Genomic DNA, 112931 nt, shown 5'->3' with positions numbered 1-112931 from the left:
TCCGTGTACCCGGCGATCGCGATGACGTCGGCGACGCCGGTGACGACCCAGCAGAACCAGTAGGTCCAGCCGGTGAAGAAGCCCGCCCACGGGCCGAGCAGGTCGCTGGCGAAGTCGCTGAACGACTTGTACTTGAGGTTCGAGAGCAGCAGCTCGCCCATCGCCCGCATGACGAAGAAGAGCATGAAGCCGATGATCATGTAGACGAAGATCACCGAGGGGCCGGCGACCGAGATGGTCTTGCCGCTTCCCATGAAGAGTCCGGTGCCGATCGCCCCGCCGATCGCCAGGAGCTGGATGTGGCGGTTGCTCAGGGCTCGCCGCAGATGCTCTTCGCCCTGCCCCTTCGCGGTGCCGCCCTGCCCCTTCGCCGTGCCCCGTGTGTCCTGACTCGTCACTGTGGTCCTCCGGTCCTCGTCGACTGCCGCACCCGGCATGCGGGTGCTGATGCAGAGTAATGCACGCGGATGCCGTCACCCGAACGCGCCGCGGTGCGTCAGGCCGATCGGGAGCCGGATGCAGGCGCGGGGATACCGGTGCTGCGAATCGTTTCGATACACTGGGCGGACCCCCGATCCACCCCTCAGTCCTGCGAGCCGCTCCCCATGGCCACCACCCTCACCACGGGCCGTCCGTGGCGTGTCATCCTTGCCTTCTCCGTTCCGCTCCTGCTCGGCAACGTCGTGCAGCAGCTGTATCAGTTCGTCGATGCCGTCGTCGTCGGCCGTCACCTCGGCGTCGACTCCCTCGCTGCCGTCGGCGCGACGGGGTCGCTGCTCTTCCTGCTGCTCGGCTTCGCCTGGGGCCTCACGAGCGGTTTCGCGATCCCCATCGCCCAGGCGTTCGGCGCCGGAGACGACGCGGCCGTGCGCCGTTCCGTCGCGACCGGCGTGCTGCTCACCGGGATCACGAGTGTGATCCTCACCGTCGTGGCGCCGCTGATCTCGGCGCCCGTGCTGGCCCTGCTGCAGACGCCTCCGGAGCTCATGGCCGAAGCCACCGTCTTCACGCAGATCAGCTTCCTCGGCGCCGGCGCGACGATGTTCTTCAACTACCTCTCGGCCATCATCCGAGCGATCGGCGACTCGCGCACCCCGCTGGTGTTCCTCACGGTGTCGTGCGCCCTGAACGCCGGACTCGTCGTGCTCATGGTCGGTCCGCTGGAGTGGGGAGTCGCGGGCGCGGCCCTGGCCACAGTCGTGGCCCAGGCGGTCTCGGTGCTGCTGTGCCTGGAGTTCGTGCGTCGTCGGCTGCCGATGCTGCACCTGCGCCGTGCCGACTGGCGGATCACCAGGGACGACCTCGCCGAGCACCTGAGGCTCGGCCTCCCCATGGGGTTCCAGGCCTCGATCATCGCCATCGGCACGCTCACCGTGCAGGTGGCGCTCAACACCCTCGGGGCGGATGCCGTGGCGGCCTACACGACCGGTTCGCGGGTGGACAGCCTCGGCGTCGCCTTCCTGTCGTCGCTGGGGCTGGCGGTCTCGATGTACTCGGCGCAGAACCTCGGCGGGCGGCGGCCCGACCGCATCCGTCGCGGTGTGATCGAGGCGACGTGGATGGCGATCATCGGCGGCGCGCTGATCGGCATCGTCATCATCGCCTTCGGCGCGCCGATGGTGAGGCTGTTCATCGGCGATGGGTCCGATGACGTGGTCGACATGGCCCACCTCATGCTCATCATCAACGGCTGCGGGTACTGGGCCCTCGGTGTGCTCTTCGTGCTGCGCGGCGCGCTGCAGGGACTCGGTCACACGCTCGTCCCCACGATCACCGGCGTCATCGAGCTCGTCGCCCGCGTCTCGGCCGCCGTGGTCCTCGGTGCCATGATGGGCTTCCCCGGCGTCGCCCTGAGCAACCCCCTCGCCTGGCTCGGCGCGATCGTGCTGCTCGTGCCGGCGTACGTCCGCGCACACCGCGGTCTGGCGCGCATGCCCGTCGATCCGGTGCACGCGACGGAGACCTCGGCGATCCCGATCATCGGACCGGTGGACGGCTCGATGGTCGTCGACGCGGTCGTCACGCAGCCGGTGTCGGTGATCCGTCGTTCCCGGCTCGCGCGGCTCCTGAGGCGCGCCGCCGCTGCTCCGCGCCGCCGGTCCGGAGCCTGAGCCTCCGCGCCGCCGGCCCGGGGCGGGGTCTTCGCGGTCGGAGCCGGGTCTTCGCGCGGTCGCGATCTAGACCTGAGTCGTAGTCGAGATCATCCTCGAGACGGATGCCGCGGTGGCGACGCTTTCGTACTGTTGAAGTGCGGAAGTTCCGCTGACGGGGGGTCGTCATGACGTCATCGAGGGTGGCCAGTGATCTGGCAGCCGTTCTGGTGCCGATCGGAGTGGTCGGTGCGGTGCTCGCAGCGCTGTGCGCGATCGTGGCCGCGGTCGCGATCGTCCGCGGTGCCGGCGGATTGTGCGGCGGCGCGGTCGGGGTGTGGATCCCGTGTGCGCTGGTCAGCTCCTTCGCCGGATTCGCGAACCAGTGGATCCCGCTCATCGTTGCGGGCGCCGCACTCGCCGGGTCGCTCACGATCGGAGCTGTCGTCCGCTCGCTCGCGAGCGCGTCGGGGTACGAGAGGCCGGAGCTCGCGCGGGCGCATGCCGTCACCGTGACCGCCGGCGCGCCGGAGACGTCGGCGGATCGGGCCGTCGCTGCGGCTTCGGCTGCGGTGACGACGCGGACCGCGTCGGTGCCCGTGGCGACGGGTACGCCGGCGGCGCTCGCGCGCACCAACCCGGCACGCGTCGCCTGAACCGGAGCGCGCGGGGGTCGGGGGCTCGGGTGCTCCCGTCAGCGGTAGTCGCGGTCGCGGTGCTGGCCCGACTCGTCTCCTGACGCCACACGTTCGGCCTCGCGTGCGCGCAGCTCGACGCGCCGGATCTTGCCCGAGATCGTCTTCGGCAGCTCCGGCACGAACTCCATGATCCGCACCCACAGGTGCGAGGAGAGCCGGTCGTGCGCGTAGGCGAAGATCGACCGCGCGGCCTCGACCTCGTCCACCGCGGCATCCGCGCGCAGGCACACGTACGCCTTCGGCACCGCGAGCCGGGTCGGATCGGGGCTCGGCACCACGGCGGCCTCCACCACGAGGTCGTGTTCGAGCAGCACCGACTCCAGCTCGAACGGGGAGATCTTGTAATCGGACGCCTTGAACACGTCGTCGGCGCGGCCGACGTAGGTGAGGTAGCCGTCGGCGTCGCGGACGGCGATGTCGCCCGTGTGGTGGAAGCCGCCCTCGCGTGACTCCGCCGTCTTCTCGGGGTCGTCGAAGTAGCCGGCCATGAGTCCGAGCGGCGGCTGTGACAGGTCGAGCGCGATCTCGCCCTCGGCATCCGTCACCTCCCCCGTCGCCGGGTCGAGCAGCACGACGGGGTAGCCGGGCAGCGGTCGTCCCATCGAACCGATCTTGATCGGCTGACCTGGTGAGTTGCCGATGCAGCAGGTCATCTCGGTCTGGCCGAAGCCGTCGCGGATCGTGCCGCCCCACGCGTTCCGCACCCGCTCGATGACCTCGGGATTCAGCGGCTCACCGGCGCCGACGAGCTCGCGCGGCGGATGCGTGAGGCGACCGAGGTCGGCCTGGATCAGCATCCGCCATACCGTAGGCGGCGCGCAGAAGGTCGAGACGTGATGCGTGTCCATGACCTGCATCAGCGTGTTCGCGTCGAACCGGTCGTAGTTGTAGACGAAGACGGTGGCCTCGGCGAGGAACGGCGAATAGAAGCTCGACCAGGCGTGCTTCGCCCACCCCGGCGACGAGATGTTCAGGTGCACGTCGTCGGGCCGCAGGCCCAGCCACCACATGGTCGAGAGATGCCCGATCGGGTACGACGCATGCGTGTGCTGCACGAGCTTGGGGCGGTTCGTGGTGCCGCTGGTGAAGTAGAGCAGCGCGGTGTCGGAGGCCGGCGTCGGGCCGTCGGGCTCGAACTCCGTCGCCGCCGATGCGGAGTCGGCGAACCGCGCCCATCCGACGGGCACGTCGTCGCCGATGCCGATGCGCAGCACGTCCGCGCCCTCCAGCTTCGGCGCGAGCGAGCCGAGCGTGACGACGGCGCGGGCGCGGCCGTGGTCGATGCGGTAGGCGAGGTCGGAGGCCGAGAGCAGCGTCGAGGTGGGGATCGACACCGCGCCGATCTTGGTGATCGCGAGCATGACCTCCCACAGCTCGATCGTGTTGCCGAGCATCACGATGACGTGGTCGCCGCGGCGGATGCCGAGCTGCGTGAGCCAGTTCGCGACCTGGCTGGAGCGGGCGGACAGTTCGCCGTAGGTCCACGCTCGGAGGCTGAGGTCGGCCTCGACGATCTGCACCGCCGGCCGGTCGGGCTTCTCGGCGGCGATGACGTCGAACCACTCCAGTGCGAAGTTGAACTCGGCGGGGTCGGGCCAGCGGAATCCGGCACGCGCGGCGTCGTAGTCGGTCGCGTTGGCGAAGAGGAAGTCGCGCATCTCGCGGATCGACGTGGTGCTGCGGCTCATCCGGGCTCCCTTGCTCGCTGCGGTCGTACGGGTTCCATCTTGTCCGGCATCCGTTCGAGTCGCATGATTTGACCCGATTTCGGCCGAATCGGGTCGAATCATGCGACTCGAAAGCGGCGGGCGGGCGGTCAGGCCAGCAACCCGCGGCCGTCGCGCAGTTCGAACACGAGCTGCGTCTCGGTGCCGCGCACAACCGGGTGGATCGTGATGTGCTCGAGCACGATGTCGCGCAACGCCGTGGCGTCTTGCACGGCGACGTGCACGAGGAAGTCGTCGACGCCGGCGACGTGGAACACCTGCAGCACGCGCGGGATCGCGACGAGCGCGTCGAACAGCGCCGTGACCTTGGGGCCGGTGTGGTTCGTGAGGCGCACCTTGATGATCGCCTGCAGCGGGAAGCCGAGCGCCGCCCCGTCGATCCGCACGCGGGTGTCGCGGATGACGCCGCGATCGCGGAGGGCCCGTACCCGGTGCGCGCAGGTCGACTCCGCCAGGCCCAAACGGTGTGCGAGAGCCTTGTTGGTCACGTCGGCGTCGTGGGTGAGTGCGGCGAGGATCTCCAGATCGGTCTCGTCGAGTTGCGCTTTGGCCAATGTGATCCCTCCTCGGATGCCGGATGCGGCTCAGAATAGCGAAAAGTGGGAGAAGACCCACGGATGCTGTCGAATTCCTGCACCACCGTTGGGATTCGGGCAACGTGGAAGCATGACTGCACCGCTGCATCCCGACACCGTCGCCGTCCACAGCGGCCGTTCCGACCTCGAGGGTCTCGGGGTCCACGCGCTGCCGATCGACCTGTCCACCACCAATCCGCTGCCCGACGTCGAACGCGGCGGCGACTCGTACGAGGCCATGGCGACGGGCGGCCGTCCGCCGGCCGACGGCAGCATGGTCTACGCGCGCCTGTGGAACCCCACGGTCGCGCGGTTCGAGGAGGCGCTCGCCGAGCTCGAGCACGCCGAGGCGTCCGTCGCCTTCTCGTCGGGCATGGCGGCGATGACCGCGGTGATCCTCGCGCACGGCTCCGCGGCGGGGAAGCACCACGTCGTCGCGGTGCGGCCGCTGTACGGCGGCACCGACCACCTGCTCGGCTCCGGTCTGCTGGGCGTGGAGACCACGTACTGCCACCCCGAGGAGGTCGCGGCGTCGATCCGCCCCGACACGGGACTCGTCGTGCTCGAGACCCCAGCCAACCCGACGCTCGACCTCGCCGACATCGCGGCTGTGGTCGCGCAGGCGGGAGAGGTGCCCGTCGTCGTCGACAACACCTTCGCCACCCCTGTGCTGCAGAACCCCCTCGACCTCGGCGCGGCGATGTCGCTGCACAGTGCGACGAAGTACCTCGGAGGGCACGGCGACGTCATCGCCGGTGTCGTCGCCTGCAGCGAGCGGACGGCCGAGGCGCTGCGGCGGGTGCGGGCGATCACGGGAGGACTCCTGCACCCGCTCGGCGCGTATCTGCTGCACCGCGGGCTCACGACCCTGCCGGTGCGCATGCGGCAGCAGCAGGACAACGCACGCCGCGTCGTGCAGTGGCTGATCGACCGACCCGAGGTCGCGGAGGTGTTCTACCCGGGGCTCGACGGCGACCCTCACGGCATCCTGCATCGTCAGATGCGGGGCACCGGCGCCATGATCGCGATGCGGATGCGGGGCGGCTATGCCGCGGCATCCGCCGTCGCCGCTTCGACCCGGCTCTTCACGCACGCGGTGTCGCTCGGCGGCGTCGACTCGCTGATCCAGCATCCGGCCGCGCTCACCCACCGCCCCGTGCCGGCCGAGGCGCGGCCAGCCGCCGACGTGCTGCGGCTGTCGATCGGGCTGGAGAACGCCGACGACCTCATCGCCGACCTCGCGCAGGCGTTCGCGGCGACGTCGTCTCGCGCGTCCGACGCCGAGCTGCACGCCGTGCGCTGACGCGCCCCCACCGGCGGGCCTCACCGCATCCGCTCACGGCATCCGCTCACGGCGTCCGCTCACGCATCCGCTCACGGCAGAGCGGCCCTGAGCAGAAACGGGAGCGCCGACAGGGAGCCGGGGCGGATGCTGAGGGCATGAGCGAAGACAACCCCAACCCCCAGTTCGGGCCCGAGGCCCGCAGGGCGCTGTTCCACGAGCGGGTGCTCGTGCTCGACGGCGCCCTCGACGACGACAACGGCACGCTGCTCATGACGCAGCTGCTCACGCTCGCATCCGAGGACCCGGTGGCCGACATCGCCCTGTGGATCCACTCGCCCGGCGGCTCCGTGCCGTCGATGCTGGCGATCCGCGACCTCATGAGGATCGTGCCGAACGACGTCTCGACCCTGGCGCTCGGACTCGCGTGCAGCGCAGGGCAGTTCCTGCTGTCCGCCGGCACCAAGGGCAAGCGCAGGGCGCTGCCGCACGCGCGCATCCTGATGCATCAGGGGTCCGCGGGCATCGGCGGCTCCGCGGTCGAGATCGAGACGCAGGCCGACGACCTGCGGCACATGCGCGACACCGTGCTCGGACTCATCTCCGACGACACCGGGCAGCCGCGGGAGCGCATCTTCGAGGACTCGCTGCACGACCGGTGGTACACCGCCGAGCAGGCGAGGGAGTACGGGTTCATCGACGGCATCGTGTCGTCGTTCGCCGAGGTGATGCCGCGCCGCCGCGCTCGCGTCGGGCTGGGGGTGGACGCGTGAGCAGCTACACGATCCCCAACGTCATCGCGCAGCACCCCCGCGGGGAGCGCGTCATGGACGTGTATTCGCACCTGCTCGCCGAACGGGTCGTGTACCTCGGCACCGGCATCGACGCGGGCGTGGCGAACGCCCTGATCGCGCAGCTGCTGCACCTCGACGCCGACAGTCCGGAGAGTGCCGTGCAGTTCTACATCAACAGCGAGGGAGGCGATCCGGGAGCGGCGCTGGCGATCTACGACACGATGCAGCACATCCGCCCGGCGATCGCGACGACCTGCGTCGGCCAGGCCATCGGGCCCGCGGCGCTGCTCGTCGCCGCAGGAGCGCCCGGTCAGCGGTCGGCGCTCTCGCACGCCCGCATCGTGCTGCATCAGCCTGCGGGTCAGTCGCGCGGCGCCATCCCCGACCTCATCCTCGCGGCCGACGAGGTTGTGCGGGTGCGCGCCGACATGGAGGAGATCCTCGCCCGCCATACCGGGCGCTCCGTCGCGGAGCTGCGTGCCGACACCGACCGCGACCGCGTCTTCACGGCATCCGCCGCCGTGGAGTACGGGCTCATCGACACGGTGCTCGGCGCGCGCGGCTGACAGGGCTGCGGCGGGCGCCCACCGGTGCCCGCCGGCCCGGGCGCCCACCGGATGCCGGCCGCTCAGGCGGCGAGAGCGAACGCAGCCCGCCCGGCCGACACCGCCGCGCTCGCCGGAGCGGATGCCGGTACGCCGGTGGACCGCAGCTCGTCGGCGATCGCGCTCGTCAGCTCGATGAGGCTGGTGTCGAGGGCACCGGCGATGGCCGCGATCATCTCGCTGGAAGGCTCCTTGAGTCCGCGCTCCACCTCGGACAGGTACTGCGGCGAGACCCCGGCCTTCTCGGCGGTCTCGGTGAGGGTCTCGTCGCGGCCGTGTCGTCGGCGGCGCAGCTGGTCGCCGAGCAGGTGGCGCCAGAGCGGCTCCGGGTCGGACGGGCGGCGAGGCGAGCGCGGGAACGGGACGAGGTCGGCCATGTCCACACGGTACGTCGAGGCGCCGTGCGGCTTCCATCGATTCTGCTCAGAGCAGAACGCGGCGGACGCCCTGGTCGATGCGGCCCGTTACAGGGCGGCGGCGATGCCCGGGAGCAGCTTGGACAGGATCGCCCCGAGCTGCGCGCGCTCGTCGGCAGAGAGCGGGTCGAGCACCAGCTCGCGGATCTGTGCCACGTGCACCGGCGCCGCCGAACGGAGCAGCTCGCGCCCGGCATCCGTCAGCGCCGCCGTGAGCGTGCGCCTGTCACTGCTGCAGCTGGTGCGCACGACCCAGCCGCGCTCCTCGAGCGCGTCGATGGCATGGCTGAGCCGCGACCGGCTGAGCCCCGCGATCTCGGCGAGCTCGGTCATCGGGATGGCCCTGTCGGCGTCGGCGGCGAGCGTGACGAGGATCGCGTAGTGCGCGTGCTTGAGCCCCGCCTCTGCCTTCAGGGTGCGGTCGAGCACCTGCGGCAGCAGCTGGACGAAGCGGATGGTCGGCAACCAGGTCGCCATCTCGTCGTCGTCGAGTCGGCGATCGGAGGTCATCAGGCGGCGGACAGGTCGATGGTGTGCGCGGTGTGGTCGCGCTTGGCCTGCAGGTAGCGGGTGTTGGCCTCGGACAGGTGCACGCCGGTGGGGACGCGCTCCGCGACACGGATGCCGAGGGCATCGAGCTGCACGGCCTTGTCGGGGTTGTTGCTGAGGAGCCGGATGCTGTCGACCCCGATGGCCGTGAGCATCTGCGCTGCGACGGTGTAGTCGCGCTCGTCTTCGCCGTGACCGAGGGCGACGTTCGCCTCATAGGTGTCGAGGCCTGCGTCCTGCAGGGCATACGCGTCGAGCTTGGCGTAGAGGCCGATGCCCCGGCCCTCCTGGCGCAGGTAGAGCAAGAAGCCGCCCTCGTCGGCGATGCGCTCGACCGCCTCGCGCAGCTGAGGTCCGCAGTCGCAGCGCTGGGAGCCGAAGACGTCGCCGGTCAGGCACTCGCTGTGAGGACGCACGAGCGGGGCGTCGCCGCCGGCTGCCGCGCGCTCCAGAGCGCCCTGCCAGTCGCCGAGCCCGAGCAGCAGGTGCTCGCGCCCGTCGATCAGCCCGTCGAACGTCACCACGTCGGCCGTGGTGGAGTAGCCGTCGGCGAACCGCATCGGCACGCGCACGCGGGTCCGTTCGGTGGCGAGCGGCGCGACGGTTGAAGTTTCAATCATGTCGGGTCCAACCGCCGTGGAGCCCGCGCCTATTCCCGACCCGTCCGTCATGTCCGGCATTCCACCACGGGCCGCCGACATCGCACGCGCATCACGTCGAGGTCGCGGATCCCTTCCGGCGCACGATCCGCAGTTCGCTGGCGAGGATGCCGAGCACGACGAGCGCGCCGCCGATGAGCGCGGTCATCGGAAGCCGCTCGCCGGCGATGCGCCCGACGACGGCGGCCCACACCGGCTCGCCCGCGTAGATGATGGTCGCGCGCGTGGGCGACACCGACTTCTGCGCCCAGTTCATCGTGAGCTGGATGAGGCAGCTCGCCGCGCCGAGGCCCACGGCCGCTCCCACCCACACCCAGGAGAACGCCGGTACCGCTTCTCCGGTCACGGGCATGGTGAGGATGCCGAGCACCCCGGCGGCGAGCAGCTGCACCACGGTGATGCGGCCGAGGTCGACCTTCGATGCGAACAGGCTGATGAGGATGATCTCCCCGGCGATCGGCAGGGTGCTGATCATGGTGGCGATCTCTCCGGGGCCGAGGCTCAGCGCGAACGCGTCCGGTCCGGCGATGAGCATGAGACCCCCGAAGGCCAGCCCCGCCCCGACGAAGGCCATCGCAGGCGGACGCCGGCGGAACACGGCCCACTGCGCGAGCGGGACCAGCGGCACGTACATCGCCGTGATGAACGCGGAGGTGCTGGAGTCGATGGTCTGCAGCCCGAGGGTCTGCAGTCCGTAACCCAGATGGATCATGACGCCGATCGCGACGCCGGCGCCGACGTCGCGCCAGCGGATGCCGCGCAGCGTGCGCCAGAAGATCAGCACGCTGATGAGCCCGGCGACGAGAAATCGGATGCCGACGAAGAACCACGGTCCGGAGTGCTCCATCGCCCAGTGCACGAGCAGGAACGTGCTGCCCCACACCGCCGTGATGGCGACGAGCGCCGCCTCCTGCGGGCGGAAGCGCATCCAGCGAAGACCAGCGGACATCGTCGCCTTTCTCGAACAGCCCCACCGAGCCTAGCGCCGGAGCGGCGCACCGGATGCCGTGCCGCAGGAGACGGAGGCGAGCCTGACGCGACGGACGTCCGCGGTGGGGACTAACCTCGCATCGTGAGCAACTTCGTGACCGTCGGCGAGCTGAAGACCCTTCTCGACGAGGGGGCGCCCGTGCGCGTGATCGACGTGCGCTGGCGGCTCGAACGTCCTGACGGCCGCCCCGAGTATCTCGAGGGCCACGTGCCCGGTGCGGTGTTCGTGCGGCTCGACGAAGAGCTCGCGACGCACGGAGAGCCGTCCGAGGGCCGGCATCCGCTTCCGTCGACCGAGAAGCTGCAGGCGGCCGCTCGCCGCTGGGGTGTGCGCACGGGCGACGTCGTCGTGGTCTACGACGACATGAGGGGCATCGCGGCCGCTCGTGCGTGGTGGCTGCTGCGTCAGGGCGGTGTCGACGCGAAGGTCCTCGACGGCGGCATCCGGGCGTGGAAGGCCGCCGGGTACGACATCGCCACCGATGACGTCGTCCCCGATGAGGGCGATGTCGTGCTGCGCGAGATCGGGGCCGAGGCGATCTCGATCGACGAAGCCGCCGCGTTCCCCGCGTCCGGCGTGCTCCTCGATGTGCGGGCGGCCGAGCGGTACCGCGGCGACACCGAGCCGTACGACCCCGTGGCCGGACACATCCCCGGTGCCGTCAATCTGCCGAGCACGCTGCACGTCGACTCCGACGGCATGATCCTCGATCACGACGCGCTGCGCGCGACCTTCGCGTCGGCGGGGGTGGTGCCCGGAACGCCGGCGGCCGCGTACTGCGGTTCGGGAGTGACGGCGGCCCACACCGCGCTCGTCGCCGATGAGATCGGTCTCGACGTGAAGGTGTTCCCCGGCTCCTGGAGCCAGTGGTCGAACACCCCGGGCCGCGCTGTCGCGACGGGCGATCAGCCGGGCTGAGACGCGCGTTCGCCGTATCCCCACCGCAACTCGACGGCGCCGGGGCCGAACGCCCGGCGCACGATGTGCACCGCGGTGCGCCCGTCGAGCGCGAGCGGCGATACCTCGACGCCGTGCGGAGTCTCCACGCGCTCCTCGATCCAGTCGGGCAGAGCGTCGGGGTGGAACCGCGTCCAGACGAGCAGTTCGCGGCACTGGCGGGACAGCGCATATCCGGTCTCGCGCATCGGCGGATACCCAGCGGGGTACTCCATCGACCACTCGACGACCGTCGTCTCCGGGGCGGTGAGGGGCGCTTCCAGCTCGAAGAGCACGCCGTGCACCTCTCCGTCGGGATGCGAGTACCGCTGGGAGATGCGTCCGCCGGATACCGCCGTGAACACCGGCGCGGGGGTGCGCATGCCGGGCGTGAGCTCGAGGAACGGAGTGGCGGTCAGCGTGCCGACCGTCGACTGCAGGATGACGCGGGACGTCGAGATGCGCACCGAGCCGTCTGCCCCCACCTCGGTGATCGAGTGGACCGTGAGCTCGCGCGAGACGTCGGGATACGGCGCCCCGAGTGCCGCGTAGGTGTCGCGCACCGCGCGCTCCAGGGCCGCCTCGTCGATGGGGAACTGCGTCGGTCCCAGCGGGCCCGTGCGATTCGTGCCGCTGAGCAGCCCGGTGAGCTCGCCGGCGCGGACGCCCAGCAGGTCCTCGAGGTCGGCCAGCGCCGCCAGCGACTGCGCCCCTTCCGGGCGGCGTGCGCCTGAGCGCCAATAGCTGAGCGTCGCCATCGACACCCGGTTTCCGCGTTCGCGGAGCTGTTCGTGAAGCCGTGCGAGCGTGACGCCCTTGGCGTTGATGGCGTCTCTGAGCGCGTTCGCGAAGGCGTGTGCAGGCGACCGGCGTCGGTCGCTCGTCATATTCATCACAGACCCCCTCCGGTATGTGAAGAGCCGCGCTCTACAGTGAGCATACGACCACACGCACGTGCCCCAGGGGACCGGGTGCGCAAGTGGGGTCACTTGGGTTGATCTTCGCGGGAGGGTGCCCGACCCCGCGATCTTCGGCCTGACGCAGTGATGCCCCCCTTGCTGCGTATCTCGTGGGACCCGGCCATCGATCTGGGGAGATCCGCCGGGTCCCGCGAACATCCCGGGTCCGGCATCCGGCCGTACCGCTCAGCGCCCGCGCGTAGACTGGGGGGAACACCCCGGAGGATCTTCGATCGTCATGCCTGCTCCCGCCCGCGCGTTCACCGTGCGCCATGTCCAGCTGGTGCGCGCGCTGTTCGCAGCGGCGGCCGCGCTGATGATCACGTTCTCGCCCGATCACTCCGCCGCTGTCGGGCTCTCCGTCTTCAGCGGATTCACGCTGACCACCGCGCTCGTGCTCGCGCTGAGCGCGTGGCTCGTCGCCCCCGCAGGGCGGCGCTGGCCGTTCGTGCTGCTCGCGGCATTCGACGCGGTCGCCGGCATGGCCGCGGGCGTGCCGGCGTGGCGCACCGAAGACGTCTTCTTCGTCGTCGTGACGGTCTGGGCGCTCGTCACCGGTGCAGTCGAGCTGATCGCGGGACTCCGCGCACGCCGTTCCGCGCATGCCACCGCTCGTGATGAGATCACGGTGGGCGCGTTCGGGCTGCTGCTCGGCGTCATCCTGCTGCTGATCCCGGCCGGCTTCACGCAGCCGTACGCGATCGAGGGCGCGGGCGACTTCGTGCTCACCGGGATCATCCTCGGGGTGGGGATGCTCGGCGGCTACGCCGCCATCGTCGCGGTGTTCCTCGGCATCGCGGGCCTCACGCCGAAGCGGGCGGATGCCGTCACCGCCGCGTCCGACAACGAACCGAGCGCACCGGGTGCCGCCGTGGGAGGAGAGCGATGAGCGACGAGAAGCCGACCCGACGGGACATCCTGCGTCCCCTGCACCTGCTGGGCATCGCCCTCGGCTGCGGAGTGTTCGCCGCGGTGGTCACGCTCGTGTCGACCGGCGCGTTCACGCTGCGTGTCAACCAGGCGATCGCCAACGGCACGTACGAGGGTCTCACGCCGCTCGCGCTCGGCCTGGTCGTCGGAGGCGGGGCGTTCATCGTCACCCTGCTGATCCTCGCGATGCTCATGCTTGCGGTCGACCCGTCGGATGTCACGAAGACTGTCGACCGGCCGGTGCTCTATGACGACGAGGCGAAGGACCGGCCGGACTCCGACGACGCCGGTCGCTCGACCACGAGCTGACCGGCACCGTCCGCCGTCGATCCGCCCTGCCACGACCTGAACGGCACCGTCCGCGGTCGATCCGCCCTGATCGCGGGATCGGCGTGCGGCTTCGGAATAGCCCGGCGTCCGCACGGCTTGTCCTTGAGGTGACAGCATCCGTCGACCGCGCCTCCATCGGCCTCCGTTCCGAGCGCGGCCCGGTGCTCGGCGCCCTCATGCTCGCGACCGGCCTCATCGCCATCGACGCGACGATCCTCGCGACGGCGGTGCCCAGCATCGTGCGCGACCTCGGCAGCTACCAGCAGTTCCCCTGGCTCTTCTCGGTGTACCTGCTCGCCCAGGCGGTGAGCGTCCCGATCTACTCGCGCTTCGCCGACACCGTGGGGCGCAAGCCGATCATCATGCTGGGCATCGCGCTGTTCCTTCTCGGCTCCGTGCTGTGCGGGTTCGCATGGAGCATGCCCGCGCTGATCGTGTTCCGGGTGATCCAGGGGCTGGGCGCGGGGGCCGTCGCGCCGATGTCGATGACGATCGTGGGCGACATCTACACTGTCGCGGAACGCGCCAAGGTGCAGGGCTATATCGCGAGCGTCTGGGCGATCTCGTCGGTCGTCGGCCCCGCTCTCGGCGGAGTGTTCGCACAGCTCGACGCCTGGCGGTGGATCTTCTGGATCAATGTCCCTCTGTGCCTCATCGCGGGCTGGATGCTCGTGCGCCACTACTCCGAGCAGCCGCAGAAGCAGCAGCACCGCATCGACTACGCCGGAGCCGCACTGCTCACGGTGGGCCTCACCGGCGTCATCCTCGGGCTCCTCGAGGGCGGGAACGCCTGGGACTGGCTGTCGCTCCCGAGCGCCGTGTGCTTCGGCATCGGCATCGTCGCGCTGGTCGCCTTCGGGCTGGTCGAACGCCGGGCCGCAGAGCCGATCGTCGACCTCCGGCTCGCCGCGCGGCGGCTGATCCTCACGACCACCATCGTCTCTCTCGGCATCGGCGCGCTGATGACCGGTGTGACGAGTTTCGCTCCCGCCTACCTCGAAGGGTCGATCGGGATCGCCCCGCTGCTCTCCGGACTGGCGGTCGCCGCGCTCACTCTCGGCTGGCCCATCTCGGCCGCGAACGCCGGGCGGCTCTACCTGCGCATCGGCTTCCGTCGCACGGCGCTCATCGGCCTCGCCATCGCCTCGACCGGTGCCATCGCGCTGGCGTCGGTCGCCTCCTGGCCCAACCCGTTCTCAGTGGCGGCGATCGCCTTCGTGCTCGGCTTCGGCCTCGGCTGGAGCGCCGCCCCCACGCTCATCGCGGCACAGGCGTCTGTGGGCTGGGGCGAGCGGGGAGCGGTGACCGGCATGAACGCCTTCGCCCGGTCGGCGGGGAGCGCCGTGGGCGTCGCGGTGTTCGGCGCGATCTCCAACGCGGTGATCGCACGCGGTGCCGGACCCGACGACCCGGCGACCATCGTGTCGGCGTCGGTGTGGGTCTTCATCGCGGCGGCGGCCGTCGCGGTGCTGACGCTCGTGGCTGCGGCGTTCATGCCGCGCGACACCGTCGAGGAGCACTCCGGCGAGGTCGGCGCGTAGCTGCGCCGGTGCGGGCTGGGCTACTGCGCCAGCCGCTCCGCGATGCCGGTGTAGGTCGCGGGGGTCAGCGCGAGCAGGCGCTGCTTGGCCTCGTCGCCGATCTCGAGCCCCTGCACGAACTCCGCGAGGTCGTCGGCGCCGACGCGGTGCCCGCGGGTGAGCTCCTTGAGCAGCGCGTAGGGGTCGCTGATCGTCGAGCGGCCGGCGACGACCTCGGCGCGGATCACGGTCTGGATCGCCTCGGCCAGCACCTCCCAGTTGTGGTCGAGGTCGTCGAGCAGCACGTCGCGGCGCAGCGAGACGGCGTTGAGGCCCCGGCGAAGGTTGTCGAGGGCGAGCAGCGAGTGGCCGAATGCGACGCCGATGTTGCGCTGCGTGGTGGAGTCGGTGAGGTCGCGCTGCAGGCGCGAGGTCACCAGCGTCTGCGAGAGCGAGTTGAGCAGTGCGCCCGAGATCTCGAGGTTCGCCTCTGCGTTCTCGAAGCGGATCGGGTTGATCTTGTGCGGCATCGTCGACGATCCGGTCGCGCCGGCGACCGGGATCTGCGCGAAGTAGCCCAGTGAGATGTAGGTCCAGACGTCGGTGGCGAGGTTGTGCAGGATGCCGCCGGCGTGACGCACGCGGTCGTACAGCTCGACCTGCCAGTCGTGCGACTCGATCTGGGTGGTGAGCACGTTGAACCCGAGGCCGAGGCTCTCGATGTACTCGCGGGCGATGGTCGGCCAGTCGGCGTCGGGGTCGGCGGCGATGTGCGCCGACCAGGTTCCGGTCGCGCCGGAGAACTTGGCGAGGTAGTCGGATGCTGCGATCTGCCCGCGCACGCGCTCGAGGCGCCACGCGAAGACGGCGAGCTCCTTGCCCATGGTCGACGGCGTCGCCGGCTGTCCGTGGGTGCGCGAGAGCATGGCGGCATCCGCGTGCTCGACGGCCAGCTCGCGCAGCTTCGCGATCACCTGGTCGAGAGCGGGCAGCCACACCTGCTCCACCGCGCGCTTGACGGTGAGCGCGTACGAGGCGGAGTTGATGTCCTCGCTCGTGCAGGCGAAGTGCGTGAGCTCGGCGATCCGGTCGAGCCCGAGAGCCGACAGCCGGTCGCGCACGAGGTACTCGACGGCCTTCACGTCGTGCTGCGTGACCGCCTCCTTCTCGGCGAGCCAGTCGATCTCGGCCTGGCCGAAGTCGCGGTAGAGGGCGCGCAGCCGCTCCTTGTCGGCATCCGGCAGCGGCGAGGTTCCGAACAGCGACCGGTCGGTGAGGGCGATCAGCCACTCGACCTCGACCTCGACGCGAGCGCGGTTGAGGCCGGCCTCGGAGAGGAAGTCGGCGAGTCCGGTGACGGCGCTGCGGTAGCGGCCGTCGAGGGGGCTCAGGGGCTGCGGCGGAAGCGAGGGCTGGAAAGTCAGGGGAGTCCTCCTGATCGGGCCCCTAGGCGCGGGGCATGCGGGGGAGGCGAAGTGCCGGTTCGAGCTGCCGGAACAGGCCGCGGGTCGCCGTCTCAATCATACCGAGCACCGAATCGAACATCTCGGTCCCTGCGTAGTACGGATCGGGCACGTCGAGGGTCGCGGCATCCGGGTCGAAGGCCAGCAGCAGGGTGACCTTGCCCTCTTCGTCCTCGTCGTGGGCCCACTCGCGAAGGATCCGCTCATGCGTGCGGTCCAGCGCGACGACGAGGTCGTTGTCGGCGAACGAGGCGGCGGTGAACTGCTTGGCGCGATGCTGTGAGCCGTCGTAGCCGCGGCGCGCGAGCGACTCGATGGTGCGCTGGTCGGCTCGTTCACCGAGGTGCCAGTCGCCCGTCCCGGCGCTGCGTGACACGATCCTCGAGCCGAGGCCCTGTCGCTCGGCGAGATCGCGGAAGACGACCTCCGCCATCGGGGAGCGGCAGATGTTCCCCGTGCACACGAAGATCACGCGGAAGGGATCCGGGGATGTCACCGTTCCATTGTGCAGGTCGACGCCCGATCGCGCAGTCCTTTCCTGCACAATCGCGACGGGCTGCGATCTCTTCACAGCCGCCGGAGCGAGCGCCGGATTCGTCCATGGCACCCCGTGCGACAGGCGGATGCTTGGCGCATGCACTCCTTCACTCACGCACTCGTCTCCACCGCTGACGCCGCCTGGGCATGGGCGCAGGCAAGCCAGGAGGTGATCTCTGCGCTCGCGGCCGTCGACTCCGCGTCCGCCGCGCTCACCGGACTCACCGCCGACACCGCGTGGGAGTCGGACGGCGTGCGGGCGCTGAACGAGAAGCTCGTCGACATCCATCAGCGCGCCGGTGAGCAGGCAGGACTGCTCGCCGCGCGCCAGGCGGAGATCGAGAGCGCGGCGTCATGAGCGGGCTCGACATCGATCACGGAGGCGCGATCAGCGTCGACCCCGAGGCCCTGCGCGACACCGCGACGCGCATCGACGCGGTCGCCGGAGGCTTCGCCGATGCGCACGGATCGATCGTGCGCGCGCATGCCCTCATCGTGCAGACCGACGGATTCGCCGAGGCCGTCGACGCACGCGCGCTGTGGACGAGCGGAGAGAGCATGGCGCAGCTGCGCGACGAGTGCGAGAACGCCGTGCGGGGGACGCGGCTCATGGCCGACGTCTTCGAGTATGTCGAGCTGCAGATCCAGGTCGACGCCCTCGCGCTGCGTGACGAGGCGGCGGCCGACGAAGCCCGCCTGCGTCTGGAGCAGCTCGCGGCATCCGACCCGCGCATCCCCGATATGGCGAGCATGCTCGTGGCGGGCTGGAAGGAGCACCGATTCGACGGGTTCTCGCAGCAGGGGGACTGGTTCGGGGTGCTCGCCCCGTTGTTCGGCGCCGTGTCGACGATCGGTTCGCAGAGCGGGCGTGGGACCGTGTGGCCGTGGATGCGGTTGCGCGGTGCCGCCGACCCCGTCGCAGTATCCGCGGTGTCGACCTCGCACCCGCGCAGCGCGCCCGCGAGCCTGCATGATGCGCTCTCACGCATGCCCGATTCACGCGCCGGCGCGCAGGTGGCGGTCGAGAAGCTCACGATGCCCGACGGGACGAAGAAGTTCATCGCCTACATCGCGGGCACGCAGAGCCCGCTGATGGGTGGCAGCGAGCCGTGGGACATGCGCTCGAACCTTCAGCTGTACACGGGAGAGCGTTCGGCGTCGTATCAGGCGACGCTCGAGGCTCTCGCGGATGCCGGTGCGCAGCCGGGTGACGAGGTGGACGTCGTCGCCCACTCCCAGGCAGGGATGATCGCGGCCTATCTCTCACATCAGAGCGGATACGAGGTCGCGTTGCAGGTGAGCGTCGGGAGTCCGGTGGTCGACATGGCGCCCGACGACCAGACGCTCGTGCGGCTCGCGCACACCGATGACCCCGTGTACCGGCTCTCCGACGGAGGCACTCCGGCGGCGTCGGGGTCGCCCGACAGCTTCGTCGCCACGCGCACCGACGACACGGTGTTCGGCCCCACCGACCCGTGGGATCCCCACCTCATGGACTCCTATCTCGACCTCGCGAAGGAGGTCGACGCCTCGGGTGATCCGCGTGTCGAGGCCTTGGATCGGTTCTGGGACGACTTCGGTCAGGCGGTCTCGATCGAGCGCACCGAGTACCACGCGGAGCGCACGGAGTGAGCGGGCGTGCGTGCTCCGGTCCGGGCGTGCGTGCTCCGGTCCGGGTGCGCGATCCGGTCCGGGCGTGCGCTTCGGTCGCGGGCCGCCCTGTCAGACGCGGGGGCGCTTGCTCTGGGGGCGCAGGATGAAGCCGAAGATCCCGTTGATGATCGAGATGATCAGTGCCGCGAGCACGCCCCACCAGAAGTGGCCGACGGTGAGGCCCCAGCCGAAGCCGCCGGTGATCCACGCGGTCAGCCACAGCAGGAAGCCGTTGATCACGAAGCCGATGAGGCCGAAGGTGAGGATGTACAGCGGGAACGCGAGGATCTTCACGACCGTGCCGATGATCGTGTTCACCAGCGCGAAGATCGCCGCGACGGCGAGCAGGGTCAGCACGAGCTGCAGGGTCTCGCCCGGCGCGAACGGCTTGATCGTCACCTGCAGGGCTGGGATCAGGGTCACGACCCAGATGGCGAAGGCGTTCACGACGACGCGGATGATGAATCGCATAGTCCGTCCAGTCTCACACGCCCGCGCCGCGTTGTCAGCGGGCGCCCGCGAGCCGCCGACTCGTAGACTCATGTCCGTGACCGACCCCATCCTGCCGCGCATCCGCCCAGCCATCGCCGCCCTGGCTCCGTACCGGCAGGGCAAACAGGCCGGACCCGACGCGTTCAAGCTCTCCAGCAACGAGAACCCGTTCGAACCGCTCCCGTCGGTCGAGGCCGCACTGCAGCGCATCACGCCCGTCAACCGGTATCCCGATGCCACGGCCGGCCGTCTGCGCGAGCGCCTCGGCGCACGGTACGGCGTCACCGCCGACGAGGTGCATGTGGCGGCGGGCAGCGTGTCGATCCTGCACCAGCTGATCCTCGCCACGGCGTCGGTCGGCGACGAGGTCGTCTACGCCTGGCGCTCCTTCGAGGCCTACCCGAGCCTGCCGCTCGTCGCCGGGGCCACGGGTGTGCAGGTGCCGCTCACCGCCGACTCCCGTCACGACCTCGACGCGATGGCGGATGCCGTGACCGACCGCACGCGCGCGATCATCGTCTGCACGCCGAACAACCCCACAGGTCCGATCGTCACGAGCGAGGAGTTCGCCGCGTTCATCTCGCGCGTCCCGGCCGACGTGCTCGTGATCCTCGACGAGGCGTACGCGGAGTTCGTGACGGCGCCGGGAGCGGTCGACGGCCTGGCGGAGCGCATCTTCGAGCGGCACCCGAACGTGGTCGTCCTGCGCACGTTCTCGAAGGCCTACGGATTGGCGGGCCTGCGCGTCGGCTACGCGATCGGCAACGAGAAGGTGCTCGATGCCGCCCGCACGACCGGCATCCCGCTGTCGGTGACGTCGGCTGCCGAGAACGCGGCCATCGCCAGCCTCGATGCCGAGGCGGAGCTGCTCGACCGCGTCGCCGTGATCGTGGAGCGCCGCGCGAGGCTCGTCGAGGGCCTGCGCTCCCAGGGGTGGGACGTGCCTGATGCGCAGGGCAACTTCGTCTGGCTGCCGACGGGCGAGCAGACGGATGCCGCGGCCGCGACCTTCCTCGCGAACGACCTCGTGGTGCGGCCGTTCTCGGGCGACGGCATCCGCATCTCCGTCGGCGAGGAGGCGTCGATCGCGCGCGTGCTCGAGGTCGCCGCAAGCCTGCGCTGACACGGGTCAGCTCAGCCGGTCTCCCATGGACGCCAGCGGCCGGATGCTGATGACCGCACTGAGAACAGCCACGCCGGTCACGACGAGCGCGAGCGAGAGGTCGTAACGTCCGACGATCTCCGGCACGACGCTCAGCGCAGGTGCGAGCAGAGACGCGGTTCCGAAACCCGACGCTCCGATGAGGCCGGCAACCGTCGCGGCGTCCCGTTTGTGCGGGGCGAGCGCGAGGATCTGGATCGTGGGCAGTCCCAGCCCGCACCCCAGCAGGAGCACGACACCGGCGACGACGATCCACAGGCCGCCGGCGACCGGGAGGGCGATGAGGCACGCACTGGCCAGCAGGATCAGGTACGAGCTCCACAGGAGCCGGGCGGCGGAGACGCCGCGGCGGATCGCGCGCGGTGAGATCTGAAGCCCCACCATCATCCCGAGGGTGACCACCGCGAAAGCGATCCCGAACTCCTGGGGCGACAGGCCACGCTCCCGTTGAAGGAGGAAGGGGCTCCACTGGAGGAAGGTGAACAGCGCCGTGAACCTCAATCCGGCCAGGAGGAGGAGTACTGCGAAGGTCCGGTCGGCGAGCAGGCGTCGGTAGCGGACGAGCACGCCGTCGGAACTGCGCGCGCTCGCCTCGTTCTGAGGCAGACGCGGCACGACCAGAGCCAGCACGACGAGAGCGTAGAGGCTGAGGAGCCCGAAGATCCCGCGCCAGCCGACCACCATCAGCTGCAGAGATCCGAGGACCGGTGCGACCAGCGGTGCGAGGGACTGCACGATCGCGATCCCGCTCAGGGCGGCCGGAAGGGCCCTGCCGCTGAACGCGTCGCGTGCGGTGGCCACGGCGATGACCGCTGCAGAGGAAGCGCCGATGCCCTGCAGCATCCGCGCCGCCAGCAGAACGCCGATGTCGCTCGCGAGCATGCTCGTGACGCTGGCGCAGATCAGCAGGCCGAGCCCGACGAGGAGCGGCATCCGTCGCCCGACCCGGTCGCTCCACGGCCCGATGACGAGCTGACCGATCGCGAAGCCCGTCATGGTCACGGCGAGCGTGAGCTGGATCGGCCCGTCCGCGACGCCGAGGTCCTCTCCGATCGCGGGCATCGCTGGAAGGTAGCTGTCGATCGTGAAGGGTCCGAGGCCCGCGCTGAGGCCGAGAAGCAGGGCGAATGCGGGGCGCGGATTCGGGGCCGCAGATTCTTTACCCACTTGTAACACTCACGTCGCGGACTCTCCTGCATACTGTCTCGTAATCGATTACAAGCCCCGATACGGGAGTTTAGCAAATGACACAAGTAGTGACCGCCACGGTCGATGTCCCGGCCCCGCCTCCGCTTCGGCCGAGGCGACAGGGGCGCACGACTCGCATTGTCCTCTCGATCGTCCTCGTGCTCCTCGTCGTCTTCGTCGTCGCAGGCGTCCTCTTCTCCGGCGCGATCAGCTGGACCACGGTGGCGCGATACCTGTTCGCCCCGTCCGTGCTCTCCGGGCTGTGGGTGACCATCCAGCTGACGGTGCTGTCGATGGCGCTGGGGTTTGTGCTCGGCGTCGCCTCGGCGCTGATGCTCCGTTCGCGGACGCCGGCTGTCGCGTGGCTCGCACGCGGCTACATCTGGTTCTTCCGGGGCACGCCGGTGCTCGTGCAGTTGATCTTCTGGTTCAACCTCTCCCTGATCATGCCGACGATCGGGTGGGGCGAGGGCGCGGTCGACACCAACACCGTGATCACGCCGTTCATCGCTGCGCTTCTCGGCCTCGGCATCAACGAGGGCGCGTACATGAGCGAGATCTTCCGTGCGGGGATCGAGGCGGTCGATCGCGGCCAGACCGAGGCGGGGCTGGCGTCGGGGATGACGCCCATGCAGACGATGCGCCACGTCGTGCTGCCGCAGGCGCTCCGTGTCATCACGCCGCCGACGGGGAATCAGGCCATCGGCATGCTCAAGACCACATCGCTGGTATCGGTGATCGCGGCGCAGGATCTGCTCACGAGCGTCCAGCGCATCTACGCGACCAACTACCAGATCATCGACCTGCTGATCGTCGCGTGCGTCTGGTACCTGCTGCTGACCACCGTCGCGACCATCGGGCAGAGCTACCTCGAGCGACGCTTCGCGGGGGAGGGCGCCGGCGCGGTCGGCACCAGGAGATGGCGACGAGCGGTGTCGCTGGGACGGGGAGTCGACAAATGAATGCGATGCTGCGGGCTGAGGGCATCTGGAAGAGCTACGGCGACCACACCGTCCTCAAGGGGGTCGGACTCCAGCTCGAGCGAGGCGAGGTCGTCGCCGTGCTCGGCCCGTCGGGCTCGGGGAAGAGCACGTTCCTCCGCTGCCTCAACTATCTAGAGAAGCCGGACACCGGAGAGATCCATCTCGATGACGAGCGGATCGGGGTCGTCACGATCAACGGCAAGACGTACGAGCGGACACCGGCGCAGCTCGCGACGCAGCGGGCGCGCATGGGCATGGTGTTCCAGCGGTTCAATCTGTTCGCCCACATGACGGCCCTGGAGAACGTTGCGGCGCCGTTGCGTCTGGTCAAGGGGATGCCGAGGGCGGAGGCGGATGCGCACGCGGCAGGGTTCCTCGAACGGGTGGGCCTGGCCGCGCACATGGGCAAGCGCCCCGCAAAGCTCTCCGGAGGCCAGCAGCAGCGCGTCGCCATCGCTCGTGCGGTGGCCATGGGGCCGCAGGCGATGTTGTTCGACGAGCCGACGTCGGCTCTCGACCCGGAGCTCGTGCAGGAGGTCCTCGACGTGATGGCCTCGCTGGCGAAGGAGGGCATGACGATGGTCGTCGTCACGCACGAGATCAACTTCGCCAGGCACGTCGCCGACCGGGTGCTCTTCATGGACGGCGGGGTCATCGTCGAGCAGGGGCCGGCGGCGAATGTGCTCGACAACCCGTCCAGCCCCCGCACACAGGCCTTTCTGGCGAAAGTGAAGTGAGGACATGACAGAAGAAGTCCGCGTGAAGCCGCGCGTCGCCGTTATCGGCGTCGGCGCGATGGGAAGCATGGCGATGTGGCGACTGGCTCTCAGCGGCTATGACGTCACGGGGTTCGAGCGGTTCGGCGTGCCGCACGACAGGGGCGGGCACGGCGCGGAGACGCGGATCTACCGCATGGCGTATCGAGAGGGCGGCGACTACATCCCGTTGCTGCGCCGGTCTCACGCATTGTGGCAGGAGCTCTCGGCGCTGAGCGGGCGCTCGCTGTTCATCCAGAACGGATGCCTCTACATCAGCGACGGCTCCGGCACGTGGATGGACGAGACCATCGCCTCGGCACAGGCGCAGGGAGTCCCCATCATCGAGCTGAACGACTCCGATCTTGCGGCGCGATACCCGCAGCACCGGCTCGAGGGAGGCGAAAGGGCCATCCTCGACCTGATGGGCGGCACCCTGCGCCCGGAACAAGCGGTGCTCGCGGCCGCACAGCAGGCCGTGCGCCTGGGTGCCACTCTGCGCGAGGACGCTGCGGTCGTCGACGTCACGCCCGTCGACGGCGGTGTCGACGTCCGCGTCGACGGTGAAGATGCGGTGCGGTTCGACTACGTCGTCGTGACGAGCGGAGCGTGGACGTCGCAGTTCCAGAAGTCCCTGGGGTTCGGGATCATGGCGCGCAGGCTGCCGGGCACGTGGTTCCCTGCGGTCGATCCGAGGCAGTTCTCTCCCGAGCGCTTCCCCGTGTGTCTGCGCACGGCCGGCGACCTCAACTACTCCGGTTTCCCCTGCGTCGACGGGTGGAGCGTCAAGGTCATGCCGCCGGTGTTCGCCGACAACGAGACGATTGCCGAGCACGCCGATCGCGATGTGCGGGGACGAGACGTCGACTACACCCGTGACATCGTCCGGAAGCTGCTCAACGGGGTGATCGACCGACCCGCGAGGACGGGCGTGTTCCTCGACGGCTTCGGCGCGAGTGACCGACCCGTAATCGATTACTCCACCGACTCTCGTCGCGTGGTCGGTGCGGTCGGGTTCGCCGGCCATGGGTTCAAGTACTCCCCGGCTGTCGGGCAGATCCTCGCCGACCTGATCTCCGCGGAGAGCGGGCACGCGGATCCCGAACTCATCGAGATCGGGATGCCGTTCGCGAGGGATGCGGAGCTGTCGCCATCCGACTTCGGCCGCATGCGTCGCTGAGACGAGCGAAAACCATTCCCCCCGACAAGCGAGACCGATTCCCCCCCCCCCCAATAAGCGAGACCGACCACCCCAACAAGAAAGGCACGACATGAGAACCCAGGTACCGAGAATCGCCGCCATTGCCGGCCTGACCATCGCTGCGGTGATGCTCTCGGCTTGCTCCACCGGCCCCACGGACGACACGACCGGCTCGGAAGACGGTGTGACGTCGATCACGGGAGGCGCAGACGCCAAGACCGCGTTCGACGTCGCCGTCGACGATGACCTCGCCGCCCGAGCAGCGGAGATCGTGGCGGACGGCACGCTCGACATCGCCACGAAGGCGGGCGCGCCGCCATACGAGTTCTTCGAGGACGGAGACGTCCTGCGCGGCTCCGACATCGACCTCGGCCGCGCGATCGCCGCGAAGCTCGGGCTGGACGCCGAGTTCAGCTCGATGGAGTTCGCAGGCATCCTCCCCGCGATCGAAGCCAAGCGTTACGACATGTCCATCGCCGGGAGGGGGGACACGCCCGCGCGCCAGGAGGTCGTGGACTTCGTCGACTACTCCACCGATTCGAACTCGATCGTCACGACGAAGGGCAACCCGCACGACATCAAGGGAATCGACACGCTGTGCGGGTTGAGCGTGTCGTCCGTGGAGGGTTCGGTGTACCTCGGACTGCTCGAGGAGCAGAACAAGTCGTGCGCCGACCCGATCGACATCACCGTCTTCCAGGACAACGCCAACGCTCTGCTGCAGGTGCAGACCGGTCGCGCCGACGCGACGATGTACCAGACCGGCGTGGCGCTGTACCTGATCAAGACCGACGAGGCGTCGGCCGGGCTCGAGGTCGTCGACAGCGAGGAGTACGGCAAGGGGTACAACGCGATCGCCTTCAACAAGGACAACGCCGAGTTGCGCGATCTCGTGCAGGAGGCGCTGGTCGCCTTGGACGAGGACGGCATCTACGAGGACATCCACGTCGCGTGGGGGCTCACCGCCAACACCATCGACGAATTCACCATCAACGACGGTCTCCGCTTCAACCAGCCGTCGTGACCCGTGGCGGGGCGGTCGACCGCGATCGCCCCGCCACAGCTCGAATCCAGAAGAGATAGGAAGAAAACACCATGGTCCGCGTCCTCTATGTCGGAGACACCCAGGTCGAGACGCTCATCGCGGCGAAGGGCATCGACACCTTCACGCACACCTACTATCGCGACTCGGCGAAGGTGCTTCGCGACGCGCTCGGCCCGCGGCCCGGCGTCGAGCTCACCCACCTTCCCGCGTCCGACATCCGCACCCGATTCCCGAACACGAAGGAAGCACTCGACGAGTACGACGTCATCATCCTGTCCGACGTCGGCTACCAGAACTTCAAGCTCCCCCACGGCAACCGGGACCGCCTGGTGCCGATGGGGCCGAACATGGTCACGCCGTTCCGGCAGTGGGTGCTCGACGGGGGCGGACTCATCATGGCGGGCGGGTGGCTGACCTTCTCGGGCATCAACGGGAAGGGGATGTGGGGCGGCTCCCCGATCGAAGAGGTGCTTCCCGTGACCATCGAGCGCGGCGTGGACGACGTCATCGACCACCCCGACGGCGCGACGATCGAGATCACCGACGCCGAGCATCCGATCCTCGAGGGGCTGTCGATTCCGCAGGACCGGATCATCCTCGGGTACAACCAGCTCCACCCGCGGCCGGAGTCCGAGACGATCGCGACGAGCCGGCAGGATCCTTTCCTGGTGGTGGGTGACGCGGGCAAGGGGCGTTCGATCGCCTATGCGACCGATCCCGTCTACCACCTGTGCGGCAACCTCCACGAGTGGGAGGACTACGGGCTGCTGTGGGAGCGGATGGTGAAGTGGGCGGCGCGTGAGATCTGAGCGCGACTGACGATGGAGTGCTCCCCTCCGGCTACGATGACCCCGGAGGGGAGCACCCGTCTCGACGGCTGCGTCGAGACGGGAGCGAGGAACGACGCGGGTCGCGAGGAGGGCCGGAGATGGGAGTGCGGATCCGTGATGTCGCCGCGCGCGCTGGGGTCTCGACGGCGACGGTGTCGCGCGTCCTCAGCGGTGTCGACCCGGTGTCGGCTGCCCTCACGGAGCGCGTGTGGCAGGCGGTGCGGGAGCTGGGCTACCACCCGAACCGAGTGGCACGGAGGTTGCGCCGTCCGGGGAAGGAGACGTGGGCACTCATCGTCCCCGACGTCTCGAACAGGTTCTTCACGAGCATCGCACGCGGTGTGGAGGATGTCGCGAGCGACGCCGGTGTCACCGTGTTCATCGGGAATACGGACGGGAATCCCAACAGGCTCGCGAGATACCTGGAGACGGCGATCTCCGAACAGGTGGCCGGCATCATCCTCGCCCCCTCGACGCCGTACGACGACGTGGCGGATGCGCTCGACGCTCAGGTGCCTCTCGTGGCGGTGGACCAGGTGCTGACCGGACGTGACCTGCCCACCGTGATGACGGATCACTTCGAAGGGGGACGGCTGGCTGCACAGTCCCTGCGCGAGAGCGGTGCGTCGAAGATCGCCGTGATCGCCGGACCCCAGGACGAGCCCGCGTGGAACACGCGAATCGACGGACTGCGCGCCGCACTGCCCGACGGCGCCGTCGTCGCCGTGGAGCGCGGGCGCAACCATGCCGCGAGCGGTCGCGATGCCATGGAACGCCTCCTCGACGGCGACGTCGAGTTCGACGGATTGTTCGTGACGAACAACCTCATGACCATCGGCGCGCTCAGGGCGGCGATGGCCAGAGGCATCCGAATCCCTGAAGACCTCGGCGTCGTGGGCTACGACCTGAAGAGCGAGGAGTGGGTCAGCGAGATCCCGGTGACCTCCATCAACCAGTCGCCGATCACGATCGGACAGGTCGCCGCGCGCCGTCTTCTCGGTGCCTCGACCGGCGAGAAGGATCTGGGCGGCGTCGAGTACCTCACGCCGGAGCTCGGAACCGCGGCCGCGCTCGTGTGATCCCGCGCTGATCGCGCCGCGGAGACAGCCGCGACCGTGTGATCGCGTGCGTGCTCGAGGTCGCCGCAAGCCTGCGCTGACCGGCCATTCGTCCGCATTCCGGGCAGATACGAGGGCGTCCTAGGTATGCGTGACCGGGCATGCGGCCGCGGGTAGCGTGGGACCGTGACCACCCCCGACACACCCCTCGTACGCGTCCTCGATGCGGCTGGACGGTTCGCTCCGTCGGAGTCCGCCGAGCAGTACCTGCCTCTGATCGAGGCGATCCCCGACGCGGAGCTCGAGCAGTTCTACCGCGACATGGTCGTCATCCGAGCCATCGACACCCAGGCCACCAACCTGCAGCGGCAGGGTCAGCTGGCCCTGTGGCCGCCGAGCCGCGGCCAGGAGGCGGCGCAGGTCGGATCGGCCAGGGCGGCGCGGCCGCAGGACACCGTGTTCCCGTCGTACCGCGAGCACGTGGTGGCCCGCATCCGCGGCGTCGATCCGCTCGACATCATCAAGCTCATGCGCGGCGTCTCGCACGGCGGGTGGGACCCCACAGACCCGAAGAACGGCAACACCCGCCTCTACACGCTCGTGCTCGGTTCGCAGACCCTGCACGCCGCCGGCTACGCGATGGGGCTCTCGTTCGACGGCCGCACCGGCACGGGCGACGTCGATCGCGACGAGGCCGTCATCGTGTACTACGGCGACGGCGCGTCCAGCCAGGGCGACGTGCACGAGGCCATGGTGTTCGCCGCGAGCTACCAGGCCCCGACGGTGTTCTTCCTGCAGAACAACCACTGGGCGATCTCCGTTCCGGTGTCGACCCAGTCGCGGGTTCCGCTCGTCGAGCGCAGCGCCGGCTACGGCATCCCGAGCGTGCGCGTCGACGGCAACGACGTGCTCGCCAGCTACGCGGTCTCCCGCGTCGCCCTCGACGAGGCGCGCCTCGGCGGCGGACCTCGCGCCATCGAGGCCGTCACCTACCGGCTCGGCGCGCACACCACCAGCGACGACCCCACGAAGTACCGCGGCTCCGACGAGGAGCAGGAGTGGGCGCAGCGCGACCCGATCACCCGCATGCGGACGTTCCTCTCCGGCAAGGGGGCTGCCGACGCCTTCTTCGCCGAGGTCGACGCCGAGGCGGCCGATGCCGCGGAAGACCTGCGCGCCCGCACCGTCGAGCTGGGACCGCCCAGCCCCGACAAGATGTTCGATCACGTCTACAGCGAGCCGCACCCGCTGATCGCCGAGCAGAAGGCGTGGCGCGCGCAGTACGAGGCGTCGTTCGAGGCGCCTGGCGGGGCCGCCGGACACGGCGAAGGGGGGAACGCATGACTCTCGAGACGATGCCGTTCAGCAAGGCTCTGAACGCGGGCCTCCGCAAGGCCATGGAGGATGACGCCAAGGTCCTGCTCATGGGCGAGGACATCGGGCGCCTCGGCGGCGTGTTCCGCGTGACCGAGCACCTGCAGCGCGACTTCGGCGAGAAGCGCGTGCTCGACACCCCGCTCGCCGAGTCGGGCATCGTCGGCACCGCGATCGGGCTGGCGATGGCGGGGTTCCGGCCCGTGGTGGAGATCCAGTTCGACGGGTTCGTCTTCCCCGCCTTCGACCAGATCACCACGCAGCTCGCCAAGCTCACCAACCGGCACGAGGGATCGCTGAGCCTGCCGGTCGTGATCCGCATCCCCTACGGCGGGCACATCGGCGCGGTCGAGCACCACCAGGAGAGCCCCGAGGCGTACTTCACGCACACCCCCGGTCTGCGGGTGGTGTCGCCGTCGACGCCGAACGACGCGTACTGGATGATCCAAGAGGCGATCCGCTCGAACGATCCCGTGATCTTCATGGAGCCGAAGAGCCGGTACTGGCCCAAGGGCGAGGTCGAGCTCGACGCCCCGGCGCTCCCGCTGCACGCCTCGCGCGTCGTACGCACCGGCACCGACGTCACCCTCGTCGGGCACGGCGCCATGGTCACGACCCTGCTGCAGGCCGCGGCGCTCGCAGAGGCCGAGGGCACGAGCTGCGAGGTCGTCGACGTGCGCTCGCTGTCGCCCATCGACTACGAGCCGATCCTCGGCTCCGTGCGCAAGACCGGCCGCATGGTCTACGCGCAGGAGGCGCAGGGCTTCACGAGCCTCGGCAGCGAGGTCGCCGCGACCGTGATGGAGCGCGCGTTCTACGCCCTCGAGGCCCCGGTGCTGCGGGTGTCGGGCTACGACACCCCCTTCCCGCCGGCGAAGCTCGAGGGCGCCTACCTTCCGGATGCCGACCGCATCCTCGAGGCCGTCGATCGCTCGCTGGCCTACTGAACCCGCTCCTCTGAGAGGATCAACCATGAGCACGCAGAACTTCACCCTCCCCGACGTCGGCGAGGGCCTGACCGAGGCCGAGATCGTGACCTGGAAGGTCGCCCCGGGAGACACGGTCGCGATCAACGACGTCATCTGCGAGATCGAGACCGCGAAGTCGCTCGTCGAGCTGCCGTCACCGCACGCCGGTGTCGTCGGCGAGCTCCTGGTCGCGGAGGGGACGACGGTCGAGGTCGGCACGCCGATCATCACCTTCGTCACGGATGCCGCAGACTCGGCCCCGGCCGCGCCTTCCGCGCCGGCCGCCGACGAGGGCAGCGGTTCGGTGCTCGTCGGCTACGGCTCGGGCAGCGGCGCCACCTCTCGGCGCAAGCGTCCTGCGCAGCGCCCCGTGCGCTCGTCTGTCGGCGTGATCGCGAAGCCGCCGATCCGCAAGCTGGCGCGCGACCTCGGCGTCGATCTGACCACGGTCACGCCTACGGGCGCCGACGGCGAGGTCACGCGTGACGATGTCATGAAGCACGCCTCGCAGGCCAGCGTGTTCCGCAACATCCAGACCCCCGAGTGGGGCGAGGTGCGCGAAGAGGTGCTTCCGGTTCCCGAGCGAGCGCAGCGAGACGAAGGGTCCGCCGGCCTCGCCCGCGGGCTGAGTCCGGTACCTGAGCCGGCGCAGCGAGACGAAGGGCGCACGGAGTCGATCCCGGTCAAGGGCGTGCGCAAGGCCACGTCGTCCGCCATGGTGCAGAGCGCGTACTCGGCGCCGCACGTCACCGTGTGGAAGGAGGTCGACGCCACTCGCACGATGGAGCTCGTCAAGCGCCTCAAGGCCGCGCCCGAGTACGCCGACATCCGCGTCTCGCCGCTGCTCATCATGGCGCGAGCGGTGATCTGGGCCGTGCGCCGCACGCCGATGGTGAACGCGGCGTGGATCGACACCGAGGACGGCGCGGAGATCTCGGTGCGGCACTACGTGAATCTCGGCATCGCGGCCGCGACGCCCCGCGGCCTGCTCGTGCCGAACATCAAGGATGCGCAGGACCTCGGCATGAAGGACCTCGCGCGTGCCCTCAACCGCCTCACGGTGACCGCCCGCGAGGGCAAGACGAGCCCGGCCGACCAGCAGGGCGGCACGATCACGATCACCAACATCGGCGTGTTCGGGATGGATGCCGGCACGCCGATCATCAACCCGGGCGAGGCCGGCATCGTGGCGATGGGCGCGATCAGCCAGAAGCCGTGGGTCGTCGACGGCGAGGTTCGCCCGCGCTGGGTGACGACGGTCGCCGGGTCGTTCGACCACCGCGTCATCGACGGCGACGGCATGAGCCGCTTCATCGCCGACGTCGCGAGCGTGCTGGAGGAGCCCGCGCTGCTCGTCGACTGACCTGAGCGCGGGCTCCTCGGCTCACCCCTTGAGTCCGGTGTGGGCCAGACCCTGCACGAACTGCTTCTGGGCGAACAGGAACACCAGGAGCACCGGGACGACCGTGAGCGTGGTCGCCGCGAGCTGCACGTTCCACATCGGTCCGCCGTAAGCGTCCACATACTGGGTGAGCGCCTGCGGCAGGGTGAACATGTCCTTGCTGGACAGGTACACGATCGGCTCGAGGTACAGGTTCCACGACTTCAGGAATGTGAAGATCGCGACGGCCGCGAGCGCGGGGCGAGAGAGCGGGAAGGCGATCCGCCAGAAGATGCCCCAGCGGCCGAGACCGTCCATGCGGCCGGCTTCCTCCAGCTCGCCGGGCAGGCCGAGGAAGAACTGGCGCATGATGAAGATCGACAGCACCGCTGGGGCGCCGAAGATCGGGATCACGATGAGCGGCCAGTGAGTGTTGATCAGCCCCAGCCCGTTGACGAGCCGGAACAGCGGCACGATCGTGACCTCGCTCGGAACGAGCAGCCCCACCAGCACGATGAGGAACAGCGAGTTGGCACCGGGGAAGCGGATCCGCGCGAAGGCGTAGCCGGCCATCGCCGAGATCAGCAGGGTGCCGAGGGTCACGATCACCGCGATGTAGAGGCTGTTCCAGTACTGCTGCGCGAAGGGCTGCAGCCGGAACACGTCGCCGTAGGCGTCGAAGCTCGGGTTCTCCGGCCAGAGCGTCGGGACCTTGCGCAGGATCTCGCTCATCGGCTTCAAGCTCGACGTCGCCATCCACCACGTCGGGAAGATGAACGGGATGCTGAGGACGGCGAGCAGAACGACCAGTCCGGTCGTCATCCACCTCCGCTTCGTCTGCGACGAGCCGGCGCGGGCGCGGCGGGGCGGGACGCTCGATCCCGTGACGACGGCCGTCGTGTCGATCGGCTCGACGTCGGCCGGCGGCGTGTCAGTTCTCATGGAACACCCACCTCTTTCGGGTCTGCCATTGGATCAGGGTGAGGACCAGGACGATGACGAACAGCAGCACCGAGATGCCGCTCGCGTAGCCGAAGTCGTTGAAGCGGAAGGCCTGCTGGTACAGGTAGTACACGAGCACGGTGGTCGAGTTGCCCGGACCACCGCCTGTCAGCACGGCGATCTGCGCGAAGACCTCGAGGGATCCGACGATCGTGAGGATCGACACCAGCAGCAGGGTCGGACTGATCATGGGCAGCGTGATCGACCGGAACCGCCGCCACGCGCCCGCGCCGTCGATGCGCGCGGCCTCCATGATCTCCTCCGGCACTCCCTGCAGAGCGGCCAGGAACAGGATCATGTTCATGCCGACGTTCTTGAAGACCTGGACGATGATCACGGACAGCATCGCCGTGAAATCGTGCCGCAACCAGTTCGGGCCGTCGATCCCGATCAGCGCGAGGAAGGCGTTTACGCCGCCGTCGGCCTGCAGCAGGAAGCTCCACACGATCGTCCAGGCGACCAGCGACACGACGACGGGGGAGAAGAAGAACGCGCGGAAGGTGGTCGTGCCGGGCAGCTTCTGGTTCAGCAGCACGGCGAGGAACAGCGCGAGCGTGATGTTCAGCGCCACGAGGCCGATCGAGAACCACAGGCTCGCGAGCAGCGAGTCGTGCAGGCCCTTGTCGGTCAGCATCCGCTCGTAGTTGTCGGCTCCGGAGAAGACGAACGTGTTCGCCAGGACGTTCCAGTCGTGCAGCGAGAACCAGAACACGGCGATGAGGGGACCGACCACGAAGGCGAGGGATCCGAGGACGGCCGGAGCGACCATCGTGTATCCCACGATCCAGTCGCGCCGCGCGGCCGCGGAGTGCCGCCGGCGCCCGCCCGCGGGGCGGGAGGGGTTGTCGGCCCCTCTCCGCCCCGCGGTCTCGGCTGCCGTGGGGGCAGCGGTGACAGTCATGCGGTATCAGTCCTCCAGCAGCGGAGTGATCGCCTCGCACGTCGCAGTCAGAACCGCTTCGACGTCGGCATCCGGGGTCCACAGGGCGTCGAGCTCCGAGCGGACCGCGTCCTGCAGCTTCGCGAAGTTGGCGTGCGTCGGCTTCGTGACCGCATCCTGGATGCCGTCGACGACGACGGCCTGCAGCTGCTCCTCGCTGAGCTTCGGGTTGGCCGCGCCGAGCGTCTCCGCGTTCAGGAGCGACTCGCGGGGCGGCGGGAAGTACGTCGCGAGCTTCTCGGCGTTCTCCGGGTTCGTGAAGTAGGCGAGGAAGTCAGCCGCGACCTCAGGGTGCTTCGCGTTCGCGAACACCCCGATCCCGGCCTGCCCGATCACGTTCTGCCGGCCCTCGGGCCCCGCAGGCAGAGGGACGACGTCCCATCCGAACGAGCCGTCGAGCGCCGACGCCCGGCTGATCTGCGTGATGGTCATCGCGGCGTCACCCGCGAAGAAATCGGCGGTGACGCCGGGCTGGGGCATCGCGGCATCCGTGAAGACCGCGTCGTGGATCCAGGTCATCGCGTCCACCATCTCCGGCTCGGCGAACGTGCACTCCGTTCCGTCCGCGCTCCACGGTGCCGCCTTCCATCCGTTCCAGACCGTGGAGAGGTTCTCCCACGCCTTGTAGTCGAAGTCCCTGACCACGAGTCCCTGCTTGCCGGAGGCTGCGGCCGCCGCAGCCGACATGTCGCGCGCGGCGTCGAAGGTCCATTCGCCGGACGCCACGAGATCGGCAGGGTTGGGCTGTCCTGCGGCTGCGAGCTGATCCGTGTTCACGAACATCGCGAACGGGCTGTTCGAGAACGGGTAGGCGAACAGGCCGTCGTCCTGCTGCCACAGCTTGAGCGACGAGTCCATCAGGTCGTCGTAGTCGTAGCCCTTCGTCTCCTTCAGCGTCGGGGCGATGTCGACCAGGGCGCCGCTCTGCACGAACTCGGGTGCGTAGCTCTCCAGGATCCAGCCGAGATCCGGCGCGTTCCCGCCCGCGAGCTGGGTGGTCAGCGTCGTCGTGTAATCGGCGAACGGGATGGCCTCGAACGTGATGTCGGAGACGAGCTCCGGGTTCTCTGCGACGTAGGCGTCGGCGATCTCCTGGAACATCGCGAGCTGGGTCTCGTCGGCGGTCCAGACGGTCATCCGCAGCTCGACCGGCTCGTCCGGCGTCGCCGTGCCGGCGGGGGAGCCGCTGCAGCCGGCGAGCGTGAGGGCGACGGCTGCGGTGCCGGCGCCGATCGCGAGGGGCATGCGCCCCTGGCGTGAACGCTGTGTTCTCATGGTGTCTCTCCTTGTCTGTGCTGATGATGCTCGGGTGGTGCGGGAAGTCAGTACGCGTACACGCGGCCCTCCGGCCAGTGCCGCTCGACGCCGGTCGCATCGAGCTCGCTCTGGTAGTCCGTCAGTCGCGCCGGGTCGGAGTGCACGGCGTGCGGGGTCGTGCGGTTCGCGACGCAGTAGGCCGCGAGGTGACCGGCGGCCTCGCCGATGTTCCACTCCACGGGATGCAGGCGGTAGCAGCCGTTCGTGATGTGCGTCGTTCCGATGTTCTTGTTGGCGGCGAGCAGGTTCGTCATGCGCTGGGGGATGAGCGCGCCGAGCGGGATCTCGAACGGCGTGGAGGCCACGTCGATGTACGTGTCACCGCCCGTGGAGGGGTGCAGGTCGATGCGGTACATGCCGACCCCGACGGACTCCTCGTACCGCGTCGCGCCCTCCTCGCCACGGATCGCGTAGGACACGTCGTTCTCGGTGACCGTGGTCAGCGCCCGGATCCGTCGGGACTCCCGGTGGTACGGCGCCTGAGCGAGACCGTCGTCCGTGCCCATGACGTCAGGCCTCAGCCGCAGGCCGGGGAAGCCGGTGCCGCCGTCGGGGCGGGGTGCTTCGGTCTGCATCCAATACATCATCGAAAGGCTGAGCTGGCGGGCTGCGGCGTAGCGTTCGAGCTCCACCTCGCGGGGGACCCCGAGCACAGGAGCCTCGAAGTAGTCGATGCTCGGCCAGTTCACCAGGCACAGATCGCTGGAGTAGAAGCCAGGGGCGAACAGATCCCGCGCCGCGATCCGCCGGAACAGCCACAGGTTGTGGTCGCCGGCGTTGCGGGACTGGTCGGCGTCGACGGCCAGCGCGTCATCCCCGGGGTTCGGGGAGAACGTGCGCGCTGTGATCTCGAGCGTCCGCGGATTCGGCGCCATCCATGACAGCATCCGCTCGCCCTGCCATGCGGCAGGCGCATACTCCCGCCAGAAGTCATAGTCGGCCGGGCGTTCGATCGTGTGGTCGCCGTCGGCGTGCTCGACGACGAAGCACACGCTCAGCGCCTGGATGTTCTCCGGCTGGGCGACCTCGGGCGCGCTCGGCTCGCCGGTCTCCGCCCTGGACTCGAAGCCGGTGACGTACTCGGTTCCCGTCAACGGCAGCAGCTCGCCGGTCTCGGTGGCGTCGAGGACGTAGCTCGCCGTGACGGTGAAGGAGTCACCGCCGACGACGGACTCCAGCGTGACGGTCGTGACGCGATCGCAGTCTACGGTCGCCGCAACAGGGCGCGTGCGCTCGAGCAGGCGGATCCGGCCGGTGGAGCGGTGAGGTGCGAGCATCTCCTCGAGGACGCCGACCGCGATGCGCGGCTCGTGGCACAGCTTGGAGACCCAGCCGGCGCCGGGGTTCAGATCGCGGCGCTCCCTGGCGGCATCCGTGAGGGGGTAGCGGCGCCGGTACACCTCGCGGATGCCGTCGCGCAGCGCTCGGTATCGGGCGGTGATGCCGAACTCCTCCACCCACGGGTGCTCATCCGGCGGCACGGCCTGAGAGGTCAGCTGCCCGCCGATCCACGCGTATTCCTCGGTGAGGATCACGGTCGCTCCGCGGTCCGCGGCGGCGAGGGCGGCGGCGACGCCGCCGAGTCCCGCTCCGACGATCAGGACGTCGCTGGTCAGTTCACGCATGGTCACGGATGGTTCCTTCGGGGTCGCCGGCGGTGGCCGGGGCGACGGCGAGCGTCTCGCCGTCGACGTCTGGACAATGGAGCATCTGGTGGTAGTCGTCTTCCTGGAGGGCCGGCGCGTGCGGCATCCGGCCATCGGGGGATCGCGGCGCGGGGGACTCCTGCTCGACGATCCGCGAGAGCAGCACCAGCGCACGAGCGCCCATCTCCTCGCGGGGGATCGCGAAGCCCGACCACGCGCGGCCGCCGTGGCGCGGGTGATGGGGCTGGCCCAGCAGCAGCATCGACACGTCGCGCGGGACGCGCAGTCCGCGAGCCTCGAGCTCGTCCGCGAGCTCTTCGGGGTAGTTCTCCGGTGCGGCGAGGATCGCTGTGAGCCGCTGTGCGGCGATCTCCTCGGCGGCGACCCGCACGTCGTGCACGTCGACGAAACGCAGCGGGAGGCCGTGCGCGCGCATGGACCGGCGGTAGCCCTCGATTCGATCGAGCGTCGGCTGGTCGGTGCTCTGCGCTCCCGCATACCCGATGCGGGTGTGCCCCATATCCACGAGGCGCTCGACCTGACGCGAGGTCGCGTCGAGGTAGTCGGCACCGACGAACGGGAGACGCCGCCCTTCGCTGACGCGCTTGCCGATGAACACGAACGGATAGTTGGTGTCCAGGAGGTGCTGCAGCTCGCCGCGGTCCTCATGCTGACCGAGCAGCAGGCATCCGTCCGCGATGCCGAGTCGCTGCCAGCCGTCGCGCGCGAGCTGGCGACGGCCGTCGACCACGCGCGCCGAGGTGAACAGCAGCATGTCGACGCCGAGCTTCTCGGCGGCGTGCTCGATGCCGATGAGAAAGGCACCGTAGAAGTCGCGGCCGCCGCGGGGGAACGTGGCCTCGTACGTGAACACGCCCAGGATCTGGTTGCGGCCGCCGGCCAGGCGCTGCGCGACAGGGTTCGCGGAGTATCCGGTGATGCGGATCGCCTCGAGCACCCGCTTACGGGTCTCCTCAGAGATGCGCACGCCGTTGGGTGCGCTGCCGTTGAGCACGAAGCTGACGGTCGACTGGCTGACGCCTGCCATCGCGGCGACATCGGCCTGCGTGAAGCGGTGACGCGGCATCGATCCTCCTCGATCATCGGCGCCTGGGCGACGAGACAGCAGTCTGCGGGGCGCCGCGCCGGAGCGTCAAGGTGATAATGCGCATTATTAGCTGAGGCGCGCGGGCTGGAAAGCCGGGGCGTCAGGAATTAATTCGCATTATCGGGTTGTCTCCCGCGACCGCGCTCATGGAGCATCCCGGATATCGCGCCACGCCCGTACTGCTCGTCGACGGACAGGCGGTTCGCCACGCCGGGCCCAGCTAGGCTCTGGCAGCGAGCCGCCGCTCCGCGAGCAGGGGCACGGCCCTCTCCCTGGCAGCACGCCGCGCCGACGCCACCGCCCCGAGCGACACGACATCGGCGCCGAGCGACGACGCCAGCACCTGGGGCGCCGGGAGGTGCAGCTGCGACGGCAGGGCTGCACGTGCGGCGACGAGCACCGGCTCGATGCTCTCGGCCACGGCGCCGCAGATGATCACCCGCTCCGGGTCGTACATGCTGCCGAGCACGCCGACGACCCTGGCGACGGTCTCGCCGAGCTGTCCGGCGATGAGCAGGGCGTCGGGGTCGCCGGATGCCGCGAGGGCGAGCACGCGACGCGGGTCGATCCGCTCCGCGTCGGCGAGCCGCCCGACGGCGCTGTTCACGTCGACTTCGCCGGCGTCGACGGCTGCCAGCAGCTGGTGGTGCAGCGCGGGTGCAAGGCCGAACGCCGAGCCGACGCCGATGATGTGGTCGAACACGACGCCCTCGCCTACGCCGCCGTGCGCGCCGTGCAGCAGGTGGCCGTCGACGACGACGCCTCCGCCGAAGCGCTCGCCCGCGAGCAGGGCCACGTAGTCCCGGCATCCGATCGCTGCTCCCTGCGTGCCTTCGGCGACGGCCGCGAGCAGGGCGTCGTTCTTGATCTCAACGGCGGGTGCCCAGTCGCGCAGCGCCGCAGCCAGGCCCGGGTTCGTGCGCTCCCAGAAACGGTCGGGATGCGGAGGCGAGATGCCGTCGCGGTTCACGGGCGCGGCGACGCCGACGCAGATCGCCAGCAGGTCGTCGCGGGTCCTGCCCGCCTCCGCGAGCGCGTCGCGGAGCCGGTCGATGATGATCGCCCTGCGTTCCTCCGGCGTCTCCTCGGGGTCGACCTCCGTGCGGTGCTGCACGAGCGTGGTGCGCAGCGGGTCGGCGACCGTGACGGCGAGGTGCGTGTCTCCGGCGTCGATGCCGACGACGACGCCGAGGTCGGGCACGAGCTCGAACCTGCGCGCCGGTCGTCCTGACCGGTATGTGCCGGCCATCCTCGCGTTCGGCAGCTCGCGCAGGATGCCGGCGCTGACGAGGGTGTCGACGGCGTCGATCGCGGTCGAGCGGGTGAGAGCCGTCCCCGCCATGACCTCTGTGGCGGTGAACTCCGCGGCCGTCCAGGCGAAGTCGAGCACCGCTCCGACGCTCGCGCGCCCGGTGCCCAGATCTGCGGAGACTTCTGTCACTGCTCTTGACCTCGCCCTTCGTCCAATGAGACAGTACCTTCCGACGAAGTAAATTCGCTCACTAGATTTACTCTCGGAATCTACAGATCGGAAGGACGACGGTGTCTGCCACATCCCAGCGCCTCGCGGCGGGAGCGACAGCTCTGGCCCTGCTCGGGGCCGCCCTGACCGGCTGCGCAGCCGGCGACGGTCGCGAGACCATCCGCTTCACGTTCAGCAAACGTGAGGCCATCGAGTTCATGACCGACCTCGTCGCGCGATACAACTCCTCGCAGGACGACGTGCGCGTCGAGATCGACACCTCGGGCGTCGACGTCGTCTCGGCCAGCTTCGTGCGAGGCAACCCGCCCGACATCATGCTCGCCAACTACAACTACGAGGTCGCGCGGTTCGTGCAGCGCTGCGCGCTCACCGACCTCTCCGACACCGACGCCGCCGACCGCGTCCGCACCGACCTCCAGCCGCTGATGAACCAGTACGGCTCGTGCGAGGGGCGGGTCAGCGCCCTGCCGTACTCGGTGATGGCGGCATCCGTCATCTACAACAAGGACATCTTCGCCCAGCAGGGCATCGACGTTCCGACCACCTGGGACGAGCTGATCGCCGTGTGCGACCGCCTGAAGGCCGCCGGGATCACTCCGTTCTACGCGACGTTCAAAGACGACTGGACCGTGGGACAGGGGTGGTACGACTACGCGGTCGGCGGCTCGCTCGACGTCATCGACTTCTTCGACGCCATGGCCGACGAGGGCGTTGACGTCGGGCCGGACTCCGAGGTGTCGTTCCAGAAGGACTTCGCCGAGCCCATGGACCGGATGCTCCAGCTCACCGAGAACTACGTGAACCCGGATGCCCCCAGCCGGGGCTACGGCGACGGCAACCTCGCGATGGCGAAGGGCGAGGCCGCCATGTACCTGCAGGGGCCGTGGGCGTTCAGCGAGATCGCCAAGACCTCGCCCGATCTCGACCTCGGCACGTTCCCGCTGCCGATGACGGACGACGCCGCCGACCTCAAGGTCCGCGTCAACATGGATCTCGCCGCCATGATCCCCGAGGGTTCGCGCCACCAGGAGGCGGCGCGCGACTTCCTCGAGTACCTCTACGAACCCGAGAACATCGAGGCGTACAACGAGTCGCAGCTCGGGTTCACCCCGACGACGGATGCTCCTCCGCCGAGCGACCCGCGCATCGCCGGGATGATCGAGTACTACGACTCCGGCCAGATCTACCAGGGCCCCTCGGTGCTCGTCCCGAAGACCATCCCCGTCATGAACTACGCGCAGGGCATGGCTCTGGGCGCGGACCCGTCGTCCACGCTGCGGACGATGGACGCCGACTGGGCCCGCGTCGCGTTCCGCGCTCCCGCACCGAAGACCGAGACGAAGGAGTCCGGCGAATGACCACCACCACCACGCTCGTCACGCAGGGCGACACCACCCGCCGCCGCAGCTCGCGGCGCGTCGAGCCGATCTACTACCTCTTCCTCGTGCCGACGCTCGTGCTGTTCACCCTCGCGATCACGGTGCCCGCAGTCGTCGGCATCTTCTTCAGCTTCACCGACTCGATCGGCATCGGCGACTGGAGCTTCAACGGGCTGACGAACTACATCGCGATGTTCAGCGATCCCGCGATCCTGCAGAGCTATCTCTTCACGTTCGGGTTCTCGATCGCGACGGTGATCGTCGTGAACGTCATCGCGTTCCTCCTCGCGGTCGGTCTCACCTCCCGCATCCGCTTCAAGACCGGCCTGCGCACGATCTTCGTGATCCCCATGGTGATCTCGGGCATCATCATCGCCTACGTCTTCAACTTCCTCTTCTCCAACTCGCTGCCTGCGGTCGGCGCGGCCACCGGCATCCCGTGGCTGTCGACGAGCCTCGTGGCCAACCCCGACCTCGCCTGGGTCGCGATCGTCATCGTCACCGCCTGGCAGGCGATCCCCGGCACGCTGCTCATCTACATCGCGGGGCTGTTGTCGGTCCCCGGCGAGGTGTACGAGGCCGCGTCGATCGACGGCGCGACCAAGGCGCAGCAGCTCACGCGCATCACCGTGCCGCTCGTGGCCGGATACGTGGTCATCAACGTGATCCTCGGCTTCAAGGGCTTCCTCAACGCCTACGACATCATCGTCGGCCTGACCAACGGCGGCCCCGGAACGGCCACCCGCAGCGTCGCGATGACGATCATCGCGGGGTTCAACGGCGGCGACTACGCCTACCAGATGGCCAACGCGACCATCTTCTTCGTGGTGGCCGTGCTCATCTCCCTGCTCCAGCTCTCGCTGACCCGCGGAAGGAACGCACTCTGATGTCGACGCAGACACTCACCACCATCCCGGCATCCGGCCGTCGCCCCCGCGTGAAGATGGAGCGCGTCAACTGGTCGGGCACCATCATCCTCATGCTGTGCGCCGTGACCGTGCTGCTCCCGCTGTACGCCACGATCTCCATGGCGTTCAAGACGACCGACCAGGCCGTCGACGGCAACGCCTTCTCGTTCCCCGCCCCCTTCAGCGTCGACGGGTTCGTGCAGGCGTGGAACCTCACGAAGTTCCCGGTCGGCGCCGCGATCTCGCTGTTCGTCACGGCGGGCACCGTGTTCCTCACGATCGTCCTCGCCGCGTTCGCCTCGTACGCCATCGTGCGCAACTGGGACCGTCGGCTGTTCCGCTGGTCGTTCTTCTACCTGCTGGCCGCCATGTTCATCCCCTTCCCCGTGGTGGCGCTGCCGCAGATCCAGCTCACCGGCCGGGTCGGGCTCGACAACCCGGTCGGCGTCATCATCCTGGCCACCATGTTCCAGCTCAGCTTCAGCGTGCTGCTGTTCACGGCGTTCCTGCGGTCGATCCCGCTGGAGCTCGAGGAGAGCGCGCGCATCGACGGCGCCACGACGTGGCAGACCTTCTGGAAGCTCATCTTCCCCCTCCTCGCGCCCATGAGCGCCACGGTCGGCATCTTCGCCTTCCTCTACGCGTGGAACGACTTCATGATGCCGTCGCTCATCATCTCCGACCCGGCCTTGCAAACGCTGCCGGTGCGGCAGAACCTGTTCCAGAACCAGTTCAGCAACAACTACAACGTCGCGTTCGCCTCGTACCTCATGGCGATGGCCCCGGCGATCGTGGCGTACCTGTTCACGCAGCGCTGGGTCATGGAGGGCGTCACGCAGGGCGCCGTCAAGGGCTGACCGGCGCCGCACGGGCACCACGACCATCCGACACCACCCCCACAGAACGGAGCTGTACCCCTCATGACCGACGCGTCCACCGCCGAGGCCCGCACCGACGACACCGCCGCCTGGTGGCGGCAGGCCGCCGTCTACCAGATCTATCCCCGCAGCTTCGCCGACGCGAACGGCGACGGCATCGGTGACATCCCCGGCATCCTGTCGCGGGTCGACTACCTCGCCGATCTCGGCATCGACGCGGTGTGGCTCAGCCCGTTCTACCCGTCGGCGCTCGCCGACGGAGGCTACGACGTCGACGACTACCGTGACGTCGACCCGCGCCTGGGCACTCTCGCCGACTTCGACGAGCTGGTCGCTGCGCTGCACGCCCGCGGCATCCGGGTGATCGTCGACATCGTCCCCAACCACACGTCGAACCGGCACGCGTGGTTCCAGGAGGCGCTGGCCGCCGGTCGCGGCTCGGCGGCTCGGGAGCGCTACATCTTCCGCGAGGGGACGGGCGAGAACGGCGAGCTGCCGCCGACCGACTGGGTGTCGGTGTTCGGCGGCTCGGCGTGGCAGCGGGTCGACGACGGCCAGTGGTACTTCCACCACTTCGCCGTCGAGCAGCCCGACCTCAACTGGGACAACCCCGAGGTGCGCGAGGACTTCCTGAAGACCCTGCGCTTCTGGTCGGACCGCGGCGTCGACGGCTTCCGCATCGACGTGGCGCACATGCTCACGAAGGATCTCACCGAGCCGCTGCCGAGCCGTGCCGAGCTGGAGCTGCTTCCCCAGGACGGCACGCATCCGCTCATCGACCGCGACGAGGTGCACGAGATCTACGCTGAATGGCGCAAGGTGTTCAACTCCTACGACCCGCCGCGCACCGCGGTCGCAGAGGCGTGGGTCTCGACGCCCGAGCGCCGCGCCCGGTACGCCTCGGCCGAGGGGCTCGGCCAGGCGTTCAACTTCGATCTGCTGGTGGCCGACTTCGACGCCGAGCAGTTCCGCTCGATCATCGCCGACAACCTCGCGCAGGCGACGCTGAGCGGATCGTCGACGACGTGGGTGCTGTCGAACCACGACGTGACGCGTCACGCCACCCGGTACGGCCTTCCCCCGCTGAACGGCCGGCCGGTCAAGCAGGGCACGGAGTGGGTCAAGGCCGGCGGCCCGGCCGACCAGCTCGACCGGGAGCGCGGCAGGCGGCGTGCGCACGCCGCGACCCTGCTGCTGCTCGGGCTGCCCGGTAGCACGTACCTCTACCAGGGCGAGGAGCTCGGGCTGCACGAGGTGGCCGAGATCTCGCCGGAGCAGCGGCAGGACCCCGCATTCTTCCGCGGCGGCGAGTTCGATGGACTCGGGCGGGACGGATGCCGTGTGCCGCTGCCGTGGACGGCGGAGGGCTCGTCGTTCGGGTTCGGCGCGGACGGCGCGCATCTGCCGCAGCCCTCGTGGTTCGCCGAGTACGCGGTGGACGTGGAGGCGGCGGACCCCTCGTCGACGCTGTCGCTGTATCGCGAGGCGCTGCGGCTGCGCCACCGCTTGCAGACCGCCGAGAGCCTGGAGTGGGTCGAGACGGGGCGCGTCGACGTGCTGCGGTTCGCGCGTCCGAACGGCTGGCAGGTCGTGACGAACTTCGGTGCAGAGCCGTTCGATCTCGGAGCGGACGCCGACGCCGTGGTGCTCGGCCCGGTCGACGGGGGCGCGCTGCCCGGGGAGAGCACGGTCTGGATCGCGCCGCAGGAGCTCATCGGCTGAGTGGTCAGGAGCGGGGCGGCGAGCGGATTTGATAATGGTTCTCATTAACGTTTAGAGTGGAGCCATGCACAAGCCTCTCGCCGCCCTCGCTCTCGCCTCCGCCACAGCCCTCGCCCTCGCGGGCTGCGCTGCCACCACGGAGAGCGGAGCGGGATCGGGAGCGGGCGGTGCGTCGGGTGACGTCATCCAGGTCGTCGCCTCCACCAACGTCTACGGCTCGCTCGTGGCGCAGATCGGCGGCGACCGCGTCGACGTCACCAGCCTCATCGACAACGCCTCGCAGGATCCGCACTCCTACGAGGCCAGCGCGCGCGACCGGCTCACGGTGCAGAAGGCCGATCTCGTGATCGAGAACGGCGGCGGATACGACTCCTTCATCGACTCCCTCATCGGCGACGCGAAGACCCCGGTGATCACGGCCGTGGAGTACTCGCACGACTACCCGGGCAACGAGGGTCACGACGCGGATGCCGACGAACATGAGGCGGATGCCGACGGCGAGGCTCACGACCACGACCACGATCACGACCACGGTGACGAGGGCCACGAGGGCCACGATCACATCGAGGGCTTCAACGAGCACGTGTGGTTCGACCCGCACACCATGACGCACGTCGTCGAGGCCATCGCCGACGAGCTGACCGAGCTCGATCCCGATGGCGCAGGCGACTTCGAGGCCGCCGCGCACGACATCACCGGCGAGCTCGAGGGCTTCGAAGCCGATCTCGAGACCCTCAAGACCGACGCGGGCGGCGCGGCCGTGTTCATCACCGAGCCGCTGCCCGGCTACCTGGCCGAGGCGGCCGGGCTCACCGACGTCACGCCGGAGGGCTTCGCCGAGGCCGTCGAGGAGGGCACCGACGTCGCTCCGGCGACCCTGCTGCAGGCGCTCGACGTCATCAAGGGCGGAGAGGTGCGCGCCGTGCTCACGAACGCCCAGACCGGCGGCTCCGAGACGCAGCGCGTCGAAGACGCGGCGAAGGAGGCCGGCATCCCCGTCGTCTCGTTCACGGAGCTGCTGGAGGACGGATCGTCGTACGCTGAGTGGATGCGTGACGCGATCAAGAGCCTCGCCGACGCCCTCGCCTCGTGAGCGGCGGCGTCCGCGCAGCCGACACGGCGGCGACGGGCCCGGTGCTGGAGATCTCCGGAGCCGCCCTGCGGCGCGGTGACCGCGAGCTGTGGTCGGGACTCGACCTGACCGTCGACCCCGGCGAGTTCATCGCGGTCCTCGGGCCGTCCGGATCCGGCAAGACCACGCTGCTGCGCAGCATCCTGGGCCTGCAGCCGCTCTCCGCCGGCACGATCAGGGTCGCGGGGGAGCCGGTGCGCCGGGGCAACCCGCGTATCGGGTACGTGCCCCAGCAGCGGGCGATCGCCCCCGACACGAGCATGCGAGCGCGCGACCTGGTAGCCCTGGGAGTGCAGGGGAGCCGCTTCGGCCTGCCGATCCCGCGCCGCGGTGACCGGGCGAGGGTCGACCGGCTGCTCGAGTCGGTGGGGGCGTCGCACTACGCGGATCAGCGGGTGGGACTGCTCTCCGGCGGCGAGCAGCAGCGGTTGCGCGTGGGGCAGGCGCTCGCCGACCAGCCGTCGCTGCTGCTGTGCGACGAGCCGCTCTCGGCCCTCGACCTCGCCAACCAGGTCGCCGTGACCGACATCATCGACAGGCAGCGCCGGGAACGGGGAGCCGCCGTGCTGTTCGTCACGCACGACGTGAACCCGATCCTCGGCAAGGTCGATCGCATCCTCTACATCGCGGGCGGGCGGTTCCTGCTCGGCACGCCGGACGAGGTGCTGCAGACACGCGTGCTCACCGAGCTGTACGGCACTCCGGTGTTCGTGCTGCGCGCCGGCGATCGGCTGGTCGTCGTCGGGGTGCCGGATGCCGAGCCGCACCATCCGCACGACGACGACCACGACCACGGAGGTGCCGCGTGAACTGGGGCGACATCTTCTCCTTCCAGGACTACGGCGAGCTCGTCGCCCTCCTGGCGAACTCGATCGTCGCCGGTGCCGTGCTCGGGCTCGTGGGCGGGCTGATCGGCGTCTTCGTGATGCAGCGCGACCTCGCGTTCGCCGTGCACGGCGTGAGCGAGCTCTCGTTCGCGGGGGCGGCCGCCGCGCTGCTCTTCGGCGGGAGCGTCGTGGCCGGCTCCCTCGGGGGCGCGCTCGTCGCGGCGATCCTCATCGGGCTGCTCGGCGCGAAGGCGCGCGACCGCAACTCCATCGTCGGCGTGCTGATGCCGTTCGGCCTCGGCCTCGGCATCCTGTTCCTCTCGCTGTACGACGGGCGCAGCGCCAACCGCTTCAGCCTGCTCACGGGCCAGATCGTGTCGGTGTCGAGCCCCGACCTCGGCTGGCTCATCGCCATCAGCCTCGTCGTGCTGGTCGGGCTGCTGGTGATGTGGAACCCGCTGCGCTTCGACTCGCTCGACCCCGAGGCGGCCGCGGCGCGAGGAGTTCCGACGCGGGCGGTGAGCCTCGTGTTCATGGTGCTGCTGGGGCTCATCGTCGCCGTGAGCGTGCACATCATCGGCGCGCTGCTCGTGATGGCGCTGCTCGTGACGCCGGCGGCCGCCGCAATGCGGGTCGCGGCGGGGCCGGTGGCCGTGCCTCTGCTCGCCGCCCTGTTCGGGTTCGTCGCCGCTGTCGGCGGCATCCTCCTCGCGCTCGCCGGCACACTCCCCGTGAGCCCGTACATCACCACCCTGTCGTTCCTCATCTACGGCGGATGCTGGATCGTGCAGTCCGTGCGGTCGCGCGTGCGGAGGGTCTGATCGCGCGCACGGCCGCACGCGCGGGCGTGCTCGGCAGCGTGCGCGGGCGCGCTCGCCGTCGCGTGCCGCACACCCGGAATACAACGTTCTCGCTCTCAGGCCGCGGACAACCCCGCGGCCTAGAATCGGACTATGGCTCAGCGGAACACCTGGCAGCGTGAGCGCGTGCGCGAAGCGCTCGCCGACGCGCGCGGCTTCGTCAGCGCGCAGAGCCTTCATGCGACCCTCCGCGACGACAACACCGGCATCGGGCTGGCGACGGTCTATCGCGCGCTCGCCGGGCTCGCGGCATCCGGCGACGCCGACTCGCTGCAGAGCCCTGACGGAGAGGCGCTCTACCGTGCCTGCACGACCCAGGGGCACCATCACCACCTGATCTGCCGCTCGTGCGGGCTCACCGTCGAGATCGAGGCGAAAGACGTCGAGCAGTGGGCGCACCGCACGGCGGCGCTGCACGGGTTCACGGATGCCGCGCACGTCGTCGACATCTTCGGGCTCTGCGCCCCGTGCACCAACAAGCGCGACGCCGAGGCAGCGGGCGCGTGACCTCGACCGCCGCCCGCACGCCGTCGCCCTCGCGTCCGCACGCGCAGCGTCCGTCGACGCCGAGATCGCCGTGGATCGGCGTCGTCATCGGCGCGGCGATCGTGGCGGCGCTGTTCGCGATCGACCGGCTCGTGCCGTCGTTGTACGAAGCGTCGCTGCCGCACCGCGTGCAGGATGGTCTCACGCTGTCGCTGAGCGTTCTCATCGAGGCGCTGCCGTTCGTCATCCTCGGCGTGCTGCTGTCGATCGTGGTGCAGGTGTGGCTCCCCGCCGACGTGATCCACCGGTGGCTGCCGAAGCGCGCATGGGCTCGTCGTGCCGTGCTGTCGCTGCTCGGGATGCTGATCCCGGTGTGCGAGTGCGGCAATGTTCCCTTCGCCCGCGGTCTCATGATGCGCGGGCTCGCGCCCGCCGAAGCCCTCACCTTCCTCATCGCGGCGCCGATCGTGAACCCGATCGTGATCCTCACCACGCACGCGGCGTTCGGGTTCGACGGCGGCATCCTCATCGCCCGTCTCGTCGGCGGCTACATCATCGCGAACCTGATCGGGTGGCTGTTCAGCCGGCATCCGTCGCCCGACGCGCTGCTGACGCAGAGGTTCGTCGACACGTGCGAACGGGTCGTCCATGAACCGGGGACGCCCGTGCGCCGCAGCCTCACGCAGTTCCTCATCGAGCTGCGCGCCGTGATGCCGGCGCTCGTGATCGGGTCGGCGCTCGCCGGGGCCGTGCAGGTGCTCATTCCGCGCGACGTCTTGCTCGCGATCGGATCCAACCCCGTGCTGTCGATCGTCGCGATGATGGCGCTCGCGATCACCGTCGCGATCTGCTCGAACGTCGACGCGTTCGTGGCGCTGTCGTTCGCGTCGACGTTCTCGTCGGGCGCGCTCATCGCCTTCCTCCTCGTCGGACCGCTCGTCGACGTCAAGATGCTGGCCCTCATGCGCACGACCTTCATGACGCGCGTGCTCGCCGTGATCGTGGGTGTGGTGCTGCTGGCGGCCTTCGCGATCGGGATCGGGGTGAACGTCTTTGTCTGAGCACGCTCCCTCCCGCGCCAGAGCCCTCGGCACCCGGTGGCTCGGCATCGGTCTCGCCACCGTGGTGGCGGTCGTGACCCTCGGCCTCGGAGTCACCGGGCGACTCACGCTGTACATCAGCCCCGAGTCGGTGTGGTTCGCCTGTGCCGCGGCCGTCGTGACGCTGGCGGGAGCGATCTGGTCGTGCACGCTGCCGCTCGGCGCCGAAGAAGGTCACGACCATGGGCACGACCACGAGCATGGGGCGCGCCGGCCGTTGTCGACCGCGGCGACCGTGTCGGGCGGCGTGATCGCGTCTGGTGTGGTGGTGGCCGCTCTCGTGCTGCCCCCTGCCTCGCTGTCTGTGGAGCTCGCGATGTCGCGAGCGGGGGAGTCGTCGGCCTTGTTCGCCGGGGCCGACGACGTGACCCTGGGTGTCGCCGACACGTCGACGTTCGAGGTCGGCGACTGGGCGAGCGTCTTCGCGACGGCCACGAACACCGCCTCGTACGACGGAACCGCGGTGAGCCTGACCGGGTTCATCACTCCGGCGGAAGGCAAGGGCGTGAACCTCACGCGGCTCGTCATCACGCACTGCGTGATCGACGCGCAGCCGGCGAACGTTCCGGTGACGATGGACGCGGGCGAGTACAAGACCGGCCAGTGGGTGCAGGTGACCGGAACCGTGAAGGCGGATGCCGACGGCTCGCTGCACATCGTGCCGACCGCAGTCGAGGCCATCGCCGAGCCCGGGGACCCCTATGAGTACTGACGATCAGCGTCCCGACGCGCCGGCGGTGCCGCGCACGCGGGCCGAGATGCGCGCTGCCCGAGAGGCCGCCGCGCGTGCCGAGGCCGAGCGAGCCGCCGCTGAGCGAGCCGCCGCGGATGCCGCTGCGGAACGGACGCGCGCCGCGGCCGAGGTCGAGCGTTCACGAGCTGATGCGGAGCAGGCGGAGGCGGAGCGGGAGGCGGCGGACGCGCAGCGTGCTCGTGCCGTCGAGGAAGCCGAGCGGGAGGCGGCGGAGGCACAGCGTGCTCGTGCCGTCGAGGACGACGAGCGTACTGAGGCCGAGGCCGCGCCGGTTGTTCCATCGGGGATCCCCGAGAGCGCTGCCGCGCAGGAGCTCTCCGCAGAAGAAGCCGCGCAGCGGGCCGCTGCGGAGCAGCACGACGCCGCCCTCGTCGCGGCTGAGCGTGAGAGCCTGCGCCGCTTGGCCGAGCAGCACCTGGCGGAAGAGCGGGAGCTCGCGGCCCGTGAGGCCGCCGCTGCTGCCGCCGCCGAGGCAGCTGCCGCTGCCGACACTGCTGCCGCTGCGGAAGCTGCTGCCGCTGCGGAAGCTGCCACGGCCACCGAAGCCACCGCCGCCGAAGCTGCTGCCGCCGCAGACGTCGCCGAGACCGCCCCACCCGCGACCGCCCGGGCCGCCGGGGGCGCAGGCACCGCAGACCCCCACACCGCCGAAACCTCCGCCGTCGGGCGCGCATCCGGTCGGCGCTTCGGCATCGCGCTCACTGCGGTGCTCGGCATCCTGGTGCTCGTGTCTGCCGGCCTCGGGTTCGCGAGCCTCACCCAGGGCCCCCGCATCACGCGGGTGCAGGTCGATCCACAGCACGCGATCGAGTCCAGCGGGAGCCGCATCATCCTCACCGCGAACCAGGCTCTCGCGCCGATCGACGACTCGCAGGTCACCGTCGAACCCGCCGTGCCGTTCACGGTCGACGCGTCGGGCAGAGGGGTCGGCATCCGCTTCACTGTCCCGCTCGACGACGACACGACGTACACCGTCACGGTCGCCGGGGCCACCGGCACCGGCGGCGGTCCGTCGACCGATCTCGTGCAGAGCTTCACCACGCCGGCGTCGAGCATCTTCCTGCTCAAGCGCGACGCCGAAGGCGACGACACCATCTTCCGCACCGACCTCAGCGGCGAGAAGGCCGTGCCGGTGTACGCGGCCGACAAGATCGACGACTTCCGCGCGACATCAGACAAGCTGGTCGTCGCGATCGAGGAGAAGGACGTCTCGAAGCTCCTCGTGATGGATCGCGACGGCAAGAACGTCCGCGAGCTCCCGCTGCCCGGGGTCGGCTACATCAGCGGCGGCATCCAGGTGTCGGAGCGCGGCGGACTCGTCGGCTACACGTACTCCGATCGCGACCTCAGCGACACCGAGGGGCGGGCGAGCGTGCTGGTCACGCAGTCGCTGTCGGGCGACGACGAGCCGCAGATCGCCGAGGTCGGCGGCAAGGAGGCCAACATCATCTCCTGGCAGTTCGTGCCCGACAGCGCGGCGGCGCTCTTCATCGACTTCGACGGTGCGCTCTCGCTGATCGACCACGCGAGCGACGCCGGGGTGCAATCGCTCGGGCTCGCGGCGAACATCCAGGGCATCTCGCGCGGCACCTACACGGCCATCGTCGAGCAGGTCGACGGCTCGGTGGTGCAGCTGAACCTCGCCGACGGCTCGGAGCAGCCCCTGCCCGCGTCGAACCCCGACTACGGCACGGCCAACACGATCACGCCGTTCCCCGGTGGGACCCTCCGTCACGTCACGGCGCGCGACGAGAACGGTCTCCCCATCGGGCAGGCCGTCATCCGCGTGGCCGACGACGGCACGGCGACCTCCCTCGCGGAGGTCGGAGCGGCCGACTCGATCATGCAGGCCTGCGCATCACCGAGCGGGCAGTACGCCGCGGTTGTGATCGCCCCCGACCTCGCCACCAACGCATACGACCAGATGCTGCTCCCGCTGCCGCAGAACGTCGAGACTCACCTGTTCGACCTGCGCACCGGCGACGAGATGGTGGCCCTCACCGGCTTCGACGCGTCGTGGTGCCAGACGCCTCCCCAGTTCTGACATGGGCTCGAGCATGCGCCGGGCGCGCCGCGACGACCTCGCCGGGTTGCCGCTCGACGTCGCCCCGCGGCTGCTCGGAGCGCACCTGCGCACGGTCGTCGGAGGGGACGAGGTACGGCTGCGCATCAGCGAGGTCGAGGCCTATCACGGGCAGGGGACCGGCGACCTGCCGGATCCTGGGTCGCACGCTCGTATGGGGCGCACGGCGCGCAACGCGACCATGTGGGGCGAGCCCGGTCACCTGTACGTATATCTGAGCCACGGCATCCATTCGTGCGTGAACGTCGTGTGCGGACCGGAAGGCACAGCAGGCGGTGTGCTCCTGAGAGCCGGCGAGGTCGTTGGAGGGGCGGATGCCGCTGCGCTCCGCCGCGGCGCGACCCTGCCGCTCACGCCGATCGCGCGGCGCGACCTCGCGAAGGGGCCGGGTCGGTTCGGTCAGGCCGCGGGGCTGCGGCATCCGCTGCATGACGGCATCGACGCCGTGACGGGCGAGGAGTGGCACGGGGCGACGGCCGAGCTGTGGCTCGCCGACCCTCCGGTCGCGGATGTCGTCAGCGGTCCGCGCGTGGGTGTGGCCGGGGTCGCCGGCACGCATGTGTTCCCGTGGAGGTTCTGGATCGCGGGTGATCCGACCGTGTCGCCGTTCCGCTGGGGTCGCGGGGCGCAGGCCGCGCAGGCTGAGGCGACCCCCATCGGGGAGTGACCGACCGGGGGTTCACGCCTGCTGATGAGCGCTGTGCGGGCTCGCTCAACTCACGGTCTCCACTCCTGCGTTTCGATCGTGTAAATCGATTGTTACATCGCAAGAAAATGCTTGCAACCGCTGGCGCATCCCCTACAGAATCATCTCAATGCGATAGACCCGCTTCATATGATGAGAAAAGGGAGTCGATGTGAGTTCTTCGGGGATCACGGCACGCGGCATCGAGATGACGTTCACACGTCGTGGCCGGTCCAACACGGTGCTGCAGAGCCTGGACATCGAGATCGATCCGGGTAGCTTCGTCACACTCCTCGGCCCCTCGGGATGCGGCAAGAGCACTCTGCTGAAGATCCTCGGTGGCATCCTGCGTCCTACCGCGGGAGATGTGCGGATCGGCGAGAAGTCGGCAGCCGACGCCGTGCGCGACAAGGAGATCGGTCTCGTGCTCCAGCGCGCGGCGCTGCTCCCCTGGAAGACGGCTCGAGAGAATGCGGCCCACCTGCGTCACCTCGCCCGGGGAGATCGCAAGGAGGCCTACCGCGCAGCCGACGAGGCGCTCGAACTCGTGGGGCTCTCGCACGCCGCCGACCGTCTCCCGCACGAGCTCTCGGGAGGGATGGCGCAGCGGGTCTCCATCGCGCGGGCCCTCGCGATGGACCCCACGATCCTTCTCATGGACGAGCCGTTCGGAGCTCTCGACGCGATCACCCGCGACACCATGAACACGACGCTCGCCGATATCTGGGCGGCCACGGGCAAGACGATCCTCTTCGTCACCCATTCGATCTCCGAGGCCGTCTTCCTCAGCTCCACGGTGCACATGATGGCGGCGAACCCCGGCCGGGTCGTCGACACGGTCGAGGTCGAGCTGCCCCGCCCCCGCACCGACGAGGCGTTCTCCTCGCCACGATTCGCCGAGTACACCGCGCGGCTCCGCGAGCAGTTGCACCCCGCGCAGATCAAGGAAGCGATCGCATGACCACCACGCTGTCGTCCCCCACGACCTCCACGAGCCCCCCCCCGGCCCGCACCGCCGTCCAGGCGTTCGCGGCGGCCGCCGGCCGGGTCTGGCCCGCGGCGCTGCTCCTCCTGGTCGTCCTCGTGCTCTGGGAGGCCGCCGTCGTCGTGTTCGGCGTCTCCAGCTACGTCATCGCAAAGCCCACGGAGATCGCGGCCGAGCTCGTCACAGGGTGGGGAATCCTCGGCCCCGCCACCTGGATCACTGCTGCCGAGGTGATCGCGGGCTTCCTCATCAGCGTGGTGGTCGGCATCGTGCTCGCCCTCGTGATCGTCCGCTTCGAGTGGGTCGAGCGCGCCGTCTATCCGCTGATCGTCCTCTTCCAGGTCGTCCCGAAGGTCGCGCTCGCGCCCATCTTCATCCTCTGGTTCGGGTACTCGATGGTGCCCAAGCTCGTGCTCATCGTCGTCATGGCCTTCTTCCCGATCACGATCAACATGGTGCTGGGCCTCAAGCGCATCGACGAGGACCACCTGCTGCTCATGCGGTCGGTCGGCTCCTCCCGCAACCAGATCCTGTACCAGGTGCAGCTGCCGATGTCCCTCCCGAACCTCTTCGCCGGCATCCGCATCGCCATCACGCTCGCCGTGATCGGCGCAGTCGTCGCCGAGTTCGCGGGATCGCAGAACGGGCTCGGATACCTGATCCAGTTCGCCTCCACACAACTCGACACCCCGATGATGTTCGCCGCACTCGTGGTGGTCAGCGCGCTGGGTCTCGTCTGCTACTACGCCATCGACCTCGTCGAGCTCCTCGTGGCGCGCGCGTTCCCCCACATCGCCAACCACGACGAGCAGTGAACCCCTCATCCTTCCGACGCGCACGGCCGCACTCGGCCGCCGCCTGACCGATCCGCACCACCCGAGCCCGACCACCCCAGCCCGACCACCCGAGCCCGCACCACCCGAAGGAGAACCATGAACCGCGTTCGCATCGCCGCATTCGGCGCCGCTTCCCTGGCCGCAGCGATCACCCTCGCCGGGTGCGCGCAGCCCGAGCCCGCCGCCGGTGGAGGAATCGCCGAGGACCTCGATCACATCACCATCCAGCTCGATTTCCAGCCGCGAGGCAACCACGCCATGTTCTATGTCGCCGACAAGCTGGGCTACTTCGAAGAGGAAGGCATCGCGATCGACGACATCCTCGTCGGGCAGAGCTCCGGCGAAACCCTTCGTCTCGTCGGCTCCGGATCGGGAGACATCGGCGTCGCCGACCTGCCCACCCTGGCGCTCGCCCGCTCCCAGGGCGTCAAGGTGAAGGCCATCGCGGCGATCAACCAGGTCTCGCCGTTGGCGATGTGCACAAAGAAGGATGTCGTGGATCTCAAGACCGTCGACGATCTGCGCGGCCTGAGCGTCGGCGTGCAGGCATCGGGCTCGACCTACGTCTTCTACCAGGCGCTCCTCTCGCTCAACGGCATCGACAAGAGCGAACTCACCGAGCTGACCGTCAAGCCCCCGTACGAGAACTACCTGCTCTCCGACCAGGTCGACACCGTGCCCTGCTACCTCGACGCCGAGTTCCCCCTGCTCGCCGAGCACGCAGGCGGCGAAGACAAGGTCAGCGTCCTCAAGGGCGTGGACTGGGGGTACGAGGCGCTCGGCACCGGCATCTTCGCGAGCGACGCGTATCTGAAGGAGAACCCCGACGTCGTGGAGCGCTTCCTCCGCGCTTACGTCAAGGCGTTCGAGTACACGATCGAGAACCCCGAGAAGGCCGCCCAGATCCTCGCCGACTCGTCTCCGCAGCTCGCACAGAACGTCGACCTGTACACGACGCAGCTCGAGACCGACAACGACCTGACCTTCGAGAGTGACACGACCGACGCCGAGGGCCTCGGCGCGATGAGCGACGAGCAGTGGCAGACCACGATCGACCTCCTCGTCGAGCAGGGAGTCATCACCGACGCGCCCAGCGTCGATGACGTGCGCGACTCGAGCTTCATCAGCGCGGTCAACGGCTGACGCCGGTCGTACGACACGCACAGCACGGCAAGGAGAGAGAAGAGCATGACAGATTCGGTTGCACGCACCGCGGAGATCGCCGGTGCCGGTTTCGCCGGGCTCACGGCGGCCACGGCCCTGGCCCAGCGCGGATGGCGGGTCCGGGTTCACGAACGCGGAGAACAGCTGCGGGCAGAGGGCGCGGGGATCGTGCTCTGGGGAAACAGCCTCAGGGTCCTCGACGACCTCGGCGTCACCCCCGATCTGTTCGCCAACGCGATGGTTCCGCCCTTCTACGAGACCCGCATGAACAACCGGATCGTGTCGCAGGAGGCGCTGGAAGGGGTGCGGTGGAGCACGCAGACGCGACCCCACCTCTTCCAGGTCTTGCTCACGGCCGCCCGTGAGGCAGGGGTCGAGATCATCCCCGGTTCCACCGTCACGGGCGCCACCCCCGAGGGCGAGCTGATCTTCCGCGACGGCTCGCGCGCTGCGGCCGACCTCGTGATCGGCGCGGACGGTGTGGGATCCGCCGTCCGCGACAGCCTCGGCATCCCGTTCGTGAGGGAGCGGGCGCGCGACGGGATCACCCGCTTCCTGGTGCCTCGGCGCAAGGCGGAGCTCGCCGCGCTCGAGCCGGATACCGAGTGGGACAACGTCATCGACTTCTGGAACGACGACGAGGTCGGCCTCCGCGTCCTCTACACGCCGTGCAACGACGACGAGCTCTACATCGCTCTCATGGCGGCGGCCACCGACGCGCGCGGATCGCGGGTTCCGATCGACCTCGAGCTGTGGACCTCGACGTTCCCGCAGCTCGCGCCGGTGCTGAAGGATGCCGCAGCCATCTCCGGACGCTACTACGGGTATCAGACCAGCCGCCTCGAGAGGTGGACGAGCGGTCGCGTCGCGCTGATCGGGGACGCCGCACATGCGATGTGCCCCGCGCTGGCGCAGGGTGCCGGCTGCGCCATGACCAACGCCTTCACCCTGGCGGTGGCAGCGACGGCGGCACCGGTCGCCGAACTCCCCGACGTGCTGGAGGAGTGGGAGCGCGTCGAGCGCCCCCTCACCGACCGTACGCAGACCCGATCGCAGTGGTACGCGGACACGCGTTCCATGCGGCAGGGCGGCCAGTTCGTCGACGAATCCGTCGAGATGGCGCTCTACGACCCCACCGATCCGAGACGACACGAGGAGCAGTACGCATGACCGTCGACCCCTTCTACGAGATCCGCGCCTGGCACGACTTCGTCCAGGAGACCGTGACCGACGGCGGCCGCCCGGCGCCGCAGACGCTGGTCAAGGCCGCCAGCGCCGTGATCATCCGCAATCCGTTCGCGGGTGTCTGGGCCGACGACCTGTCGCCGCTCACGCTGCCGAGCGCGAGCCTCGGCACGGCGCTCGGGTCGCGTGCGCTCGCCCTCCTCGGCGGCCGCGCTGCCGAAAGCTACGGCAAGGGCGGAATCGCCGGGACCGCCGGCGAGCAGGAGCACGTCGTGGCCTGCGTCACGACGACGTTCGGCAACGCGTTCCGCGACGCGATCGGCGGCGGCGAGGCGTGGATCAGCTCTGTCACCAAGGTGGCATCGGCCGGCACCGCCATCGACATCCCGCTCGCGTACAAGGACGAGGTGTACGTGCGCTCGCACTACGACGCCATCACGATCGCGCTGCCCGACGCTCCCCGCCCCGACGAGCTCGTCATCATCGCCGCTGTCGCCACGGGCGGCCGCCTCCACGCACGCGTCGGCGGCATGACCGCGGCCGAAGCCGCTGCCCGCACTGTCTGAGAACCGGAGAAGAACGTGACCTACAAGCCCACTCGCTACGACGCCGACGAGTCCATCGCGGCGGTCCTCGACGACCTCGCCCGCGCCCACCGCATCCTCGAGCTCGAGGGGCACGGCGACATGTCCATGGGCCACCTCTCGTACCGCGATCCATGGGGTCGCGGACTGTGGCTCAAGCGCGGGAACCTCGCGCTGAGCGAGGTCGAGGGCGACGACTTCATCCTCATCGACTTCGACGGCGCCGTGCTGCAGGGCACCGGCCTCCGACACATCGAATGGCCGTTGCACGCCGAGATCCTGCGGGCGCGTCCCGACGTGAACTTCGTCGGGCACTCGCACGCGCACTACGCGACCGTGCTCGGCGCCGCCGAGGGCGAGAAGCTCATGCCGTACAACAACCACGGCGTGTGGTTCGCGCAGCACGACGTGCCCCGGTACGACAAGACCGCGCACATCATCACCGAGGTGTACCGCGGTGTCGAGGTCGCCGAGGCGCTCGGCGACGCGCAGGCGATCTTCCTCGCGAACCACGGCGTCGCCTTCGTCGGCGCCACCGTCGAGGAGGTCACCCTCACGGGGATCTTCCTCGAGAAGGCCTCTCGCTTCCAGGTCGACCTGCGCTCGGCGGGGCTCACGCCCATCACCCCGGACCCGGAGGAGATCAAGGAGAAGTTCGAGCGGATCTATCCGCCCAAGGCACAGGGGAACTTCTGGATGTTCTTCAACCGGCGTCTCGAACGCTACGAGAGCCACTTCGGCATCGGCATGACCACCGACATCCAGCACTGACCCGCCGCGCATCCGGATCACCTGACCTGCATCTCGCATCCCGAACTGAAGGAGACACCATGACACTTCCTGCGATCGCCACCGTCGTCGGTTCCGGCACCATGGGGCCGGGCATCGCCGCGACCCTCGCCCACAAGGGCGTCGAGGTGCGCGTGTTCGACATCAGCGACGACGCGCTGAGCCGCGCCCGCGCCGGCGCCGATCAGTGCGCGTCCGTGCTCGTCACCATCAACGGGGAGCCCACGCCGGGCGGTTCCGTCAGCTTCGGCACAGATCTCGCGGCAGCGCTCGACGGGTCAGGCCTCGTGATCGAGGCGGTGCCGGAGCGGCTCGACATCAAGACCGACGTGCTCGGCAAGGTGGAGGCCCTCGTGGGCGACGACGTGATCATCGCGACGAACACCTCGGGCATCCCGGTGACGACGATCGCGGAGCAGCTGCGCGTGCCCGAGCGGTTCATCGGCATGCACTGGTCCAATCCGCCGCACCTGATCCCCATGATCGAGGTCGTCCCCGGTGAGGTGACAGCGCAGGCCGTGACCGACCGGCTCATCGAGATCGTGCGGGCGTTCGACTACCTCCCCGTGCTCGAGAAGGAGAAGGCGGGGTTCGTCGAGAACCGCGTGCTCTACGCGGTGCTGCGGGAGTGCGTCGCCTTGCTGGAGGAGGGCATCGTCTCGCCCGCGGACCTCGACACCTGCGTCAAGTGGGGCATCGGATACAAGCTCGCCGTGATCGGGCCGACCCGTCTGCTCGACATGGCGGGGCTCGACATCTACCAGGCCGTCTCCAGCTATCTCAACGCCGACCTCGATGCGTCCACCACGACTCCGCAGTCGATCCTCGACCGCATCGCCGAGGGGCGGCTCGGGTTCAAGACGGGAGCAGGCATCTACGACTACGAGGACGAGGCAGCCGTGGCGGCCAAGCGCGGTGAGATCATCACCGGGCTCATCGAGACGCGCAAGACGCTGTCGGCCATTCCGGTGGTATGACGGTGCCGACCCTCACGACAGAGCCGATCGCCGGCGGATTGGAGCGCACCAAGGGAGGCGAGGTCGACCTCGCCTTCCGGACGCGCGGCAGCGGCCCCGTCGTCGTGATGCTGCACGGCACGAGCGCCAGCCACGCCGTGTGGGAGCCCGTGGCACAGGCGCTCGTCCCTGAGGCCACGACGGTCGCGGTCGATCAGCGCGGGCACGGCCGGAGCGACAAGCCGTCGGCCGGGTACGCCGCCGCGGAGTTCGCCGACGACGTGGTGACTGTGCTCGACGCGATCGGTGCGGAGACGGCCGTCGTCGCCGGTCACTCGCTGGGGGCGCGCAACGCATGGGTCGCCGCCGCGCGGCATCCGGATCGGATCTCGGGGATCGTCTGCGTGGACTACACACCCTGGGTCGAGCCGGAGGTGCTCGACGTGCTTCAGGCGCGGGTGGCGGCGGGAGACCGCGAGTTCGCCGATCTCGCCTCGGTGCGTGCGTACCTGCAGGAGCGCTACCCGCTCCTGCCCGCGGATGCCGTCGACCGGCGCGCCGAATGGGGTTACCGCACGACCGCGTCCGGCACGTGGCGTCCGCTCGCCGACCCGGGAGGCATGCAGCAGCTGATCGACGGCTTCCGCGATCCGCACGAGCGGGAGTTCCGTGCGGTGGCCGTGCCGGCTCGCCACATCCGAGGCGCGGGCAGCGCGATCGTCCGTGATGCCGCCTGGACGGCTGCGATCGAGGCGCGCCCGCAGGACGCGTGGCGCATCGTGCCCGACGCCGATCATTACGTCGTCGAGGAGACCCCGGGGATCGTGGCCGAGGAAATCCGTCTCGCCCTCGCGACCGCCCGCTGACCTCCCACTCTCACGACCTCTTTCCCACACGATCTTTTTCCCAAGGAGAAGAAACACATGCCCCTTTTCGACAAGCTCGCCATCACGACCCCCGCCTTCGACACGCTCACGCGCATCCCCGATGTGCACACCGCCGACGGCGGCAACGTCGCGCCGACGCTCACGATCAGCGGGCTGCCCGACGGGACCGTCGAGCTCGCCGTGATCGCACACGACCCCGATGCGCCGTTGCCGCACGGCTTCACGCACTGGACCGTGTACGGCATCGCACCGGAGACCACGGTCGTCGACGCGTCGACCGGGCGCCAGGGCCCGCGGAGCTTCGGCGAAGGGTACTTCGGACCTCAGCCGCCCGCAGGGCACGGCCGCCATCACTACTACTTCTGGGTCTACGCTCTGAGTCGCCGGGTCGACGGTGCGCCCACCCGCGAGCAGTTCCTGGAGCTGTACGGGGATGCGGTGCTGGAGCAGGCGCGGATCGTCGGCACCTACGAGAACTGATATGTCGGGCATGACGCGGCGCGGTCGCGACATGCCGTAGCGTGAGCGTTCGTCAGAACGAGAGAGGCCGGGGGCGATGGACCAGGGCGATGGGCCGCGGAGCATCGGGCGTACGAAGGGCGTCGACAGCGCCCGCAGAGCACTGCAGATCCTGCTGCAGTTCTCTGAGGGAAGACCGGAGCTGACGCTGGAGAACGTGATCGAGAACCACGGGCTGTCGGTGCCGAGCGCCTACCGCTACATCTCCCTGCTGCGGGAGCTCGACCTCGTCGAAGAGCGCTCCAAGGGCGTGTTCGTGCTGTCGCCGCAGGTGATCCGCCTGGCGCGCGCCGCCGAGCAGACCCTCGACTACGGCGACGACGCCCAGCCGTTCCTCGACCGCCTCTCGCGCGAGACCAATGAGACGGCGCTGTACCTGCGGCGCGTGAACGAGTCGGCGGTCTGCCTGGCGATCGCGGAGTCCGATCAGCCGATCAGCATCTCGTTCTCGATCGGGCACCTCATGCCCTTGCACGGGGGAGCGGCGGCGAAGATCCTGCTCGCCGACTACGCGCGCCGCGAGCAGTACCTCGCCCGCACGGAGCTCTCGCCGGCCGCGCGACGCCGCCTCGAAGAGGAGCTCGACACCGTGCGGCGCACTGGATATGCCGAGAGCTCGGGCGAGGTCGACCGCGGGGTGTGGGCGGCGGCGGCCGCTGTGCGCGTCCGCGGTACTCTGGTCGGCGCCGTGACGGTGGCGGCCCCCGCGTTCCGATTGAGCGAGCAGCACCGTAGCGACATCGCCGAATCCGTGCGGCAGGCCGCAGCCGATCTCGAGGCCGCACTGGAACGAGGGCGCGTGATCGGGTGACCTCTGGCCGGAGGCAGGACGGCATCCGTGCTAGACTGACTCTTTGTCTGCGCACGCTCCTGTGCGTAGTTCGTGTGCTTCTCCTCTTTCCACCGGTCCCTGAGCTCGACGAAGGGCGGCGAGTCGGGGTTGCGCGCAGACAAGGGATCTTGGGTGGGGCCGTCCGGCCCCACGGTAGAGAAGGAGTCACATCATGGCAGCAGTGTGCCAGGTGACCGGTGCTGTTCCCGGCTTCGGTCACAACGTCTCGCACTCGCACCGCCGGACGAAGCGCCGCTTCGACCCGAACGTGCAGAAGAAGACTTATTTCGTCCCGTCGCTCGGTCGTAAGATCACGCTCAACGTGTCGGCCAAGGGCATCAAGGTGATCGACGCTCGCGGCATCGAGAACGTCGTCAAGGACCTCCAGGCGAAGGGTGTGAAGCTCTAATGGCCAAGAAGGCACAGGACGTCCGTCCGATCATCAAGCTGCGCTCGACGGCAGGTACGGGTTACACGTACGTGACCAAGAAGAACCGCCGCAACACCCCCGACCGCCTCGTGCTGAAGAAGTACGACCCGGTCATCCGCCAGCACGTCGAATTCCGCGAGGAGCGTTGATCCATGGCTAAGAAGAGCAAGATCGCTCGCAACGAGCAGCGCAAGGCGGTCGTCGACCGCTACGCCGAGCGCCGCCTCGAGCTGAAGAAGACCCTCGTCGACCCGAACGCGTCCGACGAGGCCCGCGAGGCCGCCCGTGTCGGCCTGCAGAAGCTGCCGCGCAACGCGTCGCCGGTGCGCCTGCGTTCGCGTGACGTCATCGACGGCCGCCCGCGCGGTGTCCTCACGAAGTTCGGCATCTCGCGTGTCCGCTTCCGTGACATGGCCCACCGCGGCGAGCTGCCCGGCGTGACCAAGTCGAGCTGGTAAGCACTCTCTGAATGGGGCGGGGATCTTCGGATCCCCGCCCCATTCGCATGCCCGGATGCCGCAGGCGGACAGCCGCGGAATGACGCGGAAACCCCGCCCCGAGCACCGGAAATGTGTGACGGGAGTGACGATTGTGGCGCGACACGCCCTGAAAATCGCCAAATTCCGCGAAATTACGCGGAAATGCGGGTGGCGGTTGATACATTCAAGGCGGTCACTCGACCAGGAGCATCCGCTCCGACCCACACAACGATGCGACGGGATCCTCGTCGCTGGAGGATGACATGGCTGACAAGTCCATCACCAAGACCGAGCTCGTCGCGAGCATCGCTTCCGCTACCGGCCAGAGCCAGGCCACCGTCTCGGGTGTGCTCGACGCGCTGTTCTCCTCGGTCTCCGACGCTGTTGCCAAGGGCAGCAAGGTCTCGATCCCGGGCTGGATCTCGTTCGAGCAGGTCGCGACCGCTGCTCGCACGGGCCGCAACCCGCAGACCGGCGCCGAGATCAAGATCCCGGCCGGCAAGCGGGTCAAGGTGACCGCTGGTTCCAAGCTCAAGGCTGCCGTCAAGTAAGCAGCTTCCTCACGAAGGCCGTCGCCCCTCGGGGTGGCGGCCTTCGTGCGTCTCCCGCGTCCCGCCGGGATGCACGAGAGGCGGATGCCGGGGGAGGGGCCGCTGGACGGGCTCGCCGGGAGGAGACTGCGGCCGGGCGGTGAGAGCGGGCGTGCAGGTGCGGCGGCATAGGCTGGACGGGTGACCACCCGAGCCGCGCAGCCCCTCGCGCTTTCGTCGTACCGTCTCGGCGGCGTCGGCATCCTCGTGGCTGCGGGCCTCGTCGCCGCGATCGTCGCCCTCATGTATGGCGGCGGCGCCGCTCCACTGCTGCTGCAAGACCCTGGGCCCTTCGTGCGCTGGGCGATCCCGGTCGTGAAGCTGGTCATGAACCTCGCCGCCGCCGGGATGCTCGGTTCCCTCGTGCTGGCGCTGTTCGCGCTCCGCAGCGGCGACCGCTCGTTCGACGCGGCGCTGAACACGGCATCCGTCAGCGCAGCCGTCTTCACCATCGCGTCGGGGTTCACCGGCTTTCTCGCGTTCATGGCCGCCTTCAACCCGAAGCTCAGCGCCGATCCGCTGTTCGGGGCCCAGCTCGGCAAGTACCTCCTCGAGACCCCGCTCGGCCAGTCGTGGCTCATCACCACGATCGCCGGCTCGGTCATCACGGTGCTCGCGTTCGCCTGGCGCTCATGGACGGCCACGCTGCTCACGACGCTGATCGCGGCGGCATCCTTCGTCCCTCTCGCGACGCAGGGCCACTCGGGCGAGCTGTCAGGGCACAACATGGCGGTGAACTCGATCCTGCTGCACACCGTCGGCGCGGCGGTATGGCTCGGGGGCCTGCTGCTCGTGGTGCTGCTCCGCGGGCGCAGCGACGTCACGACCACCGATCTCGTGCGGCGCTACTCCAGTCTCGCGATCGCGGCGTTCGCCGTGGTCGCGGTGTCGGGCCTGACCCGGTCGGTCGTCGCCTTCGGTGACTGGGATGGGCTGTGGAGCCCGTACGGCGGCATCGTCATCGCGAAAGCGGTGCTGCTGTGCGGCATGGGGCTGCTCGGCGCGTGGTACCGCACCAGGCTGATCCCGAAGCTCGACGGCGAACGCGCAGCCGGATGGTTCTGGATGCTGGTCCTGTGCGAGGTCGCGCTGATGGGGCTCGCGTCGGGCGCCGCGGCGGCCCTCGCCCGCACGCCGCCGCCCGCGGGTGACGAGGCGCCGTTCGTGCGCACTCCCTCCGAAAACCTCACGGGCTCGTCGCTTCCGCCCGAGTTCACGATCGATCGCTGGTTCACGCAGTGGGACATCGACATCCTCTGGCTCGTCGCCGCGGCCTTCGGACTGTTCCTCTACCTTGCGGGCGTGCGGCGGCTGCGGCAGCGCGGCGATCGCTGGCCGATCCACCGCACCGTGTTCTGGGTGCTCGGCCTGCTGATGCTGGTGTGGGTCACGGGCGGCCCCATCAACGCGTACCAGGAGTACCTGTTCAGCGTGCACATGCTGGGCCACATGATGCTGTCGATGGCGATTCCGCTGCTGCTCGTGTCGGGGGCCCCTGTCACCCTCGCGCTGCGTGCCATCCACAAGCGCGACGACGGCACCCGCGGGGGGCGGGAGTGGATCATGTGGGCCGTGCACTCGCCGTTCGCCCGCGTGGTCACGCATCCGTTCGTCGCCGCTGCGATCTTCATCCTGTCGCTGTGGGCGTTCTACTTCACCGACCTCGTGCGCTGGGCCATGTACGAGCACCTCGGGCACGAGTGGATGACCATCCACTTCCTCATCTCGGGCTACCTGTTCGTCATGAGCCTGATCGGTGCCGACCCCGTGCCGTATCGGCTGCCGTATCCGGGTCGCCTCATCACGCTCATCGCGGTGATGGCCATGCACGCGTTCTTCGGCATCGCGATCATGATGCAGGAGGGGCTCATCGTCGCGGACTGGTTCGGATCGATGGGGCGCGCGTGGGGGCCCGACCCGCTCCAGGACCAGTACATCGGCGGCGGCATCGCGTGGTCGATCGGGGAGATCCCCACGCTGATCCTCGCGATCACGGTGGCGATCCAGTGGAGCCGCGACGATGCCAAGGTGCAGAAGCGGCGCGACCGTCACGCCGACCGCACGGGAGACGCCGAGCTCGAGGAGTACAACGCGAAGCTCGCGGCCCTCGCCGAACGCGACCGCCGGCAGGCCGCGCGCGACGCCGGCTGAACCGCCGGAGCCCGCGCTCAGTGCCGGACCGCCGGCAGGCCGCGCGCGACGCCGGCTGAACCGCCGGTCTCAGTCGGCCGACACGTCGGTCGGCGAACCGACGCGGATCGAGGCGGAGCCGTCGGGGAGGATCGTGATCGTGCCGTCCACCAGGAACGGCACGTCCTCCGACACCGAGCTGACCTTGCCGTCGAACAGCGACTTGATGTCGAGCTCGACGTGCGCGACCGCCTGTGTCGGCGGGATTCTCCAATTGGCCCCGTCTGGGGCCACGGTGATCTTCGGCTGCGACGTGATCGACCAGTGCGGCAGCGACGCGATGCGGTTCTGCACCGTGAGCCCGAACGGGCACGCGGTCGGCTGCAGCACCTCCTGGGTCGCGCACTGCGTGAGGAACTCCTCGACGCGCTGCTGCACGACCGCGACGAACTCCTCGGTGGCCGTCGTCTGAACCTTCACCGGGGTGGTCGCGAGCGGCGTGTCCGCGAGCACGGCGACGCCCTTCGACTCCGAGATGGCGGTGTCGACGGTGATCGAGTACAGCCCGGGCGTGAACACCAGCATGGGGAGCGGGTCGAGCGGTGCGGCATCCGCCCCCGCCGCCGAGATCTGCCGTCGGTCGACCTCGAAGTCGTTCACCGAGAACTGGTCGGACCCGAGCAGGGTGAGTTCGACGACCGCGAGCGGACTCGTGGTGAACCGCCAGTTCGGCGTCACCCCCACCCATCCGTCCTGTTCGACCGTGAACGTCGTCTGCCCGGGGTGGCCGCCCGCAGTGTAGCTCACCGTCACGTCGAAGGCGCCGTCGTGGGCCTTCTCCGACTCCACGTGCACATCGGCGAGGGCCGCGAGGGCCGTCGGTCGCAGCATCGCCTCCGACGGGGCGCCCGTGATGCCGGCGGATTGGAGCGTGTCGCGGTCGATCGAGACGCCGGGAACGTGGAGGGCGTCGGCAGCGCGTCCTTCGGCGAGCAGGTCGAGGTACCGCGTGACGAACGCGGACGGGCCGTAGAACTGCTGGTACAGCGTGGAGATCCCTGCGGGGATGGCCGCGAGGAGCAGGATGCCGACGAGCGCGAGCCATGCGAGATCGGCACCGAGACGAGCACGCCGGGGCGCCGTCGTCTCCACCTGCTCCATGGCGCCAGTTTAGGTTCGCCTCCTGAGACGACGCCGAGGGCGCGCGAACGGGCCGTAGCATGGTGAGCGCCAGCATCCGCCCGTCTGCCGTGAGTGAGCCGTGTCCCTTCCCCCTCTTTCCGAGGAGCAGCAAGAGCTGTTCCGGCTGATCGAGGACACCAGCGAGCACGTCTTCATCACCGGCCGCGCGGGCACCGGCAAGTCGACCCTGCTGCAGCACTTCGCGTGGAACACGAACAAGCAGATCGCGATCTGCGCGCCCACCGGCGTCGCGGCGCTGAACGTCGAGGGTCAGACCATCCACTCGCTGTTCCGGCTGCCGATCGGGCTGATCGGCGACTCCGACATCGAGCAGAACGACAACACGCGCCGCATCCTCAACGCCATCGAGACCCTCGTCATCGACGAGATCTCGATGGTGAACGCCGACCTCATGGATGCCATCGACCGCTCGCTCCGTCAGGCCCGAGGCAAGCGCGGCATCCCCTTCGGCGGAGTGCAGATCGTGATGTTCGGCGACCCGTATCAGCTGGCGCCGGTGCCGCCTCGCGGCGATGAGCTCCGCTACGTGAAGGACCACTACCGGTCGTTCTGGTTCTTCGACGCGAAGGTGTGGGCGGGGGCGACGGATGCCGAGGGCGACGGGCTCTTCGCCGTCGACACCAAGGCCGATCTGCAGGTGCGGGAGCTCGTGCAGATCCACCGGCAGTCCGACGACGGGTTCAAGGCCATGCTGAACGCCGTGCGCTACGGGCGCGTGACGGCGGAGATCGCCGGGGTGCTCAATGCGCAGGGCGCCCGGAAGCCCCCGGAGCCGGAGCCGGGCGAGGTGCCGATGATCACCCTCGCCACCCGCAACGACATCGTCAACAGCATCAACAGCAGGCACCTCGCCGCGCTCCCCGGCAAGGAGCAGACCGCTCGGGCCGAGATCACCGGCGAGTTCGGCAGGGGCGAGGCGTCGCTCCCGGCCGAGACGGAGCTCAAGCTCAAGGTGGGCGCGCAGGTCATGTTCCTGCGCAACGACACCGCGATGTCGGGGGAGCCGCCGCGGTGGGTGAACGGCACGATCGGCACGGTCACCCGAATCCTCGGCGACACCGTTCGGGTGGAGATCGACGGCGAGGAGGTCGACGTCGAGCCCGCGGTGTGGGAGAGGTTCCGTTACTCGTACGACCCGGGCACCAAGAAGCTCACGCGCGACGTGGTGGCCGAGTTCACGCAGTTCCCGCTGCGGCTGGCGTGGGCGGTGACGATCCACAAGTCGCAGGGCAAGACGTACGACCGCGCGATCATCGACCTCGGCTCCGGGGCGTTCGCGCCGGGGCAGACGTATGTGGCGCTGTCGCGGCTGACCTCGCTCGACGGGCTGTATCTGTCGCGGCCGCTGCGGCCGAGCGACATCCGTGTCGACGAGGATGTGCGACGGTTCATGCGCGACGCGTGGCTGGCGCGCTCGACCCCCCAGCTCCCCACCCCCTGACCCCCCCTTCGCTCAGGCCCCCCTTCGCTCAGGTATGAGTTGTGGCTGGAAAATCGGCCGAAAACCGACCACAACTCATACCTGAGCGAGGTGGGGCGAGGTGGGGTGAGGAGGGGGAAGGGCGGACTTTCAGCATCCCGCTCTAGACTCGACAGACACGTCTTTGCGGGGGTCTTCTTTCATGCAGCTTCTCTCGACGCGCCGGGCGCGCGCAGCAGTGGCCGGCGCCGCCGTGCTCGGACTCCTCCTGACCGGATGCTCGTCGAACGAGACCTTCTCGTACACTCCCCCGGCTCAGGTCGACGCGCCGCTGCCCGACGACACCGTGGCGGCGATGCAGGATGCCGTCACCAACGCGCTCACGGCATCCGGGGCCACGGGCGCCATCGTGGGCGTCTGGGTCCCGTGGAGCGGCAGCTGGGTCACGGGCGTCGGCGCCCAGGGCCCCGGCTCCGACGAGGAGCTCTCCACCGACATGGCGTTCCGCATCGCCGACGAGACCCGCCTCATGACGTGCGACGTGCTGTATGCCCTCGCCGACGACAAGGTCGTGGCGCTCGACGATCCGGTGACCGACTACGTCTCGGGTGTCGCCAACCTGAAGGACGTCACGCTGCTCGACCTGTGCAACGGGACGAGCGGTCTCGGTTCGTCCGAGGGGATCGCGAAGCAGGCGTGGCAGAACACGCCGGGGCGCGTCTGGGCGCCGCTCGAGCTCGCCTCGTACGGACTGGGGCAGGCGCGCGGTCCCGCGGACACCACGTACCGAGACTCCGACGCGGGCTACCTCGTGCTGGGCGTCGCGCTCGAACGGGCCAGCAGCCTCACGGCATCCGAGCTGATCGCGAAGTACGTCACGGGCCCGCTCGGGCTGTCGAACACGTCGCTGCCGAGCCCCGAGGCGGCCCCTCCCTCGGTCAGCGGACCGGTGATGAAGGGGCACTACCTCAACCCGGTCGAGGGCGGCTTCGACTGCTCGGCGCCCGTCGACATCACGACCCTGTCGTCGAGCAGCGGATACACCGATTCCGGTGTCGTGTCGACGATCGAGGATCTCGGCCGCTACGCGCAGGCCGAGGCGGCGCAGGTTCTCCGCAAGGACGACAAGGACAAGGGCGCCCGGTTCAGCGCACCGCTCCCGGCGTTCGACGGAGCGCCGTCATGGTTCCAGGCGACGGGCGGCGGCTTCCTCGCCGGCACGATGATCGGGCAGCAGGGGTGGACCCCCGGCTATGCGACGGCCGCGTACGCCGATCCGACGACCGGCTTCACGGTCGCGGTGACGCTGAACGACTCGACCGTCGGCGCTGTCATCGCGCAGTATCTTGCGTGGGAGCTCGCGGCGATCGCGTCGAAGGCCCCGGCGGCGTCCGGCCAGAGCGTCCCCGAGTTCGGGCTTCCCTTCACTGCGGAGCAGTACCACCAGGCGATCACCGAGGCGGCCATCCCCTGCGTCGCACCGCCCGCGGAATGACGGCTGGTCGCTGACAACGGGTTCTCCGCCATGACGATCGTCGACAACGCCATCTACGTCGATGGCGTGCGCACCGAGAATCCGGCGAGCCTCAGCGAGACGTTCGAGCGGATGCGCGAGCGCGGCGGCATGGGTTGGATCGGCCTGTACCGCCCGAGCGCCGAGGAGATCCGTGCGGTGGCCGACGAGTTCGGCATCCACGAGCTCGTGGTCGAGGATGCGCTCTCGGGTCACCAGCGGTCGAAGCTCGAGCGCTACGGCGACGTGCTGTTCATGGTGCTGCGCCCGGCCCGCTATCTCGATGAGGCGGAGGAGGTCGAGTTCGGCGAGGTGCACGTCATCCTCGGTCCCGACTTCGTCGTCACCATCCGTCACGCGGAGTCCCCTGATCTCGGGCGTGTTCGCCGGCGCCTCGAGGGCGACCCCGCGCTGCTGAGGCACGGACCCGAAGCGGTGCTCTACGCCATCCTCGACGAGGTGGTCGACGAGTACTCGCCGGTGCTCGCCGGGCTCGAGAACGACATCGACGAGATCGAGAGCCAGCTGTTCGAGGAGGGCGTCGACGCGACCCAGCGGATCTACGAGCTGGGGCGCGAGGTCATCGACTTCCAGCGGGCGACGCAGCCGCTGGCGGGGATGCTGGAGGCTCTGCTGCGGGGGTCGGAGAAGTACTCGGTCGACGAGGAGCTGCAGCGGTACCTGCGCGACGTGCTCGATCACACCCTGCGGGTCGCCGACCGCGCCACCACGTTCCGCACGGTGCTCGACAACGCGCTCACGGTCGAGTCGACGATCGTCGCGCGTCGGCAGAACGAGGAGATGCGGCGGATGACCGAGCTCAGCATCCGGCAGAACGACGAGGTGAAGAAGATCTCGGGCTGGGCGGCGATCCTCTTCGCCCCGACGCTCGTCGGCACCGTGTACGGCATGAACTTCTCCCGCATGCCGGAGCTCGACTGGCCGTTCGGCTATCCGATGGCGCTCGGGCTCATGGTCGCGATGGGCTTCGGCCTCTACTGGGCGTTCAAGAAGAAGGGCTGGCTGTAGCGGAGCCCGACCCCTCGCCGCCATCGGATGCCGGGACCAGGCCGTCGGCGCCGGGACGCGTGGATCGTACGGTCGGCACGAAGACACCCTGCAGCGGTTGCAGTCAGTTGCGTATCCGGACGGGTCGGCGCTCACCTCGATAGGTCGTGACCGGGCGCAACGGGTCACGACACAGGCGTGGTCTGTGGGTCGGCAGTCGGTGACGGATGCGGTGAAGCTGTCGCAGTCGGGTCGTGTGGCGCAGCAGACGAGTGCGTCGGGTGGGTCGTCGTATACGTCGACGTACGAGTATGACGCGGCGGGTCGGCTGGTGTCGGCGACGATTCCGGGGCATCGGCTGACGTACCGATTCGCGTCGTCGGGCGGGTGCGGGGTGAACACCGCTGCGGGCATGTCAGGTAACCGGACGGGCCTGACGGATGTCTGGACGGCTCCGGGGCAGTCGACGGTGACGACGACCTCCTATTGCTACGACTGGGCGGACCGGTTGACGTCGTCGACGGTGGCGGGTGCTGTCCCGGGTGCGTCGAGTGTGGCGGACGGCGTGCCGGCGTCAGAGATCGTGTACGACGTGCGGGGCAACACGACCCGGTTGGGGGATATGACTCGTCGGCATGCTTCGTTGTGGTGCGGGTCGACGGCGTCGAGCATCACCGCCTCGATTCAGGCCTCACCGCCTCGGTTCGCCGTCTCCGTCCGCGCCGTCTCCGTCCGCGCCGTCATCGGATGCCGGAACCAGGCCGTCGGCGCCGGGAGCGCCCGGTCCGGGGCCGGGGCGCACCGGCGCGTCGGGGGCGATGTCGATGCGGGTGTTGCCGTCGTGCTCGCTCACCTCGATGCGGGGCACCGCGTCGGCCTCGGTGGCGTCGGGCGCGGCGGTGAGCTGGTCGTGACGCTTCTCGTCGGCGGTCTGGGTCATGGTCGTCCTCCTGTAGTCGGGGTCGATGGATGCGCGGGCGTCGGTGTGCGCGCGACGCCAGCGGGCGAGCAGGTGCAGCACGACGCCGATGGCGAGGAGGCCGGCGCCGTAGAGCCACACGATGGGCCGCTGCTGGGTGAGCAGCAGGATGCACGAGGCGATGCCGAGCACGGGGATCGGCGTCCAGATGCGGAAGTGGTCGTGCTCGACCCTGTCGCGACGCAGCACCAGCACCGACACGTTGGTGCTGAGGAACACGAAGAGCAGCAGCAGCACGACGGTCTCGGCGAGGGTCGCGAGATCTCCGATCAGCGTGAGCAGCATCGCGGCGAGGGTGGTGGTGAGGATCGCGACCCACGGCGTCTTGCGCCGCGGCAGTACGCGGGCCAGGGCGTCGGGCAGCAGGCGCTGCTCGGCCATGCCGTAGGTGAGGCGGCTCACCATGATCATCGTGAGGAGCGCGCCGTTCGCGACGGCCACGAGGGCGATGAGGCTGAACAGCCAGGACGGCACGCTGACTCCGGTCGCTTCGACGACGGCGAGCAGAGGTCCGCTGGATTCCTGCAGTTCGCCGGCGGGCAGCGCCGCCGCGCTCGCGAGTCCGACGAGCACGTACACGGCGCCGGCCGTGAACAGCGCGCCGAACAGGGCACGGGGGTAGGTGCGTCGTGGCTGACGAACCTCTTCGATCATGTTGGCCGACGTCTCGAAGCCGACGAACGAGTAGTAGGCGATGATCGCGCCCGACAACACGGCCAGCGCGACCGGGGTGCCCTCCGGTGCCGCGGTCACCCGTGACAGGTCGCCTCCGCCGCGGCCGAGGAAGATCCCGACGACGACGATCACGATCACCAGGCCGCTCAGCTCGATGGCCGTCATGACGAGGTTGGCGCCGAGTGACTCGCGGACGCCGCGTGCGTTCAGCGCCGCGACGATGGCGAGGAAGACGATGGCGACGGGGATCGTCGGAAGGTCGAAGAATGTGCCGAGGTAGTCTCCGGCGAAGGCGATCGCGAGGCCGGCGGCGCTCGTCACTCCCGCGGCGAGCATGCTGAAGCCGACGAGGAACGACACGATCGGGCTGTGGAACGCGCGCTCGGCGAAAACCGCGGCTCCGCCGGCCCGCGGATACTTCGTCACCAGCTCGGCGTATGAGCCCGCCGTGAGCAGGGCCAGCAGCAGCGCGAGGATGAGCGGCGCCCACAGCATCCCGCCGACCTTCTCGGAGAGCACGCCCATGAGGGCGTAGATGCCGGCGCCCAGTACATCGCCGAGGATGAAGGCGTAGAGCAGGGGGCCGGTGATGGCGCGGCGGAGTCGTGTGGGGGAGCCGTCGGCCGGCAGCTGATCGGCGGCGCGGGCGTCGGTCGCGGTGTCGTGGCTCATGCCCGGCACGGTATGGCACGGGGCGTTCCCGCGCGATGGGCTTGACACGCGCCCGCCGATCGGCGTCGCCCGCCGATCCCCGACACCCGCCCGCCGATCCCCGACACCCGCCCATCCTCCCCCCCCGCCGATCCATTGCCTGCCGGGCGGATCCGTGATTGCATCTGGAGCATCGTGAGCACGCACACCGTCACCAATCAGGCTCCGCCGCGCGTCGACCGGGACGAATACGGCGAGAACGTCGCGCTGCGGGATGCCGTCGAGCGCGAGGCCGCGGGTTGGGCCGTCGAGGCTTTGCACGAGGTGGGCCGACGCGTCGGCTCCGCCGAGTTCCAGGACGACGCTCGACGCGCGAACCGCCACGAACCGGTGCTGCACACGCACGACCGCTGGGGCAACCGCATCGACGAGGTCGAATACGACCCGGCGTACCACCGGGTCATCGCTGCGGCGGTCGCCGACGGCGCGCACACCGGAGCCTTCGCCCACCCGCGCCCCGGTGCGAGCGCGGCACGGGCCGCCGTGTTCATGCTCTACGCCCAGGTCGAGCCGGGGCACGCGTGTCCGGTGTCGATGACGCATGCGGCGGTTCCCGTGATCGCCGAGCATCCGTCGCTGTCCGACGTGTGGCTGCCCCGACTGCTCTCGCGCGACTACGACCCCGATCTGCGCGCGCAGAAGCACAGCGCCCTGTTCGGCATGGCGATGACCGAGAAGCAGGGCGGATCGGACGTGCGGGCGAACACGACGGTCGCTGTGCCGGTGGGTGACGGCCGCTACGAGCTGACGGGGCACAAGTGGTTCTGCTCGGCGCCGATGTCCGACGCCTTCCTGGTGCTCGCTCAGGCGCCAGGCGGGCTGTCGTGCTTCCTCGTGCCGAGGGTGCGCGACGACGGCACGCGAAATGCTCTGCGGTTCCAGCGCCTCAAGGACAAGCTGGGCAACCGGTCGAACGCGTCGAGCGAGGTCGAGTACGAGGCGGCATCCGCGACCCTCGTGGGGGAGGAAGGGCGCGGAGTGCGCGCGATCATCGACATGGTCACGCGCACCCGCCTCGACTCGATGCTCGGTTCGCTCGCCGGCATGCGCCAGGGCGTCGCCGAGGCGGCGTGGCATGTGCGGCATCGCGCGGCCTTCGGACGGATGCTCGTGGATCAGCCCGCGATGACCGGCGTGATCGCCGACCTGCAGCTGGAGGTCGAAGCGGGAACGGCCGTCGCCATGCGGCTCGCGCGCGCGTATGACGACGACGCCACGGCGCAGGACGTCGCCTTCCGACGGCTCGCGACGGCCGTGATGAAGTACTGGGTGTGCAAGCGGGGGCCGGCGCACGCGGCGGAGGCGCTGGAGTGCCTCGGCGGCAACGGCATCACCACCGACTGGCCGCTGGAGCTGCGCTACCGCGAGCAGCCCGTCATGGCCATCTGGGAGGGGTCGGGGAACGTCATCGCGCTGGACGTGCTGCGTGCACTGACGCGCGAGCCGGCATCGTTCGAGGCCTTCGACGCCGAGGTCGCCCCCGCGCGCGGCGCGCACCCGGTCTTCGACGCGCACCTGGAGCGCACGCGCCGGCTCGCGAAGGAGGTCGCCGCCGATCCCCTGCCGGATGCCGCGGCGCGCCGCCTCGTCGAGGCGCTGGCGCTGTCGCTCTCGGCCGCGCAGCTGCTGAAGACGGCGCCGTCGGCGGTCGCGGAGGGCTTCGTGTCGGCGCGGCTCGACGGCATGAGCGGCGTGTTCGGCGCCCTCCCGCGGGACGTGGACGCCCCGGCGATCGCCGCGCGCGCCTGACCGCGTCTCGAAGGCGTCCTGCCGTCGCGACGCGTTCAGCCCGTTCACAGATTCGCCGCGCGGCATCCGTCGATCCTCTTGCCGAAGCGCTACTGTCGGTGACGCCAACGGAGGGCGCGTCGACCGGAGTGTGCGCGGTGGTCGAGGTGCTCCTCGCATCCCACTTCCACGAAAAGAGCACTCTCATGACCGGGACAGCACGCAAGGCGATCGCTGAAGCGATCGCGACATTCCTCTTCGTCTTCAGCATCATCGGCGCGGTCAACGGCGCAGGCGGTCTCGCGCCGCTCGCGATCGGCTTCGCCCTCGCGGTTCTCGTGTACTCCACCGGGCACATCTCCGGCGCGCACCTGAACCCCGCCGTGTCGATCGGCGTGTTCCTGCGCGGCGGCCTGAGCGTCGCCGACCTCGTCGTCTACATCGTCGCCCAGTTCGTCGGCGGGGCGCTGGCCGCGCTGGCCAGCGCAGCCGTGTGGGGTCCGGGCGAGCCCGTCAAGGTCGAGACCGCTCCGGCGTTCCTCGTCGAGGCGCTGTTCACGCTGGCGCTGGTCTGGGTGGTCCTGAACGTCGCCACGTCGAAGGACACCGAGGGCAACTCGTTCTACGGCCTCGCCATCGGCGGCACCGTGTTCGTCGGCGCCGTCGCCGTGGGCCCGATCTCGGGCGGCGGGTTCAACCCGGCCGTCGCCCTCGGCCTCTCCATCAGCGGCCAGTTCGACTGGGGCAACCTGTGGCTGTACATCCTCGCTCCGATCGTCGGCGCGGTGGTGGCGGCTGTGCTGTTCCGCCTGCTCAACAGCGACGACGCCAAGAAGATCGGCGCCTGACCGCGACACCCCTCTCACGACGCCGCGTCCTCACCCGAGGGCGCGGCGTCGTCGTGTCAAGCCCCTGCCCCGCTGCGTGCCGGCCCGGTAGCGTGCCCGCTCAGGCTCGACACACGAAGGCGCATCGATGAACACCACTCCCGACACCCTCGCCCCCGCGTCAGCGGTCTCGCCGGGGATCACCGCTCGCGGCCCGCTGAGCGAGGCGCTCCTGCGGCTCCCAGGCACGGCCGGCCCGGACGCGACGGCCGACATCCCGCGACTCGCCGACGAGGCCGCCCGGACCGATGACGCCGTCTTCGACGACGACCTGCAGCTGTCGCTCTTCCTGCTCTACGCCATCGGGTACGGCTCGCTTCCCGGGTTCGGGGCGGAGTGGGAGTGGGATGCCGCGCTGATCGGGGCACGAGGAGCACTCGAGCGGTCGTTCGAGGCGGCCGTGCGCGCCGCGGTCGAGCTGCCAGAGCTCCCGGAGCCGACGAGGGATGCCGTGGCCGCCACGCTCTTCCGCATGACGACCCCGCAACCCGGGCCGAGCCTGTCGAGGTTCGTGGGGCGCAAGGCGACCGTGGATCAGGCGAGGGAGCTGCTCATCCAGCGGAGCATCTACACGCTGCGGGAGGCCGACGCGCACTCCTGGGCGATCCCGCGCCTCACCGGACGCTCGAAGGCGGCCCTCATCGAGATCCAGGCCGACGAGTACGGAGGGGGAGACCCCGACCGCATGCACCAGGTGATGTACGCCCGCACGCTGCGCGGTGCCGGCCTCGACGACACCTACGGCGCCTACGTCGACCTGGTGCCGGCGATCACGCTCGCCTCGTTCAACCTCATGACGATGTTCGGCATGAACCGCCGTCTCCGCGGTGCCGCAGTGGGGCATCTGGCTGCTTTCGAGATGACGTCGTCGCTCCCGTGCCGGTCGATCGCCGAGGGGCTGCGCCGCGTCGGTTTCAGCGACGAGGTCGCCGCGTACTACGACGAGCACGTCGAGGCGGATGCCGTGCACGAGCAGATCGCCGGACGCGATCTCGCGGGATCGCTCGCGGAGGACGACCCTGAACTGCTGCCCGACATCCTGTTCGGAGCCGCCGCGTGCCTCACCGTCGACGGGTGGGGGAGCGACGGCATCCTCGAGGCGTGGGAACGCGGAGAGTCGTCGCTGCGCCGCCCGTTCGCGGGCGTCTCAGCCGGCTGAGAACGGATGCTCCCGCCGTCAGTCCTGCGTGCGGAATCCGGAGACCTTGTGGCTTCCGTCGCAGAACGGCTTGATGGTCGACAGGCCGCACCGGCACAGCGCGCAGGTGCGGCGGCCGGGGTCGATGCGCTCGCCGTCGGGCGTGAGCAGCTCGACGGGCCCGCGTACCAGGAGCGGGCCGTCGGGGTACGGCGTGATGGTGGGCGTGACGGGGCGCGAGGTCATGGCGACAGGATGCCGGGCGGAGCCGGCGTGCGGGAGGTGCTTGACGACGGCCGATGATCCTGCTCACCCGCCGGCCCTGCTCACTCCCGCGGACCCGGAGGGGCGACCGGGAGCCCCATCTCCTTCCGCATCCTGTCGATGAGCCGTCGCAGCGGCTCGACCATCGAGTGCGGCCATCGCTCATCGGTGCGACTCGTCGGCATGGTGATGCTCACGGCGGCGGCGACCCCTGTCTCCTGCGGCCAGGTGAGGGGCATGGCCACGCACCGGCATCCGTCGATGAACTCCTCGTCGTCGACGAAGAACCCCAGGTCACGGCCCCGGCCGATCGCCGCGAGGATCTCCTCCGGCTCGGTGATCGTCTTGGCCGTCAACCGCGGGATCGCCACCTGGTGCAGTCGCTGGCGGGCATCGTCGTCGGCCAGGGTGCTCAGCAGAGCCTTGCCGATCCCCGTCGCATGGGCGTGCAGGCGCATTCCCACGTTCGAGGCGAGCCGCATCGGATTCGGCGAGGGGCTGATGGCGATGTAGACGTTCTCCACGCCGTCGAGCCGTGCCATCTGCACGGTCTCGCCGGTCTCGGCGGTCAGCTCGGCCATCAGCGGCGGGCCGTAGTCGAGCAGCAGCCGGTGGCCGTCGTAGCGCTGCCCGATCTGCCATGCCTTCAGCCCCAGCGAGTACCGCTTGGTCACCGGGTCGAGCTCCACCCACCCGGCGGTGACGAGCGTGCGCAGAAGCCCGTGCGCGCTGGAGCGCGGCAGGGAGAGCGCGGAGAGGAGCTGCGGGAACGTCTGGCCATCGGTGTCGGCGAGATGCTCGATGATCTGGATCGCGCGTCCGGCGGACTTGACGGCGCTCGGTTCGGCCTCGGTCATGGGAGCTCCCGTCGAGAGTTGTGCGTGCAGGTGCGATGTGTCACACTATCGCGCGTTCAGGTCTGCGACATCAAGTTCATGTACGTGAACGCATGGATTCCCACGTCAATGGAGATGCCCGATGTCCACTCAGTCCTCTACGCGGCCAGAGCTCGCCGCGATCGTCCGCAAGGTCACGCTTCGGCTGATCCCGATCCTTCTTCTCATGTACATCCTCGCCTTCCTCGACAGGGCGAACCTCGGCTTCGCGAAAGCCGCCTGGCAGGCGGACACCGCGATCTCGGACGCCGCCTATGCTCTCGGCGCGGGGATCTTCTTCCTCGGCTACGCCCTCTTCGAGGTGCCGTCGAACCTGATCATGCGCAAGGTCGGCGCGAAGATCTGGCTGGCCCGCATCATGATCTCGTGGGGGATCGTCTCGTCGCTGATGATGTTCGCCACCAACGAGTGGGTGTTCTACATCCTGCGCGTGCTGCTGGGCATCACCGAAGCGGGCTTCTTCCCCGGCGTCATCCTCTTCCTCACCTACTGGATCCCGCTGAGCTTCCGTGCACGCGTCAACGGGCTCTTCTACTTCGGGGCGCCTCTCGCGTTCATCTTCGGCGGACCGCTGTCCGGCATGCTGCTCGATCTCGACGGCAAGGTCGGCATCCACGGATGGCAGCTGATGTTCCTCGTCACCGGCATCCTCACCGTCCTCATCGGCGTCGTCGCGTTCTTCTACCTCGACAACGGCCCGAAGGACGCGAAGTGGCTCAGCGAGGGTGAGCGCTCCGCTCTCATCGGCGCGCTCGAGGCCGAGGACGACATCAAGGAGAACCACTCGCCGCGGGGCGCACTGCGAGCCCTCGGGAACCCGGTCGTGCTGTACTTCGCCGCCATCTACCTCACGATCCAGATGAGCGTCTACGGCGTGACCTTCTACCTCCCCACCCAGGTCGCCACGATCGTGGGCAAGCCGGTCGGGCTCGAAGTCGGTCTCCTCACCGCCGTTCCGTGGACGTTCGCGCTCATCGTCACGTTCGTGCTCTCGCGTCTGGCCGACAGCACGGGGCAGCGGCGCCTCATCGCCACCTGCGCGCTCGGCGCGGCCGGACTCGGCATCGTCGTCTCCGCCGTGATCCAGGAGCCGATCGTCGCGCTCGCCGCCCTCAGCGTCGGCGCCGCCGGATTCATCTCGGTGCAGCCGGTGTTCTGGACCCTGCCCACGTCGTTCCTCCTCGGTGCGGCGGCAGCGAGCGGCATCGCCCTGATCAACTCGCTCGGCAGCCTCGGCGGCTTCCTCGCGCCGATCCTCAAGAACTGGGCCGACGCCACGTTCGGCGACAGCGCAGGCCTCATCGTGCTGGCGGCCATCGCCCTTCTCGGCGCAGCGCTGATCGCCCTCAGCCGCGCCGTCAGCCCCGCGGTGCGCGAGACCGACGGCGTCGGGCTCGAGTCCACCGCATCCGCCCGCCAGGCCTGACCGCAGAAGCAAGAAGGAGACCAGCCGATGCGCGAGCTCGTGCTCACCGAGATCGGGCGACTCGACGTCCGAGAAGCCCCCACGCCCACCCCAGGGACCGACGAGGTCGTGATCCGCGTCGCCGCGACCGGGATCTGCGGATCCGACGTGCACGGCTACACCGGCGAGAACGGCCGGCGCCTGCCGGGGCAGGTCATGGGGCACGAGTCCAGCGGCACGATCGCGGCCGTTGGATCCGGTGTGCACGGGCTCGCCGTCGGCACCCCCGTGACCTTCAACCCTGTCGTCGTGCCCGCCGACGACGCCGCTGCGTACGCGGGACACGAGCAGCACCACCCCCGCAAGTACGTGATCGGCGTCGCGCCGGAGGTGCCGGCATCCTTCGCCGACTATGTGCTCGTCCCGGCGCGCAACGTCGTCGCGCTCCCCGACGGGTTGCCGATCGAGCTGGGGGCCCTCATCGAACCGCTCGCCGTCGCGGTGCACGCCGTGCGGCGGCTGCCGCGGTCGGGCCTCGGCCGAGTGCTCGTGATCGGCGGAGGGCCGATCGGGCAGTCGGTGGTCGTCGCGCTCCGCGACGCGGGAGCACGGACGATCATCGTCAGCGAACCGGACGCCGCTCGCCGGGCGCTCATCCAGCGTCTCGGGGCCGAGACCGTCGATCCGGCTGAGGGTCCGGTCGCCGATCAGCTGCGGGAGAGAGGCGGATTGGCCGACGCCGCCGTGGATGCCGTCGGCATCACGCCCACCGTGCGCGATGCGCTCACGAGCACCGTGCTGGGTGCGTCGATCTGCCTCGTGGGCATGGGCGCGCCGCAGATGACGCTCGACGCGTACCTCGTGAGCACCGAGGAACGCGCGCTGCTCGGCAGCTTCACCTACGGCTCCGACGACTTCGCTCATGCCGCGCAGATCATCGGAGGCGACCCCGAGACGTACCGTGCGCTGATCAGCCGGGAGATCGACGTGGCCGACGCCGACGCCGCCTTCGCCGCGCTCGCCGCGGGCGACGGCACCCCGGGCAAGGTGCTTGTCCGATTCGACCGGGAATCCGGTTCAGAGAACGACCGAGACGGAGAGACACGATGACCGCCACTCCCACGATCCGCGAGGTTCGCGCCTACACCGTGCGCGGCGGCGGAGCCGATTACCACGACCAGGGCGCGGAGCACTGGATCGACGACCACATCGCGACGCCGATGAGCGTGTATCCGGAGTATCGCCAGTCGCGCCAGAGCTTCGGCATCAACGTGCTCGGCACACTCGTGGTCGAGATCGAGGCGAGCGACGGCACCGTGGGCTTCTCCGTCACGACCGCCGGCGAGATCGGCGCCTTCATCGTCGAGAAGCATCTCGCGCGCTTCCTGGAGGGGCGCGCCGTGACCGACATCGAGCGCATCTGGGACCAGATGTACAAGTCGACCCTGTACTACGGGCGTCGCGGGGTGGTGCTCAACGCGATCAGCGGTGTCGACCTCGCCCTCTACGACCTGCTCGGCCGCATCCGGCAGGTCCCCGTCTTTGAGCTGCTCGGCGGGCCCGTGCGCGACGAGCTGCAGTTCTATGCCACCGGAGCCCGGCCCGACAGGGCGAAGGAGCTCGGCTTCATCGGCGGCAAGATGCCCCTGCATCACGGTCCTGCCGAAGGAGAAGAGGGGCTACGCCGCAACATCGCGCTCCTCGCAGACATGCGCGAGAAGGTCGGCGACGACTTCTGGCTCATGTACGACTGCTGGATGTCGCTCGATGTGGACTACGCGACGCGCCTCGCTCATGCGGCCTCGGACTACGGTCTCAAATGGCTCGAAGAGGCTCTCATCCCCGACGATTACTGGGGCTACGCCGAGCTGCGGCGCCGTGCTCCGTCGTCGATGATGATAACCACCGGCGAGCACGAGGCGACCCGGTGGGGCTTCCGGCAGCTGCTCGAGACCGGCGTCGACCTCATCCAGCCGGATGTCGGCTGGTGCGGCGGCATCACGGAGCTCATCAAGATCTCTGCGCTCGCAGACGCGCACGGAGCCATGGTGGTGCCGCACGGATCGTCGGTGTACTCCTATCACTTCGTGGTGACGCGCACGAACAGCCCGTTCGCCGAGTTCCTCATGATGCATCCGACCGCCGAGGAGGTCGTGCCGATGTTCTCGCCGATGCTCGTCGGTGAGCCGGTGCCCGTCGATGGCCGGCTGAAGGTGCCCGAGACCCCGGGGTTCGGCGTCGAGCTGTCGGATGCCATCCAGAAGCACCGCCCGTACACCCATTGATCCGCCACTGAACACACCCCTCACACCCCTGACACCCAACACACCCCTGACACCCCTGACACGGAGAACGACGATGGAACTCCTCCGCCTCGGCGATGCCGGCGCCGAAACCCCCGCGGTCCGCCACGATGGCCGCGTCTTCCGCCTCGACGGTCTGACACGCGACATCGACGGCGCCTTCCTCGAAGGCGGCGGCATCTCTCGTACCCGCGCGGCTCTGGAAGCCGGGGAGCTGCCCGCGTTCGAAGGCGCCGACGACCTGCGTGTCGGCGCGCCGATCGCCCGCCCGTCGGCCGTGCTGTGCATCGGCCAGAACTATGCGGCCCACGCGGCCGAGTCGGGGGATGCGCCCCCTTCGGTGCCGATCCTCTTCCACAAGCATCCGAATACGGTCGTCGGTCCGTTCGACGACGTGCTCATGCCGCCCGGGGCCGAGAAGGTCGATTGGGAGGTCGAGCTCGGCGTGGTGATCGGCAAGCGGGCACGGTACCTGTCGAGCCCCGAGGAGGCTCTGGCGCACGTCGCCGGTTACGTCGTGTCGCATGACGTGTCGGAGCGCGCCTTCCAGGTCGAGCAGTCCGGAGGGCAGTGGTCGAAGGGCAAGAACGCCGAGACGTTCAACCCCCTCGGCCCTGCGCTCGTGCCGGCAGACGAGGTCGATCCGCAGGCCCTGCGGCTCTGGTCGACGGTGAACGGGGAGGCCAGGCAGGACTCCAACACGGCGGACATGATCTTCACGGTCGCCGAGATCGTGCACCATCTGTCGCAGTACATGGTGCTCGACCCCGGCGACCTCATCAACACGGGCACTCCCCAGGGCGTCGCCCTGTCCGGCCGTTTCCCGTATCTGCGTGCCGGAGACGTGGTCGAGCTGGGGATCGACGGACTCGGCTCTCAGCGGCAGCGTCTGGTGAACGCCGTCGTCTGACCGGCACCGTCCTGTACGGCGGCGCCGTCGCGTGCTGCGGCGCTGTCGTGTTCCGGTGCTGTCGGGTACCGGGGCGCTGTCGTGTACCGGCGCTGTCATGTTCCGGTGCTGTCGTGTACCGGCGCTGTCATGTTCCGGTGCTGTCGTGCTCCGGCGCTCCCGTGTTCTGGTGCTGTCGTGCTCCGGCGCTCACGTGTACGGATGCCCGCGCCGCGGCGCAAGCCCCTCTGCGCCGGTGCCTGCCGTCGCTATGGTCGCGGCATGGACGAGACACGCACGGATGAGACGAGGATGGACGGGCTCGACGCGGTGCCGCGGCGGGCGATCGTGACGGGGTCGGATTCCGGGATCGGGCGCGCCACCGCGGTCGCGCTCGCCGCGGACGGCCTCGACGTCGGGATCACCTGGCACACCGATCAGGCAGGGGCCGAGCAGACCGCGGACGAGGTGCGCGCGCACGGCGCCCGGGCGGTCGTGGCGCACCTGGACACGGCCGATGCTCCGGCGTGCGGTGACGTGATCGACGGCCTTATCGACGAGCTCGGCGGGCTCGACGTGTTCGTGAACAACTCCGGCACGGGCACGCAGACCCCGTTCCTCGATCTGTCGTTCGAAGAGTGGCGTCGCGTGGTGCAGGTGGATCTCGACGGCGCTTTCGTGTGCCTCCAGCGGGCCGCGCGGGAGTTCGTGCGCAGCGGGCGCGGTGGCCGGCTCATCGCGGTGACCAGTGTGCACGAGCATCAGCCGATGGTCGGGTCGAGCGCGTATGACGCGGCCAAGCACGGCCTGGGCGGGCTCATGAAGAACATCGCCCTCGAACTCGGCGTGCACGGCGTGAGCGCGGTCAGCGTCGCGCCGGGCGAGATCGCCACGCCGATGACCGGTCAGGAGGATGAGGATCCGCACGGCAACCGTCGGCCCGGCATCCCGCTCGGGCGTCCGGGGGATGCGCGTGAGGTCGCGGCGCTCATCGCGTTCCTCGCATCGCCGGCTGCCGCTTACATCTCGGGAGCGTCGGTGGTGATCGACGGCGGGATGCTGCAGATGGGGCCGCAGGCGGGGGCCGCCATCGGCGACGACTCCTGGCGCACTCTCGGGTCTTCGTGAGCGCCGAAAGCGGAGCGGGTCGATGGGCACATTCATCTATGAGGGCGGCCCGAGGTTGCAGGTCGACGATCGGACGCTGGCGCACCTGCAGCTGGTCGTGACCGAGAAGCTGCGCAGACGACAGCCGTTCTCCTTCTCGTGGCGTGAGGACCCGAGCGTCGGCGGTGGCCGCACGACGGTCTGGGTGCACGCGGGGACCTCGCTGACCTTCTCGTACGGCGTGGCCCAGCCCACGGAGGTCAACCGGGCGTGGCTCGAAGCGCTCGCTCTCACCGCGGACAGCCCGGGCGGGCTCCATCTGGTTCCGGAGCCGGTGTCCACGCCATCCGTGGAACAGCTGCGCGCCATGCTCGACGACTGAGCGCGTGCGTGACCCGGGCTCGCGCGGCGGCGTGCGCGGGCGCGGGCGCGGGGCAGGGACGGGCGCGGCAGGGCGCGTGCGCGGCGCGGACACGCGGGGGCGGTGACGCTGCTCGCGCGGCGGACGAAAGGTCGGAGAATCCGGACGACGCGCCGTGCGCGCGTCCCCCGGGGCGGCGTGTCGTGCGCGGAGTCCGACGTTTCGTACGCGGGCGGCCGGGGTGGCGGGACCCGTCCGGATCGCCGGGGCTCGCGCGGCGAACGAAAAGTCGGAGAATCCGGACGACGCGCCGTGTGGGCGGCCCCCGGGGCGGCGTGTCGTGCGTGGAGTCCGACGTTTCGTACGCGGGCGGCGGCGTGGATCGCGCAGTTCACCGGGTGAAGCGCCGAAGGGTCGTGTGGAGGGGCTGACGGGAATCGAACCCGCGCTGTCTGCTTGGGAAGCAGAAGTTCTACCATTGAACTACAGCCCCGCGCCCGCTCTTCCGCGGAATTCCGCGGCGGCAGGGGTGCTGTCAGCCTACCCGGTCGTGTGCGGATGGCCAAACGCCGCGCTGGCCCCACGCCATCGCCGCGTCTGGACGGGGCGGATGCGGTTCGCCGACACGGCTCGCCCCGCCCGCCGACGCGGCTCGCGCCCCGCCCGCAGACACGGCTCGCACCCCGCCCGCCGATCCGGCTCATGCCCGGCCGCCCACCCGGGTCGCGCCTGGCTCGCGCCCGCGGTTGACCCGGACTCCCGGGCTCGCGACGCCAAGAGGGCTCAGCGCACGGGCATCCCGAACTCCTCCGTCGGCCAGACGTGGACGTCGGGACGGAGCGGATGGTCGAACTCGGTCCACTCCGAGCCGTTCCACCACCGTTGGCGGTTCTGCGGGTCGAACGGGTCGGGGTACCACCCGGCATCCGGTCGCCGTCTCGTCGCGGGCCGGACGGTGTCGTCGATGACTGCCGCGCTCATGCGCTCCTCCTGGTGTGTCGCCTCATGGCAGAAGAGACGAACGGAGCCCCGATATATTACGCGGATGCCGGGACGCTACGCCGAGCGAAGGAATCATTGCGCCGACCGACCGCCGAGACCGGCCCGCACTAGGCTGGTGCCGTGCTTCTCAGCGATCGCGACATCAGGGCAGAACTCGCATCCGGCCGCATCGGGCTGACTCCGTTCGATGAGGAGATGGTGCAGCCGTCGAGCGTGGACGTGCGTCTCGACCGCTACTTCCGGCTGTTCGACAACCACAAGTACCCGTTCATCGATCCGTCCGAGGATCAGCCCGAGCTGACCCGGCTGATCGAGGTCGCTCCCGACGAGCCGTTCATCCTGCACCCGGGCGAGTTCGCGCTCGGCGCGACGTTCGAGCAGGTGACCCTCCCCGACGACGTGGCGGCGCGCCTCGAGGGCAAGTCGTCGCTCGGCCGCCTCGGTCTCATCACCCACTCCACGGCGGGCTTCATCGACCCCGGCTTCACCGGACACGTGACGCTCGAACTTGCGAACGTGGCGACGCTGCCGATCAAGCTGTGGCCCGGCATGAAGATCGGCCAGTTCTGCTTCTTCCGGTTGAGCTCTCCGACGGAGAACGCCTACGGATCGGGTCCGTACGGCAACCGGTACCAGGGGCAGCGCGGGCCGACCGCATCGCGATCGTTCCAGAACTTCCACCGTACCGACGTCGGCGTCACCGACGTCGGGTCCGTCGGCGGCTGACCCGGTTCCGCCGGACCAGGCGGGACTAGAGCTGACCCTGGTTGTTCAGGCCGGGCTGCCTCGTGGTGAGTGCGACGCGGAGCGCGGGGTCGGCGCGGGGTCCGTCGTCGACCCGGGGAGGTGTGTTCTTTCCGGGGCGCGCGATCACCACGGCGGCCACGAGGGCGGCGAAACCGTACACGGCGAACAGGGCTTCCATGTCGGCGATGGTACAGCGCGCCGTGCGCGGTCGTGAAGGCCCGCGCGCAGGTGGTCTCCGAGGGCGGAGGAGCCCGCGGCTAGCGGACCGGAATCTCCGCTCCCCGTGCGGATGTCACGAAGCGCGGCCCTGCGAGAAGCCGGCATCGAAGCCGCGCTTGTAGGCGTGTTGCGCGAGCCGAGCGACGCGCTCATGGCCGTGCCCGTACTCGCCGCGTCCGAACCGTCCACGCTCGCCGTGCCCGCACTCGCCGTGTCCTTGCCCGCCGCGCTCGCCGTGCCCGCCGTGTCCGTGCCCGCCGTGCCGCCCGTACTCGCCGTGCTCGCCGCGCTCGTGCCGCCCGTACTCTCCGCGCTCGCCGTGCCCGTGCTCGCCGTGCTCGTGCCATCCGGGGAAGCCTCGACGGGGCAGCCTGGGGCCGCCGAACCAGAGCCGGGCCTGGCCGTGTCCATCGTGTCCGTCGCGTCCATCGCGTCCATCGTGTCCATCGCGCCCGCCATGTCCGTGGCGTCCGCCATGTCCGCCGCGCCCGCGGCGGGGGAGCGGCTTCCCGTCCTCCCATCCGAGCGCCGTGGCGATCTTCTCGAGTGTCGCGACGGTGGTCTCGTAGTCCTCGGGACTCACGGCATCCGTGATCGTCGCTCGGATGCCGTCGGCGATCGCGCAGAGGCGCTCCTTCGCGGCGCGCCCTTCGTCGGTGAGCGTCCAGTCCTCACCCTCGCGGGTGATCCATCCGCGCTCCTCCAGGTCGCGCAGCTTGTGCGGCCGCAGGGGGCGGTGTGCAGGTACGGTCCCGTCGATGACGTTGAGCAGGCGCCAGTCGCGGCGGTTCGCTCCCTCTCGCTCGAAGGCCGTGGCGAACTCTGCAGCGAGCAGGCGATCGACGGCGGTGATCCAGAAGCCGAAAGGCCGAGGAGACGCAGGGGTGTCTGTGGTGTGGTTGTCTGTCGTGTTCATGGGAAGTCCTTCGCATGTCTCTATGCATGTGCTTGTCACTGTGCATGTATATGTAGTGTGACATGAGTAGGAGAAGCATGTCAACTCACATGTAAACTCGAAGCATGACCGCTCCCGACGACGATCCGACCGAGGCCATCGCGCAGGCGCTCTCGCGTCTCCGTGGCCGTCGCCCCGGAGAACCCGGGCGGCCGTTCGGCGATCGGCGCGGTGGACCGCACGGTCGGCATGGCGGCGGTGCGCACGGGCAGCGCGGCGACCAGCACGAGCATCCGCGTCATGCCGGACATCCGGGAATGGGGCCGTGGGGTGGCGATCCTGCGGCGCGCTTCGGCGGACCGGCGCGGATGCGCATGCTCGAGGCTCTCGCCACGGCATCCGCCCCCCTCACCGTGAGCGAGCTCGGCGCCGCGATCGGCGTCGACCAGCCGCGCGCCTCACGCCTCGTGCAGCAGGGCGTCGAACGCGGCTATGTCCGCCGCGAGGCCGACCCCGACGACGCTCGACGCACGCGAATCGCGCTCACCGACGAGGGCCGGCGACTCGCACGCGGCATGCGGGGAGAGCGTCGCGAACTGCTCGGGTCGGCGCTCGCCGCCTTCACCGAGGAGGAGCGCGCCGAGCTCGCACGCCTGCTCACCAAGCTCGCCGACAACTGGCCGCGCTGACGTCGCGCGGCATCCACGGCTCTGCACCGCTGCGTGCGAGGGGGAGTCCGGCGGTCCTCCGGCGCCGCGTTCACGCGGCCGCGGAGAACTCCAGGGACGGCTCGTCGTCGACGGACAGCGACAGCACGACCGTCTCGACGACCTCGTTGGCCTCGATCTGACGCTCGATGTCGCGCAGCCTCCGGGCGACGTCGTGCTCGCGCGCGTCGCCGGCGAGGTCGACCTCGGCGACGATGAACAGGCGATTCGGCCCGACGAACTCGATGTGCAGATACGTCACGCGGTGGATGTCGGCCGATGCGAGCAGCGCGCGCCCCACCCGAGCCCTGACCGCCGGCGACACCGAGGTGCCGATGAGGAACGCCATGTTCCTGCTGATGAGGATGACGGCGACCACCCCGAGCAGCACGCCGACGAGGATGGAGCCGACGGCATCCCACGCGGCCACGCCCGTGATCTGGTGCAGCAGGATCGATCCGCCGGCGAGCACGAGGCCGATGAGCGCGGCGGCGTCTTCGAAGAACACCGCACGGAGGGTCGTGTCGCTCGTCTCGAGCACGAAGTCCCAGACCGAGGTGCCGCGTTCGCGGGCGAGGCGGCGTGAACGCACCATGGCCTGCGTGAACGACGCTCCCTCGAGTACGAAGGCGACGCCGAGCACGAGGTACGCGATCACCGGCGACTCGACCGGGCCCTGCTCTGCCAGCTCCTGCACGCCGTGCATGATCGAGACGATCGACCCCGCCGTGAAGATGCCGAACGCCGCGATCAGCGACCACACGAACGCGCTGCGTCCGTATCCGAGCGGATGCCGTTCGTCTTTCACCCGTGCGCCGTGGCGGTCGGCGATCAGGAGGAAGACCTCGTTGCCGGCATCCGCCCACGAATGCGCGGCCTCGGCGACCATCGACGCCGACGAGGTGATGAGGGCGGCGATCGTCTTCGCGACCGCGACGAGCACATTGGCGAGGAAGGCGATGATGACGGTCACGCGGTCAGGCTACTCCGGTGCGCCGACGCGGTGACGTGCCGGGGCCGCCGAACGCCGGCTCGTCCCGCGACCTTTCGGCGCAGCGCCGGCTCCGTCCAGCGACCCCTTCGGCGCAGCGCCGGCTCGTCCCGCGACCTTTCGGCGCAGAGCCGGCTCAGTCCCGCGCCGTCTTCGGCGGAGCGGTGACGGGCAGGAGCAGCAGGAATCCCGCGATCAGCACGAGCACGATGCCGATGATGCCGAACGAGGTGCGCGAGGTGAGGGCGATGAGCAGCGTCCACGCTCCCGACGCCATCCAGCTCGCGGCGCGGCCCGTGGTCGCATACAGGCCGAAGATCTCGCCCTCGCGTCCGGCCGGCGTGACCCGCGCCAGGAACGAGCGACCAGCGGCCTGCGCCGGCCCGACGAAGGCGCACAGCACGAGCCCGCCGATCCAGAAGACGAGCGTGTTGCCGGTGTCGGCCAGCAGGAACACCGCGAGCCCGGCCACCACCATCGACGCCAGCGAGACGAGGATGATGCGCTTGGGTCCGAACGTGTCGTCGAACCGCCCGGCGATGATCGTCGAGACGCCGGCGATGAGGTTGGCCGCGATGCCGAACACGACGAGCTCGAGGAACGTGAAGTCGAACACCTGGCTCGCGATGACCGCTCCGAAGGCGAACACGCCGCCGATGCCGTCGCGGAACACCGCGCTGGCCAGCAGGTACCAGAACGTCGGACGCGTGGCGGGCGAGCGGTAGAGGCCGATCACGTCGCGCACGAGCAGCCCGTACGACGCGAAGAAGCCGACCTTCCGCTCCGCGCGCCCCAGAGACGGCTCCGGTACGTGCAGGAAGATCGGGATGCTGAAGACGATGGCCCAGACCGCGCACCCCACGGCGATGATGCGGAACGGCAGGCCGCCGTCTTCGGACAGGCCGAACCAGTCGAGGGCGTAGAACACGACCACGATGACGAGGGCGACGATGCCGCCGAGGTAGCCGAATCCCCACCCGAGCCCCGAGATGCGGCCGACGGTGCGAGGCGTCGCGATGCCGATCAGCATGGCGTTGGAGTTGACCGCGGCGATCTCGCCGAACACCGACCCTGCCGACACGAGGGCGACGCCGAGCCAGAACAGCGAGGGCGTCGGCTCGACGAACCAGAGGCCCAGCATGCAGAGGATGAGCGCCCCGGTGCCGATCCCCAGCCACAGCTTCTGCCTGCCAGCGGCATCCGCTCGCTGTCCGAGCACGGGAGCCAGCAGCAGGATGGCGAACGCCGCGATCGTCGACCCGAGTCCCAGGCCGGAGGCGAGTGCCGCTTCGCCTGCCTTGAACGCATCGCTCTCCGGGTCGAGGGCGGCGATGTCGGCGGGGAGGAACGCCTCTGTCGTCAGGTAGAGGGCGGTGAAGATGAACGTGAGGATGACGGTGTTGAAGGGCTGCGTCGCCCAGTCCCACAGCGCCCACGAGTACACCTGCTTCTTCGGTGCCGGTTCGTCGCCGCGGAGGTCGAGGCCGATGACGCCGACCGCGCCGCTGTTCGCCGTCGCCGGCGGTTCGGCACGGCCTTCGGGTTCGCTCATGGTCGCAGTCTGGCGGCGGTCGGTGAACGGACGGTGACGGCGCGCCGCGTGCGGGCCCACGGCGGTGCGGCGCGCTAGGGTCGTCGGCATGCCGGAGACGACCGAGCCGCGCACCGTCGTGCTGTTCGAGGGTGCGAGCGACCGCCTTGCCGTCGAGACGGCCGCGCGCAGGCTCGGGCTTTCGGTCGATGAGCTCGAGCTGGTCGATCTCGACGGCATCACCAACCTGCGCGGGCGATTGCGGATGCTGCGCGAGGCGGGGCGCCGCGTCGTGGGTCTGTACGACGCGGCCGAAGGCGGATATGTGAGCTCGGTGCTGCGGGACCTCGGCGCGATCAGCCACGACGGCTCGCCGGAGGATGCCGGATTCTTCGGCTGCGAGCGCGATCTCGAAGACGAGGTGATCGCCGCCGCAGGAGCCGAGCTGGTCATCCAGACCCTCGATGCGCGCGGCGAGCTCGCGCGATTCCGCGTGTTCCAAGGGCAGCCTGCGCAGCGTGAGCGCACCGTGGAAGAGCAGCTGCACCGGTTCGCCGGCACTGCGGCCGGTCGCAAGGCCCGGTTCGCTGCCGACGTGATCGCGGCGATCCCGGTCGAGCGGATGCCGAGGCCGATCGTCGCGCTGCTCCGCGCTGCGCTGCGCGGTCGGTGACCTGCGCCGGTCTCGTCCAGGAGCAGTGCGCGCCCGGGCGGCGTGCGCAGGCGGCGTGCGCGCGCGGCGTGCGCGGCGTGCGCAGGCGGCGGACCCGGGCGGCGGACCCGGGCGGCGTGCGCGGACGGGGGCATGCGGGCGGCGTGCGCGGACGATCGGTCGGATGCCGTGGACGCGACGTCGGGCGACGGCATCCGTCGTCTGTGAGCGTGGAAGCATGACGACCACCGCCCCTGTTCCCATCGCCCCCGTTTCCAACGCTCCCGCCGGGCGCATCGACCGGATGCGCTACGGCGGCCTCGTCGCGCTCATGATGATGGGCTTCCTCCTGGTCACGGCGGAGTTCCTGCCGAACGGCGTGCTGACGGAGATGGCGGATGCGCTGGGCGTGACGCCCGGTCAGGCCGGGCAGACGGTGACCGTGACGGCGCTGGTCGGCCTCGTCGTCGCTCCGACGATCGGCCTGATCTTTCCTCGGCTCGACCGCCGGTCGCTGCTGGTGTGGATGGCGCTCGCGGCTGCCGTGTCGAACCTCGTGGTGGCGATCGCCCCGAGTCTCATGATCGTGCTCGCCGCGCGGTTCCTCCTCGGCGCGGCGATCAGCGCGTTCTGGTCGATGTCGATCACGGTGGCGGCGGCGCTCGCCGGGCCGGAGCGTCTCGGCCGCGGCGTGATGTTCACCTCGGCCGGTGTCTCGCTGGCGACCGTGGCGGGCGTGCCGCTGGGTGTCATGCTGTCGGAACTCGTGGACTGGCGCATGGTGTTCGCGCTCGCGAGCGTGCTGATGGTGCTGCTGGCCGTGGCGCTGCGCGCAGCGCTGCCGTCGGTGCCGGCGGCTCAGGCGGCCAGCATCCGCCTCCTCGTCGACACGGTGCGCCGCCCCGGTATCGGTCTCGGTCTGTTCGGTCACGTGTTCGTGGTGCTCGGGCACTTCCTCGCGTACACGTACGTGCGGCTGGCGCTGGAGCGCATCCCCGACGTCGACGCGTCGACCATCGTCGTGCTGCTGGCGCTGTTCGGGCTCGGCGGCCTTGCCGGAAACATCGCGATCGGCCTCGTGATCGACCGGTCCTTCGCGTTCTTGGCGGTGATCGCGCCGCTCGTGATCTCGGCCGCGGTCCTCGCGATGATCCTGCTGCCGGGTACCGTCGCCGGTGTGGCCGCGGTCGTGCTCGTGTGGGGCTTCTTCTTCTCGTCGTGGCTGATCGTCGCGAACACGTGGGTGGGGCACCGGATGCCGGACCGCCTGGAGGCCGGCGGCAGCCTCGTCGTCGTCGGGTTCCAGGCCGCGATCATGATCGCCGCAGGCGTGGGCGGGCTGCTTGTGGACACCCTCGGGATCGAGCTCGTGTACGTGGTCGGCGCCGCGTCGCTGCTTCTCGGAGCGGTGCTCTTCGGGGTCTCGAACCGCGCCCGCGCCCACGGTCGCGCCTGAGGGCGTCCCCGGACGCGGCATGGCCCCGAACGCGGCCCGGCCCCGGGCCCGGACGCGGCCCGGCCCCGGGCCCGGCCCCGGGCCCGGACCCCGGCCGGCGCGCACGAAACGTCGGATTTCGCGGGCGACACGCCGTTCCGGATGCCGTGGGGACCGGCGTGTCGTGGGGAATCTCCGACGTTTCCGACGCGGCGGGACGTGACGCAGGCCCGTCCGCAGACGCGGCCCGGCCCCGGACGCGGCCCGGCCCTGCCTCGGACGCGCCCCGGCCCTGCCTCGGACGCGCCCCGGGCCGTCCCCGGACCCGGACCCCGACGCGGCCCCGGCCGGCGCGCACGAAACGTCGGATTTCGCGGGCGACACGCCGTTCCGGATGCCGTGGGGACCGGCGTGTCGTGGGGAATCTCCGACGTTTCCGACGCGGCGGGACGTGACGCAGGCCGTCCGCAGACGCGGCACGGCCCCGGCCCTGCCCCGGACCCCGCCCGTCCCCGGACGCGCCCCGGCCCTGCCCCGACCCGGTCGGTCCGCGGACTTGCCCCGGCCGGCGCGCACGAAACGTCGGAGTCCGCGGGCGACACGCCGGCCCGGATGCCGTGGGCACCGGCGTGTCGCGCGGAATCTCCGACGTTTCTGACACCGCGGGCCACGACGGCCCCGGCGCGCGCTTCCCAGGGCGTCGCGCTTCCCAGGGCGTCGCGCGTCAGGGCGTCGGGCGTCAGGCGCCGGCCACCCCGCCCTCGCCCAGCGCGGCGCGTCAGGCGACGACGGGGGTCCGCGCGGCGGCCCGCCAGGCACTCGGCGTCATGCCGGTGCGGCGGCGGAAGGCGCGGCTGAAGCCCTCGTCGGAAGCGTATCCGAGCGCCCGCGACGTCTCCGACACGGAGCGTCCTTCTTCGAGCATCCGCTTGGCCGCGTCGACGCGCACCTCGGTGACGTAGTCGGCGGGCGACCGGCCGATGACGCTGCGGAAGCGCTCGGCGAAGGCGGACCTCGACATGGCGCCGACACTCGCCAGGCGTTCGACGGTCCAGTCACGGCCCGGCTGCTCGTGGATGGCCTCGACGACGCGGTCGAGGAACGGGTCGCTGGACATCCGCGGCCAGCCCTCGGGGGCGCATCCGTTCTCGGCCCACGCGCGGATGACCGAAAGGAGCACGGTCGTCGCCATCATGCGGCAGATCACGGGGTCTCCGCGGCGTCCGGAGCAGGCGGTGGGGTCGAGGGGCCCCATGCCGGCCGCGAGGGCGGCGGCAGCCGGCTCGAGCCGGTCGAAGCCCGTGACGGTGATGTAGTCGGGCAGGAGCGCGTCGACGATCGAGGCCGCGTCGGCCAGAGCGAGGTCGACGACGACGAGCTCGGTCTCGGCGTCGGCTTCGAGTGCGAGCGATGCGCGCCCCAGCGTGAGGAAGGCGTCGCCGGCGCGCAGCGACGACGCGGGGCGCCCCTGGTCGACGGCGACCTGCTGCGACGAGCGCTCGACCGTGAGGCGGCATCCGGAGTCGAGGGGAGGGATGCCGTGCACCTGCCCGCGTGCGACATAGACGAGCGTCGAGTCTCCGGTCGACAGCGGGAGGAGGGCGGCGGCATCGAGTCGTCGGCGCCGCGCGATCCCGACACGCAGGTCGACGGCGCCGAGCACCTGCGAAAGCGCTTCGGGGTCGACGGTCACCATGCCTTCGGCAACGCGGGCCTGTGCTCCGCTATTCCGGCATGTACTCCGTCGCGGAACGGCTCGCATAGCCTGGAGGGGATCCGACACCCGAGGAGTCCCGTTGTTCACCCTGCCCTCTCGCCTGTTCCGCGTGCTGGCGATCGCCGAAGCGGTCACCTGGACGATCCTCATCGCCGCGCTCGTGTCCAGGGCGCTCGGGGCACCGGGGATCGTCGTGACGATCGGCGGAGGCATCCACGGGTTCGTGTTCCTCGCCTACGGTGCGACGGCGATCCTCGTGGCGCTCAACAATCGCTGGCACGCCGGAGTCGCGGTGCTCGCCGTGGCGAGTGCGATCGTGCCGTATGCGACAGTGCCGCTGGAGATCTGGCTGCATCGCACGGGGCGGCTCGCCGGGGAGTGGCGTCTCGAGGAGTCGGCGGATCCGCGCGACCGCCGGTGGTACGACCGGACGATGCGCTGGTTCCTGCGGCGCCCGTGGGTGCTCGGCGGGCTCATCGCGGCGGCGGTCGTCGCCCTCTACGTCGTCCTGCTGCTGGTCGGACCGCCCGGGGGCCGCTGACCCACTCGCCGCGCCGGCCCGCCGACCCACACGTCCCGCTGACCCACACGTCCCGCTGACCCACACGTCCCGCCGACCCACCCCGCCGACCCCCCCCGCCGACCCACTCGCCCCGGCGCCCATGCTCCCGGACGAGAACACCCCGGGCCGCGCCTCTCCCTCAGCCGCTGACGACGACGGGGTTCTTCTCGACGATCTCGGCGAACACGGCCTCGAGGTCACCGCCGGTGCAATCGGCGATGACGTACACGCCGTGGGCGTTCGCGGTGAACGCGCGGGCAGTGATGGCCCATCGCCGGTCGCCGTCTTCGCCGATGATCTGGCGCGCCTCCAGCGTCTGGTTGCTGCCGGTGCCGTAGCCGAGCGAGGCGGTGACGGCGAGCGGTGTGATGTCCGCCGCGCTCGCGTCGCCGATGACGTACGCGAGGAGTGCGTCGGAGCTCGCGCTGTCGTCGCCCGCCACGAGCGGCAGTCCCGACACGTCGCCCTGCCAGAAACGCGCGACGCAGGTGCCGTCGGTCGTTCCGTACGCCCATCCGCCGTTGCCGTCGTCCGGCGAGGTCACGGTCCAGCCGTCGTCCATGAAGAAGCCGTCGCCCCACTCGATGTGGGCGGATGCCGGGATCGACGCGCCGTCGGCGAACGACAGGCCGTCGGCGGGAGCGTCGGCCGGCGGATCGGAGGGCTCGTCCGCCGGTTCGTCAGCGGGCCCGTCCGATGCGGGCGTCGATTCGACGGCGGTCGGATGCTCGGGGATCTGCGCGTACAGGCATCCGCTCAGCGGAAGCAGTGCAAGTCCGACGATGGTCGCCGCCGCAGCGGCGCGGCCCCCCGATGTACGCGTCATGCGCGCCAGCATAGTCCGGGCGGAGCGCGCGTCGATCGCTCGATCGCCTTCCGCGCGGGCCCTCAATGCGCGGTCGTGACTCCCACGGCGTCGTGCACGATCACGGCCGCGACCCTGGCGCCTGCTCCCGCCGCGACGATGAGCTGCTGGGGTCCGGCGGCGGCGTCGCCCGCGGCGTAGAGCCCCGGAACGTCCGTGCGGCCCGACCGGTCGGTGATGAGGTGCCCGTTCTCGTCGACCGCGGGCGCGACGCCGTCGAGGAACGACAGGTCGTTCTCCCAATGCGGGCGCACGAACCCGCCGTCGGCCTCGACGATGCTGCCGTCGGCGAGCCGGATCCCTTCGAGCCTGCCCTTGGCGCCGAGCAGTTCGACGATCGGATGCCGCAGCACGGCGACTCCCGCTGCTGCGAGTTCGGCCTCCTCCTCGGCCGTGACCGCGCGCGATCCGTGCGTGAACAGGGTGAGGTTCTGCGTCCAGCGGGACAGGAGCCGGGCGCGCACGGCGAGGTCGGCCGATTCGCCGATGAGCGCCAGCCGCCGGCCTCGGAGCTCCCACGCGTCGCACGCGGCGCAGCTGAACAGGCTCATGCCGTAGAAGCCGCGCAGGTTCGGCACGTCGGGGAGGGTCTCACGGAGCCCGGTCGCCAGCAGCACGACACCCGCCGACACGGTCTCCGAGGCTTCGGTCCGGCCGATGCCGGCGGTCCACGTGTCGCCGTCGCGTCGCAGCTCGACGACCCGCACCCGCGATCGCACCTCCACCGTCGGGTACGACTCGAGCTCGGCGCGGGCGAGCTTGCGCAGCTCGTGCGGCGGCACGCCGTCGCGTGTGAGGAAGCCGTGCGACGACAGCGTGGCGGCGTTGCGCGGCCGGTCGGCGTCGACCACGAGCACCCGCACCAGCGACCGGCCGAGGTTCAGCGCGGCCGACAGTCCGGCGGGACCGCCGCCGACGATGAGGACGTCGTATGGTGCGGTGCCGGTCATGCGCGCGACCTTCCCCCGCCCGACCTTCCCCCGCCCGACCTTCCCCCGCGCAGGCTTCCCCCGCGCACCGCGGCGCTTCGGACGCGGCGTCCCCGATCAGTCATGCGCACCCTCCTCGACGGGAAGGGCGGCGACCACCGGGTGGTCGAACGCAAAGGCGCCGACCTTGGCGGCGCCGCCGGGTGAGCCGATCTCGTCGAAGAACTCGACGTTGGCTCTGAGGTAATCCTGCCACTCCTCGGGCAGGTCGTCCTCGTAGTAGATGGCCTCGACGGGGCAGACGGGTTCGCAGGCGCCGCAGTCGACGCACTCGTCGGGGTGGATGTACAGCGAGCGCTCACCCTCGTAGATGCAGTCGACGGGGCATTCGTCGATGCAGGCGCGGTCCTTCACATCGACGCAGGGGAGCGATGACGTAGGTCATCGCACCAGCGTCCCGTCGCGTGACACGGCGACCTGCTCCTCACGCGGGACGACCTTGACCCGCTCGCGCACGTACTCGTGCGTCTCGCCGAGCCGCCGCTCGTGCGCGTCCAGCGCGAGCCAGCCGTCCCAGGTCGTGTATTCGGCGCCGTCCGCTTCGAGCAGGTCGACGATGTCGCCGTCGACCTCGGGTGCCGCGAGGCGTCCGGCCTCGGCGTCGGCCACGAGGTTCGTGATCGTCTCGAGCGCGTCGGACTTGGTGTGGCCGATGAGGCCGACGGGGCCGCGCTTGATCCAGCCGGTCGCGTAGAGTCCCGGCTCGTCGGTCACTCGTCCGCCCTCGTTGGGGATCACGCCGCGCGCCTCGTCGAACGGGGCTCCGACGACGCGCGTGCCGTAGTAGCCCACCGCGCGGTACACGGCCTGCACGGCGTGGTCGCGGAACTCGCCGGTGCCGACCACGGTGCCGTCGGCGCCCGCGCGCGTGCGCTCGAACCGCACCCCTTCGACGCGCTCGTCGCCGAGGATCTCGACAGGGGAGTGCCAGAAGTGCAGGTGCAGGCGGCGCGACGCGGTCCCCGCCGGGCGGTCGCGCCACGCGTTGAGCGTGCGCAGCATCACCTTGAGCTGGTTGGTGGGGGCGGATGCCGGATCGACGCCGTCGAAGTCCTCGTCGTGCAGCACGATGTCGACGTCGCGGACTTCGCCCAGCTCCCGCAGCTCGATCGGCGTGAACTTGATGTCGGCGGGGCCGCGGCGGCCGAAGACGTGCACGTCGGTAACGGCCGAGGCTTCGAGGCCGGACAGCACGGTGTCGGGCACCTCGGTGGTGCGGAGGTCGACCGGATGCTTGGCGAGGATGCGGGCGACGTCGAGAGCGACGTTGCCATTGCCGATCACGGCGACCGAGGCGGCGTCGAGCGGCCAGGTGCGCGCCACGTCGGGGTGCCCGTCGAACCAGGCGACGAAGTCGGCGGCGCCGAACGAGCCGGGCAGGTCGACGCCGGGGATGGGCAGCTCGGCGTCACGGATGGCCCCAGTGGCGAGGATGACCGCGTGGTAGCGGCTGCGCAGCTCGGAGAGGGAGAGGTCGCGCCCGATCTCGACGTTGCCGAGGAAGCGGATGGTGCGGCGTGCCGGGGCGGGGCCGCCGTCGGCCGTCTCGGGGAACGCGTCGAGCATCTCGTGCAGCGACCCCACGATGCCCTTGATGCGGGTATGGTCGGGGGCGACGCCGTAGCGGATCAGGCCGTAGGGCGCGGGAAGCGACTCGAACAGGTCGATCTCGACGGTTCCGGATCGGTCGCGCACGGCGTCGGCGAGCAGGTTCCCGGCATAGATGCCGGCGGGGCCGGCTCCGACGATCGCGACGCGCAGGGACAGGGGCGAGCGGGTCATGGGGGTCCTTCAGGGCAGGGGGTGGGTGAGACGGGGACGGCCGCGTTCAGCCGAGCGTGCGCTCCACGGCGCTCGCGAGCCCCGCGTCGACGGCGAGTCCGCCCAGGAGGGCGTCGATCCAGTGCGGCTTGTCGCGCGGGTTCCCCACGGGTTCGCGGGTCTCCGGCGCGTGGGGGCTGAGGCGCACGACGTAGCCGACGACGATCACGGCGGGCGAGCGCACCTGACGGGCCGCGGCGTCGTGCGCGATCGAGCCGAGCGTGCCGATCGTGACACGTTCCCTCGGTCCGTAGCCGTCTTCGACGATCGCGACGGGGCACTCCGGGCCGCGCGCACCGGACGCGAGCACGTGCGCCGAGTGCGCGAGCGTGTTGACGCCCATGAGCAGGACGACCGTGTGCTCTCCGCCGCCGGGGATCGCGTCGATCTGGTCGTGCGCGCTCACGACGGTGAACGACGTGGCGACGCCGCGGTGCGTGAGCGGGATGCCGGCGACCGCCGGCACCGACACGGCGCTCGTGACGCCGGGGACGACGTCCACCGGCACGCCCGCGGCCTCGCAGTGCTGCTGCTCTTCGCGGCCGCGCCCGAACACGAACGGATCGCCGCCCTTGAGCCGCACGACGCGGTCTCCCGCCAGCGCGCGCTGCACGAGCAGGTCGTTGATGCCGTCCTGGGGAACGGGGTGGTGGCCGGGGAGCTTGCCCACGTCGACGATCTCGGCGGTGAGCCGGATGCCGTCGGCGGCGAGCTGCTCCAGCACGGGCCGCGCGCCGAGGCGGTCGGCGACGATGACGTCGGCCTCCTGCAGGGCGCGCAGCCCGCGCAGGGTCAGCAGTCCGGCGTCTCCGGGGCCGGCGCCGACGAGTGTGACGCGTCCGGTCATTTCGCACCTCCGAGGAGAAGTCCGCGATCGCGCAGCATCCGTCTCTCCAGCGGTCCGAAGAGGACCAGCTCGATGACGATGCCGATCGCGAGGATGAGAAGGATGGTCGCCAGCACCCCGGCGAGGTCGGCGAGCTCCCTGGCCTGCCCGAGCATGGCGCCGAGGCCGAACCCGATCGAGCCGCCGACGGCGATGATCTCGGCCGCCATGAGCGACCGCCACGAGAACGCCCACCCCTGCTTGAGTCCGGCGAGGTATCCGGGCAGGGCGGCGGGGAGTACGACCGAGGTCGCGAGCTGCCAGCGGCTCGCGCCGAGGACCACGCCGACGCGCCGCAACTGCGGAGGGACCTGGTCGATGCCGCCCAGGAGCCCGTTCACGATCGAGGGGATGGTGCCCATGAGGATGACGAAGTACACGGTGGCGTCGGACAGCTGGAACCAGATGATGGCGGCGGGGACCCAGGCCACCGACGGCAGCACGGTGAGGCCGGAGATGAGCGGGCCGGCGGCCCGGCGCAGCAGACGCCACTCGGCGAGCAGCAGCCCCAGGGGCGTGCCGACGGCGATCGCGATGAGGAACCCGATGATCCCGCGTTCCAGGCTCGTCGCCACGGCCTCCTGCAGCCGGCCGGTGCTCCACGCCTCGCCCAGGGCGCCCAGCACGCCCGCGGGGCTCGGGGCCTTGTCGGGGCGCGGGTGCGCGATCACGACGTAGAGCTGCCACAGTGCGAGGAGCGCGAGCAGGAGGACGACCGGCGGCAGGGCCTTGGCCAGCGCCTCACGCCAGCGTGACCGCGTGGGCTCCGCATCGGACTGCAGGCGGTCGAGGCCGGCGCTCAGCGTGCGCAGGTCGTCGGCCGTCCCGGCTGCGGTGGTCGGGGCCGTTCCGGCCCCGGTGGTCAGGGTCGTTCCGGCGCCGGTGGTCAGGGTCGTTCCGGACGCGCCGGTCAGGGCCGTTCCGGCCGCGCCGTGCGTCCCGTGCGTGTAGGTCTCGTGCGTCCCGTGCGTGCGGGTCTCGTGCGTCCCGTGCGTGTGGGTGAGCGTCTCCGGTGTCTCAGCGGGCATTGCGGGCGATCTCCTTCCGCAGCTCCGTGGTGATCTCGGTGGCGAGCGCGGCGACCTCGGGCGATTCGATGCGGCGCCCGCTGGTGTTGGCGATGCGCCACTCGCCCACGACGCGACCGGGACGGCTCGACAGCAGCACGACCCGCTGTCCGAGCCGGGCGGCCTCTCGCACGTTGTGGGTCACGAACACGATGGTGCGTCCGGTGGCGCGCCACACGCGCTCCAGCTCCTCGTGCAGCAGGTCGCGGGTGATGGCGTCGAGCGCGGCGAACGGCTCGTCCATCAGCAGCACGGCGCGGTCCTGCGCGAGTGCGCGGGCGAGTGCGACCCTCTGGCGCATGCCGCCGGAGAGCTCGTGCGGGCGCTTGTCGGCGGCATCCGCGAGGTTCACCGCTCCGAGCAGCCGCTCCGCTTCGCGGCGGCGCTCGCGGGGTTCCGACGCTTCACGGCCTGGTTCAGAGGCGGGCTGCCGCATCGAGGTAGCGCGAGATCACGAGGTCGGTGAGTGCTGGGGGCACCTCGCCGCCGTCGAGCAGCGGTGCGGTCAGCATCCGGCCGGCGGCCTGGCGCGACGCGAGGTCGAAGAAGTATCCCCGAGCCAGCAGGAAGGTGCTGACGACGGCATCCGGATGCTCCGCGAGCGCAGTCGGGAGCGATGGGCGTCGTGCGGCGAGGTAGGCCAGGTGGATGTCGCGCCCCGTGCGCGCGGCGAGCAGCGAGGCCATGGCCTCGGCGTCGGTCAGCGAGCGTTCGTCACGCGATCCGGCCACCGCGAGGATCACCGGTGCGTGGCGCTTCTGCTCCTGTCTGTCGCGCTCGGGCTCGGGCTCGGGCTCGTGTCGCTTGTGGTCGCGTTCGTCGTGCTCGGGTTCGGGCTCGGGCTCGGGCTCGTGTCGCTTGTGGTCGCCTCCGGGTTCGCGCTCGGGTTCGTGCTCGGGCTCGTGCTCGTGTCCCTCGTGCTTGCGTTCGTCGTGTTCGGGCGCGTGCTCGTGCAGGGCGTCGAGGCGGCTGGCGAGGACCTCGGCGAGGCGCGGGTCGGGCCCGAGGGGGTCGGCTACGACGGTGCGCGGACGCCGAGCCGCGATCCCGTGCAGGTCGTGGTGCACGTGGAATCCGCTGGAGAGCAGGAGCGGCACGATGACCACGCGTCCGCCCAGGCGGGGCGCGAGCTCGGCGGCATCCGGTTCCTGCACGTCGACGAAGGCGGCGCGCACGTCGACGTCGGGGAGGCTTTGGCGCGCCGAGTCGACGAGGGCGGCGATGGCGCGCGAGCCCGCGGCATCCGCTGTTCCGTGGGAGACGGCGAGGAGGAGGGGGCGTGACATGGTGCGACTCTAAGGGGTTTGTGTGACCGGCGTGTTTCGCGTGTGCGTGGGCGCGCTCCTACGGTGATGTGCGCTGTGTGACCGGTGTGTTTCGCGTGTGCGCCGGGTGCACTCCTACGGTGATGTGCGCTGTGCGTTCCAGCGTTCCGGCATCCACGGAAATCACCTTCTGATCTGGGCGATTTCTCGGGTCGCAATGTCGGTGGTACCCGATTGGATGGACGTATGACAGCACTGGCAGACGCCACGATCGAACAGATGGGGGCACTCCGCGGGCTCACCGAAGCCCTCGTCGAGGTCGACCGTGCGCTCAGCGGTGTGCTGGCGGTCAAGGAGGGGTTGCTGGCCGTGGGGGCTCGGCTGGCGGCGGACATGGCGGGCGACGGCGACCCCGGCGCAGAACTCAGCCTTCGATCGGTGGCCGCCGAGTTCGCCACTGCGCTCCGGGTTAGCGACAGAACCGTTCAGGCCCGCATGGCCGAGGCGGAGATGAAGGTCTCGCTGTTTCCGGAGGTGTGGAAGGCGCAGGGTGCGGGGCGCATCAGTTCGGGTCACGCGCGGGTGATCCTCGACGCAGGGATGTACCTCGATGATGAGGCGTCTCGACACGCGTATGCCGAGCAGATGATCGCGTTCGCCGAGACCGAGTCGCCGAATCGCGTCGGGCGGCTGGCGCGCAGGGTGGCCGAGCGCTTCCAGGCGCGTACCGCCGACGAGCGGCACCGTGTTGCGCGGCGCGAGCGGCGGGTGTGGGTCACCGAGGCGGCTGACGGGATGGCGCAGCTCGGCCTGCTCGGGCCCGCGGCTCTCGTGCAGGGCGCGTTCTCGCGGCTGACGGCGATGGCGGAGCGGGTGCAGAACGGACTCTCGCCAGACGGGTCCGATTCTGCGGATGCTGCAACTGACCCTGTCGATTCCGCTGCGTCGAGCCCTGACGACCGCCGGATCGACGAGATCCGGTGCGATCTGGCCCTGGATCTCATGCTGTCGGGCGCCCCGGCCGGCCACGATACGCGCGAGGGTGTGCTCGCAGCGATCGCCGGGCACGTGTCAGTCACGGTCCCTGTACTCACTCTCATGGGGGTCGATGACGCAGCCGCCGAGATCGACGGCCGGATGCCGGTCGACACGGCAACGGCTCGGCGTCTGGCGGGCGCGTCCGCCGGGTGGGAAAGGATCCTCACCCATCCGGTCACCGGCGGCGTGCTGGCGGTGGATCGGTACCGGCCATCCGCGGACATGATTCGCTACCTCAAGTCGCGCGATGTGCGGTGCCGTTTCCCTGGGTGCGGGCGGGCGGCTGCGGACTGCGACGTCGACCACACCGCCGACGCCGCGCTCGGTGGCGCGACGAGCAGAGAGAACCTCGGCGACCTGTGTCGGCGGCATCACGTCCTGAAGCACCACTCTCCCTGGCAGGTTGAGCAACTCGGCGGCGGGGTCTTCGCGTGGACCAGCCCGACCGGCAAGACCTACATCGACCATCCGCCGCCGCAGAACACCGTGACCTTCACGGACGCCGACGGCCCTCCTCCGTTCTGACGCGCCCTCCGTTCTGACGGGGCCCCTGTTGTGACGGGGCCCCTGTTGTGACGGGCGGCCCCTGTCCTGACGCGCCCTCTGTTCTGACGGGCTCCCTGTTCCGACGGACCCCTGTTCTGACGGGCTCCTGTGCTGACAGACCCCCTTTCTGACGCGTGCGCGCGTCTCGTGGCGTGGTCCCCTCGTCCACGCGATCCCGGGTGCCCCCTTGTCGGGCGAGCACCTCGCTACGCAAGCGACCGCGAAGGTCCGTGCGTGACCGTGGTTGAGAGACTGGTGTCGTGGCGGGGATTCATCATGTCGAGCTGTGGGTCGCAGACCTTGCGGAAGCCCGTGCGGAATGGGGTTGGCTGCTCCAGGCCGTGGGTTTCGCACGCACGAGCGAGTGGCCCGGAGGCGAGTCGTGGGAGGTGGGCGGGGCGTATCTCACCCTGACGACAGCTCCGGCGCTCTCGGGGCCCGTGCACGACCGCAGGGCGCCCGGCGTCAACCACCTCGCCTTCCGCGCGGGCCCTCCCGACCGGGTCGACACGATCATGGCCGAGGCGCAGCAGCACGGGTGGCGGCCGCTGTATCACGACCGCTACCCGCACGCGGGAGGTCCAGGTCACTACGCAGGCTGGCTCGAGAACTCCGCCGGATTCAAGGCCGAGATCGTCGCAGACCCCGAGATCGTCGCAGACCCCGAGATCGTCGCAGACCCCGAGATCGTCGCAGACCCCGAGATCGTCGCAGCCGAGCCGGCAGGCTGACACCGGGCTGGCACGCCCGGGCGCAAAAGTTGAGCGAACTCATATCAACTTTGTTTGACAGCATTCGATCCGCGGCGTATCCTTGAGTCATCACGGCTCAGGTTTCACCGGAGCTGTCCCAGACTTCCGGAACACAGAACCTTCCCGAACACAGAACAAGGAGAGAACACATGGCACGTGCTGTGGGAATCGACCTCGGAACGACGAACTCCGTCGTCAGCGTCCTCGAGGGCGGCGAGCCCAAGGTCATCGCCAACGCCGAGGGCTTCCGCACGACCCCCTCCGTCGTCGCGTTCACCAAGGACGGCGAGGTGCTCGTCGGCGAGACCGCCAAGCGCCAGGCCGTCACCAACGTCGACCGCACGATCTCGTCGGTCAAGCGCCACATGGGCACCGACTGGACCTTCGACGTCGACGGCAAGAAGTGGACGCCGCAGGAGATCTCCGCGCGCATCCTCATGAAGCTCAAGCGCGACGCCGAGGCCTACCTGGGCGACACCGTGACCGACGCCGTCATCACGGTCCCCGCGTACTTCAACGACGCCGAGCGCCAGGCCACGAAGGAGGCCGGCGAGATCTCGGGCCTCAACGTGCTGCGCATCATCAACGAGCCGACCGCGGCCGCCCTGGCCTACGGCCTCGACAAGGGCAAGGAAGACGAGCTCATCCTCGTCTTCGACCTCGGTGGCGGAACCTTCGACGTCTCCCTCCTCGAGGTGGGCAAGGACGACGACTTCTCCACCATCCAGGTGCGCGCCACCGCCGGTGACAACCGCCTCGGCGGCGACGACTGGGACCAGCGTCTCGTCGACTACCTCATCAAGCAGTTCAAGGAGACCACGGGCGTCGACGTCTCGGCCGACAAGATCGCGCTGCAGCGCCTCAAGGAGGCCGCGGAGCAGGCCAAGAAGGAGCTCTCCTCCTCGACCAGCACGAGCATCAACCTCCCCTACCTCTCGCTGACCGAGTCGGGCCCGGTGTCGCTCTCCGAGACCATCACCCGCGCCAAGTTCGAGGACCTCACCAAGGACCTCCTCGACCGCACCAAGAAGCCCTTCGAAGACGTAATCCGCGAGGCCGGCATCAAGGTGTCCGACATCTCGCACGTCGTCCTCGTCGGCGGCTCGACCCGCATGCCCGCCGTCGCCGAGCTCGTCAAGCGCGAGACCGGCAAGGAGGCCAACAAGGGCGTGAACCCGGATGAGGTCGTCGCCGTCGGCGCCGCCCTGCAGGCCGGCGTCCTCAAGGGCGAGCGCAAGGACGTGCTGCTCATCGACGTCACCCCCCTGAGCCTCGGCATCGAGACCAAGGGCGGCATGATGACCAAGCTCATCGAGCGCAACACGGCCATCCCGACCAAGCGCAGCGAGACCTTCACTACGGCCGACGACAACCAGCCGTCCGTCGCGATCCAGGTCTTCCAGGGCGAGCGCGAGTTCACCCGCGACAACAAGCCGCTCGGTACCTTCGAGCTCACCGGCATCGCCCCGGCACCCCGCGGCATCCCGCAGATCGAGGTCACCTTCGACATCGACGCGAACGGCATCGTGCACGTGTCCGCCAAGGACAAGGGCACGGGCAAGGAGCAGTCGATGACCATCACCGGCGGTTCCTCGCTCTCGAAGGAGGACATCGACCGCATGGTGCGCGAGGCCGAGGAGCACGCGGCCGAAGACAAGAAGCGCCGCGAGGCGGCCGAGGTCCGCAACCAGGCCGAGGCGCTCGCGTACTCGATCGAGAAGCTCATCGCCGACAACGACGACAAGCTGCCCGAAGACGTCAAGACCGACGTGAAGGCCGACGTCGACGCCCTCAAGTCCGCGCTGGCGGGTGACGACGACGACGCGGTGAAGACCGCGTTCGACAAGCTCAACCAGTCGCAGACCAAGCTGGGCGAGGCGATCTACGCGCAGTCGCAGGCGGATGCCGCGGCCGGCGCTCCGAGCGGCGACGCTCCCGCCGGTGACGCCTCCTCCGACGAGGACGTCATCGACGCCGAGGTCGTCGACGACGAGGACGAGAAGAAGTAATCATGACGGACAAGAACTTCGACAGCAACGACTCGGTTCCCGAGCCCGTCGAAGGACGCGAGGGGTCGGATGCTCAGGCATCCGGCCCCGCGCCGCAGAATCCCGACTTCGACGCGCCGCAGAACCCGGATTCCGACGAGGCCCGCGCCGCGGAGCATTCCGACGACGACCTCACGGTCGACGACATCCTGAACGCCGACCAGACCGACGAGGCGGCCGCGGCCGAGACCGCCGCGATCGCCGACGCCGAGCACCTGGTCAACGACCTCAAGCGACTCCAGGCCGAGTACGCCAACTACCGCCGCCGCACGGAGGAGCAGCGCCAGGTCGAGATCGAGCGCGCCAAGGGCGAGGCCGCCAAGGGCCTCATCCCGGTGCTCGACGACCTCGACCGCGCCGGCCAGCACGGCGACCTCGTGGAGGGCACGCCCTTCGCGGTGATCGCCGACAAGATCCGCGCGGTCGTCGAGCGCCTCGGCGTCGTCGCCTACGGCGAAGCGGGCGAGGAGTTCGACCCCCAGCGCCACGAGGCGATCTTCCAGCAGCCCACACCGGGCGCCGAGAAGACAACGATCCTCGAGGTCGTCGAGGTGGGATACCGCCTGGGCGAGGTCGAGCTGCGTCCTGCGAAGGTCGTCGTCGCCGTACCTGCGGAGTAGGTGATCGATGGCTAGCCAGGACTGGTTCGACAAGGACTTCTACAAGATCCTCGGGGTCAGCAAGGACGTCAGCGACGCCGATCTCAAGAAGACGTATCGCAAGCTCGCCCGCAAGTACCACCCGGACTCGAACCCGGGTGATGCGGCGGCCGAGGCGAAGTTCAAGGAGATCAGCGAGGCTTACTCGGTGCTCTCGGATGCCGAGCAGCGCAAGGAGTACGACGAGATCCGCGCCATGGGCTCCGGCGCTCGATTCACCGCGAGCGGCTCCGGAGCGGGCGGGTTCGAAGACGTCTTCAGCCGGTTCGGGCAGTCGGGTCGAGGGCAGACCGCCGATTTCGAGGACATCTTCGCGATGTTCAACCAGGGCGGCGGGGGCTTCGGCTCCGGCCGCTTCGGGCAGACCTCGGGAGGCTTCCGCGGCTTCGGCGGCCCGTCGCGCGGCGCCGACGTGACCGCGCGCACCACGATCGACTTCACCACGGCCGTGCAGGGCGAGACCATCACCCTGCAGGGCGACGACGGCAAGCCGTTCAAGGTGAAGATCCCCGCCGGAGTGTCCGACGGGCAGAAGATCAAGCTGCGCGGCCGCGGACGCCCGTCGCCCGACGGCGGGGAGAACGGCGACATCGTGGTGCAGATCACGGTGCGCCCGCACCCCGTCTTCACCCGCGAGGGCCTCAACCTGCGCGTCGTCGTGCCGGTGACCTTCACCGAGGCCGCGCTCGGCGCGACCATCGAGGTGCCGACGCTCGGCGGAGACCCCGTCAAGCTGCGCGTCGCACCGGGCACCCCGTCCGGTCGCGTGCTGCGCGTCAAGGGGCGCGGGGTCACCACCACCAAGGGCACGGGCGACCTCCTCGCCGAGCTGCAGGTCGCCGTGCCGTCGCACCTCGACGAGGCGGCGCGCGAGGCCCTGGAGAGGTTCCAGGAGCTCGAGCCCGACGAGAACCCCAGGGCCGACCTGCTCGCGAAGGCACGACGGTGAACGAGCAGCATCGCTCGAACGCGACACCGGGGCGGGTGAGCGACCATGGCTGACAAGCGCATGGACGCCGACACCCCGGTGTTCGCGATCGCCGTCGCCGCGGAGCTGTCGGGCCTGCACCCGCAGACGCTGCGCCAGTACGACCGGATCGGCCTCGTGGTTCCCGGACGCACGTCCGGAGGCTCGCGCCGCTACTCCACCCGCAACATCGAGCAGCTGCGCGAAGTGGCGCAGCTCTCCGCCGAGGGCATGAGCCTCCCCGCCATCGCGCGGCTGCTCGACCTCGAAGACGAGAACCGGATGCTGCGCCGCCGCATCACGGAACTCGAGGGAGCCCTGCGCGCCGAGCGCGAGAACCGCCCCGGCGCCCGCGTCTTCGCCGCAGGCTCCGGCGGCGTCGTCCCGATGCCGGGAGGCCGCCGCATCCGCCGCTCCACCGAAGTGGTGCTCTGGCGCCCCCGCGGCTGAGCACGGGGGCAGTACCGGAACGACCGGCCGCGGCTGAGAACCGAGCGGGTCGAGAACCGCGCAGCGACTGAGCACGCTGCACGCGTGCCGGGGCGGATCGCAGGTGCGCGCGGTATCGTTGCGACACGATGAGGATCACGCGTCGCACCCTGCTGATCGGCGCCGGAGCCGGCGTCGTGGGAGTGCTCCTCGCCTCCTGCACCCCGGAACCGGTGCCGACGCCCACGCCCACCCCCGACCGCTCGCCCTCCCCGAAGCCGACGCCCATGACCGGGCCCACCCCCTCCGCCTTCGCCCGCAGCACGTGGACGACCGACGCGTTCTCCCTCGGCGCGGTCAGCTTCACACCTGCGGGGACCGCCGCGATCGCGCGCGACGCGCTGGCGGCACCCGTCGACGACCGCCTCTTCTTCGCCGGCGAGGCCACCGACGCCGACGCCCCAGGCACGATGGGCGGGGCCTTCCGCTCCGGCATCCGTGCGGCCGAAGAGATCATCGCCACCGCCGGCTACGGCGAACGCGTCGCCATCGTCGGCGCGGGACTCGCCGGCGCCGCCGCGGCCTCGCGGCTCGCCGGCACCGGATTCGCCCTCACCGTCTTCGAGGCGCGCGACCGCACGGGCGGCCGGGTGCACGCCATCGTCGACGAGGCGACCTGGCCCGTCCCCGCCCAGCTCGGCAGCTGGACCCTGAGCGCCGCCGACTCCGACGTGGCCGCCGAGGTCGACGACCTCGACATCCGCACCGCCCAGCTCACCACCCCGCTGTGGCGATCGGCCGACGGCGACGTCACCGCGCCCTCTCCGCAGGCCGTCCTCGACGCCATCACCGCCGCACAGGCGCTGCCCGCCGACGTCTCGCTCGCCGACGCCCTCACCCAGGCGGGAGCCGACCTCGACGACCCGGCGCTCGCCGCGCTGCTGTCGTCGCTCACCGCCACCGCGGGAGCGGATGCGGCGGACCTCTCGTCATGGTTCCCGCCCGCCGTGCCGGGCGACGACCGCCTGGCCGTGCTGGGCGACCTCGGCGCCGTGTTCGACAGGCTGCTCGACGGCGTCAAGGTCAGCCTGTCTTCGCCCGTCTCGCGCGTCGCGTACGACGACGCCGGCGTGAGCCTCGGCATCGCGACGGGCGAGTCCCTGTCGTTCGACCGGGTGCTGCTCACCGTCCCGCTCGGCGTGCTGCAGGCGGGCGGCGTCGACTTCGCCCCGAAACTGCCGTTCGGCCAGCGCGGCGCCATCGCCGACCTCGGCAACGGCTTCATCGAGACCGTGTGGCTCCGCTTCGACGAGCCCCTGATCGAGACCGACGCGGCCCTGTGGCACGTGGTCGGCGGAGACGCCGTGATCCGCACGTGGGTCAACCTGGCGCCGGCCACCGGAGAACCGCTGCTCGTCGGAGTCGTCGGAGGCGCGGCAGCCGAAGACTTCGCCGGCCTCGACGACGACGCAGCGCTCGCCGCGGCCCTGAACTCGCTCGCGCCGTTCCTCGACCAGCAGTCCTGAACTCGCTCGCGCCGTTCCTCGACCGGCAGTCCTGAACTCGGCCTGCCGGGGGAGGCCCGGCCCCGAGTACCTCCCAGCGAGGCTCAGACCTCTGGGCGTTCGTGTCCGGGACGGCGCATGCGGCTGATGAGCACGAGCGCCGAGGCGACGAGCGCGAAGATCGCCAGAGCCACCCCGCTCGTCGCCAGGAACTCGACCGGCCCCGAGACCTGGCGCGGATCGAGGAAGTAGTACGGGTACCAGCCGACGATCGGCCCGCGCCACATCGTCACTCCGCCCCACGCGAGAGGGAAGGCGAGCGAGACCGGCACGATCCACCACGGCACGCCGCGATGGCCCGGTGTGAGCACCCACGCGATCGCCGTGCATGCCGGCAGCCAGAAGTGCAGCACCTGATCCGACCACGGCACATCCACCCGGATGCCGCGGATCCCGGCCTGCCACACGATCAGCGCGAACGCCAGCCCCGCCGTGATCGTCCAGGTGAGCACGAGAGAGAGCGCGACCGTGAACCAGCGGGGATCCGCCGCCCGGGCGAACGCGAGCACCGCGCCGATCACGAGCACGACGACGAGCGCGCAGTTCGACTGCACCGTGAGGTACGCGAAGAAGTTGTCGCCGGCGATGGTCTGCGAGCTCAGCCCCCAGAACAACCGGTGCACCAGCGCGACGAGGCACACGATCGCGGCGGCAAGGCGCAGCACGCCGAAGATCGTCCGTGCCTTCACCGCCGCTGCTGCTCCCCTCTGCGCCTGTGCCCTGTCACCCGGCGAGTCTACGGAGAAGTCCTGAAGACAGCCGGAGCGACCGCAGGACGGGATGCGGACGCGTGCGGCGGGCGGGACGGCTCCGCCGGGAGGGCCTCGCGCTCTCGACTGAGAAATCGGTTGCAGTTTCATCGCAGCAGCCGAGGTTGACAGGTCCGGAAAATCAGGAGTATGGTGGCGAAATCGATTTCAAATTCCTGGTATGAAGTCGAACGCATCGTCGCAGAGAACTTGCTGGCCAAAGGAGTGAACAGTGAAGTTGAACCTTGCAGACCGGACCCGCCGCGCCCGCGCGCTGCGGATGACCGGTGTCGCCGCCGTCGCCGCCGTCGCCCTCGCGGGCTGCGCGTCCGGCACGGATCAGACCGGATCGGACAGTGCGGGCGGAGAGCTGACGTTCTCCAACTGGCAGTTCCTGGAAGACGGCAAGGGCCCGATCCTCTGGGATGCCGTCAAGGGCTACACCGGTCCGAACGACGACATCGAGCTCACCAAGGTCGAGATCCCGTTCGCGAACTACGCCGACAAGCTCAGCACCGAGCTGGGTGCCGGCGGCGGCCCCGACGTCATGGTGCTGCAGGACAGCCAGTTCGCCTCGCTCGTGGACGCGGGCGTGCTGGAACCGCTCGACGACATCGCCGACGAGCTCGGCGACTCGCTGAACAACACCAACGAGGCCGGCGTCGTCGACGACACGCAGTACGGCTTCAACTGGGAGCGCCCGACCTACAGCACGGTCATCTACAACAAGGACATCTTCGCCCAGCTGGGCCTGGAGGTTCCGACGACCTTCGACGAGTTCCTCACCACGGCGAAGGCCATCAAGGACCAGCTCGGCATCGCGGGCTGGGCCGGACGCCACCAGACCGCCGAGATCGACGGCTGGACCCTGGAGATGGCGAACTGGATCTACGGATTCGGCGGCGAGCTCAGCGACGGCAAGAAGCTGACGATCGACAAGGCCGAGAACGTCGAGGCCGTCGAGGCCTTCCTCGAGACCTTCGCCTCGGGGGTCGCGCCGATCGGCGACGACGCGTCGACCTTCCGCGCCAAGTTCGGGCAGGGACAGGTCGGGATGCTGTTCGAGAACTCGGGCGTCGCCACGACCATCACCAGCAACCCCGACAACGTGGTCAACGGGCAGAACCTCGGCGCCGCTCCGCTGCCCCTCGCGCACCCCGGATCGAACTCGCAGCTGATCATCGCCGTCAACGCCAACAGCGACAACAAGGAAGCGGCGAAGGACTTCGTCCGCTGGGTGCTGTCAGACGAGGGGCAGACGGCGATCCGCGCCGGACTCGGCGCGTCCGCCATGGCCACCGACGTCGAGCCCGACCCCGCGTTCCTCGAGGCCAACCCCTGGGCCACCCAGTTCCTCGAAGCCGCGAAGACGTCGAAGTCCACCCTCGTCGAGGGCTTCGAGACCGAGAGCAAGGTCATCTGGCGCGAGGTCCTCACCGCCGTGGAAGACCTGCGCGTCAACGGCGGCGACGTGAAGACGAAGCTCGCCGAGGTGCAGAAGAGCCTCGAGGCCGAGCTCGGCTGATCCGCTCCCGAGGGCCGGGACCCCCAGCCCGGCCCTCGGGTACCCCGCGACACGTGAAAGGACACCCGGCCATGGCCACCCCCACGCTCGAGGCGCCGCCCGCCGCCCGCGCCGCCGCACCCCGGCGGCGACCACGTTCCGGCAGTGCCGTCGGCCGTTTCGTCGAGCGCAACGGCGCGTACCTCTTCCTGTTCCCGGCGATCGCCTACCTCGCGATCTTCACCGTGTTCCCGCTGATCCGGGGCGTGCTGCTCTCGTTCACCGCGACCAAGCTCGTCAACCCCGCAGGCGGACGCGGAGTGGGTCTCGAGAACTACGACTACCTGCTCAGCAGCGACCGCTTCTGGACGTCGGTCGTCACGACGCTGCTGTACACGCTCTTCACCGTGGTCTTCGCCGTCGGCATCGGCACGGCCGGCGCCCTGCTGCTCAACACGGCCTTCAAGGGCCGCAGCATCGTCCGCGCCATCGCGACGATCCCGTGGGCCGTGCCGACCGTCGCCGCCGCGCTCATCTTCGTGTGGATCTACAACAACGAGCAGGGCATCCTCAACCGCACGACGGCCGCCCTCGGCCTCGGCCAGCACGGATGGCTCGTCGACCCGCAGTACGGACTGTTCGCCGTCACCTTCGCCACCGTGTGGAAGCTCACCCCGCTGGTGATGCTCGTCATGCTGAGCGCGCTGCAGAGCGTGCCGCACGAGCTGCGCGAGGCCACCTGGGTCGACGGCGCGACGCGCTTCCAGTCGTTCCTCGCGGTCACGCTGCCGCACATCATGCCGACCGTGCGCGTGATCACGCTGCTGATGACGATCTGGTCGATCCGGCGCTTCGAGATCATCTTCCTCATCACCGGCGGCGGACCTCTTGACGTCACCAACACCCTCGTCGTGAACGTCTACCGCACGGCCTTCCAAGACCAGAACCTCGGCAGGGCGGCCGCCATCGGGGCGCTCGGTCTCGTGCTGTCGCTGCTCGTGACGGTCGTGTACTTCGTCGTGGAGCAGATCCAGGAGCGTCAGGAGAACCAGCGATGACCACCGTGCGCATCCCCACCCCGATTCCTCGCCGCGGGGTCGCCGCCAAGCTCGGCAGCCTCGGCAAGGCCGTGCTCATCACCCTGCTCGTCGTGTTCGCCGGGTTCCCCGTGTACTGGATGCTCGGCACCTCGCTGGGCACGGAGGCCTCGCTGTACCGCGACGGACAGCCGCTCGTCCCCGAGTTCCAGAACATCGGGCAGTGGGGCGGCTTCCTCGCCGACATCCCGATCCTGCGCTGGCTCGGCAACTCCTTCGTGATCGCCGCGGGCACCACGGTGCTCAGCCTCGTGCTGGCGACCATGGCCGCCTACGCGCTCAGCCGCTACCGCTTCCACGGCCGCGGAGTGGCCGGGTTCATCTTCTTCAGCACGCAGATGCTGCCGGAGGCGCTGATCATCGTGCCGCTCTACGCGATCTTCGCCGGAGCGGGCCTGCTGAACAGCCACTGGGGTCTCGTGCTCGCCGACACCGCGTTCGTGATGCCCGTGAGCATGTTCATCATCAAGAGCGGCATCGACAAGATCCCCTACGAGATCGAGGAGTCCGCGCGCATCGACGGATGCTCGCGCCTGCGCATCCTCACCACGATCGTGCTGCCGCTGATCATGCCGAGCATCGCGGCCGCGGCCGTGATCGCCTTCTTCGACGGATGGAACGAGTTCATGTTCGCGAACACGTTCATCTCGTCGTCCGACCTGTGGCCGGCATCCGTGGGGCTGTCGTCGTTCCTCGGGCAGTTCTACACGCCGATGAACGTCGTGATGCTCTGCGCGCTGCTGTTCGCGCTTCCGGCCATCATCTTCTTCCTGTGGGCCCAGCGCGGCATCGTGTCGGGCCTGACCGCAGGATCCGTCAAGGGCTGAGCCCCGCAAGGAGTGAAAGACATGAGTGACGCATTCGACCCGCTGTTCTCGGTGCGCGACAAGGTCATCGTGGTGACCGGAGGCTTCGGGCAGATCGGAGCGGAGTTCGTCCGCGCCCTGCACGCGCGGGGTGCGCGGGTCGCGGTCACCTCGCGCCGCGACGTGGCAGACCCCGCCGCGCGCCTGGAGATCGACGACCCCGACGGCCGCCTGCTCGCGGTGACCATGGACATCACCGACAAGGCGAGCGTCGAGGCCGGCTTCGACCGCGTCGTCGCGGCGTGGGGCGTCCCCACCGTCGTGGTCAACAACGCCGGCCTCGACACGCAGCCCAGCGCTCCGCCTGAGGTGTCGGGGCCGTTCGAGGACTTCCCCGTCGAGGTGTTCCGCGAGGTGGTCGACACGAACCTCGTGGGCACGTTCCTCGTCACGCAGGCGGCGGGGCGACGGATGCGCGACGCCGGAGTGGGCGGCTCGATCATCAACGTCGGCTCCATCTACGGCATGGTCTCCCCGGTGCAGGACATCTACGCCTACAAGGCCGAGGACACCGGCATCCCCTTCATCAAGCCCGTGGCGTACTCGGCGGCGAAGTCCGGCCTGTACAACCTCACCCGCTACTGCGCGACGTACTGGGGCCGCGCCGGCATCCGCGTCAACACGCTGACCCCGTCTGGCGTGCGCCGCGACACGCAGGACGCGAAGTTCCAGGCCAACTACACCGCCCGCATGCCGATCGGCCGCATGGCCGAGGCCGACGAGTACAACGGCGCCCTCGTGTTCCTCGCCTCCGACGCGTCGGCGTACATGACCGGCTCCAACCTCGTCGTGGACGGCGGGTGGACGGCATGGTGAGCGAGGTCCTGGGCGGTCGCCTCTACACCGCGGCCGTGACCCCGATGCATGCGGACGAGAGCGTCGACCACGCCGCGCTCGCCGCCATGCTCGACAGCGACATCCGCCGCGGCGTCGAGGGCGTGTACGTCTGCGGCTCCTCGGGAGAGGGCGTGCTGCTCTCCGAGCACGAGCGCATCGCGGTGGCGCGCACCGCGGTCGAGGCGGCGGCCGGCCGCGTGCCGGTGATC

General features: G+C 69.9%; 110 protein-coding genes, 1 tRNA gene and 4 pseudogenes (2 of these 115 running past the window's edge). 77 read left to right on the top strand and 38 right to left on the bottom strand.

From position 1 onward, the window contains the following. Positions 1–437: the beginning of a D-serine/D-alanine/glycine transporter gene (gene cycA, locus AB663_RS03560; RefSeq protein ID WP_083511086.1), read on the bottom strand. The gene continues 1069 nt to the left of window position 1, outside the view; only the first 437 of its 1506 coding nucleotides appear in the window; the start codon lies at positions 435–437; its stop codon lies off the left edge, out of view. A 168-nt stretch (positions 438–605) separates the two neighbouring features. Between cycA and AB663_RS03555 the strand changes: the two genes are divergently transcribed. Both AB663_RS03555 and AB663_RS03550 read left to right on the top strand, forming a co-directional pair. Next, the gene (locus AB663_RS03555) at positions 606–2111 is read left to right on the top strand and encodes an MATE family efflux transporter (protein WP_067195896.1); all 1506 of its coding nucleotides are present in this window, start codon (positions 606–608) and stop codon (positions 2109–2111) included. A 167-nt stretch (positions 2112–2278) separates the two neighbouring features. Then, positions 2279–2746 (top strand): hypothetical protein, encoded by a 468-nt coding sequence (locus tag AB663_RS03550; protein ID WP_157540857.1) that lies wholly within the window; start codon positions 2279–2281, stop codon positions 2744–2746. A gap of 38 nt (positions 2747–2784) precedes the next feature. Here the strand turns inward: AB663_RS03550 and AB663_RS03545 are convergent, their stop codons facing one another. Together AB663_RS03545 and AB663_RS03540 are read right to left on the bottom strand one after the other, a co-directional pair. After that, a complete protein-coding gene (locus AB663_RS03545; protein ID WP_067195893.1) occupies positions 2785–4476 on the bottom strand; it encodes an AMP-binding protein in 1692 nt (563 codons plus the stop codon). 128 nt (positions 4477–4604) lie between these two features. Beyond that, positions 4605–5069 carry an Lrp/AsnC family transcriptional regulator gene (locus AB663_RS03540; protein WP_067195890.1) on the bottom strand — a complete coding sequence of 155 codons (465 nt, stop codon included), beginning with the start codon at positions 5067–5069 and terminating at the stop codon, positions 4605–4607. A gap of 112 nt (positions 5070–5181) precedes the next feature. Between AB663_RS03540 and AB663_RS03535 the strand changes: the two genes are divergently transcribed. The 3 genes from AB663_RS03535 (at position 5182) to AB663_RS03525 (ending at position 7732) form a co-directional block, all read left to right on the top strand. After that, the gene (locus tag AB663_RS03535) at positions 5182–6393 is read left to right on the top strand and encodes a trans-sulfuration enzyme family protein (protein ID WP_067195888.1); all 1212 of its coding nucleotides are present in this window, start codon (positions 5182–5184) and stop codon (positions 6391–6393) included. A 137-nt stretch (positions 6394–6530) separates the two neighbouring features. After that, entirely contained in the window at positions 6531–7145 is a 615-nt protein-coding gene (locus AB663_RS03530; RefSeq protein ID WP_067195886.1) for a ClpP family protease, read from the top strand. Continuing rightward, positions 7142–7732, top strand: a complete 591-nt coding sequence (locus AB663_RS03525; protein WP_067195883.1) for a ClpP family protease — start codon at positions 7142–7144, stop codon at positions 7730–7732. Before AB663_RS03530 ends, AB663_RS03525 begins: the two co-directional genes overlap by 4 nt. Before the next feature lie 62 nt (positions 7733–7794). Here AB663_RS03525 and AB663_RS03520 read toward each other — a convergent pair whose 3' ends face one another. The 4 genes from AB663_RS03520 to AB663_RS03505 all read right to left on the bottom strand — a co-directional run bounded on the left by AB663_RS03520 (position 7795) and on the right by AB663_RS03505 (position 10344). Continuing rightward, on the bottom strand, positions 7795–8148 hold the full coding sequence (locus AB663_RS03520; protein WP_067195881.1) for a helix-turn-helix domain-containing protein: 354 nt from the start codon (positions 8146–8148) through the stop codon (positions 7795–7797). 87 nt (positions 8149–8235) lie between these two features. Continuing rightward, positions 8236–8697 carry a MarR family winged helix-turn-helix transcriptional regulator gene (locus AB663_RS03515; protein WP_067195879.1) on the bottom strand — a complete coding sequence of 154 codons (462 nt, stop codon included), beginning with the start codon at positions 8695–8697 and terminating at the stop codon, positions 8236–8238. Continuing rightward, positions 8697–9356: a GTP cyclohydrolase II gene (locus AB663_RS03510; RefSeq protein WP_067195877.1), complete on the bottom strand. Its 660-nt coding sequence runs from the start codon at positions 9354–9356 to the stop codon at positions 8697–8699. Before AB663_RS03510 ends, AB663_RS03515 begins: the two co-directional genes overlap by 1 nt. Before the next feature lie 91 nt (positions 9357–9447). Beyond that, a complete protein-coding gene (locus tag AB663_RS03505; RefSeq protein WP_067195875.1) occupies positions 9448–10344 on the bottom strand; it encodes a DMT family transporter in 897 nt (298 codons plus the stop codon). Positions 10345–10467: 123 nt separating this feature from the next. Here AB663_RS03505 and AB663_RS03500 point away from each other — a divergent pair, with 123 nt between their 5' ends. After that, positions 10468–11304: a sulfurtransferase gene (locus tag AB663_RS03500; RefSeq protein WP_067195873.1), complete on the top strand. Its 837-nt coding sequence runs from the start codon at positions 10468–10470 to the stop codon at positions 11302–11304. On the opposite strand, the gene AB663_RS03495 is transcribed toward AB663_RS03500, so the two are convergent. Beyond that, the gene (locus tag AB663_RS03495; protein ID WP_067195871.1) at positions 11292–12215 is read right to left on the bottom strand and encodes a hypothetical protein; all 924 of its coding nucleotides are present in this window, start codon (positions 12213–12215) and stop codon (positions 11292–11294) included. The two genes, AB663_RS03500 and AB663_RS03495, sit on opposite strands and share 13 nt — an antisense overlap. 304 nt (positions 12216–12519) lie before the next feature. Between AB663_RS03495 and AB663_RS03490 the strand changes: the two genes are divergently transcribed. The 3 genes from AB663_RS03490 to AB663_RS03480 all read left to right on the top strand — a co-directional run bounded on the left by AB663_RS03490 (position 12520) and on the right by AB663_RS03480 (position 15082). Beyond that, positions 12520–13170, top strand: a complete 651-nt coding sequence (locus AB663_RS03490) for an acyl-CoA synthetase (RefSeq protein ID WP_067195869.1) — start codon at positions 12520–12522, stop codon at positions 13168–13170. Next, complete coding sequence (locus AB663_RS03485) at positions 13167–13520, top strand: hypothetical protein (protein ID WP_067195867.1); 354 nt, start codon at positions 13167–13169, stop codon at positions 13518–13520. Before AB663_RS03490 ends, AB663_RS03485 begins: the two co-directional genes overlap by 4 nt. 128 nt (positions 13521–13648) lie before the next feature. Further along, positions 13649–15082 (top strand): MFS transporter, encoded by a 1434-nt coding sequence (locus AB663_RS03480; RefSeq protein WP_067195865.1) that lies wholly within the window; start codon positions 13649–13651, stop codon positions 15080–15082. A gap of 20 nt (positions 15083–15102) precedes the next feature. Here the strand turns inward: AB663_RS03480 and purB are convergent, their stop codons facing one another. Beyond that, positions 15103–16485, bottom strand: a complete 1383-nt coding sequence (gene purB / locus AB663_RS03475; RefSeq protein ID WP_067202098.1) for an adenylosuccinate lyase — start codon at positions 16483–16485, stop codon at positions 15103–15105. 22 nt (positions 16486–16507) lie between these two features. Beyond that, positions 16508–16957, bottom strand: coding sequence for a low molecular weight protein-tyrosine-phosphatase (locus tag AB663_RS03470; protein WP_232304674.1), 450 nt, complete (start codon positions 16955–16957; stop codon positions 16508–16510). 201 nt (positions 16958–17158) lie between these two features. Here AB663_RS03470 and AB663_RS03465 point away from each other — a divergent pair, with 201 nt between their 5' ends. Both AB663_RS03465 and AB663_RS03460 read left to right on the top strand, forming a co-directional pair. After that, positions 17159–17419, top strand: a complete 261-nt coding sequence (locus tag AB663_RS03465) for a hypothetical protein (protein ID WP_067195863.1) — start codon at positions 17159–17161, stop codon at positions 17417–17419. Beyond that, entirely contained in the window at positions 17416–18693 is a 1278-nt protein-coding gene (locus AB663_RS03460; RefSeq protein ID WP_067195862.1) for a hypothetical protein, read from the top strand. The genes AB663_RS03465 and AB663_RS03460 overlap by 4 nt, the downstream gene beginning before the upstream one ends. A gap of 90 nt (positions 18694–18783) precedes the next feature. Here AB663_RS03460 and AB663_RS03455 read toward each other — a convergent pair whose 3' ends face one another. Beyond that, complete coding sequence (locus tag AB663_RS03455) at positions 18784–19185, bottom strand: phage holin family protein (RefSeq protein ID WP_067195860.1); 402 nt, start codon at positions 19183–19185, stop codon at positions 18784–18786. 76 nt (positions 19186–19261) lie between these two features. On the opposite strand from AB663_RS03455, the gene AB663_RS03450 reads away from it, so the two are divergent. After that, on the top strand, positions 19262–20329 hold the full coding sequence (locus tag AB663_RS03450) for a histidinol-phosphate transaminase (protein ID WP_067202095.1): 1068 nt from the start codon (positions 19262–19264) through the stop codon (positions 20327–20329). A gap of 6 nt (positions 20330–20335) precedes the next feature. Here the strand turns inward: AB663_RS03450 and AB663_RS03445 are convergent, their stop codons facing one another. Then, positions 20336–21535 carry a Bcr/CflA family efflux MFS transporter gene (locus AB663_RS03445; RefSeq protein ID WP_067195858.1) on the bottom strand — a complete coding sequence of 400 codons (1200 nt, stop codon included), beginning with the start codon at positions 21533–21535 and terminating at the stop codon, positions 20336–20338. 179 nt (positions 21536–21714) lie between these two features. On the opposite strand from AB663_RS03445, the gene AB663_RS03440 reads away from it, so the two are divergent. From AB663_RS03440 to AB663_RS03400, 9 genes are all read left to right on the top strand, one after another. Beyond that, positions 21715–22518, top strand: a complete 804-nt coding sequence (locus AB663_RS03440; protein WP_232304620.1) for an amino acid ABC transporter permease — start codon at positions 21715–21717, stop codon at positions 22516–22518. Then, positions 22515–23276 carry an amino acid ABC transporter ATP-binding protein gene (locus AB663_RS03435; protein ID WP_067195856.1) on the top strand — a complete coding sequence of 254 codons (762 nt, stop codon included), beginning with the start codon at positions 22515–22517 and terminating at the stop codon, positions 23274–23276. The genes AB663_RS03440 and AB663_RS03435 overlap by 4 nt, the downstream gene beginning before the upstream one ends. Positions 23277–23280: 4 nt before the next feature. Further along, positions 23281–24474, top strand: coding sequence for an FAD-dependent oxidoreductase (locus AB663_RS03430; protein ID WP_083511082.1), 1194 nt, complete (start codon positions 23281–23283; stop codon positions 24472–24474). Positions 24475–24565: 91 nt separating this feature from the next. Then, positions 24566–25519 (top strand): ABC transporter substrate-binding protein, encoded by a 954-nt coding sequence (locus AB663_RS03425; RefSeq protein WP_198147918.1) that lies wholly within the window; start codon positions 24566–24568, stop codon positions 25517–25519. Between the two features lie 71 nt (positions 25520–25590). Beyond that, positions 25591–26349 carry a glutamine amidotransferase gene (locus AB663_RS03420; RefSeq protein WP_067195850.1) on the top strand — a complete coding sequence of 253 codons (759 nt, stop codon included), beginning with the start codon at positions 25591–25593 and terminating at the stop codon, positions 26347–26349. A 119-nt stretch (positions 26350–26468) separates the two neighbouring features. After that, positions 26469–27449: a LacI family DNA-binding transcriptional regulator gene (locus AB663_RS03415; RefSeq protein WP_067195848.1), complete on the top strand. Its 981-nt coding sequence runs from the start codon at positions 26469–26471 to the stop codon at positions 27447–27449. A gap of 165 nt (positions 27450–27614) precedes the next feature. Continuing rightward, positions 27615–28772 carry a thiamine pyrophosphate-dependent dehydrogenase E1 component subunit alpha gene (locus tag AB663_RS03410; protein WP_067195846.1) on the top strand — a complete coding sequence of 386 codons (1158 nt, stop codon included), beginning with the start codon at positions 27615–27617 and terminating at the stop codon, positions 28770–28772. Then, complete coding sequence (locus tag AB663_RS03405; protein ID WP_067195845.1) at positions 28769–29749, top strand: alpha-ketoacid dehydrogenase subunit beta; 981 nt, start codon at positions 28769–28771, stop codon at positions 29747–29749. The genes AB663_RS03410 and AB663_RS03405 overlap by 4 nt, the downstream gene beginning before the upstream one ends. Positions 29750–29774: 25 nt before the next feature. Further along, positions 29775–31133 (top strand): dihydrolipoamide acetyltransferase family protein, encoded by a 1359-nt coding sequence (locus AB663_RS03400; protein WP_067195843.1) that lies wholly within the window; start codon positions 29775–29777, stop codon positions 31131–31133. Between the two features lie 21 nt (positions 31134–31154). On the opposite strand, the gene AB663_RS03395 is transcribed toward AB663_RS03400, so the two are convergent. The 6 genes from AB663_RS03395 to AB663_RS03370 form a co-directional block, all read right to left on the bottom strand. Further along, positions 31155–32093, bottom strand: coding sequence for a carbohydrate ABC transporter permease (locus AB663_RS03395; RefSeq protein WP_157540855.1), 939 nt, complete (start codon positions 32091–32093; stop codon positions 31155–31157). Continuing rightward, positions 32083–33054, bottom strand: a complete 972-nt coding sequence (locus AB663_RS03390; RefSeq protein WP_083511080.1) for a carbohydrate ABC transporter permease — start codon at positions 33052–33054, stop codon at positions 32083–32085. Before AB663_RS03390 ends, AB663_RS03395 begins: the two co-directional genes overlap by 11 nt. Positions 33055–33060: 6 nt before the next feature. After that, positions 33061–34368: an ABC transporter substrate-binding protein gene (locus AB663_RS03385; RefSeq protein ID WP_067195841.1), complete on the bottom strand. Its 1308-nt coding sequence runs from the start codon at positions 34366–34368 to the stop codon at positions 33061–33063. Between the two features lie 47 nt (positions 34369–34415). Then, positions 34416–36035, bottom strand: coding sequence for an FAD-dependent oxidoreductase (locus AB663_RS03380; protein ID WP_198147962.1), 1620 nt, complete (start codon positions 36033–36035; stop codon positions 34416–34418). Further along, complete coding sequence (locus tag AB663_RS03375; protein ID WP_067195839.1) at positions 36028–37143, bottom strand: LacI family DNA-binding transcriptional regulator; 1116 nt, start codon at positions 37141–37143, stop codon at positions 36028–36030. Before AB663_RS03375 ends, AB663_RS03380 begins: the two co-directional genes overlap by 8 nt. 241 nt (positions 37144–37384) lie before the next feature. Beyond that, positions 37385–38605 carry an ROK family protein gene (locus AB663_RS03370; protein ID WP_067195838.1) on the bottom strand — a complete coding sequence of 407 codons (1221 nt, stop codon included), beginning with the start codon at positions 38603–38605 and terminating at the stop codon, positions 37385–37387. 101 nt (positions 38606–38706) lie between these two features. Between AB663_RS03370 and AB663_RS03365 the strand changes: the two genes are divergently transcribed. From AB663_RS03365 to AB663_RS03235, 27 genes are all read left to right on the top strand, one after another. Further along, entirely contained in the window at positions 38707–40005 is a 1299-nt protein-coding gene (locus tag AB663_RS03365) for an ABC transporter substrate-binding protein (RefSeq protein WP_232304619.1), read from the top strand. Then, the gene (locus AB663_RS03360) at positions 40002–40913 is read left to right on the top strand and encodes a carbohydrate ABC transporter permease (protein WP_067195835.1); all 912 of its coding nucleotides are present in this window, start codon (positions 40002–40004) and stop codon (positions 40911–40913) included. Before AB663_RS03365 ends, AB663_RS03360 begins: the two co-directional genes overlap by 4 nt. Beyond that, positions 40913–41791: a carbohydrate ABC transporter permease gene (locus AB663_RS03355; RefSeq protein WP_067195833.1), complete on the top strand. Its 879-nt coding sequence runs from the start codon at positions 40913–40915 to the stop codon at positions 41789–41791. The genes AB663_RS03360 and AB663_RS03355 overlap by 1 nt, the downstream gene beginning before the upstream one ends. Positions 41792–41854: 63 nt before the next feature. Next, positions 41855–43534 carry a glycoside hydrolase family 13 protein gene (locus AB663_RS03350; protein WP_067195831.1) on the top strand — a complete coding sequence of 560 codons (1680 nt, stop codon included), beginning with the start codon at positions 41855–41857 and terminating at the stop codon, positions 43532–43534. A gap of 64 nt (positions 43535–43598) precedes the next feature. Next, entirely contained in the window at positions 43599–44627 is a 1029-nt protein-coding gene (locus AB663_RS03345) for a metal ABC transporter solute-binding protein, Zn/Mn family (protein WP_067195830.1), read from the top strand. Then, a complete protein-coding gene (locus AB663_RS03340) occupies positions 44624–45475 on the top strand; it encodes a metal ABC transporter ATP-binding protein (protein ID WP_067195828.1) in 852 nt (283 codons plus the stop codon). The genes AB663_RS03345 and AB663_RS03340 overlap by 4 nt, the downstream gene beginning before the upstream one ends. Continuing rightward, on the top strand, positions 45472–46314 hold the full coding sequence (locus AB663_RS03335) for a metal ABC transporter permease (protein ID WP_067195826.1): 843 nt from the start codon (positions 45472–45474) through the stop codon (positions 46312–46314). Before AB663_RS03340 ends, AB663_RS03335 begins: the two co-directional genes overlap by 4 nt. A 132-nt stretch (positions 46315–46446) precedes the next feature. Next, positions 46447–46860 (top strand): Fur family transcriptional regulator, encoded by a 414-nt coding sequence (locus AB663_RS03330; protein ID WP_067195825.1) that lies wholly within the window; start codon positions 46447–46449, stop codon positions 46858–46860. Continuing rightward, the gene (locus tag AB663_RS03325) at positions 46857–47900 is read left to right on the top strand and encodes a permease (RefSeq protein ID WP_083511079.1); all 1044 of its coding nucleotides are present in this window, start codon (positions 46857–46859) and stop codon (positions 47898–47900) included. Before AB663_RS03330 ends, AB663_RS03325 begins: the two co-directional genes overlap by 4 nt. Then, entirely contained in the window at positions 47893–48651 is a 759-nt protein-coding gene (locus AB663_RS03320; protein WP_067195823.1) for a TIGR03943 family putative permease subunit, read from the top strand. The genes AB663_RS03325 and AB663_RS03320 overlap by 8 nt, the downstream gene beginning before the upstream one ends. After that, on the top strand, positions 48641–50737 hold the full coding sequence (locus AB663_RS03315) for a hypothetical protein (RefSeq protein WP_198147917.1): 2097 nt from the start codon (positions 48641–48643) through the stop codon (positions 50735–50737). Before AB663_RS03320 ends, AB663_RS03315 begins: the two co-directional genes overlap by 11 nt. Before the next feature lies 1 nt (position 50738). Further along, positions 50739–51443, top strand: a complete 705-nt coding sequence (locus AB663_RS03310) for a DNA-3-methyladenine glycosylase (protein ID WP_067195821.1) — start codon at positions 50739–50741, stop codon at positions 51441–51443. A 190-nt stretch (positions 51444–51633) separates the two neighbouring features. Continuing rightward, positions 51634–52422, top strand: coding sequence for an ABC transporter ATP-binding protein (locus AB663_RS03305; protein WP_198147916.1), 789 nt, complete (start codon positions 51634–51636; stop codon positions 52420–52422). Further along, a complete protein-coding gene (locus tag AB663_RS03300; RefSeq protein ID WP_067195819.1) occupies positions 52419–53261 on the top strand; it encodes an ABC transporter permease in 843 nt (280 codons plus the stop codon). The genes AB663_RS03305 and AB663_RS03300 overlap by 4 nt, the downstream gene beginning before the upstream one ends. Positions 53262–53378: 117 nt before the next feature. After that, entirely contained in the window at positions 53379–54425 is a 1047-nt protein-coding gene (locus AB663_RS03295; protein WP_067195817.1) for an ABC transporter substrate-binding protein, read from the top strand. A 45-nt stretch (positions 54426–54470) separates the two neighbouring features. Next, the gene (locus AB663_RS03290) at positions 54471–55616 is read left to right on the top strand and encodes an FAD-dependent oxidoreductase (RefSeq protein WP_198147915.1); all 1146 of its coding nucleotides are present in this window, start codon (positions 54471–54473) and stop codon (positions 55614–55616) included. After that, the gene (locus tag AB663_RS03285; RefSeq protein WP_067195815.1) at positions 55613–56197 is read left to right on the top strand and encodes an amino acid synthesis family protein; all 585 of its coding nucleotides are present in this window, start codon (positions 55613–55615) and stop codon (positions 56195–56197) included. The genes AB663_RS03290 and AB663_RS03285 overlap by 4 nt, the downstream gene beginning before the upstream one ends. A gap of 15 nt (positions 56198–56212) precedes the next feature. Continuing rightward, entirely contained in the window at positions 56213–56986 is a 774-nt protein-coding gene (locus tag AB663_RS03280; RefSeq protein ID WP_067195812.1) for a class II aldolase/adducin family protein, read from the top strand. 59 nt (positions 56987–57045) lie between these two features. Next, the gene (locus tag AB663_RS03275) at positions 57046–57981 is read left to right on the top strand and encodes a 3-hydroxyacyl-CoA dehydrogenase NAD-binding domain-containing protein (protein ID WP_067195811.1); all 936 of its coding nucleotides are present in this window, start codon (positions 57046–57048) and stop codon (positions 57979–57981) included. Next, complete coding sequence (locus AB663_RS03270; RefSeq protein ID WP_067195809.1) at positions 57978–58826, top strand: alpha/beta fold hydrolase; 849 nt, start codon at positions 57978–57980, stop codon at positions 58824–58826. Before AB663_RS03275 ends, AB663_RS03270 begins: the two co-directional genes overlap by 4 nt. 57 nt (positions 58827–58883) lie before the next feature. Further along, positions 58884–59327, top strand: a complete 444-nt coding sequence (locus AB663_RS03265) for a YbhB/YbcL family Raf kinase inhibitor-like protein (protein ID WP_067195806.1) — start codon at positions 58884–58886, stop codon at positions 59325–59327. Between the two features lie 76 nt (positions 59328–59403). Beyond that, complete coding sequence (locus tag AB663_RS03260) at positions 59404–60177, top strand: IclR family transcriptional regulator (RefSeq protein ID WP_067195804.1); 774 nt, start codon at positions 59404–59406, stop codon at positions 60175–60177. A gap of 193 nt (positions 60178–60370) precedes the next feature. Further along, positions 60371–60607 (top strand): 50S ribosomal protein L28, encoded by a 237-nt coding sequence (rpmB, locus tag AB663_RS03255; RefSeq protein WP_025102729.1) that lies wholly within the window; start codon positions 60371–60373, stop codon positions 60605–60607. Beyond that, positions 60607–60777, top strand: a complete 171-nt coding sequence (gene rpmG, locus AB663_RS03250; RefSeq protein WP_017203558.1) for a 50S ribosomal protein L33 — start codon at positions 60607–60609, stop codon at positions 60775–60777. Before rpmB ends, rpmG begins: the two co-directional genes overlap by 1 nt. 3 nt (positions 60778–60780) lie before the next feature. Beyond that, positions 60781–61086: a 30S ribosomal protein S14 gene (gene rpsN, locus AB663_RS03245; RefSeq protein ID WP_067195802.1), complete on the top strand. Its 306-nt coding sequence runs from the start codon at positions 60781–60783 to the stop codon at positions 61084–61086. 284 nt (positions 61087–61370) lie between these two features. Further along, positions 61371–61658 carry an HU family DNA-binding protein gene (locus tag AB663_RS03240; protein ID WP_050724056.1) on the top strand — a complete coding sequence of 96 codons (288 nt, stop codon included), beginning with the start codon at positions 61371–61373 and terminating at the stop codon, positions 61656–61658. A 282-nt stretch (positions 61659–61940) separates the two neighbouring features. Beyond that, positions 61941–63848 carry a cytochrome c oxidase assembly protein gene (locus AB663_RS03235; RefSeq protein ID WP_083511315.1) on the top strand — a complete coding sequence of 636 codons (1908 nt, stop codon included), beginning with the start codon at positions 61941–61943 and terminating at the stop codon, positions 63846–63848. Between the two features lie 69 nt (positions 63849–63917). Here the strand turns inward: AB663_RS03235 and AB663_RS03230 are convergent, their stop codons facing one another. Next, positions 63918–64988 carry a hypothetical protein gene (locus AB663_RS03230; protein WP_067195800.1) on the bottom strand — a complete coding sequence of 357 codons (1071 nt, stop codon included), beginning with the start codon at positions 64986–64988 and terminating at the stop codon, positions 63918–63920. Positions 64989–65088: 100 nt separating this feature from the next. Between AB663_RS03230 and AB663_RS03225 the strand changes: the two genes are divergently transcribed. The 3 genes from AB663_RS03225 to AB663_RS03215 all read left to right on the top strand — a co-directional run bounded on the left by AB663_RS03225 (position 65089) and on the right by AB663_RS03215 (position 68992). Then, complete coding sequence (locus AB663_RS03225) at positions 65089–66471, top strand: ATP-dependent DNA helicase (RefSeq protein WP_067195798.1); 1383 nt, start codon at positions 65089–65091, stop codon at positions 66469–66471. 181 nt (positions 66472–66652) lie between these two features. After that, positions 66653–67945 (top strand): serine hydrolase domain-containing protein, encoded by a 1293-nt coding sequence (locus tag AB663_RS03220; protein ID WP_067195796.1) that lies wholly within the window; start codon positions 66653–66655, stop codon positions 67943–67945. Positions 67946–67975: 30 nt separating this feature from the next. Continuing rightward, positions 67976–68992 carry a magnesium and cobalt transport protein CorA gene (locus AB663_RS03215; protein ID WP_067195795.1) on the top strand — a complete coding sequence of 339 codons (1017 nt, stop codon included), beginning with the start codon at positions 67976–67978 and terminating at the stop codon, positions 68990–68992. 967 nt (positions 68993–69959) lie between these two features. On the opposite strand, the pseudogene AB663_RS03205 reads toward AB663_RS03215, so the two are convergent. Further along, positions 69960–71297 (bottom strand): annotated as a pseudogene (locus AB663_RS03205) (APC family permease); the annotation flags it as partial. 174 nt (positions 71298–71471) lie between these two features. Here AB663_RS03205 and AB663_RS03200 point away from each other — a divergent pair. The 3 genes from AB663_RS03200 to AB663_RS03190 all read left to right on the top strand — a co-directional run bounded on the left by AB663_RS03200 (position 71472) and on the right by AB663_RS03190 (position 75110). Then, entirely contained in the window at positions 71472–73085 is a 1614-nt protein-coding gene (locus tag AB663_RS03200; RefSeq protein WP_083511078.1) for an acyl-CoA dehydrogenase family protein, read from the top strand. 185 nt (positions 73086–73270) lie between these two features. Next, positions 73271–73912 (top strand): MIP/aquaporin family protein, encoded by a 642-nt coding sequence (locus AB663_RS03195; protein ID WP_067202063.1) that lies wholly within the window; start codon positions 73271–73273, stop codon positions 73910–73912. A gap of 127 nt (positions 73913–74039) precedes the next feature. After that, complete coding sequence (locus AB663_RS03190) at positions 74040–75110, top strand: iron-containing redox enzyme family protein (RefSeq protein ID WP_157540853.1); 1071 nt, start codon at positions 74040–74042, stop codon at positions 75108–75110. A gap of 18 nt (positions 75111–75128) precedes the next feature. Here AB663_RS03190 and AB663_RS03185 read toward each other — a convergent pair whose 3' ends face one another. Then, positions 75129–75335: a CDGSH iron-sulfur domain-containing protein gene (locus tag AB663_RS03185; protein WP_067195790.1), complete on the bottom strand. Its 207-nt coding sequence runs from the start codon at positions 75333–75335 to the stop codon at positions 75129–75131. A gap of 80 nt (positions 75336–75415) precedes the next feature. Next, positions 75416–76210 carry an IclR family transcriptional regulator gene (locus AB663_RS03180; RefSeq protein WP_067195788.1) on the bottom strand — a complete coding sequence of 265 codons (795 nt, stop codon included), beginning with the start codon at positions 76208–76210 and terminating at the stop codon, positions 75416–75418. Between the two features lie 121 nt (positions 76211–76331). Here AB663_RS03180 and AB663_RS03175 point away from each other — a divergent pair, with 121 nt between their 5' ends. The 6 genes from AB663_RS03175 (at position 76332) to AB663_RS03150 (ending at position 82335) form a co-directional block, all read left to right on the top strand. Continuing rightward, a complete protein-coding gene (locus tag AB663_RS03175) occupies positions 76332–77675 on the top strand; it encodes an MFS transporter (RefSeq protein ID WP_067195786.1) in 1344 nt (447 codons plus the stop codon). Positions 77676–77702: 27 nt separating this feature from the next. Next, entirely contained in the window at positions 77703–78764 is a 1062-nt protein-coding gene (locus AB663_RS03170; protein ID WP_067195784.1) for a zinc-dependent alcohol dehydrogenase, read from the top strand. After that, positions 78761–79939: an L-rhamnonate dehydratase gene (rhmD, locus tag AB663_RS03165; protein ID WP_067195782.1), complete on the top strand. Its 1179-nt coding sequence runs from the start codon at positions 78761–78763 to the stop codon at positions 79937–79939. Before AB663_RS03170 ends, rhmD begins: the two co-directional genes overlap by 4 nt. 73 nt (positions 79940–80012) lie before the next feature. Continuing rightward, positions 80013–80867: a fumarylacetoacetate hydrolase family protein gene (locus AB663_RS03160; RefSeq protein WP_067195780.1), complete on the top strand. Its 855-nt coding sequence runs from the start codon at positions 80013–80015 to the stop codon at positions 80865–80867. Between the two features lie 261 nt (positions 80868–81128). Continuing rightward, a complete protein-coding gene (locus AB663_RS03155; protein WP_232304618.1) occupies positions 81129–81974 on the top strand; it encodes an SDR family oxidoreductase in 846 nt (281 codons plus the stop codon). Between the two features lie 22 nt (positions 81975–81996). Then, positions 81997–82335: a DUF7882 family protein gene (locus AB663_RS03150; protein ID WP_067195778.1), complete on the top strand. Its 339-nt coding sequence runs from the start codon at positions 81997–81999 to the stop codon at positions 82333–82335. Between the two features lie 398 nt (positions 82336–82733). On the opposite strand, the gene AB663_RS03145 is transcribed toward AB663_RS03150, so the two are convergent. Both AB663_RS03145 and AB663_RS03140 read right to left on the bottom strand, forming a co-directional pair. Then, positions 82734–82807, bottom strand: a tRNA-Gly gene (locus AB663_RS03145). Positions 82808–83097: 290 nt separating this feature from the next. Next, positions 83098–83295 carry a DUF2510 domain-containing protein gene (locus AB663_RS03140; RefSeq protein WP_067195776.1) on the bottom strand — a complete coding sequence of 66 codons (198 nt, stop codon included), beginning with the start codon at positions 83293–83295 and terminating at the stop codon, positions 83098–83100. A 141-nt stretch (positions 83296–83436) separates the two neighbouring features. Between AB663_RS03140 and dcd the strand changes: the two genes are divergently transcribed. Then, entirely contained in the window at positions 83437–84042 is a 606-nt protein-coding gene (gene dcd, locus AB663_RS03135; protein WP_067195774.1) for a dCTP deaminase, read from the top strand. A 25-nt stretch (positions 84043–84067) separates the two neighbouring features. Here the strand turns inward: dcd and AB663_RS17090 are convergent, their stop codons facing one another. Then, complete coding sequence (locus AB663_RS17090; protein ID WP_157540851.1) at positions 84068–84241, bottom strand: hypothetical protein; 174 nt, start codon at positions 84239–84241, stop codon at positions 84068–84070. A gap of 114 nt (positions 84242–84355) precedes the next feature. Further along, entirely contained in the window at positions 84356–85198 is an 843-nt protein-coding gene (locus AB663_RS03130; RefSeq protein WP_067195773.1) for a MarR family winged helix-turn-helix transcriptional regulator, read from the bottom strand. Positions 85199–85302: 104 nt separating this feature from the next. On the opposite strand from AB663_RS03130, the gene AB663_RS17505 reads away from it, so the two are divergent. Beyond that, the gene (locus tag AB663_RS17505) at positions 85303–85866 is read left to right on the top strand and encodes a MarR family winged helix-turn-helix transcriptional regulator (protein ID WP_232304617.1); all 564 of its coding nucleotides are present in this window, start codon (positions 85303–85305) and stop codon (positions 85864–85866) included. A gap of 70 nt (positions 85867–85936) precedes the next feature. Here AB663_RS17505 and AB663_RS03120 read toward each other — a convergent pair whose 3' ends face one another. Continuing rightward, positions 85937–86857 (bottom strand): cation diffusion facilitator family transporter, encoded by a 921-nt coding sequence (locus AB663_RS03120; RefSeq protein ID WP_067195772.1) that lies wholly within the window; start codon positions 86855–86857, stop codon positions 85937–85939. A 154-nt stretch (positions 86858–87011) separates the two neighbouring features. Beyond that, complete coding sequence (locus tag AB663_RS03115) at positions 87012–88427, bottom strand: MFS transporter (RefSeq protein WP_067202050.1); 1416 nt, start codon at positions 88425–88427, stop codon at positions 87012–87014. An 88-nt stretch (positions 88428–88515) separates the two neighbouring features. Between AB663_RS03115 and AB663_RS03110 the strand changes: the two genes are divergently transcribed. Continuing rightward, complete coding sequence (locus tag AB663_RS03110; RefSeq protein WP_067195770.1) at positions 88516–89079, top strand: TOPRIM nucleotidyl transferase/hydrolase domain-containing protein; 564 nt, start codon at positions 88516–88518, stop codon at positions 89077–89079. A 217-nt stretch (positions 89080–89296) separates the two neighbouring features. Continuing rightward, positions 89297–90514 carry an MFS transporter gene (locus AB663_RS03105; protein ID WP_067195767.1) on the top strand — a complete coding sequence of 406 codons (1218 nt, stop codon included), beginning with the start codon at positions 89297–89299 and terminating at the stop codon, positions 90512–90514. Positions 90515–91271: 757 nt separating this feature from the next. Here the strand turns inward: AB663_RS03105 and AB663_RS16795 are convergent. After that, complete coding sequence (locus AB663_RS16795) at positions 91272–92189, bottom strand: helix-turn-helix domain-containing protein (RefSeq protein ID WP_083511076.1); 918 nt, start codon at positions 92187–92189, stop codon at positions 91272–91274. A 100-nt stretch (positions 92190–92289) separates the two neighbouring features. Here AB663_RS16795 and AB663_RS03095 point away from each other — a divergent pair, with 100 nt between their 5' ends. After that, positions 92290–92751 carry a DUF3817 domain-containing protein gene (locus tag AB663_RS03095; RefSeq protein WP_067195765.1) on the top strand — a complete coding sequence of 154 codons (462 nt, stop codon included), beginning with the start codon at positions 92290–92292 and terminating at the stop codon, positions 92749–92751. A 160-nt stretch (positions 92752–92911) separates the two neighbouring features. On the opposite strand, the gene AB663_RS03090 is transcribed toward AB663_RS03095, so the two are convergent. From AB663_RS03090 to AB663_RS16790, 8 genes and pseudogenes are all read right to left on the bottom strand, one after another. Next, positions 92912–93598: a hypothetical protein gene (locus AB663_RS03090; RefSeq protein ID WP_157540850.1), complete on the bottom strand. Its 687-nt coding sequence runs from the start codon at positions 93596–93598 to the stop codon at positions 92912–92914. Positions 93599–93660: 62 nt separating this feature from the next. Further along, positions 93661–94587, bottom strand: coding sequence for an NAD(P)/FAD-dependent oxidoreductase (locus AB663_RS03085; RefSeq protein ID WP_067195760.1), 927 nt, complete (start codon positions 94585–94587; stop codon positions 93661–93663). 96 nt (positions 94588–94683) lie between these two features. After that, positions 94684–95011 (bottom strand): annotated as a pseudogene (gene fdxA / locus AB663_RS03080) (ferredoxin). Then, positions 95008–96408 (bottom strand): FAD-dependent oxidoreductase, encoded by a 1401-nt coding sequence (locus AB663_RS03075; protein WP_067195757.1) that lies wholly within the window; start codon positions 96406–96408, stop codon positions 95008–95010. The pseudogene fdxA and the gene AB663_RS03075 overlap by 4 nt, the downstream one beginning before the upstream one ends. 46 nt (positions 96409–96454) lie before the next feature. After that, positions 96455–97294 carry a uroporphyrinogen-III C-methyltransferase gene (cobA, locus tag AB663_RS03070; RefSeq protein ID WP_083511075.1) on the bottom strand — a complete coding sequence of 280 codons (840 nt, stop codon included), beginning with the start codon at positions 97292–97294 and terminating at the stop codon, positions 96455–96457. After that, positions 97291–98361: an ABC transporter permease gene (locus tag AB663_RS03065; RefSeq protein WP_083511074.1), complete on the bottom strand. Its 1071-nt coding sequence runs from the start codon at positions 98359–98361 to the stop codon at positions 97291–97293. Before AB663_RS03065 ends, cobA begins: the two co-directional genes overlap by 4 nt. Continuing rightward, positions 98351–98788, bottom strand: a pseudogene (locus tag AB663_RS03060) (ABC transporter ATP-binding protein); the annotation flags it as partial. The gene AB663_RS03065 and the pseudogene AB663_RS03060, both read right to left, overlap by 11 nt. Positions 98789–98816: 28 nt before the next feature. Then, complete coding sequence (locus tag AB663_RS16790) at positions 98817–99686, bottom strand: sirohydrochlorin chelatase (protein WP_083511073.1); 870 nt, start codon at positions 99684–99686, stop codon at positions 98817–98819. A 225-nt stretch (positions 99687–99911) separates the two neighbouring features. On the opposite strand from AB663_RS16790, the gene AB663_RS03045 reads away from it, so the two are divergent. From AB663_RS03045 to AB663_RS03015, 7 genes and pseudogenes are all read left to right on the top strand, one after another. Then, on the top strand, positions 99912–101228 hold the full coding sequence (locus AB663_RS03045) for an HNH endonuclease signature motif containing protein (protein WP_067195750.1): 1317 nt from the start codon (positions 99912–99914) through the stop codon (positions 101226–101228). Positions 101229–101509: 281 nt separating this feature from the next. Then, positions 101510–101893, top strand: a pseudogene (locus AB663_RS03040) (VOC family protein); the annotation flags it as partial. A gap of 257 nt (positions 101894–102150) precedes the next feature. Then, the gene (gene dnaK / locus AB663_RS03035; RefSeq protein ID WP_067195748.1) at positions 102151–104010 is read left to right on the top strand and encodes a molecular chaperone DnaK; all 1860 of its coding nucleotides are present in this window, start codon (positions 102151–102153) and stop codon (positions 104008–104010) included. A gap of 2 nt (positions 104011–104012) precedes the next feature. Beyond that, complete coding sequence (locus AB663_RS03030; protein WP_067195746.1) at positions 104013–104669, top strand: nucleotide exchange factor GrpE; 657 nt, start codon at positions 104013–104015, stop codon at positions 104667–104669. 7 nt (positions 104670–104676) lie between these two features. Further along, positions 104677–105657 (top strand): DnaJ C-terminal domain-containing protein, encoded by a 981-nt coding sequence (locus AB663_RS03025; RefSeq protein ID WP_067195744.1) that lies wholly within the window; start codon positions 104677–104679, stop codon positions 105655–105657. A gap of 45 nt (positions 105658–105702) precedes the next feature. Continuing rightward, positions 105703–106125: a heat shock protein transcriptional repressor HspR gene (locus AB663_RS03020; protein ID WP_067195742.1), complete on the top strand. Its 423-nt coding sequence runs from the start codon at positions 105703–105705 to the stop codon at positions 106123–106125. Between the two features lie 128 nt (positions 106126–106253). Continuing rightward, on the top strand, positions 106254–107630 hold the full coding sequence (locus tag AB663_RS03015) for an FAD-dependent oxidoreductase (protein WP_067195740.1): 1377 nt from the start codon (positions 106254–106256) through the stop codon (positions 107628–107630). A gap of 83 nt (positions 107631–107713) precedes the next feature. On the opposite strand, the gene AB663_RS03010 is transcribed toward AB663_RS03015, so the two are convergent. Further along, positions 107714–108358 carry a Pr6Pr family membrane protein gene (locus tag AB663_RS03010; protein WP_067195738.1) on the bottom strand — a complete coding sequence of 215 codons (645 nt, stop codon included), beginning with the start codon at positions 108356–108358 and terminating at the stop codon, positions 107714–107716. 292 nt (positions 108359–108650) lie between these two features. Between AB663_RS03010 and AB663_RS03005 the strand changes: the two genes are divergently transcribed. The 5 genes from AB663_RS03005 to AB663_RS02985 all read left to right on the top strand — a co-directional run. After that, the gene (locus AB663_RS03005; RefSeq protein ID WP_067195737.1) at positions 108651–109943 is read left to right on the top strand and encodes an ABC transporter substrate-binding protein; all 1293 of its coding nucleotides are present in this window, start codon (positions 108651–108653) and stop codon (positions 109941–109943) included. Positions 109944–110014: 71 nt separating this feature from the next. After that, the gene (locus AB663_RS03000; RefSeq protein WP_067195734.1) at positions 110015–110980 is read left to right on the top strand and encodes a carbohydrate ABC transporter permease; all 966 of its coding nucleotides are present in this window, start codon (positions 110015–110017) and stop codon (positions 110978–110980) included. Then, positions 110977–111846, top strand: a complete 870-nt coding sequence (locus tag AB663_RS02995) for a carbohydrate ABC transporter permease (protein WP_067195732.1) — start codon at positions 110977–110979, stop codon at positions 111844–111846. Before AB663_RS03000 ends, AB663_RS02995 begins: the two co-directional genes overlap by 4 nt. A 21-nt stretch (positions 111847–111867) precedes the next feature. Next, complete coding sequence (locus tag AB663_RS02990; RefSeq protein ID WP_067195730.1) at positions 111868–112701, top strand: SDR family oxidoreductase; 834 nt, start codon at positions 111868–111870, stop codon at positions 112699–112701. Next, positions 112695–112931, top strand: the start of a protein-coding gene (locus AB663_RS02985) for a dihydrodipicolinate synthase family protein (protein WP_157540848.1). 687 nt of this gene lie beyond the right edge of the window; only the first 237 of its 924 coding nucleotides appear in the window; it begins with the start codon at positions 112695–112697; the stop codon falls past the right edge of the window. The genes AB663_RS02990 and AB663_RS02985 overlap by 7 nt, the downstream gene beginning before the upstream one ends.

The sequence above is a fragment of the Microbacterium sp. XT11 genome, from assembly GCF_001513675.1.
Lineage (GTDB): Bacteria > Actinomycetota > Actinomycetes > Actinomycetales > Microbacteriaceae > Microbacterium.
Note: the sequence above shows the minus strand (reverse complement) of the source record. Positions and strands in the feature narration are given on the sequence as shown.

What these genes read in the sequence shown, in the direction of transcription:
- AB663_RS03015 (WP_067195740.1), top strand. Translation starts at nt 106,254, where the DNA reads ATGAGGATCACGCGTCGCACCCTGCTGATCGGCGCCGGAGCCGGCGTC.
- AB663_RS03065 (WP_083511074.1), bottom strand. Translation starts at nt 98,361, where the DNA reads ATGCCCGCTGAGACACCGGAGACGCTCACCCACACGCACGGGACGCAC.
- AB663_RS03510 (WP_067195877.1), bottom strand. Translation starts at nt 9,356, where the DNA reads ATGATTGAAACTTCAACCGTCGCGCCGCTCGCCACCGAACGGACCCGC.
- AB663_RS03380 (WP_198147962.1), bottom strand. Translation starts at nt 36,035, where the DNA reads ATGCGTGAACTGACCAGCGACGTCCTGATCGTCGGAGCGGGACTCGGC.
- AB663_RS03465 (WP_067195863.1), top strand. Translation starts at nt 17,159, where the DNA reads ATGCACTCCTTCACTCACGCACTCGTCTCCACCGCTGACGCCGCCTGG.
- rpsN (WP_067195802.1), top strand. Translation starts at nt 60,781, where the DNA reads ATGGCTAAGAAGAGCAAGATCGCTCGCAACGAGCAGCGCAAGGCGGTC.
- AB663_RS03535 (WP_067195888.1), top strand. Translation starts at nt 5,182, where the DNA reads ATGACTGCACCGCTGCATCCCGACACCGTCGCCGTCCACAGCGGCCGT.
- AB663_RS03230 (WP_067195800.1), bottom strand. Translation starts at nt 64,988, where the DNA reads ATGGAGCAGGTGGAGACGACGGCGCCCCGGCGTGCTCGTCTCGGTGCC.
- AB663_RS03260 (WP_067195804.1), top strand. Translation starts at nt 59,404, where the DNA reads ATGGACCAGGGCGATGGGCCGCGGAGCATCGGGCGTACGAAGGGCGTC.
- AB663_RS03490 (WP_067195869.1), top strand. Translation starts at nt 12,520, where the DNA reads ATGCCTGCTCCCGCCCGCGCGTTCACCGTGCGCCATGTCCAGCTGGTG.
- AB663_RS03085 (WP_067195760.1), bottom strand. Translation starts at nt 94,587, where the DNA reads ATGACCGGCACCGCACCATACGACGTCCTCATCGTCGGCGGCGGTCCC.
- AB663_RS03350 (WP_067195831.1), top strand. Translation starts at nt 41,855, where the DNA reads ATGACCGACGCGTCCACCGCCGAGGCCCGCACCGACGACACCGCCGCC.
- rpmG (WP_017203558.1), top strand. Translation starts at nt 60,607, where the DNA reads ATGGCCAAGAAGGCACAGGACGTCCGTCCGATCATCAAGCTGCGCTCG.
- AB663_RS03090 (WP_157540850.1), bottom strand. Translation starts at nt 93,598, where the DNA reads ATGACGCGTACATCGGGGGGCCGCGCCGCTGCGGCGGCGACCATCGTC.
- AB663_RS02995 (WP_067195732.1), top strand. Translation starts at nt 110,977, where the DNA reads ATGACCACCGTGCGCATCCCCACCCCGATTCCTCGCCGCGGGGTCGCC.
- AB663_RS03360 (WP_067195835.1), top strand. Translation starts at nt 40,002, where the DNA reads ATGACCACCACCACCACGCTCGTCACGCAGGGCGACACCACCCGCCGC.
- AB663_RS03455 (WP_067195860.1), bottom strand. Translation starts at nt 19,185, where the DNA reads ATGCGATTCATCATCCGCGTCGTCGTGAACGCCTTCGCCATCTGGGTC.
- AB663_RS03175 (WP_067195786.1), top strand. Translation starts at nt 76,332, where the DNA reads ATGTCCACTCAGTCCTCTACGCGGCCAGAGCTCGCCGCGATCGTCCGC.
- AB663_RS03495 (WP_067195871.1), bottom strand. Translation starts at nt 12,215, where the DNA reads ATGAATATGACGAGCGACCGACGCCGGTCGCCTGCACACGCCTTCGCG.
- AB663_RS03430 (WP_083511082.1), top strand. Translation starts at nt 23,281, where the DNA reads ATGACAGAAGAAGTCCGCGTGAAGCCGCGCGTCGCCGTTATCGGCGTC.
- AB663_RS03515 (WP_067195879.1), bottom strand. Translation starts at nt 8,697, where the DNA reads ATGACCTCCGATCGCCGACTCGACGACGACGAGATGGCGACCTGGTTG.
- AB663_RS03115 (WP_067202050.1), bottom strand. Translation starts at nt 88,427, where the DNA reads ATGAGCGAACCCGAAGGCCGTGCCGAACCGCCGGCGACGGCGAACAGC.
- AB663_RS03105 (WP_067195767.1), top strand. Translation starts at nt 89,297, where the DNA reads ATGACGACCACCGCCCCTGTTCCCATCGCCCCCGTTTCCAACGCTCCC.
- AB663_RS03395 (WP_157540855.1), bottom strand. Translation starts at nt 32,093, where the DNA reads ATGAGAACTGACACGCCGCCGGCCGACGTCGAGCCGATCGACACGACG.
- AB663_RS03300 (WP_067195819.1), top strand. Translation starts at nt 52,419, where the DNA reads ATGACCACCACGCTGTCGTCCCCCACGACCTCCACGAGCCCCCCCCCG.
- AB663_RS03235 (WP_083511315.1), top strand. Translation starts at nt 61,941, where the DNA reads ATGTATGGCGGCGGCGCCGCTCCACTGCTGCTGCAAGACCCTGGGCCC.
- AB663_RS03375 (WP_067195839.1), bottom strand. Translation starts at nt 37,143, where the DNA reads ATGCCGCGTCACCGCTTCACGCAGGCCGATGTCGCCGCGATGGCAGGC.
- AB663_RS03110 (WP_067195770.1), top strand. Translation starts at nt 88,516, where the DNA reads ATGCCGGAGACGACCGAGCCGCGCACCGTCGTGCTGTTCGAGGGTGCG.
- AB663_RS03290 (WP_198147915.1), top strand. Translation starts at nt 54,471, where the DNA reads ATGACAGATTCGGTTGCACGCACCGCGGAGATCGCCGGTGCCGGTTTC.
- AB663_RS03190 (WP_157540853.1), top strand. Translation starts at nt 74,040, where the DNA reads ATGAACACCACTCCCGACACCCTCGCCCCCGCGTCAGCGGTCTCGCCG.
- AB663_RS03180 (WP_067195788.1), bottom strand. Translation starts at nt 76,210, where the DNA reads ATGACCGAGGCCGAACCGAGCGCCGTCAAGTCCGCCGGACGCGCGATC.
- AB663_RS03075 (WP_067195757.1), bottom strand. Translation starts at nt 96,408, where the DNA reads ATGACCCGCTCGCCCCTGTCCCTGCGCGTCGCGATCGTCGGAGCCGGC.
- AB663_RS03520 (WP_067195881.1), bottom strand. Translation starts at nt 8,148, where the DNA reads ATGGCCGACCTCGTCCCGTTCCCGCGCTCGCCTCGCCGCCCGTCCGAC.
- AB663_RS03170 (WP_067195784.1), top strand. Translation starts at nt 77,703, where the DNA reads ATGCGCGAGCTCGTGCTCACCGAGATCGGGCGACTCGACGTCCGAGAA.
- AB663_RS03555 (WP_067195896.1), top strand. Translation starts at nt 606, where the DNA reads ATGGCCACCACCCTCACCACGGGCCGTCCGTGGCGTGTCATCCTTGCC.
- AB663_RS03045 (WP_067195750.1), top strand. Translation starts at nt 99,912, where the DNA reads ATGACAGCACTGGCAGACGCCACGATCGAACAGATGGGGGCACTCCGC.
- AB663_RS16795 (WP_083511076.1), bottom strand. Translation starts at nt 92,189, where the DNA reads ATGGTGACCGTCGACCCCGAAGCGCTTTCGCAGGTGCTCGGCGCCGTC.
- AB663_RS03545 (WP_067195893.1), bottom strand. Translation starts at nt 4,476, where the DNA reads ATGAGCCGCAGCACCACGTCGATCCGCGAGATGCGCGACTTCCTCTTC.
- dnaK (WP_067195748.1), top strand. Translation starts at nt 102,151, where the DNA reads ATGGCACGTGCTGTGGGAATCGACCTCGGAACGACGAACTCCGTCGTC.
- AB663_RS03390 (WP_083511080.1), bottom strand. Translation starts at nt 33,054, where the DNA reads ATGACTGTCACCGCTGCCCCCACGGCAGCCGAGACCGCGGGGCGGAGA.
- AB663_RS03505 (WP_067195875.1), bottom strand. Translation starts at nt 10,344, where the DNA reads ATGTCCGCTGGTCTTCGCTGGATGCGCTTCCGCCCGCAGGAGGCGGCG.
- AB663_RS03285 (WP_067195815.1), top strand. Translation starts at nt 55,613, where the DNA reads ATGACCGTCGACCCCTTCTACGAGATCCGCGCCTGGCACGACTTCGTC.
- AB663_RS03435 (WP_067195856.1), top strand. Translation starts at nt 22,515, where the DNA reads ATGAATGCGATGCTGCGGGCTGAGGGCATCTGGAAGAGCTACGGCGAC.
- AB663_RS03215 (WP_067195795.1), top strand. Translation starts at nt 67,976, where the DNA reads ATGACGATCGTCGACAACGCCATCTACGTCGATGGCGTGCGCACCGAG.
- AB663_RS03130 (WP_067195773.1), bottom strand. Translation starts at nt 85,198, where the DNA reads ATGAACACGACAGACAACCACACCACAGACACCCCTGCGTCTCCTCGG.
- AB663_RS03530 (WP_067195886.1), top strand. Translation starts at nt 6,531, where the DNA reads ATGAGCGAAGACAACCCCAACCCCCAGTTCGGGCCCGAGGCCCGCAGG.
- AB663_RS03155 (WP_232304618.1), top strand. Translation starts at nt 81,129, where the DNA reads ATGGACGAGACACGCACGGATGAGACGAGGATGGACGGGCTCGACGCG.
- AB663_RS03345 (WP_067195830.1), top strand. Translation starts at nt 43,599, where the DNA reads ATGCACAAGCCTCTCGCCGCCCTCGCTCTCGCCTCCGCCACAGCCCTC.
- AB663_RS03400 (WP_067195843.1), top strand. Translation starts at nt 29,775, where the DNA reads ATGAGCACGCAGAACTTCACCCTCCCCGACGTCGGCGAGGGCCTGACC.
- AB663_RS03185 (WP_067195790.1), bottom strand. Translation starts at nt 75,335, where the DNA reads ATGACCTCGCGCCCCGTCACGCCCACCATCACGCCGTACCCCGACGGC.
- AB663_RS03160 (WP_067195780.1), top strand. Translation starts at nt 80,013, where the DNA reads ATGGAACTCCTCCGCCTCGGCGATGCCGGCGCCGAAACCCCCGCGGTC.
- AB663_RS03220 (WP_067195796.1), top strand. Translation starts at nt 66,653, where the DNA reads ATGCAGCTTCTCTCGACGCGCCGGGCGCGCGCAGCAGTGGCCGGCGCC.
- AB663_RS03275 (WP_067195811.1), top strand. Translation starts at nt 57,046, where the DNA reads ATGACACTTCCTGCGATCGCCACCGTCGTCGGTTCCGGCACCATGGGG.
- AB663_RS03000 (WP_067195734.1), top strand. Translation starts at nt 110,015, where the DNA reads ATGGCCACCCCCACGCTCGAGGCGCCGCCCGCCGCCCGCGCCGCCGCA.
- rhmD (WP_067195782.1), top strand. Translation starts at nt 78,761, where the DNA reads ATGACCGCCACTCCCACGATCCGCGAGGTTCGCGCCTACACCGTGCGC.
- AB663_RS03030 (WP_067195746.1), top strand. Translation starts at nt 104,013, where the DNA reads ATGACGGACAAGAACTTCGACAGCAACGACTCGGTTCCCGAGCCCGTC.
- AB663_RS03195 (WP_067202063.1), top strand. Translation starts at nt 73,271, where the DNA reads ATGACCGGGACAGCACGCAAGGCGATCGCTGAAGCGATCGCGACATTC.
- cobA (WP_083511075.1), bottom strand. Translation starts at nt 97,294, where the DNA reads ATGACCGGACGCGTCACACTCGTCGGCGCCGGCCCCGGAGACGCCGGA.
- AB663_RS17505 (WP_232304617.1), top strand. Translation starts at nt 85,303, where the DNA reads ATGACCGCTCCCGACGACGATCCGACCGAGGCCATCGCGCAGGCGCTC.
- AB663_RS03425 (WP_198147918.1), top strand. Translation starts at nt 24,566, where the DNA reads ATGAGAACCCAGGTACCGAGAATCGCCGCCATTGCCGGCCTGACCATC.
- AB663_RS03265 (WP_067195806.1), top strand. Translation starts at nt 58,884, where the DNA reads ATGCCCCTTTTCGACAAGCTCGCCATCACGACCCCCGCCTTCGACACG.
- AB663_RS03020 (WP_067195742.1), top strand. Translation starts at nt 105,703, where the DNA reads ATGGCTGACAAGCGCATGGACGCCGACACCCCGGTGTTCGCGATCGCC.
- AB663_RS03025 (WP_067195744.1), top strand. Translation starts at nt 104,677, where the DNA reads ATGGCTAGCCAGGACTGGTTCGACAAGGACTTCTACAAGATCCTCGGG.
- AB663_RS03270 (WP_067195809.1), top strand. Translation starts at nt 57,978, where the DNA reads ATGACGGTGCCGACCCTCACGACAGAGCCGATCGCCGGCGGATTGGAG.
- AB663_RS03415 (WP_067195848.1), top strand. Translation starts at nt 26,469, where the DNA reads ATGGGAGTGCGGATCCGTGATGTCGCCGCGCGCGCTGGGGTCTCGACG.
- AB663_RS03240 (WP_050724056.1), top strand. Translation starts at nt 61,371, where the DNA reads ATGGCTGACAAGTCCATCACCAAGACCGAGCTCGTCGCGAGCATCGCT.
- AB663_RS03310 (WP_067195821.1), top strand. Translation starts at nt 50,739, where the DNA reads ATGGGCTCGAGCATGCGCCGGGCGCGCCGCGACGACCTCGCCGGGTTG.
- AB663_RS02990 (WP_067195730.1), top strand. Translation starts at nt 111,868, where the DNA reads ATGAGTGACGCATTCGACCCGCTGTTCTCGGTGCGCGACAAGGTCATC.
- AB663_RS03470 (WP_232304674.1), bottom strand. Translation starts at nt 16,957, where the DNA reads ATGGCGGAGGTCGTCTTCCGCGATCTCGCCGAGCGACAGGGCCTCGGC.
- AB663_RS03420 (WP_067195850.1), top strand. Translation starts at nt 25,591, where the DNA reads ATGGTCCGCGTCCTCTATGTCGGAGACACCCAGGTCGAGACGCTCATC.
- AB663_RS03550 (WP_157540857.1), top strand. Translation starts at nt 2,279, where the DNA reads ATGACGTCATCGAGGGTGGCCAGTGATCTGGCAGCCGTTCTGGTGCCG.
- AB663_RS03485 (WP_067195867.1), top strand. Translation starts at nt 13,167, where the DNA reads ATGAGCGACGAGAAGCCGACCCGACGGGACATCCTGCGTCCCCTGCAC.
- AB663_RS17090 (WP_157540851.1), bottom strand. Translation starts at nt 84,241, where the DNA reads ATGGAAGCCCTGTTCGCCGTGTACGGTTTCGCCGCCCTCGTGGCCGCC.
- AB663_RS03460 (WP_067195862.1), top strand. Translation starts at nt 17,416, where the DNA reads ATGAGCGGGCTCGACATCGATCACGGAGGCGCGATCAGCGTCGACCCC.
- AB663_RS16790 (WP_083511073.1), bottom strand. Translation starts at nt 99,686, where the DNA reads ATGTCACGCCCCCTCCTCCTCGCCGTCTCCCACGGAACAGCGGATGCC.
- AB663_RS03140 (WP_067195776.1), bottom strand. Translation starts at nt 83,295, where the DNA reads ATGAGCGCGGCAGTCATCGACGACACCGTCCGGCCCGCGACGAGACGG.
- AB663_RS03405 (WP_067195845.1), top strand. Translation starts at nt 28,769, where the DNA reads ATGACTCTCGAGACGATGCCGTTCAGCAAGGCTCTGAACGCGGGCCTC.
- AB663_RS03355 (WP_067195833.1), top strand. Translation starts at nt 40,913, where the DNA reads ATGTCGACGCAGACACTCACCACCATCCCGGCATCCGGCCGTCGCCCC.
- AB663_RS03330 (WP_067195825.1), top strand. Translation starts at nt 46,447, where the DNA reads ATGGCTCAGCGGAACACCTGGCAGCGTGAGCGCGTGCGCGAAGCGCTC.
- AB663_RS03150 (WP_067195778.1), top strand. Translation starts at nt 81,997, where the DNA reads ATGGGCACATTCATCTATGAGGGCGGCCCGAGGTTGCAGGTCGACGAT.
- AB663_RS03315 (WP_198147917.1), top strand. Translation starts at nt 48,641, where the DNA reads ATGAGTACTGACGATCAGCGTCCCGACGCGCCGGCGGTGCCGCGCACG.
- rpmB (WP_025102729.1), top strand. Translation starts at nt 60,371, where the DNA reads ATGGCAGCAGTGTGCCAGGTGACCGGTGCTGTTCCCGGCTTCGGTCAC.
- AB663_RS03385 (WP_067195841.1), bottom strand. Translation starts at nt 34,368, where the DNA reads ATGAGAACACAGCGTTCACGCCAGGGGCGCATGCCCCTCGCGATCGGC.
- AB663_RS03295 (WP_067195817.1), top strand. Translation starts at nt 53,379, where the DNA reads ATGAACCGCGTTCGCATCGCCGCATTCGGCGCCGCTTCCCTGGCCGCA.